At 68.3% G+C, this 113072-nt stretch carries 112 protein-coding genes (1 of these 112 only partly in view); 56 read left to right on the top strand and 56 right to left on the bottom strand.

Annotated features, from left to right (window positions below):
- The first annotated feature begins 26 nt into the window (after positions 1-26).
- Positions 27-608 carry a CGNR zinc finger domain-containing protein gene (locus E0H75_RS26260; protein ID WP_131516311.1) on the top strand — a complete coding sequence of 194 codons (582 nt, stop codon included), beginning with the start codon at positions 27-29 and terminating at the stop codon, positions 606-608.
- Here E0H75_RS26260 and E0H75_RS26265 read toward each other — a convergent pair.
- From E0H75_RS26265 to E0H75_RS26275, 3 genes are all read right to left on the bottom strand, one after another.
- Complete coding sequence (locus E0H75_RS26265; RefSeq protein ID WP_131516312.1) at positions 601-1263, bottom strand: nucleoside/nucleotide kinase family protein; 663 nt, start codon at positions 1261-1263, stop codon at positions 601-603. The genes E0H75_RS26260 and E0H75_RS26265 overlap by 8 nt on opposite strands.
- A gap of 69 nt (positions 1264-1332) precedes the next feature.
- Positions 1333-3525 carry an MMPL family transporter gene (locus E0H75_RS26270; RefSeq protein WP_131516313.1) on the bottom strand — a complete coding sequence of 731 codons (2193 nt, stop codon included), beginning with the start codon at positions 3523-3525 and terminating at the stop codon, positions 1333-1335.
- 208 nt (positions 3526-3733) lie between these two features.
- Positions 3734-4282, bottom strand: a complete 549-nt coding sequence (locus E0H75_RS26275; protein WP_131516314.1) for a M48 family metallopeptidase — start codon at positions 4280-4282, stop codon at positions 3734-3736.
- Positions 4283-4804: 522 nt separating this feature from the next.
- Between E0H75_RS26275 and E0H75_RS43205 the strand changes: the two genes are divergently transcribed.
- Positions 4805-4963: a DUF5679 domain-containing protein gene (locus E0H75_RS43205; RefSeq protein ID WP_012922897.1), complete on the top strand. Its 159-nt coding sequence runs from the start codon at positions 4805-4807 to the stop codon at positions 4961-4963.
- Positions 4964-5056: 93 nt separating this feature from the next.
- On the top strand, positions 5057-6370 hold the full coding sequence (locus tag E0H75_RS26280) for an ABC1 kinase family protein (protein ID WP_131516315.1): 1314 nt from the start codon (positions 5057-5059) through the stop codon (positions 6368-6370).
- Between the two features lie 7 nt (positions 6371-6377).
- On the opposite strand, the gene E0H75_RS26285 is transcribed toward E0H75_RS26280, so the two are convergent.
- The 5 genes from E0H75_RS26285 to E0H75_RS26305 all read right to left on the bottom strand — a co-directional run bounded on the left by E0H75_RS26285 (position 6378) and on the right by E0H75_RS26305 (position 11657).
- On the bottom strand, positions 6378-7853 hold the full coding sequence (locus E0H75_RS26285; protein WP_131516316.1) for an MFS transporter: 1476 nt from the start codon (positions 7851-7853) through the stop codon (positions 6378-6380).
- A gap of 81 nt (positions 7854-7934) precedes the next feature.
- Positions 7935-8102, bottom strand: a complete 168-nt coding sequence (locus tag E0H75_RS43210; protein WP_165554036.1) for a hypothetical protein — start codon at positions 8100-8102, stop codon at positions 7935-7937.
- Between the two features lie 403 nt (positions 8103-8505).
- Positions 8506-8793 (bottom strand): WhiB family transcriptional regulator, encoded by a 288-nt coding sequence (locus E0H75_RS26295; RefSeq protein WP_131285495.1) that lies wholly within the window; start codon positions 8791-8793, stop codon positions 8506-8508.
- Positions 8794-8952: 159 nt separating this feature from the next.
- A complete protein-coding gene (locus E0H75_RS26300) occupies positions 8953-9153 on the bottom strand; it encodes a hypothetical protein (protein ID WP_131516317.1) in 201 nt (66 codons plus the stop codon).
- A gap of 386 nt (positions 9154-9539) precedes the next feature.
- Positions 9540-11657, bottom strand: a complete 2118-nt coding sequence (locus E0H75_RS26305) for an ATP-dependent DNA helicase UvrD2 (RefSeq protein ID WP_131516318.1) — start codon at positions 11655-11657, stop codon at positions 9540-9542.
- A 101-nt stretch (positions 11658-11758) separates the two neighbouring features.
- Here E0H75_RS26305 and E0H75_RS26310 point away from each other — a divergent pair, with 101 nt between their 5' ends.
- Both E0H75_RS26310 and E0H75_RS26315 read left to right on the top strand, forming a co-directional pair.
- Positions 11759-11998: a mycoredoxin gene (locus E0H75_RS26310; RefSeq protein WP_131516319.1), complete on the top strand. Its 240-nt coding sequence runs from the start codon at positions 11759-11761 to the stop codon at positions 11996-11998.
- Positions 11999-12133: 135 nt separating this feature from the next.
- On the top strand, positions 12134-14503 hold the full coding sequence (locus tag E0H75_RS26315; RefSeq protein ID WP_131516320.1) for a DUF6923 family protein: 2370 nt from the start codon (positions 12134-12136) through the stop codon (positions 14501-14503).
- On the opposite strand, the gene nudC is transcribed toward E0H75_RS26315, so the two are convergent.
- On the bottom strand, positions 14504-15427 hold the full coding sequence (nudC, locus tag E0H75_RS26320) for an NAD(+) diphosphatase (RefSeq protein ID WP_238163285.1): 924 nt from the start codon (positions 15425-15427) through the stop codon (positions 14504-14506).
- 40 nt (positions 15428-15467) lie between these two features.
- On the opposite strand from nudC, the gene deoD reads away from it, so the two are divergent.
- Positions 15468-16181 carry a purine-nucleoside phosphorylase gene (gene deoD, locus E0H75_RS26325; protein WP_131516322.1) on the top strand — a complete coding sequence of 238 codons (714 nt, stop codon included), beginning with the start codon at positions 15468-15470 and terminating at the stop codon, positions 16179-16181.
- 137 nt (positions 16182-16318) lie between these two features.
- Positions 16319-16723: a hypothetical protein gene (locus tag E0H75_RS26330; RefSeq protein WP_238163286.1), complete on the top strand. Its 405-nt coding sequence runs from the start codon at positions 16319-16321 to the stop codon at positions 16721-16723.
- 7 nt (positions 16724-16730) lie between these two features.
- Here E0H75_RS26330 and E0H75_RS26335 read toward each other — a convergent pair whose 3' ends face one another.
- Positions 16731-17369 carry a TetR/AcrR family transcriptional regulator gene (locus E0H75_RS26335; protein ID WP_131516324.1) on the bottom strand — a complete coding sequence of 213 codons (639 nt, stop codon included), beginning with the start codon at positions 17367-17369 and terminating at the stop codon, positions 16731-16733.
- Positions 17370-17541: 172 nt separating this feature from the next.
- Here E0H75_RS26335 and E0H75_RS26340 point away from each other — a divergent pair, with 172 nt between their 5' ends.
- The 3 genes from E0H75_RS26340 to E0H75_RS26350 all read left to right on the top strand — a co-directional run bounded on the left by E0H75_RS26340 (position 17542) and on the right by E0H75_RS26350 (position 21180).
- The gene (locus E0H75_RS26340) at positions 17542-18348 is read left to right on the top strand and encodes an SDR family NAD(P)-dependent oxidoreductase (protein WP_131516325.1); all 807 of its coding nucleotides are present in this window, start codon (positions 17542-17544) and stop codon (positions 18346-18348) included.
- Between the two features lie 125 nt (positions 18349-18473).
- Positions 18474-19598 carry a DUF5938 domain-containing protein gene (locus E0H75_RS26345; RefSeq protein ID WP_131516326.1) on the top strand — a complete coding sequence of 375 codons (1125 nt, stop codon included), beginning with the start codon at positions 18474-18476 and terminating at the stop codon, positions 19596-19598.
- Between the two features lie 10 nt (positions 19599-19608).
- The gene (locus E0H75_RS26350; RefSeq protein WP_131516327.1) at positions 19609-21180 is read left to right on the top strand and encodes an acyl-CoA synthetase; all 1572 of its coding nucleotides are present in this window, start codon (positions 19609-19611) and stop codon (positions 21178-21180) included.
- Here E0H75_RS26350 and E0H75_RS26355 read toward each other — a convergent pair.
- Positions 21177-21851, bottom strand: coding sequence for a GOLPH3/VPS74 family protein (locus E0H75_RS26355; protein ID WP_131516328.1), 675 nt, complete (start codon positions 21849-21851; stop codon positions 21177-21179). The genes E0H75_RS26350 and E0H75_RS26355 overlap by 4 nt on opposite strands.
- 67 nt (positions 21852-21918) lie before the next feature.
- Positions 21919-22848, bottom strand: coding sequence for a sigma-70 family RNA polymerase sigma factor (locus tag E0H75_RS26360; protein ID WP_165554038.1), 930 nt, complete (start codon positions 22846-22848; stop codon positions 21919-21921).
- 124 nt (positions 22849-22972) lie between these two features.
- Here E0H75_RS26360 and E0H75_RS26365 point away from each other — a divergent pair, with 124 nt between their 5' ends.
- From E0H75_RS26365 to E0H75_RS26380, 4 genes are all read left to right on the top strand, one after another.
- Positions 22973-23560: a GNAT family N-acetyltransferase gene (locus E0H75_RS26365; RefSeq protein WP_131516330.1), complete on the top strand. Its 588-nt coding sequence runs from the start codon at positions 22973-22975 to the stop codon at positions 23558-23560.
- 1 nt (position 23561) lies between these two features.
- A complete protein-coding gene (locus E0H75_RS26370; RefSeq protein WP_131516331.1) occupies positions 23562-25277 on the top strand; it encodes an IucA/IucC family protein in 1716 nt (571 codons plus the stop codon).
- A 163-nt stretch (positions 25278-25440) separates the two neighbouring features.
- Complete coding sequence (locus tag E0H75_RS26375) at positions 25441-25941, top strand: Uma2 family endonuclease (RefSeq protein WP_238163287.1); 501 nt, start codon at positions 25441-25443, stop codon at positions 25939-25941.
- Between the two features lie 67 nt (positions 25942-26008).
- On the top strand, positions 26009-26566 hold the full coding sequence (locus tag E0H75_RS26380) for a Uma2 family endonuclease (protein WP_131516332.1): 558 nt from the start codon (positions 26009-26011) through the stop codon (positions 26564-26566).
- Here the strand turns inward: E0H75_RS26380 and E0H75_RS26385 are convergent.
- From E0H75_RS26385 to E0H75_RS26405, 5 genes are all read right to left on the bottom strand, one after another.
- Positions 26563-29802, bottom strand: coding sequence for an ATP-dependent DNA helicase (locus tag E0H75_RS26385; protein WP_131516333.1), 3240 nt, complete (start codon positions 29800-29802; stop codon positions 26563-26565). The genes E0H75_RS26380 and E0H75_RS26385 overlap by 4 nt on opposite strands.
- A gap of 55 nt (positions 29803-29857) precedes the next feature.
- Positions 29858-32983, bottom strand: a complete 3126-nt coding sequence (locus E0H75_RS26390; protein ID WP_238163288.1) for an ATP-dependent helicase — start codon at positions 32981-32983, stop codon at positions 29858-29860.
- 250 nt (positions 32984-33233) lie between these two features.
- Entirely contained in the window at positions 33234-33545 is a 312-nt protein-coding gene (locus E0H75_RS26395) for an MGMT family protein (protein ID WP_131516335.1), read from the bottom strand.
- A 31-nt stretch (positions 33546-33576) separates the two neighbouring features.
- Positions 33577-34416, bottom strand: coding sequence for a TIGR03560 family F420-dependent LLM class oxidoreductase (locus E0H75_RS26400; RefSeq protein ID WP_131516336.1), 840 nt, complete (start codon positions 34414-34416; stop codon positions 33577-33579).
- A 103-nt stretch (positions 34417-34519) separates the two neighbouring features.
- A complete protein-coding gene (locus E0H75_RS26405; RefSeq protein ID WP_131516337.1) occupies positions 34520-34786 on the bottom strand; it encodes a DUF2277 domain-containing protein in 267 nt (88 codons plus the stop codon).
- A gap of 88 nt (positions 34787-34874) precedes the next feature.
- Between E0H75_RS26405 and E0H75_RS26410 the strand changes: the two genes are divergently transcribed.
- Together E0H75_RS26410 and E0H75_RS26415 are read left to right on the top strand one after the other, a co-directional pair.
- Complete coding sequence (locus E0H75_RS26410; RefSeq protein WP_131516338.1) at positions 34875-35513, top strand: TetR/AcrR family transcriptional regulator; 639 nt, start codon at positions 34875-34877, stop codon at positions 35511-35513.
- A complete protein-coding gene (locus tag E0H75_RS26415; RefSeq protein WP_165554040.1) occupies positions 35513-36295 on the top strand; it encodes a maleylpyruvate isomerase family mycothiol-dependent enzyme in 783 nt (260 codons plus the stop codon). The genes E0H75_RS26410 and E0H75_RS26415 overlap by 1 nt, the downstream gene beginning before the upstream one ends.
- Here the strand turns inward: E0H75_RS26415 and moeZ are convergent.
- The 3 genes from moeZ to E0H75_RS26430 all read right to left on the bottom strand — a co-directional run bounded on the left by moeZ (position 36292) and on the right by E0H75_RS26430 (position 41534).
- The gene (gene moeZ / locus E0H75_RS26420; RefSeq protein WP_131516340.1) at positions 36292-37482 is read right to left on the bottom strand and encodes an adenylyltransferase/sulfurtransferase MoeZ; all 1191 of its coding nucleotides are present in this window, start codon (positions 37480-37482) and stop codon (positions 36292-36294) included. The two genes, E0H75_RS26415 and moeZ, sit on opposite strands and share 4 nt — an antisense overlap.
- A gap of 202 nt (positions 37483-37684) precedes the next feature.
- Complete coding sequence (locus E0H75_RS26425; protein WP_238163289.1) at positions 37685-40435, bottom strand: Calx-beta domain-containing protein; 2751 nt, start codon at positions 40433-40435, stop codon at positions 37685-37687.
- 184 nt (positions 40436-40619) lie between these two features.
- Entirely contained in the window at positions 40620-41534 is a 915-nt protein-coding gene (locus E0H75_RS26430) for an alpha/beta fold hydrolase (protein WP_131516342.1), read from the bottom strand.
- Between the two features lie 116 nt (positions 41535-41650).
- Between E0H75_RS26430 and ligD the strand changes: the two genes are divergently transcribed.
- The 5 genes from ligD to E0H75_RS26455 all read left to right on the top strand — a co-directional run bounded on the left by ligD (position 41651) and on the right by E0H75_RS26455 (position 44358).
- Positions 41651-42592 carry a non-homologous end-joining DNA ligase gene (ligD, locus tag E0H75_RS26435; protein ID WP_131516343.1) on the top strand — a complete coding sequence of 314 codons (942 nt, stop codon included), beginning with the start codon at positions 41651-41653 and terminating at the stop codon, positions 42590-42592.
- 31 nt (positions 42593-42623) lie between these two features.
- Complete coding sequence (locus E0H75_RS26440; protein WP_131516344.1) at positions 42624-42830, top strand: hypothetical protein; 207 nt, start codon at positions 42624-42626, stop codon at positions 42828-42830.
- Positions 42831-42957: 127 nt separating this feature from the next.
- A complete protein-coding gene (locus E0H75_RS26445; protein WP_131516345.1) occupies positions 42958-43587 on the top strand; it encodes a TetR/AcrR family transcriptional regulator in 630 nt (209 codons plus the stop codon).
- 119 nt (positions 43588-43706) lie between these two features.
- Positions 43707-43934 (top strand): DUF3107 domain-containing protein, encoded by a 228-nt coding sequence (locus E0H75_RS26450; RefSeq protein ID WP_131358936.1) that lies wholly within the window; start codon positions 43707-43709, stop codon positions 43932-43934.
- Positions 43935-44079: 145 nt separating this feature from the next.
- Positions 44080-44358, top strand: a complete 279-nt coding sequence (locus E0H75_RS26455; RefSeq protein WP_131516346.1) for a GlsB/YeaQ/YmgE family stress response membrane protein — start codon at positions 44080-44082, stop codon at positions 44356-44358.
- A gap of 59 nt (positions 44359-44417) precedes the next feature.
- Here E0H75_RS26455 and E0H75_RS26460 read toward each other — a convergent pair whose 3' ends face one another.
- A complete protein-coding gene (locus E0H75_RS26460) occupies positions 44418-45098 on the bottom strand; it encodes a ferritin-like fold-containing protein (protein WP_131516347.1) in 681 nt (226 codons plus the stop codon).
- A gap of 253 nt (positions 45099-45351) precedes the next feature.
- Between E0H75_RS26460 and E0H75_RS26465 the strand changes: the two genes are divergently transcribed.
- On the top strand, positions 45352-46935 hold the full coding sequence (locus E0H75_RS26465) for a DEAD/DEAH box helicase (RefSeq protein WP_238163290.1): 1584 nt from the start codon (positions 45352-45354) through the stop codon (positions 46933-46935).
- Positions 46936-47087: 152 nt separating this feature from the next.
- Complete coding sequence (locus E0H75_RS26470; RefSeq protein WP_131516348.1) at positions 47088-48017, top strand: DUF4349 domain-containing protein; 930 nt, start codon at positions 47088-47090, stop codon at positions 48015-48017.
- A 1-nt stretch (position 48018) separates the two neighbouring features.
- Here E0H75_RS26470 and E0H75_RS26475 read toward each other — a convergent pair whose 3' ends face one another.
- Positions 48019-48768, bottom strand: a complete 750-nt coding sequence (locus E0H75_RS26475) for a ParA family protein (protein ID WP_202873184.1) — start codon at positions 48766-48768, stop codon at positions 48019-48021.
- 39 nt (positions 48769-48807) lie between these two features.
- On the opposite strand from E0H75_RS26475, the gene E0H75_RS26480 reads away from it, so the two are divergent.
- Positions 48808-49677, top strand: coding sequence for an alpha/beta fold hydrolase (locus E0H75_RS26480; RefSeq protein WP_131516349.1), 870 nt, complete (start codon positions 48808-48810; stop codon positions 49675-49677).
- A 6-nt stretch (positions 49678-49683) separates the two neighbouring features.
- Here E0H75_RS26480 and E0H75_RS26485 read toward each other — a convergent pair whose 3' ends face one another.
- Positions 49684-50772: a hypothetical protein gene (locus E0H75_RS26485; RefSeq protein ID WP_131516350.1), complete on the bottom strand. Its 1089-nt coding sequence runs from the start codon at positions 50770-50772 to the stop codon at positions 49684-49686.
- Entirely contained in the window at positions 50769-51275 is a 507-nt protein-coding gene (locus tag E0H75_RS26490) for an RNA polymerase sigma factor (protein WP_238163291.1), read from the bottom strand. Before E0H75_RS26490 ends, E0H75_RS26485 begins: the two co-directional genes overlap by 4 nt.
- A 199-nt stretch (positions 51276-51474) precedes the next feature.
- Here E0H75_RS26490 and E0H75_RS26495 point away from each other — a divergent pair, with 199 nt between their 5' ends.
- Together E0H75_RS26495 and E0H75_RS26500 are read left to right on the top strand one after the other, a co-directional pair.
- On the top strand, positions 51475-52299 hold the full coding sequence (locus E0H75_RS26495; RefSeq protein ID WP_131516352.1) for a hypothetical protein: 825 nt from the start codon (positions 51475-51477) through the stop codon (positions 52297-52299).
- Positions 52296-52610, top strand: a complete 315-nt coding sequence (locus E0H75_RS26500; protein WP_131516353.1) for a hypothetical protein — start codon at positions 52296-52298, stop codon at positions 52608-52610. The genes E0H75_RS26495 and E0H75_RS26500 overlap by 4 nt, the downstream gene beginning before the upstream one ends.
- 3 nt (positions 52611-52613) lie before the next feature.
- On the opposite strand, the gene E0H75_RS26505 is transcribed toward E0H75_RS26500, so the two are convergent.
- The 7 genes from E0H75_RS26505 to E0H75_RS26535 all read right to left on the bottom strand — a co-directional run bounded on the left by E0H75_RS26505 (position 52614) and on the right by E0H75_RS26535 (position 58932).
- Positions 52614-53567, bottom strand: a complete 954-nt coding sequence (locus E0H75_RS26505) for an ABC transporter ATP-binding protein (RefSeq protein ID WP_131516354.1) — start codon at positions 53565-53567, stop codon at positions 52614-52616.
- 3 nt (positions 53568-53570) lie between these two features.
- Entirely contained in the window at positions 53571-54386 is an 816-nt protein-coding gene (locus E0H75_RS26510) for an ABC transporter permease (protein ID WP_238163292.1), read from the bottom strand.
- Positions 54379-55221 carry an ABC transporter permease gene (locus E0H75_RS26515; RefSeq protein WP_238163293.1) on the bottom strand — a complete coding sequence of 281 codons (843 nt, stop codon included), beginning with the start codon at positions 55219-55221 and terminating at the stop codon, positions 54379-54381. The genes E0H75_RS26510 and E0H75_RS26515 overlap by 8 nt, the downstream gene beginning before the upstream one ends.
- A gap of 317 nt (positions 55222-55538) precedes the next feature.
- On the bottom strand, positions 55539-56378 hold the full coding sequence (locus tag E0H75_RS26520; RefSeq protein ID WP_131516355.1) for an alpha/beta fold hydrolase: 840 nt from the start codon (positions 56376-56378) through the stop codon (positions 55539-55541).
- A gap of 160 nt (positions 56379-56538) precedes the next feature.
- Entirely contained in the window at positions 56539-57414 is an 876-nt protein-coding gene (locus E0H75_RS26525; RefSeq protein ID WP_202873185.1) for a RecB family exonuclease, read from the bottom strand.
- Between the two features lie 22 nt (positions 57415-57436).
- Positions 57437-58054, bottom strand: coding sequence for a MarC family protein (locus tag E0H75_RS26530; protein WP_131516357.1), 618 nt, complete (start codon positions 58052-58054; stop codon positions 57437-57439).
- Positions 58051-58932, bottom strand: coding sequence for a PHP domain-containing protein (locus E0H75_RS26535; RefSeq protein ID WP_131516358.1), 882 nt, complete (start codon positions 58930-58932; stop codon positions 58051-58053). Before E0H75_RS26535 ends, E0H75_RS26530 begins: the two co-directional genes overlap by 4 nt.
- Before the next feature lie 140 nt (positions 58933-59072).
- Here E0H75_RS26535 and E0H75_RS26540 point away from each other — a divergent pair, with 140 nt between their 5' ends.
- Positions 59073-59477: an NUDIX domain-containing protein gene (locus E0H75_RS26540; protein ID WP_131516359.1), complete on the top strand. Its 405-nt coding sequence runs from the start codon at positions 59073-59075 to the stop codon at positions 59475-59477.
- Here E0H75_RS26540 and E0H75_RS26545 read toward each other — a convergent pair whose 3' ends face one another.
- Positions 59478-60185, bottom strand: a complete 708-nt coding sequence (locus E0H75_RS26545) for a helix-turn-helix domain-containing protein (protein WP_131516360.1) — start codon at positions 60183-60185, stop codon at positions 59478-59480.
- A gap of 85 nt (positions 60186-60270) precedes the next feature.
- Between E0H75_RS26545 and E0H75_RS26550 the strand changes: the two genes are divergently transcribed.
- Together E0H75_RS26550 and E0H75_RS26555 are read left to right on the top strand one after the other, a co-directional pair.
- A complete protein-coding gene (locus E0H75_RS26550) occupies positions 60271-61113 on the top strand; it encodes an NAD(P)H-binding protein (RefSeq protein ID WP_131516361.1) in 843 nt (280 codons plus the stop codon).
- A 17-nt stretch (positions 61114-61130) separates the two neighbouring features.
- Positions 61131-61895: a GNAT family N-acetyltransferase gene (locus tag E0H75_RS26555; RefSeq protein WP_131516362.1), complete on the top strand. Its 765-nt coding sequence runs from the start codon at positions 61131-61133 to the stop codon at positions 61893-61895.
- Here the strand turns inward: E0H75_RS26555 and E0H75_RS26560 are convergent.
- Entirely contained in the window at positions 61871-62287 is a 417-nt protein-coding gene (locus tag E0H75_RS26560; RefSeq protein WP_131516363.1) for a DUF4267 domain-containing protein, read from the bottom strand. The two genes, E0H75_RS26555 and E0H75_RS26560, sit on opposite strands and share 25 nt — an antisense overlap.
- A gap of 89 nt (positions 62288-62376) precedes the next feature.
- On the opposite strand from E0H75_RS26560, the gene E0H75_RS26565 reads away from it, so the two are divergent.
- Positions 62377-62934 carry a TetR/AcrR family transcriptional regulator gene (locus tag E0H75_RS26565; RefSeq protein WP_131516364.1) on the top strand — a complete coding sequence of 186 codons (558 nt, stop codon included), beginning with the start codon at positions 62377-62379 and terminating at the stop codon, positions 62932-62934.
- Positions 62935-63053: 119 nt separating this feature from the next.
- Positions 63054-64010, top strand: a complete 957-nt coding sequence (locus tag E0H75_RS43215) for a hypothetical protein (RefSeq protein WP_165554042.1) — start codon at positions 63054-63056, stop codon at positions 64008-64010.
- 52 nt (positions 64011-64062) lie between these two features.
- On the opposite strand, the gene E0H75_RS26580 is transcribed toward E0H75_RS43215, so the two are convergent.
- Positions 64063-64638: a histidine phosphatase family protein gene (locus E0H75_RS26580; protein WP_131516367.1), complete on the bottom strand. Its 576-nt coding sequence runs from the start codon at positions 64636-64638 to the stop codon at positions 64063-64065.
- Between the two features lie 106 nt (positions 64639-64744).
- On the opposite strand from E0H75_RS26580, the gene E0H75_RS26585 reads away from it, so the two are divergent.
- The 6 genes from E0H75_RS26585 to E0H75_RS26610 are packed head-to-tail and all read left to right on the top strand — an operon-like array spanning position 64745 to position 72334.
- Positions 64745-65779 (top strand): LacI family DNA-binding transcriptional regulator, encoded by a 1035-nt coding sequence (locus E0H75_RS26585; protein ID WP_131516368.1) that lies wholly within the window; start codon positions 64745-64747, stop codon positions 65777-65779.
- Positions 65780-65790: 11 nt separating this feature from the next.
- Complete coding sequence (locus E0H75_RS26590; protein WP_131516369.1) at positions 65791-67083, top strand: sugar ABC transporter substrate-binding protein; 1293 nt, start codon at positions 65791-65793, stop codon at positions 67081-67083.
- A 5-nt stretch (positions 67084-67088) separates the two neighbouring features.
- Positions 67089-68063 (top strand): carbohydrate ABC transporter permease, encoded by a 975-nt coding sequence (locus E0H75_RS26595; protein ID WP_238163294.1) that lies wholly within the window; start codon positions 67089-67091, stop codon positions 68061-68063.
- Complete coding sequence (locus E0H75_RS26600; RefSeq protein ID WP_131516370.1) at positions 68063-68875, top strand: carbohydrate ABC transporter permease; 813 nt, start codon at positions 68063-68065, stop codon at positions 68873-68875. The genes E0H75_RS26595 and E0H75_RS26600 overlap by 1 nt, the downstream gene beginning before the upstream one ends.
- A 38-nt stretch (positions 68876-68913) precedes the next feature.
- The gene (locus tag E0H75_RS26605; RefSeq protein ID WP_131516371.1) at positions 68914-70491 is read left to right on the top strand and encodes a glucoamylase family protein; all 1578 of its coding nucleotides are present in this window, start codon (positions 68914-68916) and stop codon (positions 70489-70491) included.
- 22 nt (positions 70492-70513) lie between these two features.
- The gene (locus E0H75_RS26610; RefSeq protein WP_131516372.1) at positions 70514-72334 is read left to right on the top strand and encodes a GH39 family glycosyl hydrolase; all 1821 of its coding nucleotides are present in this window, start codon (positions 70514-70516) and stop codon (positions 72332-72334) included.
- On the opposite strand, the gene E0H75_RS26615 is transcribed toward E0H75_RS26610, so the two are convergent.
- A complete protein-coding gene (locus E0H75_RS26615; RefSeq protein WP_131516373.1) occupies positions 72237-73001 on the bottom strand; it encodes a FadR/GntR family transcriptional regulator in 765 nt (254 codons plus the stop codon). The two genes, E0H75_RS26610 and E0H75_RS26615, sit on opposite strands and share 98 nt — an antisense overlap.
- Positions 73002-73181: 180 nt before the next feature.
- On the opposite strand from E0H75_RS26615, the gene E0H75_RS26620 reads away from it, so the two are divergent.
- Genes E0H75_RS26620 through E0H75_RS26635 form a run of 4 tightly spaced genes read left to right on the top strand, consistent with a single transcriptional unit; the run spans position 73182 to position 77547 of the window.
- Entirely contained in the window at positions 73182-74453 is a 1272-nt protein-coding gene (locus E0H75_RS26620) for an ABC transporter substrate-binding protein (protein WP_131516374.1), read from the top strand.
- Positions 74453-75397: a carbohydrate ABC transporter permease gene (locus E0H75_RS26625; protein ID WP_131516375.1), complete on the top strand. Its 945-nt coding sequence runs from the start codon at positions 74453-74455 to the stop codon at positions 75395-75397. The genes E0H75_RS26620 and E0H75_RS26625 overlap by 1 nt, the downstream gene beginning before the upstream one ends.
- Entirely contained in the window at positions 75387-76229 is an 843-nt protein-coding gene (locus E0H75_RS26630) for a carbohydrate ABC transporter permease (RefSeq protein WP_131516376.1), read from the top strand. Before E0H75_RS26625 ends, E0H75_RS26630 begins: the two co-directional genes overlap by 11 nt.
- A 22-nt stretch (positions 76230-76251) precedes the next feature.
- Positions 76252-77547, top strand: a complete 1296-nt coding sequence (locus tag E0H75_RS26635) for an alpha-L-fucosidase (protein ID WP_131516377.1) — start codon at positions 76252-76254, stop codon at positions 77545-77547.
- A gap of 4 nt (positions 77548-77551) precedes the next feature.
- Here E0H75_RS26635 and E0H75_RS26640 read toward each other — a convergent pair whose 3' ends face one another.
- Positions 77552-78055 carry a MaoC family dehydratase gene (locus E0H75_RS26640; RefSeq protein ID WP_131516378.1) on the bottom strand — a complete coding sequence of 168 codons (504 nt, stop codon included), beginning with the start codon at positions 78053-78055 and terminating at the stop codon, positions 77552-77554.
- Positions 78056-78171: 116 nt separating this feature from the next.
- A complete protein-coding gene (locus tag E0H75_RS26645; protein ID WP_131516379.1) occupies positions 78172-78726 on the bottom strand; it encodes a YflT domain-containing protein in 555 nt (184 codons plus the stop codon).
- A gap of 75 nt (positions 78727-78801) precedes the next feature.
- Here E0H75_RS26645 and E0H75_RS26650 point away from each other — a divergent pair, with 75 nt between their 5' ends.
- Positions 78802-79911 carry a magnesium and cobalt transport protein CorA gene (locus E0H75_RS26650; protein ID WP_131516380.1) on the top strand — a complete coding sequence of 370 codons (1110 nt, stop codon included), beginning with the start codon at positions 78802-78804 and terminating at the stop codon, positions 79909-79911.
- Positions 79912-80130: 219 nt separating this feature from the next.
- A complete protein-coding gene (locus E0H75_RS44690) occupies positions 80131-81156 on the top strand; it encodes a helix-turn-helix domain-containing protein (RefSeq protein WP_131516381.1) in 1026 nt (341 codons plus the stop codon).
- An 84-nt stretch (positions 81157-81240) separates the two neighbouring features.
- Here the strand turns inward: E0H75_RS44690 and E0H75_RS26660 are convergent, their stop codons facing one another.
- From E0H75_RS26660 to E0H75_RS26675, 4 genes are all read right to left on the bottom strand, one after another.
- On the bottom strand, positions 81241-82446 hold the full coding sequence (locus E0H75_RS26660; protein WP_131516382.1) for an acyl-CoA dehydrogenase family protein: 1206 nt from the start codon (positions 82444-82446) through the stop codon (positions 81241-81243).
- Positions 82447-82556: 110 nt separating this feature from the next.
- Entirely contained in the window at positions 82557-84044 is a 1488-nt protein-coding gene (locus tag E0H75_RS26665) for a serine/threonine-protein kinase (RefSeq protein WP_131516383.1), read from the bottom strand.
- Between the two features lie 94 nt (positions 84045-84138).
- A complete protein-coding gene (locus E0H75_RS26670) occupies positions 84139-84834 on the bottom strand; it encodes an alpha/beta fold hydrolase (protein ID WP_131516384.1) in 696 nt (231 codons plus the stop codon).
- Positions 84835-84913: 79 nt separating this feature from the next.
- On the bottom strand, positions 84914-85540 hold the full coding sequence (locus E0H75_RS26675) for a TetR/AcrR family transcriptional regulator (RefSeq protein ID WP_202873186.1): 627 nt from the start codon (positions 85538-85540) through the stop codon (positions 84914-84916).
- 126 nt (positions 85541-85666) lie between these two features.
- Between E0H75_RS26675 and E0H75_RS26680 the strand changes: the two genes are divergently transcribed.
- Positions 85667-86323: a peptidylprolyl isomerase gene (locus E0H75_RS26680; protein ID WP_131516386.1), complete on the top strand. Its 657-nt coding sequence runs from the start codon at positions 85667-85669 to the stop codon at positions 86321-86323.
- A gap of 135 nt (positions 86324-86458) precedes the next feature.
- Entirely contained in the window at positions 86459-87082 is a 624-nt protein-coding gene (locus E0H75_RS26685; RefSeq protein WP_131516387.1) for a VOC family protein, read from the top strand.
- Positions 87083-87233: 151 nt separating this feature from the next.
- Here E0H75_RS26685 and E0H75_RS26690 read toward each other — a convergent pair whose 3' ends face one another.
- Complete coding sequence (locus tag E0H75_RS26690; protein ID WP_131516388.1) at positions 87234-88199, bottom strand: HpcH/HpaI aldolase/citrate lyase family protein; 966 nt, start codon at positions 88197-88199, stop codon at positions 87234-87236.
- Positions 88200-88364: 165 nt separating this feature from the next.
- On the opposite strand from E0H75_RS26690, the gene E0H75_RS26695 reads away from it, so the two are divergent.
- The 7 genes from E0H75_RS26695 (at position 88365) to E0H75_RS26725 (ending at position 94666) form a co-directional block, all read left to right on the top strand.
- Positions 88365-88892, top strand: coding sequence for a hypothetical protein (locus E0H75_RS26695; RefSeq protein WP_131516389.1), 528 nt, complete (start codon positions 88365-88367; stop codon positions 88890-88892).
- Between the two features lie 30 nt (positions 88893-88922).
- Positions 88923-90203, top strand: coding sequence for a magnesium transporter MgtE N-terminal domain-containing protein (locus E0H75_RS26700; RefSeq protein ID WP_131516390.1), 1281 nt, complete (start codon positions 88923-88925; stop codon positions 90201-90203).
- The gene (locus E0H75_RS26705; protein WP_131516391.1) at positions 90193-90726 is read left to right on the top strand and encodes a DUF1003 domain-containing protein; all 534 of its coding nucleotides are present in this window, start codon (positions 90193-90195) and stop codon (positions 90724-90726) included. Before E0H75_RS26700 ends, E0H75_RS26705 begins: the two co-directional genes overlap by 11 nt.
- A 49-nt stretch (positions 90727-90775) precedes the next feature.
- On the top strand, positions 90776-91675 hold the full coding sequence (gene htpX, locus E0H75_RS26710; protein ID WP_131516392.1) for a zinc metalloprotease HtpX: 900 nt from the start codon (positions 90776-90778) through the stop codon (positions 91673-91675).
- Positions 91676-91678: 3 nt separating this feature from the next.
- Positions 91679-92242: a PspA-associated protein PspAB gene (pspAB, locus tag E0H75_RS26715; RefSeq protein ID WP_131516393.1), complete on the top strand. Its 564-nt coding sequence runs from the start codon at positions 91679-91681 to the stop codon at positions 92240-92242.
- Between the two features lie 136 nt (positions 92243-92378).
- Complete coding sequence (locus E0H75_RS26720; protein ID WP_131516394.1) at positions 92379-93524, top strand: Mrp/NBP35 family ATP-binding protein; 1146 nt, start codon at positions 92379-92381, stop codon at positions 93522-93524.
- 41 nt (positions 93525-93565) lie between these two features.
- Entirely contained in the window at positions 93566-94666 is a 1101-nt protein-coding gene (locus E0H75_RS26725) for a GNAT family N-acetyltransferase (protein ID WP_131516395.1), read from the top strand.
- Between the two features lie 4 nt (positions 94667-94670).
- Here the strand turns inward: E0H75_RS26725 and E0H75_RS26730 are convergent, their stop codons facing one another.
- From E0H75_RS26730 to E0H75_RS26760, 7 genes are all read right to left on the bottom strand, one after another.
- Positions 94671-95018: a sec-independent translocase gene (locus E0H75_RS26730; protein ID WP_131516396.1), complete on the bottom strand. Its 348-nt coding sequence runs from the start codon at positions 95016-95018 to the stop codon at positions 94671-94673.
- 72 nt (positions 95019-95090) lie between these two features.
- Positions 95091-96560, bottom strand: coding sequence for a S1C family serine protease (locus E0H75_RS26735; protein ID WP_131516397.1), 1470 nt, complete (start codon positions 96558-96560; stop codon positions 95091-95093).
- Positions 96561-96636: 76 nt separating this feature from the next.
- The gene (locus tag E0H75_RS26740; protein WP_131516398.1) at positions 96637-97689 is read right to left on the bottom strand and encodes a LolA-like protein; all 1053 of its coding nucleotides are present in this window, start codon (positions 97687-97689) and stop codon (positions 96637-96639) included.
- Between the two features lie 3 nt (positions 97690-97692).
- Positions 97693-98301, bottom strand: a complete 609-nt coding sequence (locus E0H75_RS26745; RefSeq protein ID WP_131516399.1) for an anti-sigma factor family protein — start codon at positions 98299-98301, stop codon at positions 97693-97695.
- The gene (sigE, locus tag E0H75_RS26750; protein ID WP_131516400.1) at positions 98298-98966 is read right to left on the bottom strand and encodes an RNA polymerase sigma factor SigE; all 669 of its coding nucleotides are present in this window, start codon (positions 98964-98966) and stop codon (positions 98298-98300) included. The genes E0H75_RS26745 and sigE overlap by 4 nt, the downstream gene beginning before the upstream one ends.
- Positions 98967-99116: 150 nt before the next feature.
- Positions 99117-99338 (bottom strand): biotin/lipoyl-binding carrier protein, encoded by a 222-nt coding sequence (locus E0H75_RS26755; protein WP_131359088.1) that lies wholly within the window; start codon positions 99336-99338, stop codon positions 99117-99119.
- A gap of 35 nt (positions 99339-99373) precedes the next feature.
- The gene (locus E0H75_RS26760) at positions 99374-99934 is read right to left on the bottom strand and encodes a CGNR zinc finger domain-containing protein (RefSeq protein WP_238163295.1); all 561 of its coding nucleotides are present in this window, start codon (positions 99932-99934) and stop codon (positions 99374-99376) included.
- A 71-nt stretch (positions 99935-100005) separates the two neighbouring features.
- On the opposite strand from E0H75_RS26760, the gene E0H75_RS26765 reads away from it, so the two are divergent.
- Positions 100006-101181 carry an MFS transporter gene (locus tag E0H75_RS26765; RefSeq protein ID WP_131516402.1) on the top strand — a complete coding sequence of 392 codons (1176 nt, stop codon included), beginning with the start codon at positions 100006-100008 and terminating at the stop codon, positions 101179-101181.
- On the opposite strand, the gene E0H75_RS26770 is transcribed toward E0H75_RS26765, so the two are convergent.
- Positions 101168-102049: an SIS domain-containing protein gene (locus E0H75_RS26770; protein ID WP_131516403.1), complete on the bottom strand. Its 882-nt coding sequence runs from the start codon at positions 102047-102049 to the stop codon at positions 101168-101170. The genes E0H75_RS26765 and E0H75_RS26770 overlap by 14 nt on opposite strands.
- A 101-nt stretch (positions 102050-102150) precedes the next feature.
- Here E0H75_RS26770 and E0H75_RS26775 point away from each other — a divergent pair, with 101 nt between their 5' ends.
- Positions 102151-102933 carry a DeoR/GlpR family DNA-binding transcription regulator gene (locus tag E0H75_RS26775; RefSeq protein WP_112244167.1) on the top strand — a complete coding sequence of 261 codons (783 nt, stop codon included), beginning with the start codon at positions 102151-102153 and terminating at the stop codon, positions 102931-102933.
- Between the two features lie 156 nt (positions 102934-103089).
- The gene (locus E0H75_RS26780; RefSeq protein WP_131516404.1) at positions 103090-103767 is read left to right on the top strand and encodes an O-methyltransferase; all 678 of its coding nucleotides are present in this window, start codon (positions 103090-103092) and stop codon (positions 103765-103767) included.
- 691 nt (positions 103768-104458) lie between these two features.
- Here the strand turns inward: E0H75_RS26780 and E0H75_RS26785 are convergent.
- The 4 genes from E0H75_RS26785 to E0H75_RS26800 are packed head-to-tail and all read right to left on the bottom strand — an operon-like array spanning position 104459 to position 107138.
- A complete protein-coding gene (locus tag E0H75_RS26785; protein WP_131516405.1) occupies positions 104459-105181 on the bottom strand; it encodes an alpha/beta hydrolase family protein in 723 nt (240 codons plus the stop codon).
- Positions 105181-106191: an amidohydrolase family protein gene (locus tag E0H75_RS26790; protein WP_131516406.1), complete on the bottom strand. Its 1011-nt coding sequence runs from the start codon at positions 106189-106191 to the stop codon at positions 105181-105183. Before E0H75_RS26790 ends, E0H75_RS26785 begins: the two co-directional genes overlap by 1 nt.
- Positions 106191-106709, bottom strand: coding sequence for a 3-hydroxyanthranilate 3,4-dioxygenase (locus E0H75_RS26795; protein ID WP_131516407.1), 519 nt, complete (start codon positions 106707-106709; stop codon positions 106191-106193). Before E0H75_RS26795 ends, E0H75_RS26790 begins: the two co-directional genes overlap by 1 nt.
- 3 nt (positions 106710-106712) lie before the next feature.
- Positions 106713-107138, bottom strand: a complete 426-nt coding sequence (locus E0H75_RS26800) for a RidA family protein (RefSeq protein WP_131516408.1) — start codon at positions 107136-107138, stop codon at positions 106713-106715.
- A gap of 94 nt (positions 107139-107232) precedes the next feature.
- Between E0H75_RS26800 and E0H75_RS26805 the strand changes: the two genes are divergently transcribed.
- A complete protein-coding gene (locus E0H75_RS26805; protein WP_165554044.1) occupies positions 107233-110727 on the top strand; it encodes a tetratricopeptide repeat protein in 3495 nt (1164 codons plus the stop codon).
- Here the strand turns inward: E0H75_RS26805 and E0H75_RS26810 are convergent.
- Entirely contained in the window at positions 110677-112179 is a 1503-nt protein-coding gene (locus tag E0H75_RS26810) for a 2-hydroxymuconic semialdehyde dehydrogenase (protein ID WP_131516410.1), read from the bottom strand. The genes E0H75_RS26805 and E0H75_RS26810 overlap by 51 nt on opposite strands.
- A protein-coding gene (locus tag E0H75_RS26815; protein ID WP_131516411.1) for an FAD-dependent oxidoreductase crosses the window boundary here: on the bottom strand, positions 112176-113072 show its 3' portion. It continues 405 nt past the right edge of the window; 897 of the gene's 1302 nt are visible here — the last part of the coding sequence; its start codon lies beyond the right edge, outside the window; it ends in the stop codon at positions 112176-112178. The genes E0H75_RS26810 and E0H75_RS26815 overlap by 4 nt, the downstream gene beginning before the upstream one ends.

Here is a 113072-nt window from a genome sequence, read left to right on the forward strand (position 1 = left end):
CAACCCCGAGCCTACGGAGCGATCACGTGACTGGTCAAGTGTCTTTTGATAGTCATACCCGGAACGTGCTGGCGGCGTCCGTCGAGTACGTGAACCGGCTGACCCCCGGGTTCTCCGGCGGTACGGCGTTCCCCCTGCCGGCCGACGCGGCGCAGGCGGTCGCGGACGCCCTGGTCGCGATCGGCTATCCACAGCCTTCCGTCCGGCAAGACGATGCGCGCCGGCTCACGGACCTGGCCGCGCGGATGCGGATCGTCTTCGAGTCGGCCAACTCGGGCGATCTCGACCGAGCCGCGGATGAGGTGAACGCACTGCTGCTGGACACCAACGCGCGACCGCAACTGGACCGAAGAGACAAGGGCTGGAGCCTGCACTTCCACGGTCCGGACGACGGTCTGGTGAACGGTTGGGCAGCAGGCTGCGCGGCCGGCCTCGCACTCGCGCTGGGCAGCGACCTGGCCGGCCGCCTCGGAGTCTGCGCGGCCCCTCAGTGCGACCGCGTCTTCGTGGATGTCTCCCGCAACGGCCAACGCCGCTTCTGTTCACCGCAATGCCAGAGCCGGGTGAAGGCGGCCGCTCACCGAGCCCGCCAAGGCTCGTCTAGTTGAAGGTGAGCCTCGGGTTCGCCGGATCCTCGTTGTCCACGACGACCTGTGCACGGGACCGCGGCCGGACCTGATCGACGTACATCCGCTCCCCCGGAATGTACCGACTGCGGTAGCGCTCCTCGGCCGCTGCGGCGGAGTCCATCCAGGCCTGGTCGCGCGCGGTGCCACGACGCAGAACCGTGTCGAAGCTGACGTGCACGTAGATCCGCAGATCCCAGTGATCATCCAGCGCCGGACGTTGCAGGAACGCGCCGTCGGCCAGCAACACTGCATCCGGCCGGGCCACCTGGATGAGCGAATCGGACAATGGCTGTCCGTCCGGCCGCTTGATCGCAGTGGCGTACCGCAGGTCGCCGCCCGGACCTAGTGGAATGAGGAGCCGGTCCCGGATCCCGTCGTGGTCCCAGGTATCCAGGTAGTAGCTCTCCGGCGAGTCGATCGGGTACGCCGTACGCAGCTCGGGAGCACGTTTGAAGTAGTCGATCCCAGCCCGGATGATCTCGCGCTCGGTGCGGTCGGCCAGCACCTGCGCCAGGTCGTCCGCGAGCGTCGTCTTCCCCGCTGCGGAGCAGCCGTCGATCGCGACGCGCACCGGGTGCGGGCGCTCGACGGCCAGGACGGTCTCGGCCAGTTCGGTCAGAGCCTCGGTACGCACGGCGCCATCCTTGCGCACAGACGGGCGACGCCCCACCCGTTTTCCGGGTGGGGCGTCGTACTGCCTGGATCAGCCGACCGGGGTCAGTTCGCGCTCCTCCTCCGGGGCCGCGGGCGGCTGGGTCGCGTGCTTGGCAGGCTTGCGGCGCAGCCACTTCGGCGCCCACCAGTTCGCGTCGCCGAGCAGGATCATCACGCTCGGCAGGACGACCGCGCGGATGATCGTGGCGTCGAGCAGGATCGCGACGGAAAGGCCGACACCGAGCTGCTTCATGTCCAGCGTGCTCAGCGTCGCGAAGACCGCGAACACCCCGATCATCACGGCCGCCGCGCTGGTGACCACACCGGCCGATCCGGTGATGCCGTCGGCCACAGCCTTCTTGGTCGGCACGCCGCGCAGTACCGCTTCACGGATCCGGCTGACGACGAACACGTGGTAGTCCATCGACAGACCGAACAGCACCACGAAGAGGAACAGCGGCAGCCAGGACACGACCGCACCGTTCGAGCGGAAGTCGAGGATCCCCTCGGCCCAGGTGTTCTGGAAGACCGCGGTCACCACGCCGTACGCCGCGGCCGCACTCAGCAGGTTCAGCCCGATCGCGGTGACCGCGACCACCACGGACCGGAACGTCACCATCATCACGATCATCGTCAGCAGCAGCACGAACCCGATCACCAGCGGCAGCTTGGCCCGGGTGTGGGCCGCGTAGTCGACATCCGCTGCGACGAACCCGCCGACGGCGTACTCGGCTCCCGGCACCTTGCCGACCGTCTCCGGCATCAGTTCCTTGCGCAGCTTGGTCAGCGAGTCACGCGCCTCCTGGCTACCACCCTCGTACGGCGTGGCGACCTCGAGCGTGGTCACCGTGCCGTCCTTGGAGACCCGCGGCTCCTCCAGACCGTCCTGTGCGAACAGCTTGTCGTCCTGCGTGCGCTTCACCAGATCGGCCAGTGCGACCTTGACCGCGGGCGCCTGGTTGGCCGGTGCACGGACGGCGACCTCGTGGCTCGTCCCGGTACTCGGGAAGGCCGCGGTGAGCCGGTCGTAGGCCTTCATCACCGCGGTGTCGCGCGGCAGGTCCTCGGTGCCGGGGAACTTCAGCGTCATCCCCAGCGCCGGCGACGCGACCGCGAGCAGTGCGACGACGGCGATCATCAGCGTGGCGACCGGGTGCTTCAGCGCCGGCTTGAGCACGGTCGGCCAGAAGCGCGGCTTGCCCTTGCTCGCGGTCAACCGCCACACGAACGGGATCCGCGGCCGGTCCACCCAGCGACCGAGCTTCGCCAGTACGGCGGGCAGCACGGTCAGCGAACCGACGACGGCCACCGCGACGACCAGGATCGAGCCGACCGCGAAGGACGAGAACACCGCGTCCCGGGCCAGGAACAAGCCGGCCATCGAGATGATGACCGCCGTACCGGAGACGACGACGGCGTGGCCCGACGTCGCGGCCGCGATCTCGACCGCGTCGACATGGCCGCGGCCCTTCGCGCGTTCCTCACGTTCGCGGCGCAGGTAGAAGAGCGAGTAGTCGACGCCGACCGCCATACCGATCAGCAGGATGACGCTGTTCACCGCGTCGACGGCCGGGATCAGCTGGGACGCGGCCGCGGACAAGCCGATCGCGGCTGCGACGGCCGACAGCGCCAGCAGAAGCGGGACCGATGCCGCGATCAGTGCGCCGAAGGCGATCAAGAGGATCGCGAGTGTCACCGGCAGGCTGAACATCTCGGCGCGCTTGAAGTCCTTGCCGAGCGTCTCGTTCAGCGCCTTGTCGATCGACAGTCCGCCGACTTCTTCGATCCGCAGCGTCGGGTACTGCTGCTGGATCTGGGCGGTGGTGTCCTGCAGCGGCTGGACCCGGTCGTCCCCGTCGCCGTCCTTCAGCGTCACCCGGACGATCAGCGCGTCCTTCTTCGGCGACGGCATCGGCTGAGCGACCTCCGCGACCCCACCGAGGGCGCGCATCCGCTGGATCACCACGCCGGCGGCCTTGGTGGCCTCCGCCTGGTCGAGCGTCCCGGACGGCGAGGTGATCAGCACGCTCTCCACGTCCGGGTCGGCGAAGTTGCCGGACTTGACGATGTTGTCGGCCCGGGTCACCTCGCCGATGTCGCCCTCGTTCTCGGACTCCTTGGTCCCGGTCATCGAGCCGACGGCGAAACAGGCGATCACGACGACCACCCACATCGCCATCGCCCGCCACGGATGGGTGGCGCTCCAGCGCGCCGCCCGGACCGTGATCTGTCCCCTGGCCATAGCTTCCCTGCCCCTCTGCGCCCCCTCCGGCGCCCGGCCCCAGCGCTCCCTGGCGTGGGCGCTGGCTACAGGTCAAAAGCCTGGCTGGAACAGCGGGGTCACCACTATGGAGGAAGCCACCGAGAGCACCCTGAAGCCAGCCCCACCCCGGCCCCTGAGTGGCCCTTGGGGGACTGTCGGGGCGTGATCGGGCGAGTGCGGGCCGCAGTCAGAAGTCGTCGAGATTGAGCGCCGAAGCGGCCGAAACACCCTCCAGATACCCCTCCGCACGCTCAGCCTTGGGGTAGCGGTGGACCAACTCCCAGAAGGCCGCGTTGTGGGCCGGTTCGACCAGATGGGCCAGCTCGTGGATGAGGACGTAGTCGACCACCCAGGCGGGCATCGCCTGCAGCCGGGTGGACAAACGGATCGATCTGTCCGCCGGAGTGCAGGATCCCCACCGTCTGTTTTGGTTCGAAACCCACCTCACAGACGCAGGTTCGGGCACTTCTGGAAGATGCCGACACGCGAGTTCGTGTGCTCTGGACAACAATTTTTCGTCCGACACGCGGGATCGGCTGCGCTGCTTCTCCAGCCGCGCCAGCATGGTCTCGACCCAGCGCGCCTCCTCCGCGGCGGACAGCCGGTCGGGCATCAGCACGACCACCCGCTCACCGTCGCGGTAGGCGCTGACGGTCCGCTTGCGCCGCTTGCTGCGGCGGATGTCGACGTACGGCGGGATCGGGCCTGGGGTCGATCGCGGTGGAGAGTCGGCCATGGGTCAAAACGTACCCCCAGAATCCGACAACTTTCTTCCGTCCACAACCTGTGCATCAGCGTTTCCGCAGGTCAGGCGCCAGATCTTGGGCCGGCCGATTCCGGTTGTTCACACCCTGTTCCCCCGCTCGTCCACAGTGTCCGGCGGCGCGTCCCACAGGTTGCACACAGAGTTATCCACAGGCGTGGACAACCGGGGCTTGCCTGCGCGGCGCCCGCCTCCTAGCGTCATGGCCAACAGGCTCCCGGACCGCCTCCGGGGCCGTTCGGAGGGGAAGCCGAGCGGTTCCGGAGGCGGACCACCGGGAGCCTGTTCCGTTGCTGCCAGACGGCTTGGAAAGGGCTTTCCTCGGGGCGTCCGAGCGGCACGCGGGCCGGCAGGTGCGCTTGAGCCTGCTCCCGCCTGCCGTAGGGTGAATCCCGACTGGGCCGAACGGCCTACGGCAGGACGGTCTGCCGTTAGCATCCACGACGGCCTGGGGCGAGAGCCCCGGCTGGTATTCAGAGCAAGGAGAGGGCCCTCATGGCAGAGACCTGGAGCGGCGAGTTCTACTGCGTCAAGTGCAAGGCCAAGCGCACCGCCGACGGCGAGGTCAAGGTCAACGACAAGGGCACGCGCATGGCCAAGGCCAAGTGCCCCGAGTGCGGTACGAACCTGAACCGGATCCTCGGCAAGGCCTGACGCACCAAGTCGTAGGGGCGGTGGCGCGACACGCAACGTGTCCGCCACCGCCCCTCCGTCGTCCCGGCTTGGGTGACCCGACAGAATGGATACGTGTCGGATCTTCCCCGCAAGGCGCTGAGCCGGACCGCGAAGCTCGCCAGCCTGCCGCTCGGTGCCGCCGGCCGGGCCACGGTCGGACTCGGCAAGCGGATCGGCGGTGCGCCGGCTGAGGCCGTCTACGCCGAGTTCCAGCGCCGTACCGCCGATCAGTTGTTCTCCGTCCTGGGCGAGCTCAAGGGCGGCGCGATGAAGTTCGGGCAGATGCTGAGCCTGATGGAGTCGGCGATGCCGGAGGAGCTCGCGGCGCCGTACCGGGCGACTCTGACCAAGCTGCAGGACTCCGCCCCGCCGATGCCGGCCTCGACCGTGCACACGATCCTGTCGCGCGAGCTGGGCAGACGCTGGCGGGACCGGTTCGAGGAGTTCGACGACCTGCCCGCGGCGGCCGCGTCGATCGGCCAGGTGCACCGCGGCATCCTGACGGACGGCCGCGAGGTCGCGGTCAAGCTGCAGTACCCGGGCGCCGCCGAGGCGCTGCGCTCGGACCTGCGCCAGCTCGGCCGGTTCGCCCGCACCTTCGGAACGCTGGTCCCCGGCCTGGACATGAAGCCGCTGGTCACCGAGTTGCAGGAGCGGATCGGCGAGGAGCTGGACTACGACCGCGAGGCCCAGGCACAGCAGCAGTACGCCGACGCGTTCAAGGACCACGACGAGTTCGTCGTACCCCGGGTCATCAAGCACTCCCCGTCGGTCATCGTGTCCGAGTGGCTCGAGGGCCGGCCGCTGTCGTCGATCATCAGCGACGGCACCAAGAAGGAGCGCAACGCGATCGGGCTGAAGTACGTCCGGTTCATGTTCAGCGGCCCGAAGTACGCCGGCCTCCTGCACTCGGACCCGCATCCGGGCAACTTCCGGGTGATGCCGGACGGACGGCTCGGAGTGGTCGACTTCGGGCTGTGCGCACGGCTGCCGGACGGCCTGCCGCCCGCGATCGGGCGGCTGCTGCGGATCTCGCTCGACGGTGACGGGGTCGCCATCCGGGACGGGTTGCGGGCCGAGGGCTTCATCAAGCCGCGGATGGAGATCGACCCGGACCTGCTGATGGACTACCTGGCCCCGTTCGCAGAGCCGGCCCGGGCGGAGACGTTCCAGTTCAGCCGGGAGTGGATGCGCGCGCAGGCGAACCGGACCGGGGACTTCCGGTCGCCCAGCGCGACGCTGGCCCTCAAGCTCAACATGCCGCCGTCGTACCTGCTCATCCACCGGGTTTGGATCGGCGGGATGGCCGTCCTGTCCCAACTCGAGGCGAAAGCCCCGTTTCGCGCCGTTCTGGAGGAGCTTCTCCCGGGCTTCACCGAGGACTGACTCAGGCTCAGTGGTCGTCGTGGCTCAGGACCGGCACCGACCGCAGGGTGATCGCCAGCGCGGTGGCGACCAGCGTCAGGACCACCGCGGTGATGCCGGCGGCCAGGTGCAGTCCTGCGGTGAACGCGTCCTGCGCCTGGGCCAGTACGTCGCCAGGCACGCCCTGGGCGATCGCCTCGGCCAGTGAGTTGCCGCCGCGGCCGTTCATCTGGCTCCGGTACGCCGCGGTGACCACGCTGCCCAGGATCGCGATACCCAGCGCGTAGCCGAACTCGTTGCCGGTCTGCGTCAGCGCGCCGGCGGATCCGGCCTTCTCCGGCGGGACGGAGCCGATCACCAGGTTCGTGCCCAGCGTGACCAGCGGCGCGGGACCGACGCACTGGACCGCGAAGGCGATGACCAGGACGGCGGTCGACGTCGCCTGGGTCATCACGGCCATGCCGACCACCGTGAACGCGATGCCGGCCGGGATCAGTACGCCCGGGCGGACCCGCTGCGCCAGCCGCGGCGCCACCTGGAAGGCGACGGTCGTGGTGACCATGCCCGGGACCAGAGCGACCCCAGCAGCCAGCGGCGTCATGCCCTGGACCAACTGGAAGTACTGCGCGACGAACACCATCACGCCACCGGACAGCATCGAGAAGCACAGCATGCTGCCGAGCGTGACCGTGAAGGTCTTCCGGGTGAACAGCCGTACGTCGACCAGCGGGTCGGCCAGGCGCTGCTGGCGTCGTACGAAGATCCAGCCGAAGACACCGCCTGCGACCAGCGAACCGGCCGCCGTCGCGCTCGCACCGTGGGCGGCGAGCTGCTTCAGCCCGTGGATCGCCGGCAGGATCGCGGCCAGCGACAGCAGCACGCTCGGGAGGTCGATCCGGCCCGCGTTCTCGTCGCGGTACTCCGGCAGCAGGAACGGCCCGACCGCTACCAGCACCACCATCGCCGGTACGCCGATCAGGAAGGCCGAGCCCCACCAGAAGTGGTTCAGTAAGACGCCGCCGACGATCGGGCCGATCACGGCACCGACGGTGAAGCAGCCGGCCCAGATCCCCAGGGCCTTGGCCCGCTGCTGCGCGTTCGGGAACAGGGTGCTGATCAGCGACAGCGTGCACGGAGCGATGGCCGCACCGGCGATGCCGAGCACCGCGCGGGTCACGATCAGCATCTCCGGGCTCGTCGAGTACGCCGCTGCCACCGAGGCGACACCGAACAGCGCAGCAGCCGCCAGCAGCAGCCGCCGACGGCCGATCCGGTCGCCGATGTTGCCCATCGTGATCATCAGGCCGGCCACCATGAACCCGTACACGTCCAGGATCCACAGCTGCTGGCTGCTGGAGGCGCCGAGCGCCTCGGTCACCGCCGGCACGGCCAGCAGCATCACGAACAGGTCCAGTGACACCAGTAGCGTCGCGAGCGACAGAACTCCCAGGCCGATCCACTGCCGCCGGCTGGTCGTCGCTGGCGCGCTCTCGGTGAGGGTCATGATCCGGTTCCTTCCGCTGGAGTGCTTTCACCCCTGCGTCGGGCGGATCAGGCCGGATTCGACACCCGGCTCAGAACTTTCTCACCAGTAGACGGAGTCCAGCTTCCCCTCGATGCTGCGGACGTTCTCCCGGGCGCACCGGTCGCAGTACACCAGCTTGCGACCGTCCTCGACCGAGGTCATCCAGGTCAGCGGCACGTCCTCCGACGCCGCCTGCTGACCACACAACGCACAACTCACTCTCACCATGCGCTCAGTCTGCACCTTCGCGTGTCCCGGGCATGGCCGAGGGGCGGCATCCGGTGGATGCCGCCCCTCGGTGATTCAGCTGGTCAGGCTGGAGTGCCTGCCGGCCGGTCCTCCCTTTCGGACCGGCCCGCGGGCGGTGTGTTCTTTTCTGGTGGTCAGACCAAGCGTGCGAGTGCGAGGCGCGCCCTTGCGCTGGCCCTCTCAGCTCGCAGGCTGGCCCGCTCGGCCCGCTTCTGCGCCCGCTCGATCTTGCGAGCAAGGTGGAAGCGCCGGTTCTGCTCTGCGTCGTTCAAGATAGAACGACAATGAGCACGAGCAAGATCTTCGTTCATTAGATGCATTTCCATTCTCCTGCGTGAAGTCTGTGTCGTCATGGCTCGGTTTCTCGATTCGGATTGGTTCGTCAGGCTGCGGTTACGGTGTCACTCTTGCGGGGACGCCCACGGGGCCGCTTGCGCGGAACTACCACTCCCTGGACGAACAGTTCGCCACCCCACACTCCCCACGGCTCGGAACGCTCGAGCGCTCCGGCCAGGCACTCGGCCTTCAGCGGGCAGGTGGTGCACAGCGACTTTGCGTACTCGACGTCCGCCGGCGATTCGGCGAAGAAGAGTTCTGGCGCGTAGGACCGACAGGGCAGGTCCTGCGACGTTGCCACCTCGGTGAAGACATCGAGGAAGCTCACGCTCATTCCGGTCACCTCCCAGTGACTTGATGCTGATCTCTTGTCGTCGGTGACGACCTCCGGTCGAAGGCCGCCAAATCTGTGGACAAACACTGCTGATCAAACAGAAAGGCCGCGGGACCCTAATCGGGTTCCGCGGCCTTGGAGGTGCCGGGCTGACGTCTGTCAGACCGGTGGACTCCATGCTCGAGAACCCGAACCGCCGTACTTCGCATCGCCGACAGCTCCGCCCTGAATCTGGGCAGCGCCGGAAGCCATGACCACAACGGCCGCGAGATGCGTGCGCGGGAAGGCACCCAGGATCTGGGCACACGGCAGCGCTACAGCGTCGCTGAACGGCTTCTTGACGATGTTGATCGTGATCATTTCCAGGGCACCTCCTCTCGTTGTGGCGAAGCGGGCGGTTAGCTCGATCGCTATGGTTGTTTGAAGTTTTCGGCCAGGCTTCGACCGCAGAAAGAACAGTACGCCGTCCCCGTCGGAGCCCGCAAACTATTTAACGCCAGTTTGCGAAGTTGGCCGGAAGTTGCCGCCTCGGCGTCCGAATCTGGCTGCCTCGACGATCTTCCGGCACGCTCCGGGACGTCATCCGCACGCTCCGGGATCGTTGCCTGTGTCACCTAATTGCCACGTCTGCCAGGAGCAGAACACGGCCTGTCCTCCAGAGTGCGCCCCACTCCCCCTGCCTGGCAACACATTTCCGGCCAGTAGCCATGGACTGCCCGGAACGGCAACTCATCGGGCCGGCGAGATCAGCGCGTGCAGAGGGTCAGGATGTGGGCGCCGTACTTGGTGAGTTTGGTGTGGCCGATACCCGGGATCCGGCGGAGGGACTGTTCGTCGGCGGGGCGGGTCTCGGCGATTGCGGTCAGGGTGGCGTCGGTGAGGATGACGAAGGCGGGCATGCTCTCAGACTCCGCCTGCTCGGTGCGCCAGGCGACCAGGGCGTCGTACAGGTCCTGGTCGATCGTGGAGGGGCAGTCCTCGCAGCGGCCGAGCTTGCGGGCGCCGGCATCGAGCAGACCGCGACCGCAGACGCGGCACTTCGGGATCGGGCGGCCGGCCCGGGCCGCGCGCTCGGTGCGGTCTGGGGAGGGCTCCCACGCGGTCGGCCGCGACGTACGGACGCCGATCGGGTCGAGGAACCGGGTCGGACCCCGCTGGCCGCGCCCGCCCGGGGAGCGTGACGTCGACCAACTGATGAAGAGTTGGTCCTTCGCCCGCGTCACCCCTACGTAGAACAGCCGCCGCTCCTCCTCCACCTGCGCCGGCGTCTGGGCGTAGCTGATCGGCAGTGTCCCCTCGTGCGCGCCGACGATGAAGACGCACTTCCACTCCAGGCCCTTGGCCGCGTGCAGCGTGGCCAGCGTGGCCCCCTCGGCCAGCGGCGCGTGCTGGATCGACGCCCGCCGGTCGAGCTCCGCCATCAGATCCAGCAACTTCGCCGACGGATTCTCGGCGGCGAAGTCCGAAGTCATCGTCACCAGCGCGCTGAGCGACTCCCACCGGTCCCGGACCGCGCCGGTCCCGGTCGGCGGCTCCGGCGTCCACCCCGCCCCGCCGAGCACCCCGGTCACCACCTCGACCAGGTCGTCCGACACGTCCCCGGCCTTGGCCTGCCCCCGCAGCAGTACGGCGGCCTGCCGGATCTCGGCGCGCTCGAAGAACCGCTCCGCACCCTTCAGCACCGCCGGGATCTTCCGCTCCGCCAGCGCCTGCTCGAAGTTCTCCGACTGGGCATTGGTCCGGAACAGTACGGCGATGTCCCGCAGCCGAGTCCCCTCGTCGCGGAGCCGGGCGATCGCCCGGGCCACCGCATCGGCCTCGGCGACCTCGTCGGAGTACTCGCGGTACACCGGCACCGGACCGGCGTCTCGCTGGGAGCGCAGTGTCACGCGGCCGGGCAGTCCGGTCGGTCCGGCCGCGTCGAGGATCTTGTTCGCGACGTCGACGATCTGCGGAGTGGACCGATAGTCGCGGACCAGCTTGATCACATTCGCCGACGGGTGCCGGGAGGCGAAGCGCACCAGATTCTCCGGCTCGGCGCCGGCCCAGGAGTAGATCGTCTGCGCCGGGTCGCCGACCACGCAGACGTCCTCGCGGCCGCCGAGCCACAGGTCGAGCAGGCTCTGCTGCAGCGGGCTGACGTCCTGATACTCGTCGACCACGAACGTCCGGTACTGCCTGCGGATCTCCGCCGCCACCCGCTCGTCCTCCGCGAGCAGCGCGACCGCACAGAGCAGCACGTCCTCCAGATCGATGCGGCCGCGCTCCAGCTTGACGTCCTCGTAGGCCGCGAAGATCCGCGCGATCGTCGCCGGGTCGAAGGCGGCGAGCGTCCGGCCGGAGCGGGGCGCGAGCTTCGCGTAGTCGTCCGGCCGGACGTTGCTCACCTTGGCCCACTCGACCTCACCGGCCAGGTCGCGCAGGGCAGGCGTGTCCACCCGGACCCGGCAGCGCGACGCCGCCTCGGTCAGCAGCGGGAACTTGCGGTCCACGATCGGCGGCAGCTCACTGCCGTACACCTTGGGCCAGAACCATCTGGCCTGCCGCAGCGCGGCGGAGTGGAACGTCCGCGCCTGCACACCCTCGACGCCGAGCTGCGCGAGCCGTCCGCGCATCTCACCGGCCGCGCGCTGGGTGAACGTCACCGCGAGCACCCGCAGTGGGTCGAAGGTCCCGGTCCGCACGCCGTACGCGATCCGGTGGGTGATCGCCCGCGTCTTCCCGGTGCCTGCTCCGGCCATCACCACGACCGGTCCATGCAGGGAGGTCGCGACCGCGCGCTGCTCGGGATCAAGCGCCTCGAGCAGAGCATCCGCGGAACCCACGGCAACAGATTGTGTGAGATCGCTCACGGGCTGGGACATGCGGGAAGAGCACCACCTGCGGCGAGGTTCCGATAGGACGAGAGCAACCCTAGACGGGCCGCCGGACACAATCCGCGCCCACTTGCAGAAGGAGACAGCCGATGGCGGCTTTCACGATGTACTCGACTCCCTGGTGTGGCTACTGCCACCGCCTGAAGGGCCAACTGAAGCGGGCCGGGATCGAGTTCACCGAGGTCGACATCGAGCAGGTCCCGGAGGCCGCGCAGATCGTCGAGAAGGTCAACAACGGCAACCAGACGGTGCCGACCGTGGTGTTCCCGGACGGGACCGCGATGACGAACCCGTCGCTCGCCCAGGTCGCCGAGAAGCTGGCCGCTTGACCCCAGCACCACCAGAACGACGCCCCCGGCGCCGACCCACCAGGGTCGGCGCCGCGAGTCATAGTGGGTGAGTTATGGACTTTACGGTCATGACCGTTATACCGTCGCGGGAACCACGTCGCAGGGAGCCCGCCCATGATTCCGCGCCGTTCGATCCGCCATGCCCCCCTCCGCATCGCACTGGTCCTGGCCGTCGTGCTGGGACTGCTCGTCACCGGCGGTCCACCTGCCACCGCAGATCCCCATCGGCCCCCGCCTGACCTCTTCCCGTCCGAGAACGGCCCGCTCATCCCGGACCACAACCGGACCAGCAGGGCCGCCGAGGTCATCCAGGATCTCGGCGCACCGATCAGCTCCCTCACGATCATGGAGGGCGCCATCGGTCGCACACCGGACGGCCGCGACGTCGTGTACGCCGTACCCGCCGGTGAGAACGCGCTCCTCAACGTCGTCGACCTGCACTCCCGCCAGCTGCTCAACACCGTCACGCTCAGCGGGGCCGCCGGCGCGTGGGCGATCGTGGTGGCATCCGACGGCCGCGTGTACGTCGGCACGTACCCGAACGCGCACCTCTATCGCTACGACCCGGCCGACGGCACGGTCAGCGACCTCGGTCAGCCGATCCCCGGCGAGGCACAGATCTACGGCCTCACCGCCGACCGGAACGGCAACGTGTACGCGGGCACCTACCCGACCGCGCACGCCTTCAAGTACGACGGCAGCACCGGCCAGGTCACCGACTACGGCTCACTCGACCCGGTGCAGCAGTACGCGCGGTCGACGGTGTACGACCCGGACCACAATGCACTGTTCGTCGGCATCTCCACTCCGAACGCCAGGCTGCTTAGGATCGACCTGGCGACGAGTGCGGTCGAGGACATCACCCCACCGGGTCTGCCGGCCAAGGACTTCATCGACCTGGACTACGCAGGCGGTCGGGTCTTCGCCAACGCCAGCAGCCGTCTGATCGTGGTCGACGCAGTCACCGGCGAGCAACTCAAGTTCACTGACTCCGAGACCGGCAGTCAGGTCATGGACTACGCGATCGCCGCGCGCGGAGTGTCCGCGGCCGGCCCAGGTGGCGTGTACTTCACCACCAGCACGCTGAACCTGACCCACTACGACCTCGACACCAACACCATCGGCCCAGTGTCGCCAACGGCTCGCCTGACTCGTGGCGCCTCGATCGGCTACGGCTGGGTCACCGAGAACGGCGCACCGGTCCTCTACGGTCTGGCCGGCAACTACTCCGGTGGGACGTTCCGGTACGACCCGCAGGCCGGGACGCTCGCGCAGTGGAGCTCACCGTTCCAGTACGTCCCGGTGCCACTCATGCACGCGCTCTCGGATCCGTCCGACGGCAAGGTCTTCGTCAACGCCTACCTGAACGGCTCGACGTCGGTCTACGACCCGCCAACCGGCAAGTCCACGGTCACCACGCGACTGGGCCAGGTCGAAGGCTGGGCCTGGGACACCACCGGCAAGATGTACGTCGGCATCTACCCCTACGGCCGCCTGTCGCTCTGGGACCCGCACGCACCGGAGAGCCCGACGAACCCGCGTGAGCTGTTCAGTCTGGTCGACAGCCACCACCAGAACAGGCCCATCGCGGTGGTCCCGTCCGGCGACCACGTCTACGTCGGCACCACTCCCGGGTACGGCGAGTACGGCGGAGCCGTCACCGTGTACGACGTACCGACCGGTGCGTTCACGGTGTACCGCGATGTCGTGGTGGACCAGACGATCGCCTCGATCCTGCCGACGGGGACGACCCTCTGGGCAGGCTCCGGCATCGAAGGCGGCCAGGGGACCGAACCGCGGGCAACCGAGGCGCACCTCGTCAAGGTCGACCCGGCCACGGGGGCCGTCAGCACAGACGTCGTCCCCGTGCCCGGCGCTGCCAGCATCAACGAGCTCAGCATCGGGCCGGACGGCAACCTGTGGGGCCTGGCGGACGGCACGGTCTTCGTCGCCAACCACACCACCGGACAGGTGCTGCGGACCATCCCAGTGTTCAGCGGCAGGACCGGAGCCAACGACGGAGCACTGTCATGGCGCGACGGCTACCTGTACGGCGTGACCGGCGGCCGCCTGTTCGTCGTAGACAGCCTCAACGGCCAGGCGACCGTACTGCGCGACCACGGCCTCAACCGGCTCACGCAGACACCGGACGGCACCTACTACACGTTGCTGCGCCCGGACGGCTGGACCAACCCGAGCAATCTGGCGTCGTACACCCCACCCGCTGACCCGTGTCCGCACTCGGACCTCCGGACCAACGTGTGGACCGGGAACGTGAACAGCTATGTGACCAACCGCAACCTCAGCTACGGCTGCACACTGACCGATGAGCTACCCGACGCCGCAGCGGACTGGCCGAACCACGCCGCCTACGTTCGCGCCGTGGACAAGACAGTCAGGCAATTGGAGTCCGACGGCACGGTGGAGCGCTGGGAAGGACTCCTCATCCGAGTCGCCGCCTCCCGCTCCGACGTGGGCCGGTGATCACCAACTGCCGGTGAGGTCCTCCCCGTACCAGCCCTCGATCAGGCGGCGGGAGATGGAGATGCTGCCGGGGAGGGCCATCGTGCCGGCTTCGACCAGTGCACGCAGGTCCTCCCTGGTGAACCACTTGGCCTCGGCGATCTCGTCAGCATCCACCTCGATGTCGGTGCTCACCGCCTTCGCGTAGAACCCGAGCATCAGACTGGACGGCAGCGGCCACGGCTGGCTACCGGCGTACTCGATCTCCGGCCCCACGATCACACCGGTCTCCTCGAGGACCTCCCGCCGTACGGCGGCCTCCAGCGACTCACCCGGCTCGACGAAGCCGGCCAGGGTGGAGTACCGCCCCTCGGGCCAGGCGCCGTTGCGGCCGAGCAGTGCGCGGTCCTGGTCGTCGGTGACCAGCACGATGATCGCCGGGTCGCTCCGGGGGAAGTGGTGCGCGCCGCAGGCGGGGCAGTCCCGCACGTGGCCGGCCTCGACCACGACGGTGTGCTCACCGCAGTTCGCGCAGTGCGTGTGGACGGCGTGCCAGTTGGCCAGACCGATCAGGTTGACGGCGATCCCGGCCTCACGATCGTTGAGGACCGCGCCCAGCTCGCGCAAACCGGCGTACGACTCGTCCGGCTCGCCGTCGGCGAGGATGCCGAACACCGCGCGGCCGTCGGCGGTCTGACCGGCACCCGACTCGCGGTCGATGCCCAGGAAGATCCGAGTGCCCTCCGGCGCCTCCGCGGGAGAGACGAACCGCAGTGCGGTCCGGTCGGAATTCGCCAGCAGCTTGTCACCGATCACCACCGCCACCTGCGTGTCCGGAGCGGCCCAGGCCTTGTCCAGCCAGTCGTCGTCACGTCTGCGGTCGGCCGCACGGTCCAGCACGGACCGGGACAGGGCTAGGGAACCAGGAGCGATGGAGTAGGCCACATGCCTCAACATATCCCGGCAGCGTGAGAGCATCCCTCGCATGAGTATTCACATCGCCGCCGAGAAGGGGCAGATCGCGCCGCGGGTGCTGTTCCCCGGCGACCCACTGCGGGCCCAGTGGATCGCGGAGACCTACCTGTCCGACGTGACCTGCTACACCGAGATCCGGAACATGTTCGGATTCACCGGCACCTACAAAGGTGAGCGCGTCTCTGTGCAGGGCTCCGGCATGGGCCAGCCGTCCGCGGCCATCTACGCCAACGAGCTGTTCGCGGAGTACGACGTCCAGACCCTGATCCGGGTCGGGACCTGCGGCGCGCTGACCGAGGCGGTCCGGGTCCGGGACGTCATCGTGGCGATGTCCGCGAGCACCGACTCGCAGATGAACCGGCTGCGCTTCCACGGCATCGAGTACGCACCGACCGCGGACTACAAACTGCTCCGCGCCGCGGTGGACGCGGCCGAGGCGGCCGGCCTGAACGTGCACGTCGGCCAGGTGTTCTCCGGCGACCTGTTCTACAACGACCGCCCCGATCTGGTGGCGCGGACGGCGGAGTACGGCGTACTGGGCATCGAGATGGAGGCTGCCGCGCTCTACACGCTGGCGGCGAAGTTCGGTCGCCGGGCGCTCGGCATCATGACGGTGTCCGACCACCTGATCACCAAGGAGGAGACGTCCGCCGAGGAGCGGCAGACCACGTTCTCCGAGATGATCACGATCGCCCTCGACGCGGCGATCGAGGTGCCGGTCTGAACCGGGTCGCCACCGCCCTGGCCGCCCTGCTCCTGCTGACCGCCTGCTCGTCCGGCAGCTCCAGCACGACACCAGAGGCAGACAAGCCCGAGGCGAGTGGCACGACCAGTACGTCGCCGACCGCGGCAGCGGCCGTGATGCCGCCGATCAAGGCGACCGCGGTCGTCGCAGGCCTGTCCGACGCCGGCTACAAGTGCAGCAACGACGGTTCCTACGGCATCTGTACGTCGGGAGCCGCGTCGGTATGGGTGCTGACGGGTAGCCACCCCCGCCCACCAGTGGTGTCGCTGCACTCCGCCGGACCGGCGGACGTCGCGTCGGCCGAGATCGCCAAGGTCCTGCCGAAGACGCTCGAGATCGCTCACATCAACCAGGGTCAGCAGATCGTGGACTGGTTCGGGCAGCAGGAGGGCAAGACCACTGCGCAGCTGACCGTCGGCGACTGGCTGGTGGAGTACTCGGTCGAGGTCGACACCGAAGAGCCCGGTGCGCACCTCACCCTCACCGACAAGCTCTGCACGGCGAACTGCCAAGCAGAGTAGGGACCGGCTACGCCGCGATGAGCTTCGGCAGGATCTGACGGACCCGGCCGGCCAGCAGGTCCGGGACCTTCTCCGGGTCCGCGGCGTAGCCGACCACTGCCTGCTCGAAGAGGCCGTCGACGAGCGCGTACGCGGTGGGTGAGTCGACCGCCGGGCTGCCACCGACCAGATCGGCGTACCGGGTGAGGATGCGCCAGATCATCTGCTCCAGTAGCTCGTCGATCGCGGTGACGTCCGCGCGCAGTTGCTCCTCGAACATGCTTTGGGCCCGCAGGTCGTACCAGAGCCGGTGCATCGCGGTCTCCTCGACCAGCGTCTGCGTCATCTTGCCGAGGAAGCCGACCGCCAGGTCGTCCGCGGACTCCGCCGTCTCCACGACCTCGTCGTACCGCTGTGCGCATTTGGTCTTGTAATACCGCACGCAGTAGCTGATCAGGTCGATCTTGTCGCGGAAGTAGTAGTGCACGACCCCGTGCGTGAACTCGGAGTTGTTCGCGATCTCGCGCAGGCTGGTCCGGGCGTACCCGAGCTCGCCGAGCGTCTTCAGCGCCGACTCCGCCAGCGCGATCCGGCGGCGCTCGACCTTGTCGATCCCGGACACGCGGGCGGACCGGGTCGGCTCCGCGGCATCCGCCGTGACACTCATCGCCACTCCCTTCCGCAGCCGGGATCGTCGGCGTCAGAGTACCTCGCCACGGGCCAGGCGCGTCCCGTGGCGGGGAGATTTCTTGACAAGTGTCAAACAAAGTCTTGACGACTGTCAAAAGGCTGGCCAGAGTGTGAACCGACCACGTGCGCTTCGAGCAAAGGAGCTTCAGATGGGCGGACTCGATCTCTCCGGCCGCAAGGCCCTCGTGACCGGCGGGGCCCAGGGGCTCGGCGAAGGGATGGCGAAGGCCCTCGCGGCGGCCGGCGCCAAGGTCGTGATCAGCGATCTCCAGAAGGATCTCGGCGAGTCCGTCGCCGACGCGCTCGACAGCGAGTACGGCGGTGGCCACGGTTTCGTCGCCCACGACATCACCGACGAGGGCGACTGGGAGAACGCGGTCGTCGCCGCCAACGACATCCTCGGTGGCCTGGACATCCTGGTGAACAACGCGGGCATCGAGATCACCAGCCTGCTCACCGAGGTGACCGCGGACCAGATCCGCAAGATGCTCGACGTCAATGTGCTCGGCACCACGCTCGGGGTGAAGTGGGGCCTGCGGACGATGCGGCCGGACGGCCTGGCCGGCAACGGCGGCGCGATCATCAACGTCGCCTCGGTCGCCGCCACCATCGCCTTCCCCGGTATCGCGGTCTACTCCGCGACCAAGGCTGCGGTCGACCGGCTCACCCGCGTCGCCGCGATGGAGTCCGGCAAGCTCGGGTACGGCGTACGCGTCAACTGCATCTACCCCGGTCTGGTGCCGACTGCGATGGGCGCGGGCCTGGCCAACGACTGCGCCGAGCTCGGACTGTTCGAGTCCCCCGAGGCTGCGGTCGCCGCAGTCATCGGCCTGACCCCGGCCGGCCGGCTCGGTGAGGTCGCCGACATCGCCGACGCGGTCGTCTTCCTCGCCTCGGACGAGTCACGGTTCATCACCGGCATCGGACTGCCGGTCGACGGCGGCATGGGGATGTGATCGCGGATGACTGTGCTGATGCCACGCCTCCGGCGCGGCGGGTCATTGGGCTTTGACTCCCAGCCTTCCCTCGTCACTCCAGTCGCTTCGCTCCCTCCGCTCCTCAGTCCAGGCCGGGAGGCCCAATGACCAGCAAGCCCGTCGTCGTGTACGGCGCCTCCGGCTACACCGGCCGGCTGGTGTGTGAGTACCTCCGCCAGTACCACGTCCCCTTCGTGGCCGCCGGCCGCGACGAGGGCAAGCTCAAGAAGTCGATGGACTCGCACGTGGCCGGTATCGAGACCGCCGACTACGAGATCGCCGCGGTCGAGCACGATGTCACCGCACTGACCGAGCTGTTCAAGGGCGCCTCAGTGGTGCTCAACACGGTCGGCCCCTTCAGTGAGCTCGGACCGGCAGCGGTCGAGGCAGCACTGGCGGCCGGTGCGCACTACACCGACACCACCGGTGAGCAGGACTGGTTGATGACCTGCGACGAGCAGTACGGCAAGAAGTTCGCCGACGCCGGCCTGGTGCTGGCTCCCGGGATCGCGCAGATGTACACCACCAGTGAGATCGCCGCGCAGTTGTGCCTCGAGGAGCCCGGCCTGGACACCTTGGACATCGCGGTGTTCTGGGGTGGCAGTCCGACCATCGCCTCCACCCGGACCATCCTGGTCAACGCGGCGACGTCCAAGGCGCACTACCTCGAGCGGAACGAGTACACCGAATTTCCTGACCAAGGCCTCGTACCGCTGGTGGTGCCAGGCCAGCATGAGCTGGCGCTGTCGCTGCCGTGGGGCGGCATGTCGCATCCGGTCTGGTTCAAGCGCGATCCGCGGGTCGCCAACTGCAAGTCGCAGGGTGGTGTCTTCAACGTCGCGCTGATGAACGGCGTACCGCAGATCGTTGCCGGTGCACTCGAAGCCACCAAGGACATGGCTCCGGACGAGCGGGACGCGGTGCTCACCGAAACCGCACGCCAGGTGATGAACCAGATGCCGCCGCGCGAGAACCCGCGGGTGAACAAGACCCTGGACTCGGTGCACGCCTCCGGTCCGCTCGGCCGGGCGCACTGCGTCATCCACGGCAACAGCAACTACCAGCAGACCGGTCTGCTGCAGGCGTATGCGGCGTACTCGCTGCTGCAGATGCCGCCGAAGCGGGTCGGGTTCGCCAGTGGTTGCCAGGCGTTCGGTCACCGCGAGCTGCTCGGCGTACTGCGCAGCTTCGGGCTGGTGTCCGAACCACAGCTCACGGTGCTGCGGTAGGGAGACTGCAGTGCGACTGGTCGACTACCTCGACAAGGGCGCCTCGCTCGGTCCGGACGCACCCTGCCTGACCACGGACGGCGAGACACTCTCGTACGCCGAGGTCCAGCAGCTGTCCTACCGGATCGCGGCCGGCCTTGCGGCGAGTGGCGTCGAGCCCGGCGGCAAGGTGGCGATCCTGTCGGCGAACGACCCGATCGCCTTCAGTTGCGTGTTCGGGATCAGCCGCGCCGGTGCCGTCTGGTGCCCGATCAACCCGCGCAACGAGGCGGCGGAGAACCGCGAGTTGCTCGACCAGTTCGACTGTGAAGTGCTGATCTACCAGGCCGCGTTCGCGCCGCTGGTGGATCGGATCCGGGACGCGCTGCCGAAGATCCGTACCTTCGTCTGCGTGGACCAGGATCCAGGCTCCGGTCAAGACCCCCACCTCATCGGCCGGAGCCGAACCGTCGGCTGGGACGCGTTCTGCGGGGGCGTGTCTCAGCCGGCACCTGATCTCACCGGTCCCGACGATCTGGCGTTGATCGTCGGTACCGGTGGGACCACAGGTCGTCCGAAGGGGGTGATGCTGACCAACGGCAACCTGGAGACGATGACGGCGCTGACCCTGATGGGCTATCCGTTCGGCGACCGGCCCGTCTATCTCGCACTCGCGCCGTTGACGCACGCAGCCGGCGTACTGTGTTTTCCGGTCCTCGCGTCCGGCGGCGAGATCGTCATCATGCGGACGCCCGACGTCCACGCCTTCCTCCGGCTGATCCCGCAGCATCGCATCACCCACACGTTCCTGCCGCCGACGCTGATCTACATGGTGCTCGCCTTGGAGGAACTCGACACCATGGACCTCTCATCGCTGCGCTGCTTCTGGTACGGCGCCGCGCCGATGTCGGTCGCGCGACTCGAAGAAGCGCTGTGGCGGATCGGCCCGGTGATGGCCCAGCTGTTCGGCCAGACCGAGGCGCCGATGATGATCTCGATCATGCCGCCGTCCGCGCACTTCGATGCCGATGGCAACATCGCACGGCACCGGTTGTCGTCGGCCGGGCAGCCGTCACCGCTGATCACCACCGCGATCATGGCCGCCGACGGGACGCTGGTCCCACGCGGCGAACGCGGTGAGATCGTGGTCCGCGGTTCGCTGGTGATGAAGGGGTACTACCGCGATCCCGAGGCGACCGCGGCCGCGTCGCAGTACGGCTGGCACCACACCGGCGACATCGGTTACCTGGACGAGGACAACTACCTCTACATCGTCGACCGGGCCAAGGACATGATCATCACCGGCGGCTTCAACGTGTACTCGACCGAGGTCGAGCAGGCGCTGATGGCGCACCCCGCCGTCCAGGACTGCGCGGTGATCGGCCGTCCGGACGACAAGTGGGGCGAGCGGGTCGTGGCTGTAGTCCAACTCCAGTCAGGCACCACGATCGACGCCGCCGAACTGATTGCCTTCGCCAAGCAACGCATCGGCAGCGTCAAGGCCCCCAAAGAGATCCTCCTCTGGCCCGACCTCCCCCGCTCCAAGGTCGGCAAGGTCCTCAAACCCGACATCAAGGCCCGCCTGGCCGCCGAGGTCGGCTAACCGGCGGTCGCCGCCGTCGAGGCGACGATGATCGTGGTGGTGACCGCGGCCTGCATCTCGGTGACCGCCTTCTTCACCGCGTCCGAGGCCCAGTCCGACTCGGCCAACTGCTTCGCCCGCTGCTTGAGCGCCTTCTTGTCCACCGCGTCCGTGACGACCTTCGGTACGACGTTCAGCGCGCTCAGCAACGCGACCAGAGCACCGGTCCGCTCGTCGGGCGTCGTACCCACCTTGAGCACGCTCTCCAGGGCGGCACGCACCCGGGCCTCGTGTCTGGCGTCCTTGGCCGGCCAGCGGGTCACCGGGAACAGACCGAGCACCCGGCCCTGGTCCGCCTCGAGCACGCCGCGGGCCGCGAGCTGCCCGAGCAGCTGGTCCCGCAGCTTCTTCGACAGGCGGCCGATCTGATCCTTCGGCCGCTTCCCGGGCTTGCCGGCGATGAACGCGAGCCGCTCGTCGAGAACGGCGTCGCCGGTCGGGCTCGGGTCGAGCACCTTCAGCCGGCCGGGCTTGGCCCCGTCACCCGCAACGGTGATGTCGATCTTCCCGAGCAGCGTCAGTTCGATCAGCACCGCACCCGCCAGCGCGTAGTCCAGACCGGGTGATCCAGTGATCGGCTTCCCGGTCTCGTCGTCGTACAGCAGCAACAAGAGATCCTCGGCAATCAACATGCCTCCAACGTAGGCACGCCGATCCGCTACACGCATCCGCCGCGCGGGCTACCTCCTGCGTCCGCCTTTAGTAGTGGTGGCCGTTGAGGACGACTGGCTCCCCCAGTTCGGCGGCGAGCTCAGTGAGGAAGTCGGGCGAGAAGTAGTACCAGTGGATCGAGCGGACCTTGCCGTCCTCGGTGCTGACGCGCATCAGGTCGTTCACCGCGGTGCTGCCGTCGCGGACGATGCGGACGACCAGCACGGTCTCGCCCCACAGGTCCCGGACCTCCGCTGTGTAGCGGTACGGCTTGGACAGGTCGAGCGTGTGCTCGATGGACCCGTCGCGCATCTGCTCGGCGCCGTACTCCGTGAGCACTCCCATGATCTCGCTGTGCGCGTCGGCCAGGAGCAGAGCCGTCAGCCGGGGTACGTCGTACGCGTTGAACGCCTCGGCGACAGCGTCGAGCAGGCGGCGGTCCGGCGCCTCACGCACCTTGAGCGACAGCTCCCGCTCCGGTGAGTCCAGTCGGCCGCGTCCACGGTGCAGTGCGGCCTTGACCGCGCCCACGGAGGTCCGCAGTACGTCGGCCACCTCGGCGAGCGTGAAGCCGAACAGGTCCTTCAGCGCCAGTGCCGCCCGCTCCTGCGGCGATAGCAGCGTCACGAGCTCAGCCCATGCGTCCCGGACCTCGGCGGGATCCGCTGTGGCCGGTGCGACCTGCTCCACGGCATCCACCAGGACCGGCTTCTGCCGGCGGTAGCTGTCGACGTACGCGTTGGTCGCGACGCGAAAGAGCCAGGCACGCGGGTTCGCGATCGGGCTGTGCGCTTGCGCCGCCTGGGTGAACGCTCGCGCCAGCGACTCCTGGACCAGGTCCTCGGCGTCGAAGGCATTGCCGGTCAGGCGACGGCAGTAGGCGTACAGGTCGGAGCGCAGCGGCTCCAGCCGGTCGAGGAAGTCTCTGCGCGCCTGCCGCGCGGCCCGGAGCTCGGTCAGGTCGAGTGCGTCAGTCATGGTCATACCAGTCTGGACGGCTGTGGGCGCCGCCAGGATACGGGCCGGTTTCGATGCAGAGTCAGCTATCAAGTAAGGTAAGCCTTAGCTAAGCAGGTTCGCCCACCTCGAAAGCAGATCCGTCATGACCAGAGCACTGCCCGAGCCGACGTACCGGCGCTTCGTCGCCGGCATCGGCACCCTCAGCCTCCGGCCGTTCGACCTGACCGAGGACGTCACCACCCTGCATGGCTGGGTCACCCAGCCCTACGCCCGCTACTGGGGGCTGCTGACCGCGTCCCGTGCGGACGTGTACGCGGAGTACCTCCGGATCGAACGGTCCGGCCACCACCGCGCGTTCCTCGGCGAGCACGACGGCCGGCCCGCGTTCCTGATGGAGCGCTACGAACCGGCGTACGACGCGGTCGGCGGAACGTACGACGTGGCGCCGGGCGACATCGGCATGCACGTGCTGGTCGCGCCGCCGGTCGCGCGGATCTCCGGCTTCACGGGCGCTGTCTTCGAGACGATCCTGGACAGCCTGTTCCGTGACCCGCTGGTCGATCGGATCGTGGTCGAGCCGGATGTCCGCAACACCAAGATCCAGGCCCTCAACGAGCGGATGGGGTTCCGCAAGCACAGCATCGTGGACCTGCCCGACAAGCAGGCCTGGCTGAGTTTCTGTACCCGCGACCAGTACGCCGAGGCGACCCGGATGAACGAGGCGGGCTGACATGACCGATCACCTGAACCCTGAGGCGTGGGCCGTCGTCAACCGTGCGCTGGTGCGTAAGGCTCTGGCGGAGTTCATCCACGAACGAATCCTCGAACCCGTTGCCACAGACAACGGATACGCGGTCGGCCGGTACGAGTTCTCGGCGCGGCTGTATCCCTTGAACCATTGGCAGATCGACGCCGTCTCGCGCTCCGACGGGGGCGCGGTGGACGCGCTCGACTTCATCACCGAATTCCACCAGCGGCTCGGGATCGGCGCCGACATGTTGCCGGTGTACCTCGAGGAGATCAGCAGCACGCTGGCGAGTGCGGCGTACAAGCTGTCCAAGCCGGACCTGACCGCGGCCGACCTGGTCACCGCGGACTTTCAGACGATCGAGGCCGCGATGACCGAGGGGCACCCGTGCTTCGTCGCGAACAACGGGCGGCTCGGGTTCGGTGTCACCGACTACCTCGCGTTCGCGCCGGAGACGGGTGCGGCGGTGCGGCTGACGTGGATCGCCGTACGCAAGGATCGCGCCACGGTCTCGCACAGCAGTTCCATCACGTACGACGAACTGCTGCGGGATGAGCTCGGGGACGACGTACTGCGTGAGTTCGCCGCGCGGATCGTGACGGCGGGGTGTGTGCCGGCGGACTACGTCTACCTGCCGGTGCATCCGTGGCAGTGGGAGAACAAGACGTCGATCACGTTCGCGGCCGACATCGCGCAGCGACACATCATCCTGGTCGGGTCGAGTGCGGACGAGTACCAGCCGCAGCAGTCGATCCGGACGTTCTTCAACCGGTCGCAGCCGTCGCGGCACTACGTGAAGACGGCATTGTCGGTGCTGAACATGGGCTTCATGCGTGGGCTGTCCCCGACGTACATGGCTGCCACGCCGGCGATCAACGACTGGGTGTTCGACCTGGTCGAGAACGATCTTGTCCTGAAGCGGTACGGCTTCTCGATACTGCGCGAGATCGCGGCGGCCGGGTATCACAACCGGTACTACGAGGCCGCGACGCAGCCGACGTCGCCGTACCGGAAGATGCTGTCGGCGTTGTGGCGGGAGAGCCCGCTGCCGGCGCTGGAGTCGGGCGAACGGCTGGCCACGATGGCGAGCCTGCTGCACGTCGACCGGCATAATTCGTCCCTGGCTGCGGCTCTGATCCGCGCGTCGGGGCTGGCGCCGGCGGACTGGCTGCGGGCGTACGCCGACGCGTACCTGATCCCGTTGGTGCACAGCTTCTACGCGTACGAACTGGTGTTCATGCCGCACGGCGAGAACCTGATCCTGGTACTGCGGGACGCCGTGCCGATCCGGGTCATCATGAAGGACATCGCCGAGGAGATCGCGGTGATGGACCCGGAGACGCCGCTGCCGGCGGACGCCGAACGGGTCCGCGCCGAGGTCCCCGACGACGAGAAGCTCCTGTCGATCTTCACCGACATCTTCGACTGCATCTTCCGGTTCTTGTCCCCGCTCCTGGACCGCGAAGGTCTGCTGACGCCGGCCGAGTTCTGGTCCGTGGTCAGCGACTCGATCCGCGACTACCAGGCCGCGACCCCCGAGTTGGCCGCGGCGTTCGCGAAGTACGACATCTTCGCCCCGACCTTCGCGCTGTCCTGCCTGAACCGCCTGCAACTCCGCAACAACCAGCAAATGGTCGACCTCACCGACGTCGCCGGCTCCCTCCAGTTCGCCGGCACCCTGCACAACCCGATCAGCTGACCCGGACGCCAGTCACTCACCAACCGTCGGCGCTCCCGCTGGTCCACGCTCGCACGGACCGTGTCTGCGCGTCCTGGCTCACGTTGGTGAGTGCTGGGGGTCCGCACCACTCGGTTGTGGACAACTTCCGCGGCGGTACGGCGGAATCCGTCACGCTGGTGGGGTGATCAGCCAACAGTTAGCCGAGACGCCTCGGGACGGGAGGCGCTACGAGATCGTCGCTGGGCGCCTGCTGACCACCGGCGCCCAACCGCCCGCGCACCACGCCGCGGTGACCGCTCTGATGATCCACCTCAAGACATCTTGCCCGCCCGACCTGATGGTCGCCGTCGGCTCGCTCGCCTTCCGCCCCACCCGGGACACGACCCTCCGCCCCGACATCCTCGTGTGTCCCCGCGACTACACCGGCGTAGACCCACCACTCCTGGCCGTCGAGGTCGTCTCACCCTCCACCCGAACCACCGACGTCGTCCTCAAACGCGCCCTCTACGAGACCCACCGCATCCCGTCGTACTGGCTCCTCGACCCCACCCACCAAGAACTCACCCTCCTCACCCTCACCCCCACCGGCTACACCTGCCAAACAGTCCTCCAATCCGAAGAAACCTTCCACACCACCCACCCGTTCCCCCTCACCCTCACCCCCTCGCAGCTACTGGGATGAGGGGGCATTCAAGGGCAGATCCCCATCTGCCCTTACACAACCTCGATCCCGCCGCCAGGGTGCTCGCATGAGAGACATCGATGTCGTGAATGCCCTACGCCCGTCGCAGCCGGGCGCCTTCACTCCGTCCGACCTCGACGAGGTCCCCGAGGACGTCGTCCGTTGTGAGCTGGTCGACGGCTCGCTGGTGGTGCGTCGTCCGCCGTCGCCGTCTCATCAGGCCGTGCTGCTGGAGCTGGCATGCACCTTGCGGTCCATCTGCCCTGAGCAACTGCAGGTCCTTCCGGCGCCGGTCCGGTTCGAACCTGCCGCCGGACTCTCGTTGCTTCCGGACATCCTCGTGTGTCATCGCGATGACGTCGGTGACCGGCACGTCGAGCGGCCGTTGCTGGCGGTTGCGATCATGTCGCGCAGCACGCGAGCGCTGGACACGGGCTTCAGGCAGGCCCTCTACGACCTGTCGAAGGTGCCGTCGTACTGGATGTTCGACCCGGCCAGGCGCGCGCTGACGGTCCGCGAGTTGGTGGACGGTGAGTACGCCGAGAGAACTGTCGTCGGTGATGAGGTGTTCGAGGCGACGGCGCCGTTCGCGGTGCGGATTGTGCCGGGCGAGCTGGTTCGCTAGCCGTTCAGGAGGTTGATCAGCTCTTGTTTGGTGGGGAGGTTTGGGGGGCGGACTATGTCGGCTTGGCGGACGTAGTAGAAGGCGGCGGTGACCTGGTCGAGGGGGATGTTCATGAGCTCTGACCAGGCGACTCGGTAGATGGCGAGTTGGAGGGGGTCGGCCGTCTCGTTGCGGGTGGTCTTCCAGTCGATCACGTCGTACCCGCGGGATCCGTCGGGCCGGACCACCTGATAGACGGCGTCGATGCGGCCGCGGACGACCCGGCCGCCGATGGCCAGCGCGAACGGAGCCTCGATCTCGTACGGCGTGGTCTCGCCGTACGGTCCGATGCGGAATGCGTCCATCAGCTCGGTGAGGTCGGTGTCGTCGACGATGTCCTCGTCCGCGGCGCCAGGCAGGTCGTCGGGGTCGAGCAGGAGTTGCTGCCCGAAGTAGCTCTCCACCCAGGCATGGAAGCGAGTGCCGAAACGCGCCGCCCGGTTGGGCTTGCGCGGCATCGGCCGAGCCAGCTCCGACGCCAGCCCGTCCGGGTCCTTCGCGAGCCGCATCACCTGGGTCGCCGACAGCGCGGCCGGCAGCTCGACGTCGTACGCCTTCCGGCTCCGGCTTTCCCTTGCCTCTGACAACAATCGCTCGATCTCGGAGTCCCAGCGTGCGACCGTCGCCTGCTCGTCCAGCAGCAGCGACTCCTCCGCCTCGGTCGACGGACCCTCCGCCCGCGAGCGCTGCACCAACTCCACCGCTTCCAGGCGGTGTTGGTACGACTCCGTGTCGTACGGCGTCGGCCACGGCGCCTGCGTCTGCTCGGCGAGCTCCGGGTTCTCCTCGGTCAGCTCAGGCTGCTCGGCCCACGAAATCACCCGGTCACCGGCGTGCTTCTTCAGAGTCTCCAGATACGACGAGGGGCCGCGCGGGCGCTTCTGCGTCGGTCCCCACCAGTGTCCGGTGGCGACCAGAATCTCCTTCGCACGGGTGAAGGCGACGTACCCGAGACGCCTCTCCTCCAGCGCGTTCACGCCCTTGCACTCGTCGGTGAACGCCTTCAGGCCGGCGTTGGACAGGTCGTGGATGTCGGGCAGCGTGTCGGCGTCACCGCGCAACGGCCACGGCAGCACCTTCGCGTTCGTCGTCCATTTGTCCCGGCCGCGGTCCGACGGGAACACCTTCTGCACCAGGGTCGGCACGAACACGATCGGCCACTCCAGGCCTTTCGACCGGTGCGTGGTGAGCAGCTTCACCGAGTCCGCCTCACTCGGTACGGCGAGGTCGAGGCCGGCGGCGTACTCCTCCTCGGCGGCCAGATAGGCCAGCAGGCCGTCGAGCGATCCGTCCGACTCGGTGGAGACGAAGTTGCCGACGGCATCCAAGAACGCGGCGAGGTGGTCGCGACGGCCCGAGTCGACGTGGTCGGGCGTCGCGGTCAGCTCGACGTCGAGGCCGATGGTGCTGATGACGCGTCGTACCAGGTCGAGCAGCGGCTCCCCGGCGTGGTTGCGTAGCTCGCGCAACTCGATGGACAGTTCCTTGAAGCGAACCATCGCCTCCGGCGAGTACCCCCAGGCGTCCGGTCCTGGATCGTCGACCGCCTCGGCCAGGGAGATCACCTCGGTCGAGTCCATCCCGGCGACGGCCGCGTCGAGTGCGGCGAGCAGGTCGTCCGCGTCCGGGCGGTCGCCGGTGTCGGCGAGCGCGCGGGACCGATTCGCCAGCAGGGCGAGGTCGCGGTGCCCGATCCGGTAGCGCGGGCCGGTGAGGATCCGGAGCATCGCGGCGTTCGCGGTCAGGTCGTTGACCGCCTGCAGGGTGGCGACGACGTCGACGACCTCGGGCAGCGCGAGGAGTCCGCCGAGACCGACGACCTCGACCGGGACCTTGCGGGCGATCAGCGCTTCGTGCACCGCGCTGAGGTCGACGTTCGTCCGCATCAGGATGCCGATGTCCTTCCACCGGCGGTTCGGGGTGCGGTGCGCGGCGACGATCGCGTCGGCGACCCACTCGATCTCCTGCGAGCGCGTCTCGAACAGGCCGACCGTGATCGCGCCCTCGGGTGCGTTCTCCGGGGCTTCGAGTGGGATCACGCCGGGGTGCTGCTCGTACAACTCGGTGGCGTGCTGGTTCGCGGCGGCCAGGATGCGGCTGCCACAGCGCCGGTTGACGCTCAGCACATACCGATGGGCGGGCGTGCCGTCCGCGTTCGGGAAGTGCTCGGGGAACTCGTCCAGGTTGGCGACGGACGCGCCGCGCCAGCCGTAGATCGCCTGGCACGGATCGCCGACCGCGGTGACGGGGTGACCGCGGCCGTGCTCGACATCCGGGCCGGCGAACAACGCGGTGAGCATCCGGCGCTGCGAGACCGAGGTGTCCTGGTACTCGTCGAGCAGGACGACCTTGTACCGCGAGCGCTCGGCGACCGCGACCTCCGGGCACTCCTCGGCCAGCCGCGCACCGAGCGCCATCTGATCGGCGAAGTCGACGACGCCGCGCTCCCCCTTGTAGGCCTGGTACTCCTCGACCAGCTGCAGGATCTCGCCTCGCTTCAGCGCGGTCTCCGCGAGCTTGCGCACCTCGACCGTCTGCTTCCGCGCCGCCGCCACCTCTTGTCGTACTGCCTCGTCATGATCGCGTACGTCGTCCGCCCGGAGCAGGTGGTCCGCGAGCTCACCGTCGAGCGCGAGCAGGCTGTTGACGAGCGTGGGCACGTGATGCGAGGCGAAGCGGATCGGCCCGGCAGACCGCCGTACGACGCGGCCCGCGAGCTGGAACCGGGTCGCGTCGGCCAGGACTCGGGCGTCTGGCTCGAGCCCGAGACGGAGGCCGTGCTCGGCGATCAGCGTGCCGGCGAAGGCGTGGTACGTCGAGACGACCGGCTCGCCAGGCTCCTCGGGCTCCCAGTTCGGGATGTTGCTGCGGAGGTGGGCGGCGAGGATCGGGGGCTGGTCCTTCGGCAGGGTCGATCCGAGCACGCCGGCCTTGGTCAGATCGTCACGGATCTTCACGTCGAGCTCGTTCGCCGCCTTCTTCGTGAACGTCAGCCCGAGCACTTCCTCCGGCAGCACCTGCCCGGTGCAGATCAACCACACCACCCGAGCCGCCATCGCCGTCGTCTTCCCGGACCCGGCGCCCGCCACGATCACCCCAGGCGCCAACGGCGCCGTAATCGCCGCCAGTTGCTGATCACTGAACGGAATCCCCAGTAGTTCACACAACTCAGCAGTCGAGTTCAGCTGAGCGCGCATCAGCAGACCCGCTTGTCGGAGCAGGTCGGGCCAGCAGGGTCGGGGTGGGCGTGCATCAGACGATCTCCCGGCCTTCGGGTTGGATGGGGCAGAGTGGGCGGGCTTCGCAGCGACTGCAGCCATCGTTGCGTTTGGCAATGAATTCCTCGGAGCGGACCATCGCCTCGGCGTGTTCGACCGCCTCGTCGAGCCAGGTCTTGCCGTCGTCGTCGGCCTCGAGCGGGCCCTGGTGCTGCACCTTCGGGAAGCCGCTGTCGTCGTGGCGGAGCTGGACGAGCTCGGCACCGCCTGCGACCGGCTCCTCGCCAAGATCCTTCAGCTGGCGGGACGCGATGGCGCGCTGGTAGATCGCGAGCTGCACATGCCGCGCCAGCGCCGGCTTGGTCGGCATCGAACGGCCGGTCTTGAGGTCGACCACGCGGATCGTCCCCTCACCGTCCTGCTCGATCCGGTCCATCCGCCCCTTGACCCGCACCGCCGGCTTGTCGGTATCCGGCAGCAGTACGTCGAAGTCCACCTCGGTGCCCACCAGCGTGCGATCCGGCCGCCCCTGGTGCCACGCGACGAACCGCCGCAGCGCGTCCTCCGCCTCGACCCGCTCCCGGTCCGAGATCCAGGTCGACTCGAAGTCGAGCTGCGTCCACACCTTGTCGAGCCAGCCGGTCAGCTCGTCCACCGACGGCGGCAGCGTCCCGGTCGCGACCGCATCCGCCAGCGTGTGCAACACCATGCCGAACCCGATGGCCGACGTACTGGGCGTCTCTCCGCCCGCACGCCGCTGCAGGAACCATCGCAGCGGACAGTCGACGATCGTCGTCAGCGCACTCCCCGACAACGGCACCGGCAGATCCGGGTCCGCGATCGGCCGCTCCGACCGGGTCCGCTCCCGCACTCCCCACCACCGGGACGGATCGGCCGTCGGCACCAACGAATGCTCGCGGTCGTCGACGGCATCGGCCAGCAACGCCAGCCGATCCGCCGCCACTCGCTTCAACGCGGGCGACGAGGACGGATCCGACAACACACAGCGCAGATCGGCGACCAGACCGTGCAACGACAACGGCCGCCGCGGCCGCCCCGCGACCAATTTCAAAGGAATGTCGAGCTCGGCAAGAAATCTCGAGGGTTGGTCCCCGTCCGCCTCAGGCGCCTGGACGGCCGTCACGATCAACCGCTCCCGAGCCCGCGTGATCGCGACGTAGAACAACCGTCTCTCCTCGGCCAGCAACGCACCGGCCGACAACGGATCGATGAGCCCATCAGTGCCGAGCCGATCCGGCTCCAGCAAAGAACCGCGCCGCCGCAGGTCCGGCCACTGTCCTTCCTGCACACTCGCGACAACGACGAGCCGCCACTGCAGACCCTTCGACCGGTGCGCCGTCATCAGCTGTACGCCGGCCTCGCGGTACGTCGCGTCGAACCGGTTGTCCCCCGCGATGTCCAACGATTCGAGCTCCGAGAGGAACGCTGACACGCCCTTGAACCCGACCTGCTCCTCGGCCCGGCTCGCCGCGTCGAACAAGGCACACAACGAATCCAGATCCCGGTTCGCCGCCCTGGCCGGCTCCCCACCCGAGTTGGCCTGACCGCGCAACCGCCGCAACCACGGCGACTCCGACCACAGCGACCACATCACCTCGTCCGGGGCGGCGCCGGCGGTCACGATGTTCCTTGCCTTGAGCAACCTCTCCCCCAGCGCGACGAACCGGGCCTCGGCCGGCGACGCCTCCTGGTCGAGGAGCAGCGGATTCATCAAGGCCTCGCGCAGCAACTCGTCCGACGACCGCGGCAACCGCTGGCCGCCCGCCGCCTCCCGGTCCCGCCGCCGCAGCACCCGCGCCAGCCGCCGCAACTGCCCCGCATCCATCGCGCCCAACGGTGACAACGCCAACGCCCGTACGACGTCGACCGTCAACGTCGACGGGTCCGCGACCGCACGCAACGCCAGCAGCATCGGACGTACGGCGGGCTCCCGGGACAACGGCAGTTCGTCACCGGCCACGTCGACCGGGATCCCCGCGGCCGCAAGCGCGCGACGCAACGGGGGGATCGAACGACTGCCGGACCGGACCAGCACCGCCATCTCGTGCCAGCCGACTCCGTCCTGGACATGTGCTCGCCGGAGCAGGTCGGCGATGTGCTCGAGCTCGGCGCCGCTGGTGGAGTAGAGGTTTGCCTCGACCTTCCCGGCACCGTAGACACAGCTGCTCGCATCCGGGTTCCGGAAGCGGTCGAAGGTGTCGCGGTCCAGCGTCCCTGGCACACCGAGGCGGCTGACGACATTGCGAGACACGCGCTGCAGCGTCGTACCGAACCGGCGGGTCGTGCCGAGCGCGATCTGGGCCGCGTCCGCGCCATCCGCCGTACGGAACTCGTCGGTGAAGCGCAGCAGACCGCGGACGTCGGCGCCGCGGAACGTGTAGATGGACTGGTCCGGGTCGCCGACGACGACCAGGTCGCGACCGTCGCCGGCGATCGCCTGGAGCAGCTTGGTCTGACCGGGATCGGTGTCCTGGTACTCGTCGACGAAGACGGCCTTGAACTCGGTGCGGAGCTTGGCCTGGACCTGCGGCTGCTGGGCCAGGATCACCGCGCGGTGGATGAGCTCGGAGTAGTCCAGCACCTGCTCGTGGTCGAGGATCTGCAGGTACTCCTCGAAGAAGTCGCCGACCGCCACCCACTCGGCCCGCTCGGCCGACTGCCCGATCGCGGACAGGTCCTCCGGGTCGAGTCCGAGCTGCCGCGCCTTGCCGATCACGGCCTGCACCTCGTCGGTGAACCCGCGCGTCTTCAGCGCCGGATGCAGACTGCTCGGCCACTTCACCGCACCGACCTCACGGCTGCCGGACAGCGCCTCGGTCAGCCGCAACGACTGCTCCGGGCCGGACGGAAGGCGGAGCGGTACGTCGAACGCGTCGGCCGGGGTGAAGCGTCGCAGCAACGCGTAGCAGAAGGAGTGGAACGTCATCGACGGCATCACTCGCGTGGTCCTGCCGAGGCGTCCGGTGATGCGGTCTCTCAGCTCGGTCGCGGCCTTGCGGCCGAACGTGAGCACGAGCACTTCGTCCGGACTGAGGCCGCGGTTGCGGACTCGATCGACGACAGCCTCGACGAGGGTCGTCGTTTTCCCGGTCCCTGGGCCGGCCAGCACCAGCAAAGGTCCGGCCGGGTGATCCACCACAGCTTGCTGATCAGCATCCAGAACAGGGGCTTCAGCACTCCGCCCCGCGGCCCGGATCAACCGATACCGGGACCCCTGTCTGCTGACCATCGCACCATCCCAGCAGACCCCACCGACAAATCCTCACGCCCACCCCGAGCACTCCTCGAATAGCCGGAAACCGGACGCGACAAACTTTCCGTCCACCCCCGGCATCAACAAGACACCGGCGGCGCGAAGGCTCGGGGCGGAGCAGTCGCGCCGCCGGCATCTAGTGCTCGGTGTGCGAAGGCTCGGGGTCCCAGCGAACGGCGCGCAGGTTCACCCGGCCGTTGGTCACGCGGACCCCGTCGGACCGCAGGTTGTGCAGCTGCTCATCGCCAACTTCATCAGCAGGCACACCCGAAGCACGGATCACCCGCCACCACGGCACGCTCCCGCCGTACTCCCGCATGATCGCGCCGACCTGTCGGGGACCACCCTGCCCGACGTACTCCGCGATGTCCCCGTACGTCGCCACGCTGCCCGGCGGAATCGACTCCACCGCCCGCAACACCGCCTCGATGTACTCGTCCCGATCCACGCATCCCAACCTAGCGGGCAGAGCAGACAGTTCAGGCGAGTGGGGCGACTGCCTTGGCGAGGGGTTCGAGGACGGAGGGTGGGGCGTCCAGGGGGAGGTTCAGGACGACCATGTCGACTCCTGCTTCGCCGTACGCCGCCGCGGCCGCGACCGCGGTGTCGAGGGGCTCGTCGGGATCGATCCTGACGTTGACCGAGCAAGTGATGTCGTTGACGTCGCGGCCGACGTCCTCGCAGTGCTTGACGAGGATGTCCTTGAGGGGCTTCCACTCCTCCGGGTTCGCGACGATCACGTTCCAGTGCTGGGCCCAGCGGGCGACCGCGCGCAGGGTGCGCTTCGGGCCCTTGCCGCCGATGGCGATCGGCGGGTGCGGGGTCTGCACGGCCTTCGGCTCGCAGTACGCGTCGGTGAGCTTGATGTACTTGCCGTCGAAGTTCGCGACCTTCTCGGTGAGCAGCGCGACGATCGCCTGCATGCCCTCGTCGAACCGGTCGAAGCGCTCCTTCAACCCGTACAGCTCGATGCCGTACGCCGTGGTCTCCATCTCGTTCCAGCCCGCGCCGAGGCCGAGTTCGAGCCGGCCGCCGGAGATGATGTCGGTGGTCGCGGCCATGTTCGCCGTGACGGCGGGATGCCGGTAGATCATGCCGTTGACCTGGCACCCGATCCGGATCCGCTGCGTCGCCTGCGCGAGTGCGGCGAGCGTGGTCCAGGCCTCGAGATTCGGGCCGGCCATGTCACCGGTCAGCGGGTAGAAGTGGTCCCAGTGCCAGGCCGACTCGAAGATCTCGAACTCGTCCGCGGCGATCCACACGTCCCGCAGCTGCTGCCACGTGGTGTGCTCCGGCCTGGTCTTGATCGCAAACCGCATGTGCGTCCTCCCTAGGCAACCGTTTCCCAGGTGGGACATTACCCGCGATCACAGCACTCAGCCGCAGCGGCGGCCGGCGAGCACCTCCTGTCGCAAGGCGGGACTAGTCGAGGCCGAGTCTTGCGCGCACCTCGGGACGGCGCAGTGGCGGCACGGTCTGCGGTGGGTTGCGGCGCTCGGGCATCTCCGCCAGCAACTGCTGGGTGATCTTGGCGACCTCGGTCGCGGCCCGCTCGATCGGGCCGCGGGTGGTCGAGCTCAGCGAGCCGACGCCGGACACCTTGCGCGCGTACTGCAGCGCGGCCGCGTAGATCTCCTCAGAGGTCGCGGCCGGCTCGAGTCCCCTCAGGACGGTGATGTTTCTGCACATGCCAAGACAGTAGTCGGCCACAGGGACAAACCAACGGAATTCCTACGGGGTATTGACTTCCCTAACGGTATTAGGTTTTCCTCAACATATGAGCACAGCTGGTCTGGACCGCCGTACCCGCCGCCGTCAGGCGACCATCGAAGAGATCCTCGACGTCGCCATCGAACTGATGGAGGCCGAGGGTGTCGCGGCGCTCAGCCTGTCCGCGGTGGCCCGCCGGCTCGGCATGCAACCGCCGTCGCTCTACCAGTACTTCCCGTCCAAGATGGCCATCTACGACGCGCTCTACCAGCGCGGCAACGAATTGCTGCGCGACGCCTACCGGTCCGCGGGGCTGACCGCGAACACCGACGACCAGCTCGAGCTCAACCTGATCGTGGCGACCGCGTTCTGCCGCTGGTGCTTGGCGCACCAGGTGTACGCGCAGCTGATGTTCTGGCGCACGATCCCCGGCTTCGAGCCGAGCCCGGAGGCCTACGCGCCGGCCCTGGAATCGATCCAGGACCTCCGCGGCCATCTGCAGGCGACGGTCGACGCCGGGCACCTGCACCCGGACGCGGCGAGCGACGAAGGGATCGCGCTCCAGACGTCGATGATGGCCGGCCTGATCTCGCAGCAGATCGCGAACGAGCCGGACGCCTCGTTCGAGGGCGGACGCTTCATCCGGCTGCTGCCGACCGTCCTCGAGATGTTCTACCAGCACTATTCACCGACCAGGGGGAAATGATGAGTGCAGTACTCGCAGAGCAGATCGGACGCGCCGATCGGCCGCGATGCAAGGTCCATCGGGACGCCGAGATCCGGACGTGGCACGACCTGCTGGCGTCGATCGAGGGGACCGAGTGGCAGCGCCGTACGGTGTGCGACGAGTGGGACGTCGCGGACATCGCCGGGCATCTGATCGGCCAGGCGGAGGACGTGATCACGCCGTGGTCCTTCCCGCGGCGCTTCCGGAAGGGCAAGCGGGTCTACCCGGGGATCCCCCGCTTCGACGCGCACATGATGGTGCAGGCCGACGAGCACCGCGGTACGCCGCCGGCCGAACTGCGGACATTGTTCGACACGCTGTGGGCCAAGGCGACCCGCAGGATCTCACGCAGTCCGGAGCTGTTCCGGCGGATCACGATGCAGGCGGACGACTTCCCGCGGATGTCCCTGGCCTACGTGCACGACATCCTGCTGGCGCGGGACCTGTGGATGCACCGGGACGACATCTGCCAGGCGCTCGGACGGTCCTTCGACGCCGGACCGTACGCCGAGGAGATCATCGGACAGGTGATGTACGACGTGGTCGACGGACCGTTCTGGGGTGACCGGCCGACCGTCGTACTGGAACTCACGGGCCCGGGAGGTGGGACGTACCGGCTCGGGAGGGATGAGCCGGTCGGTCGCGCCGCGGTAGACGCCGTCGGCTACATGCGAACACTGTCAGGCCGCGACGACGCACCTGTGGTCTCAGGTGACGCCGCCGCGGTCGACGCGGTCAGTTCGTGCCGGATGCCGTTCTAGTACGACGGCTGGCTCGGGTCGATCTGGTCGACCCAGGCAACCACTCCGCCACCGACGTGGACGGCGTCGGAGAAGCCTGCACCCTTCGCGATCGCCAGCACCTCGGCGGAGCGGACGCCCGACTTGCAGTGGAACACCAACTGCTTGTCCTGCGGCAGCTTCTCCAGCGCCACGCCGGTCTGGAAATCCGCCTTCGGGATCAGCACCGAGCCCGGGATCTTGTTGATCTCGTACTCGTTCGGCTCGCGGACGTCGATCAGGACGAAGTCCTTCTCGCCGTTGTCCTTGAGCTTGATCCACTCGCTCAGCTGCTTCACCGAGATGGTCGAGCCGACGGCCGCGTCGGCCGCCTCCTCGGTCAGCGCGCCGCAGAAGCTCTCGTAGTCGATCAGCTCGGTGACGGTCGGGTTCTCACCGCAGATGGCGCAGTTCGGGTCCTTGCGGACCTTCAGCGAACGCCAGTTGAGGTCGAGCGCCTCGTAGATGTTCAGCCGGCCGAGCGACGGGTCGCCGATGCCGGTGAGCAGCTTGATCGCCTCGGTGACCTGGGCCGCGCCGACGGACGCGCAGAGCACGCCGAGTACGCCGCCTTCCGCGCAGGACGGGACCATGCCGGGGGGCGGCGGCTCCGGGTACAGGCAGCGGTAGCAGGGGCCGTGCTCGGCCCAGAACACGCTGATCTGGCCGTCGAAGCGGAAGATCGAGCCCCAGACGTACGGCTTGCCGAGCAGCACCGCGGCGTCGTTCACCAGGTACCGGGTGGCGAAGTTGTCGGTGCCGTCGACGATCAGGTCGTACTGCTCGAAGATCTCGAAGACGTTGTCGTTGTCCAGCCGGGTCTCGTGCAGGACGACGTTCGTGTTCGGGTTGGTCTCGAGAATCGACTCCTTGGCCGACTGGGCCTTGGACTTGCCGACGTCGGACTGGCCGTGGATGATCTGGCGCTGCAGGTTCGACTCGTCGACGGTGTCGAACTCGACGATCCCGAGGGTGCCGACGCCGGCCGCGGCCAGGTAGAGCAGCGCCGGGCTGCCCAGGCCGCCGGCGCCGATGACCAGCACCTTGGAGTTCTTCAGCCGCTTCTGTCCGGCCATCCCGACCTCGGGGATGATCAGGTGCCGCGAATACCGGCGCACCTCGTCGATGGTCAGCTCGTCGGCTGGTTCGACCAGCGGTGGCAGTGACACGTGTCGGCTCCTCGTGAAGATGTCGGACGGGATCTCCGGTTTTCAACCATCCGTCCCACCTCCATGTTCCCGCACAACCGAACCCACCCCGGCCGGAGTCCGAATCCCGGACCCTCCGTCTCACTCTCGCGACTACGAGTGGCGGTGGGAGGTGGAGGTCGCCGGTCCGGGCGCCCCCAGGGCGCTCGGACCGGCTGCTCTTCTAGTCGTTGTCGGTGATCGTGGCCTGCAGCGTCTGCGGGAGCTTGACCTCAGCCCCGTCGACCGCCCCGACGACGACGGAGAACGTCTCGCCCGGCTCCTTCACTGTGTCGTCGACAAGGGTCACCGAGACCTCCCCGGCTGCCTTCCCCGGCTCGACGTATCCGTCCAGCGAGCGATTCGCCGGGTTGGACCCGTCGTCGTACGCCCCCTTGTAGTCCTTCCGGAGTACCGCCGTCCCGTCCTTCAGTTCGCCGAAGATGTTGACGATCTTGTCGCTCGGCGCGGACAGCTTGACCGGGAACCTCACCTCCCCGGCCGTCTCCGACGCCTGCGCGTTCCCGAGCGTGAGCGTCGGCGTCGGGTCGTCGTCGATGACCAGACCGTGCCCGAACGATTGGTCCAGCAGCCCGTCTCGCGGCACCGACAGCACCAGATCGAACGGCAGGTCGTAGCTGTCCCACGTGTTCGAGTGGATCGGCACGCTCACCTTCTGCCGCACCTGCCCCGGCTTGAACACGAGCTTCCGCGTCACATCCCCCACGGTCTCGCCCAGCTCGCCACTCGTCTCGGCGTACACAGTCACCGGCCGGATGCTCGGCCGCGACATCGTCACCCAGAAGTCCGCAGAGTTGGTGCCCTTGTCACCCTCTTCGACCTTCACGTTCGACGCGGACAGCTTCGGCAGCAGCACAGCCGGCGCCGACAACCCCACACCGGGCGACGAAAACGCCAGATCGCTCACGTACGCCGACCCACGCGCGACCCGGTCCGTCCGCAACTCCACCGCCCGTACGTCGCGCAGGTCCACACCCTTGAGCGACCCGACCGGGATACGCACAGTCCGCAGCAGGTTCTTCGGCAGTCCGTTCGCGTTGCTCCCCGGCATCCGCACCAGCGCATCGCTCACGGTGGACACCGGTACGACGGCCGCCCGTCCATGCCCGTCGACGACCCGGACAGTCAGATCAGTCTTCGGCGTACCAGCCGGGTCGGGCGCGGCCCGGAACGACAACGCAGCAAAGCGCCGTACGTCGCGCTGCCAGGCAGGCAGGTTGAGCCGCAGTACGCCGTCCGTCCCGGTCCACGTCAGTTTGGTGACCGCAGTGGTCGGTGTCCTGGCCGCAAACCACGCAGTACTCCAGTGCGGTGTGTTGCCGAAGTCTGCAGTGGACATGCAGGTCGGAATCGCCGCGCTGGCAGCAGCCCGAGCCAGACCGGCGTTCAACTCCTCAACGCCCGCACACACTGTCGCGGCTGCCTTCCCACTAACCGCTCCGGCGGGCAGGGGTTGGTCCAGATGACTCACATCTCGACGCGACGCCAGCGGTGCCTGAGCCACCACCCGTACGACGGCCCGCCCAGCCGAGGCGGCCCGACTGTCGGATCCGTCCAGCAGCGGCAGGAACTTCGTCTCATGCCCCAACTGCAACCGGAAGAACCCCGCGATGTACGCCGTACCGACCGCCTGCTGCTCCTTGGCCGTCAGCCGGCCCGCGTACTTCGCACCGCACGGCGACTCCTGGTCCTCACCGAACCAGTCGTCACCCGACGGCGCCTCGGACTGCCCCGGAGTCCACTCGGTGTTGAAGAAGTTGTGGTTCGCACCGAGCACGGTGATCGTCGACCGCGGCGCGGTGTCGCCGGTGACCGAGTAGCGGGTGTCGTCGTAGAACTTCTGTCCCTGCAGATCGGAGACATCGCCGTCGCAGTACGGCAGTACCACACTCATCGCGACACCCGGCACGGTCGTCCGAGCGAAGTCGGTCGGCGCGAGCGGGAAAACAGCGCGGATCCCGTACTGTCCACCACGGTCGGCATTCAGCACCGCGGCCCGCGCGACGCCGTCGCCGCCACGGGAGTGACCCATCAGGCCGACGTTCCGCAGGTCGATCTTGCCGACGAACTTGCGGCCGAACGGGCCGCCACCGAGCGTCGACCACTTCTTCCACAGCGCCAGATGATCAAGTATCAACTCGGCCCGCGCCTGTGCGCCGGCGTCGTACGCCACACCGTCCCAGGCGTTGATCGCGTTCGCGCTGATCGACACGACCTGGTAGCCATTGCCGGCCAACGCCGTCGCGGGACCGTCGTACCCGCGGTAACTCGGCACCGGCTTCAGGCCTCCGGAGCACGGCCAGGGCTTGTCCTCGGGCTCCTCGCCGGCGCCGTAGCAGACCTGATGCCGGCCGTGCAGGAAGACCACCAACGGGCGCGGACCAACGGCACCGCGCGGCGTGTACACCTTGCCGCGAATCTCCGACCGTTGCCCGAGGCCCGGAAGGAACACCGCCTCGTCACCGAGGTTGTACTCCGACGTCTCGACCTGATACTTGCCGACGGCACCGGGATCGTCCGTCAGCTCGGGTCCGCGCCGCGCCTTCAGCCAGTCCGCGTCGGTCGGCCCGGCAGCCTGACTCCGCTCCTGGCCCTTGCCGGCCGCCTTGCCGAGATCACCAGACCAGATCAGCCGTACGTCGCGTGCCTTCAGCACGGCTGGGTTGGTGGTGATCAACGTCAGGGTGCGCTGATCCGGCGACTGCTTTGCCACCCCCAGCGGCACGCCGTTGACGGTTAGCAGCGGCAACGACGCGCGCATCGGCGCCGGCGCGTCCAGCCGGAGGGTGAGCTGATAGCCGGCCGCGACCGGCTTCACTTCCCAGTTGTTGCCTTGAGCAAGCGATGGCGGCGCTTGCGGTGTGGCGGATGCCGGTAGTGCCGGCAGGATCCCCACCCCCAGTAGTGCGACCATCCCCAGCGACAGGCTCTTTCTGAATCTGCCGATTACCCGCACAGTGGTCCTCTCGTTCGACGAACCTTCGATGTCGGTCCGACTTCGTGGGCGAGAGGAAAGTTGACCTGACCGGCTGCTCAGCCGTGTCTCAGTCCTGCGACAGGTTCGACTCGATCAGCTGCGGCACGATCGAGTGGGCAGATCAGGCGATCAGTTGGCGGAACGCCCGGGCGACCTGGTCCGGGTGCTCCATCTGCGCGACGTGACCGGACTTCGGCAGGTAGAGCAGCCGGGCGTTGCGGAACGCGCGCTGGGCCTTGGTCCGGATCCGCGCGTCGACCAGCCTGTCCTTCCCGCCGTAGATCAGCAGCACCGGGCACTCCAGCTTCGCCGCGTCCGCCCACAGCGACCGGCGCGGCATCGCCAGCGACGACCGCAGGATGCTCCGCGCGCCGTCGACCGTTGCCTGCCGCACCCACGGGTCCCCGTCACGCCGCCGCAGTTCCGCCTCGTACGCCGCCCGTACCTCGGGCGCGAGCGACCGCGGATCGCCGAACACCAGCGCCAGCGACGCCTCGAACCGCCGGTCGAACGGCAACCGACGAGTCCGCTCCAGTACGACGGACCCCAGCCGGGGCGTCGCGATCGCGGTGAACCACAGCGCGCTGGCCGACACCCGCGGATGCGGGAGCGCCGGCGAGATCAGCGTGAGCGACGCGACCAGGTCGGGACGCCGTCCGGCCATGGCCACCGCCGTCGCGCCGCCCATCGAGTTCCCGAACAGGTGCAGCGGCCGATCGAACTCACGCTCCGCCAACGCGATCAGGAGGTCGGCCTGCTCGTAGATCCCCGCGGCGCCGGACAGCGGCGTACGTCCGAAGCCGGGGAGGTCGGGGGCGATGCCGCGGACGGTGTCGTTGAGCATCAGGCCCAGAGCGGTCCAGTTCAGCGACGAGCCGTTCAGACCGTGCACGAACAGCGCGGGCGGCAGCTCCGGCGCCGCATCCGGCACGTCCCGCACCAAAAGATCCGCGCCTCCGACCGACACCTGCCGCGTCGGCCACTCCCGTACTTCCAGCGGGCCCTCAGCCCCGGTTACTCCCGCGTAACTCTCCACCTGACCCATGGTAGGACCCCTCAGCCGAGAGACTCCCGCATGACGCAGTACCAGCCCGGGCCGCTCCGTAGAGCGGTTCGCCCGTTAGGACGCCGCCTAGGTGGAGACTGGGGGGCATGGCAGCGCCGCAGCAACTGACGACTGAGGTCGATGGGCAGACGATGAAGCTCACCAACCTCAGCAAGGTGCTCTACCCACAGACCGGCTTCACCAAGGCCGAGGTGATCGACTACTACCACCAGGTCGCCGAACTGCTGCTCCCGCACCTGTCCGACCGTCCACTCACCCGCAAGCGCTGGCCCGACGGTACGGGGGCGCAGTACTTCTTCGAGAAGAACGCACCGCGCGGTACGCCGGCCTGGGTGCGGACGGTGACCCTGCCGACGCCCGGTAGCTCAACCGGCCGCGACGAGGCCGACTTCGTCGTCGCCGACGACATCCAGACCGTGGTGTGGCTGGCGAACCTGGCTGCACTCGAGCTGCACATCCCGCAGTGGCGGATCGGCCTGTCGGACGTCGGCAAGGACCCGCAGGCCGACCTGATCGTGTTCGACCTCGACCCGGGACCAGGGGCGAGCATCGTCGAGTGCTGCGACGTGGCCCTGGCACTGCGCGAGCTGCTGGGCCACTACGGGCTGGAGGGGTGGCCGAAGACGTCCGGCAACAAGGGCATGCACCTGTACGTCCCGATCGAGCCGGCGTCGTCCCGGAGTACCAGCGCCTTCGCCAAGCTGCTGGCCGAGCAGTTGGCCGAGGCACTGCCGGAGAACGTCACCGCGAACATGACCAAGGCACTGCGTCCCGGCAAGGTCTTCATCGACTGGAGCCAGAACGCCAGCGCCAAGACCACACTGGCGCCGTACTCCCTGCGCGGAGCCGAAGAGCCGCGGGTGTCGACCCCGATCGACTGGGACGAGGTGGCCTCGGCAACGGACGCCGAGGAACTCCGCTTCCTGCCGCACGAGGTGCTGGCCCGGATCGAGGAGTACGGCGACGTCCTCGAGGGCCTGTACGACGACCCGCAGCCGCTACCGTCGCTACCGTCGCTACCGTCGTAACTGTCCGTCACCAAGCCAGAGGAGCAGGCGCATGACCAGTGAGACCGACTACGAGGGTCCCGGCTTCGACAGCGTCCCCGACGACGCGCCGGAGGCCGACGTTCTCGAGCAGCGGGAAGACTCCCTTGAGGTGGACGACTTCACCCCGGAAGACGGCGTTCCCAGCGAGGCTGACCCCGCCGACGTGGAGGAGCAGCGCCACGTGGTGGGCGACTCCGGCGAGGACGACTACCGGTGACCGCTACCACGATGGAACGCTGACCGGCGGGGAAAGCTACTGGCCGGGAGGACTGCTGGGTAGGATTCGGGGAACGACCCGGCGGTCGAGCCCGAGCTGCCGGTGCCGCACCATCGAAGGAGCCGACGTGTCGACGACACCCGAGACCGCGCCGAAGCGTGGCAGCCGCCTGCCGCGGCTGGCCCGCCGCGCGCAACTGCTCGAGGCGGCGCAGGAGGTCTTCGTCGCGAACGGTTACCACGCCGCCGCGATGGACGACATCGCTGACCGTGCCGGAGTCTCCAAGCCGGTGCTCTACCAGCACTTCCCCGGCAAGCTCGAGCTGTACCTGGCCCTGCTGGACAGCTCCTGCGACGCGATCATCGCCTCCGTCCGGGACGCGCTGAAGTCGACCGAGGACAACAAGCTACGAGTGGCCGCCACCATGCACGCGTTCTACGACTACGTGGCGAACGCGCAGGGCGCCTTCCGGTTGGTGTTCGAGTCGGACCTGACCAACGAGCCGGCGGTCCGGGAGCGGGTCGACCGGGTCACGCACACCTGCGCCGAGGCGGTGTCCGAGGTGATCAGCGCCGACGCCGGCCTGAATCGCGAGCAGTCCATGGTGCTGGCCGTCAGCCTGGTCGGCATGGCCCAGGTCAGTGCCCGCTACTGGCTGGCCTCCGACGACCCGACACTGGCCCAGCAGCAGGCGGCCGACCTGGTCGCCTCGCTGGCCTGGCGCGGCATCCGCGGTTTCCCGCGCACCGACTCCTGACCGGTACGGCGTACCTAGGTTCTGCTCTGGGCGGACGGGTGAGAGCTGGGGGTCGGTAGCGGATAGGCTCGAACCGTCACCGGCGAGAGCCGCCGGTCGGAACGTGCCCGGAGGGTTTCGTGGAGGTCAAGATCGGCGTACAGCACGCCAATCGTGAGTTGGTGCTCGAGAGCGAGCAGAGCCCGGACGAGGTCCAGGAGGCCGTCGCGGCGGCGCTCAGCGGCAAGTCCAACCTGCTGCAGCTCACCGACGACAAGGGCCGCCGGGTGATCATTCCGGCCGACCGGCTGGCGTACGTCGAGATCGGCGAGGTGTCGATTCGCAAGGTCGGGTTCGGCGCGATCTGATCGCGGTCCGGACACAGTCGCGCGTGTCCCGGTTGCGGAGTGCCACCCAGGGGGCACGATGGCGGTAAGACCTGCGTTGCGGTGGTCTGGTAGCACGGGGCGCCAGGCCGGGGCGCGGGTCAGCCAACCCTCATAAGGAGGAACCGTGTACTGGGTCTGGATGCTCATCGTCAGTCTCATCGCGGGCATCATCTTCGGGCCGCTGGCCCGGCTGGTGCTCCCCGGCAAGCAGAACATCAGCCTCGGCTGGACCATCCTGGGAGGCGGCATCGGCGCCTTCATCGGCGGTCTGATCGCGAAAGCCTTCGGAGTCAAGGACACCCCCGGCCTGGACTGGACGCAGTACCTGATCCAGATCATCTGCGCCGTGATCGTCGTCGGCGCCATCGCCGGTTACCAGAGCAGATCGAAAGCCTCCGCCTGACAACCTCACCTCAGCGGCCGCCACCCCACCCCGGGGCAGGCGGCCGCTCTGCGTGGGGGTCAGGCCTGCAGGCCGAGTGCGGTCATCCGGGCGGTGTGCGCCTCGGTCAGGCGGGTGAACATCCGGCCGATCGCGGCCAGGTCCAGTCCGGGCCGGTCGACACTGCCGGCCAGCAGCGCTGCCAACGAGTCCCGGTCGGCGGCGATCCTCTGTGCTTGGCTGAGCGCCTCACCGACCAGCCGACGGCCCCACAGCGCCAGCCGGCCGCCCAGCTTCGGGTCCTCCTCGATCGCGGACCGGACCCGGTCCACCACGAACTCGGCCTGCCCGGAGTCGGCGAACACCTCGAGTACGAGGGCCCTCGTCTCGGCGTCCACGAACGACGCGATCTCGCGGTAGAAGTCGTTGGCCAGACCGTCGCCGACGTACGCCTTGACCAGGCCCTCCAGCCAGTCCGACGGCGCGGTGTGGTCGTGGAACGCGTCCAGCGGTGTCACGAACGGCCGCATCGCTTCCATCGGATCCACACCGAGCGCGACCAGCCGGTCCCGCAACTGCCGGAAGTGCCCGAACTCGGTCGTCGCCAGCGCCGCCAGCTCCGCCTTGTCGTTCAGGGTCGGTGCCAGTTTGGCGTCCTCGGCGATCCGCTCGAACGCGGTCAGCTCGCCGTAGGCGAGAACTCCCAGCAGATCCACCGCCGCGGCCCGGTAGGCGGGATCATCAAAGGCCGTCTGCTCCATGCCCGGCACCCTATCTGTCCACCGGCGGGAGTGGCGCAAACCACACGAAGCGGCGTTGACAGCTCATGCGGTTACACTTGTGAGCGATTCGCCGGTGACGCGCCCAGATGGGCAAGCTGGTGCGAGGTGCTTGCACAGTGTCCCCGCGCCTCACAGACGAGGCTGACAAGCCTCTGGCGCCCGGCCACAGAGCACCTGTCCGTATCAAGCATGTTGAGAGGCGATCAGCCTGACCACCTTCCGAGAGCTCGGGGTGTTACCCGAGATCTGTGACGCGCTCGATCGCGTCAACATCGTCGAGCCGTTCCCGATCCAGGAAATGACTCTCCCGGTCGCCCTGATGGGCACTGACCTGATCGGTCAGGCCCGGACCGGCACCGGCAAGACGCTGGGCTTCGGCATTCCGTTGCTGCAGCGCACCATCTCCCCCGGCGAGGCCGACTACGAGGAACTGGCCGCGCCCGGCAAGCCGCAGGCGCTGGTCGTCACCCCGACCCGTGAGCTGACCATCCAGGTCGCCAAGGACCTCACGACCGCGTCCACCGTGCGTACGGTGCGGGTCCTGACCATCTACGGCGGAGTCGCGTACGAGCCGCAGCTGGACGCACTGAAGAAGGGCGTCGACGTCGTCGTCGGTACGCCGGGACGCCTGCTGGACCTGGCGAACCGCGGCGTGCTCGACCTCGGCCACATCAAGGTTCTGGTGCTGGACGAGGCCGACGAGATGCTCGACCTCGGCTTCCTGCCCGACGTGGAACGCATTCTGCGCAAGACTCCCGAGCTGCGGCAGACGATGTTGTTCTCGGCAACGATGCCGTCGGCCGTGATTGCGCTGGCCCGCACCCACATGCGGCATCCGCTGAACATCCGGGCCGAGTCGCACGAGGACACCGAGATGGTGCCGACGACCGCGCAGTTCGTCTACCGGGCGCACGACCTCGACAAGCCCGAGGTGGTGGCGCGGATCCTGCAGGCCGAGGACCGCGGCCGGGTGATGATCTTCTGCCGGACCAAGCGGGAGGCGTCCCGCCTCACCGACGACCTGCAGGACCGCGGGTTCAAGGCCGCCGCGATCCACGGTGACCTGAACCAGCAGGCCCGCGAGCGGGCGCTGACCCGGTTCCGGGGCGACAAGATCGACGTACTGATCTGCACCGACGTCGCTGCCCGCGGCATCGATGTCGAGGGCGTCACACACGTCATCAACAACACCTGCCCCGAGGACGAGAAGGCCTATATCCACCGGATCGGCCGGACCGGCCGCGCGGGTGCGAGCGGTATCGCGGTGACGTTCGTCGACTGGCCGGACCTGACCCGCTGGAAGACCATCAACAAGGCGCTCGACCTGCCGTACGACGAGCCGCAGGAGATCTACTCGACGTCGCCGGAGCTGTACCACGACCTGGGCATCCCGACCGATGCGAAGGGCCGGATCAAGCCGGCCCGGGAGCAGCGCGACGAGAAGCCGGCCCGGGAGCCGCGCCGCAGCGATGACCGCACCGAGGAAGGCGAGCGTCCGGCCCGGAAGCGGAACCGGACCCGCAAGCGCACTCGCTCCGGGCAGCCGCTCGAAGAGGGCGCCGACGTCACCACCAAGACCGAGGTCCCGCCCTCCACGGAAGCCGCGACGGAGGCCGCCGAGGCTCCGGCCGAGCGGAAGCCGCGCAAGCGGGCGCGCACTCGCAAGACCGCGCAGAAGCCTGTCGAGAAGGCCGCTGAGACGGCTGCTGCCGAGCCTGCCCCGGCAGAGCCTGCCGCCGCTGCCGAGCCTGTGCAGAAGGCCGCACCCGAGCCGGGCACGAGCCCGACCGTCCCGCTGTTCACCGCTCCGGAGTGACCTGCCCGTCGCCCGACCGTGGCTGAACAGTGATCTCAGCCTGCAACACCCAGCCTCTCGTGGACCGTCCTAGGGGCGTGTCTGGGGATCCCGCGCAGTAGGCGCGGGATCCCCAGACACGCCCTAGGTAACCACGAGAGAGGGGCTGGGTGATGAGGCGGATCAGGGGTGCCGTGGTCGCAGTGGCGGCGCTGGGGATCGTGTTGCTGGCCGGATGCGGGGGCAGCAGCAACGAAAACTCCGCTGGAGGGGTGTCCGGCCCCGCGCAGCGGCAGGACGGCGGCAGCGGCGCATCCGCGGGCGACAGCGGCAAAGTCGCGGAGGGTGCGTCCGGCAGCGGCGCGCCGAAGGCGTCGGGACAGCCGCAGGAGCAACCGAGCGTGACCCGGGCGATCATCAAGACCGGCTCGCTCACAGTCGAGGCCGACGACGTGAACGGCCAACGGCAGAAGGCGATCACCGTGGTCACCTCGCTGCGTGGCCAGGTCGCGTCCGAGGACACCGGCAGCAATGCCGACGGCAAGATCACCCAGGCGAACCTGGTGCTCAAGGTCCCGACCGCGTCGTACGAGACCGCGATCCAGCGTCTGTCCGACCTCGGCAAGCGGGTGCAGATCCACCAGGAGTCGGCTGACGTCACCGAGCAGGTGGTCGACGTGGAGAGCCGGATCAACTCCCAGCGCGCGAGCCTGGAGCGGATGCGCACCTTGCTCGCGAAGGCGAACACCATCGGCGAGATCGTCTCGGTCGAGACCGAACTGACCCGCCGTGAGGCCGACCTGGAGTCCCTGCTCGCCAAGCAGAAGAACCTCTCCCTCCAGACCGAGCTCGCCACGCTCACGCTGACCCTGACCGAGAAGGGCAAGCCTCCCGTCGCGGAGGATCCGGATCGCGGGTTCCTGGCCGGGCTGAAGGGCGGCTGGAGCGCGTTCGTCGCGACCTTCGCCGCACTGGCGACCGCACTCGGCGCGGTTCTCCCGTTCCTGGTGCTGATCGCGCTGATCGGCGTACCGCTGTGGCGTAACCGGCACCGGCTGCGCCGTCAGCCTGCGCTTCCGCAGACTCCGGACGGCGGGCAGTAGCTCAGAGCAGCGCGCCGGCCAGAGCCCGGTAGGCCTTCGCACCGGGCGAGGCCGGCGCGGTGCTGAGCACGGTCTCCCCGATCGCCGGCGCTTCCGCGAAGCGGATCGACTTCGGGATCGACGGCTCCAGCACCTCCAGCGAGTACGTGTCCGCGATCGTCTCCAGCACCGCCCGGGCGTGGGTCGTCCGGCCGTCGTACAGCGTCGGCAGGACACCGAGCACGTGCAGGCCCGGGTTGGTCAGCCGCTGTACGTCGTGAATCGTGTCAAGTAGTTGCCCTACGCCACGATGCGCCAGAGTCTCGCACTGCAAGGGAATCAGGACCTCGGACGCCGCCGACAACCCGTTCACCGTCAGCAGGCCGAGGGTCGGCGGGCAGTCGACGATGATCCAGTCGTACGACGCCCGCAGCGGGCGCAAGGCGGTCCGGAGCATCTGCTCCGGGCTGGTCTCCTGCGCGATCCGCACCTCGGCGGTGGCCAGCTCGATCGTGGCGGGGAGCAGGTCCGCTCCGTCCTCGAGCTTGACCAGCACGTCCCGCGCCTTCACGCCGCCGAGCAGTACCTGGTAGATCGACGTGTCCAGATCCTCGGGGTCGATGCCGACCGAGAAGGTCAGGCACGCCTGCGGGTCCAGATCCACGAGCAGCACCCGTTGACCCAGCTCCGTCAGGGCAGCGCCGAGCGTCGCGACGGTGGTCGTCTTGGCCACCCCGCCTTTCTGGTTGGCAACTGCCATGGTGCGAGGCACCCGGCCATTGTGCCGTACCGGCGACTACCCTCTTGACTTGTGAGTACGCCGCGCACGTTGACGCTGCCCGACGGGGTCCACCCCGCGACCCTTGAGACCGATCGAGGCTCCTTCGCCACGCTCATGGCGGTGCCGAAGTACGGTACGCCGCTCGGGACCGCGCTGCTCGTGCCAGGGTGGACCGGCAGCAAGGAGGACTTCACTCCGCTGGTCGACCACCTGTGCCGGTACGGATGGCGCACGGTGGCGGTCGACCAGCGCGGTCAGTACGAGACTCCCGGGCCCACCGAGCGGTCGGCGTACACGCTGGAGGAGTTCGGCGCCGATGTGGTGGCGATGAGCAAGGCGCTCGGCGGGTACAGCCAGTTGGTCGGGCATTCGTTCGGTGGACTGGTCGCGCGGGAGGCTGTGCTGACCGATCCGTCGGTGTTCTCGACCATCACGCTGCTGTGCACGGGTCCGGCGGCGTTCACGGACGAGCAGAAAGTGCAGGGACTGCAGATGCTCGCGTTCGGGCTGGACAACCTGCCGATCGAGCAGGTGTACGACCTGAAGCTGGAGCACGACAGCAAGGTGCCCGGGTACGTGCCACCGCCGGACGAGATCGCGGCGTTCCTCCGCAAGCGGTTCACCAGCAACAACCCGGCCGGCCTCGCCGAGATCACCCGACGCCTGATGGACTCCGAGGACAAGACCGACCGGCTGGCCAAGTCCGGCGTCCGCATCCAGGTCGCGTACGGCGCCTCCGACGACGGCTGGCCGATCACGGTCCAGGCCGACGTGGCGGAGCGGCTCGGCATTCAGGCCCAGATCATCCCGGACGCCGGCCACTCCCCTGCCATCGAACAACCCGCCGCGACCGCGCGGCTCCTGGTCGACTTCTTCCACGACCAGACCTTCATCGACTGACGCTGGTCAGGCGATTGGTTGCACCGCCGGCTTGACCGTGAGCAGGTTGAGCCCGACGGGCGTGAGCGCGGTCTTCACCGCCTCGGTGTAGACCAGGACCTCGACCTCGGCGCGGCCACCGCCCGGCGACGATGCCGAGGTGGTCTGGATGCCGAGCTCCTGCTTTGCCGTGAGGTTGGTCAGGGTCTGGTAGATCCGGTTGACGTCGCCGCGGCTGAGCAGGGCCCGGGACACGCAGAGGTTGCCGTCGAACACCTTGTCCAGGGAGGTCCGGAACGCGGCCGGGTCTCCGTGCGCGACGCCGACCTGCACGACGACCGGCTTGCTCCGGCCGTGGCCGGCCGGGTACTGGATGAGTGGCTCCGAGATCTGGGAGCTGTGCGCGTCGAGGAACGCCAGGACCGCGGGCGCGTTCAGGTTGTTCGGCTTCGACACCCAGCCGCCCTGCGGGGCTTTGCACGGCAGTGGCGGGATCTGAGTGGCGGGCGGCGCGACGTACGCCTTCTGCTCCTGGACGTCGATGGATCGGTTGCCCCAGATCCCGATCAGCGTCGCGGTCCCCCGGCGTACGTTCTTGATCGTCTTCGCGTCGCCGAGCCGGTCGAGGTCGACGCCCTTGAGCTTGACGGCGATGGTGGCCGGGCAGCTGGGTGCGGGCTCCTGACCGGGGGGATAACCGATCAGGTCGGTCGGGTGCGACGGGCAGAACACAGGCTCCTGACCCGGTACGGCGATGACCTCGCCGCTGGCCTGGACCTTGTCACCGGCTCCGACCAGCAGCCTGTCGTTCACCGGATCCGGTTGGCCGGCGCCGGCCATCGGTGTCTGCTGGTTGCCTTGGGCAAAGGCTTGCTGGGTGTCATTGGTTGCGGGCGGGACGGCTGCCGGGTCCTGGCCGCCGTCCGGGAGGACGGTGAGCGCTGCGGCGGCGATCGCGGCGACGCTGGCGGCGGCCAGCGCCGGCACCCAGCGACGGGGACGGCGGCGACCGCCGAGAAGATGGTCCAAGTCTGGCTCGGGCGCCGACGGCTGGTCCGCGCGCCACCGCGCGCCGGCCCGCGTCAGCAGGTCGTCGACCTCGTCGGTCGGGTTCATTCGCTGACCTCCAGCAGGGTGCGCAGGCGAGCCCGCGCATCGGACAGGGTGGACTTGACGGTGCCTTCGGAACAGCCCATCACCGCGGCCGTGTCGGCGATCGACAGGTCGGCGAAGTAGTAGCAGTCCACCGCGAGGCGCTGTCTTGCCGACAACGAGGTGAGCGCGTGATCCACGTCCATCCGGGCGTCCAGATCCGGCCGCGACACGGGCCGGTCGTGCTCGTCGAACTCCCCGGCCGGCCGCAACCGCCGCGCGGCCTTCCGGGCCTGGTCCGCGGTGATCGCGAGCAGCCACGCCGACGGCGTACCCCGGCTCGCGTCGTACTGACTCCGCTTGGCCCACGCCCGCGCCAGTGCGTCCTGCACGATGTCGTCCCGGTCAGCCCCCACCGCGAGCCGCCCCGCCAGCCGGGCCATCGCGGGCAGATGCGGGCGCACCCACTCGACGAACCCAGCCCCGTCCGCCGGCGGACCCACCACCACAGCAGGCTCATCCGTCATCGTCGGCATACCCTGTCTACCCCCGAATCCCACTTCCGGTTGGGTCCCTACCCGCAGTTCAACGACCCCACCACCCCCAAGTCACACCCCACCCCACTTCGTAACCTCCCCGAGTTATCCACAAATCCCCGAATCCGCCCCATGACCGGTCGGCGAGTCACTACGGTCGGAGGGACGACGAGCAGAATCTGGGGAAGAGATGACGATCAGTTTGGGTGAGCTTCCGGAGCCCGCTGAATTGCACGCCTGGCTGAACGCACGGCGTCGTCTCGACTGGGATGAACGGATCCCGACCAAGGCACAGATCGCGGGAGAGTACGGCGTGGACGCGACCGTACGGAGTCTGACCTTGCTGACTGAGGCGGCACGAGTCGAGCAGGAGATCACGGAGGATCTGACCGCGTCGATCGGGCCTGATACGTCGGCGTACCAGTTGGAGAGCCGGTTGAAGTCGCCGCAGTCTCTGACCCGCAAGATCTTCATCCGCACCGGCACGGATTTCGATCAGCTACCGCTCGATGACGTCGTCCGATACACAATCCTGGCCCCTGAACCTGACGATCTGGTCCGGACAGCGATCGACGCCTGCGATTCGCTCGCCGATCGGGGCTGGGAGATGAGCGGCGCGATCCACTCGTATGCCGACGGAAGCAGATACAAGGGACTGCATCTGTTCCTGTACAGCCAAGCCGTGCGCGTCGAGGTGCAGGTGCATTCGCGTGAGTCGATCGACGTGAAGACCCGGACGACCCCGCTCTATGTGGTGGAACGAGACCACGGGCAACCGCGAGAGAAGCGCACACGAGCACGCAACGAGGCCGTCGCCTTGTCGGGGCAGATGCGCCAACCGGCTGGGATCGATGACCTGAAGACCCTCGGCGGCGTACCGGTCGTGCTCCGCTTCTACGGTAGGAGAAGCAACCAAGCATCCGGACGCGAGGAGGGCGATGCCTCGTCGCAGGCCCAGCAGAGCGCCGCGCAGCGATTGGCAAAACGGACGTCGACGAAGGAGAGGTCGCTATGACTCGGTTGTTGTTGGTCAAGCAGGGAGAGCGGCGGGTTTGGGTGGCTGCGTTGGTGGATGAGGACGTCTGGACCTATGTCGGGAACACCGGGAAGTTTCATCGGAACGAGGGGGTTCGAGACGACTACTTCGGGGGGAACGAGGCGGAGTACGGCGAAGTCGGGATCGCCGAAGCGAGGCGGTTGATGGCAGACGGCGTTGGGACTGTCGACGAGGGGCGGCTTGCCGATTCGCTTGCGCGGTGGCGGCAGGATGCGGATGCGATGGACCCCGAGGTGGTGTTCGCGTCGATGGTGGCTGACCTGGCGTGAGGGTCAGTGGTGGGTGGGGGTGTAGAGCTGGGTTATGACGGATTCGATGGTGGGTTCGGCTACGGAGAGGTCTACGAGGGGGTAGTTGGCGGCTATTTGGGACAGGAGGGGGGCGGCGCTGGTGGTGGTGGGGAAGGTGAGGTGCTGGCGGGGGCCGTCGACCTTGACGACGGTGGCGCCTTGGATTTCGATGGGTGGGAGGGAGGTGGCGAGGTCTACGACCAGGGTGCGAGGGGCGGACTGGCTGGCGCGGAGGCCGGTGAGGGTGCCGTCGTAGATCTGGTGGCCGTGGTCGATGACCATGACGCGACTGCACAGGGCTTCGATGTCGTCGAGGTCGTGGGTGGTGAGGATGACGGTGGTACGGCGTTCCGCGTTGACCTGGGCAAGGAACTCGCGCAGCCGCGCCTTGCTGATCACGTCCAGGCCGATCGTCGGCTCGTCGAGGTACACGATCTCCGGGTCGTGCAGCAACGCGGCCGCGATGTCACCGCGCATCCGTTGACCCAATGACAGTTGACGAACCGGTACGTCGAGCAGTTCGCCGAGGTCCAGCAGTTCGACGAACGTCGCCAGGTTCTCCCGGTGCCTCGCGATCGGAACGTCGTACATCTTCTGCAGTACGGCGAACGAGTCCTTCAACGGCAGGTCCCACCACAGCGTCGTACGCTGCCCGAACACGACACCGATGCGCTTGGCCAGCTTGAGCCGGTTGCGCGACGGGTCCACGCCCGCTACTCGGATCGAGCCGCTCGAAGGGACCAGGATGCCCGTCAGCATCTTGATCGTGGTCGACTTGCCGGCGCCGTTCGGCCCGATGTAGCCCATCACCTCCCCCGGTTCGACGGTGAACGACATACCGTCCACGGCGCGCACCTCCCGGCGGGTACGGCGGAACCCGTTCCGCGACGTCACGGTGAAGGCGCGGGACACGTTCGACAACTCGATGACTGCCACTGCTCAGCTCCCTGTACTGCGGTAACGACGGAGACCGCCCCGCCACGCCAGTGACGCCAGCGCGACCATCGCGCCGGCGACCAGCGGTGACAACAGGCCGATCCAGGACGGCAGGCCCAGCGGGGCCGGCTTACCCAGCACGTACAGCACCGGGTAGTAGTTGACGAAGGCAAGCGGTATGACGAAGGTGACGGCCCGGACGATCTCCTTGCCGAAGACCGACAGCGGGTACTGCGTCAGCGTCTGGCCGCCGTACGTGAACGAGTTGGCCAGCTCGGCGGAGTCGATCGCGAGAAACTGGAACGCGGCGCCCAGCACGAAGATCGCGGCGAAGATGATCGAGCCCGTGATCACCGACAGCACCAGCATGACGACCTTCGCCGGCGTCCACTCGAGCTGAAGGTTGCTGAGGGCAAACGCCAGTACGACGCCGGCCTGCAGCGGCCGCCCGATCCGGCGCAGCGCGAACCCGTCCGCGGCGGTCTGCAGGAACGTCGGCACCGGCCGGATCAGGTAGACGTCGAGCGTGCCCGTGCGGATCCGCTCGCCGACCCGCTCGATCGCCCCGGTGAACAGGTCCGCCACCCCGAGCGTCATCGAAGCCGTTGCGTAGAGCAACGCCATCTCCCCGAGGGTGAACCCGCCGAACGACTCGATATGGCTGAACATCAAGACGATCGCGACGAAGTCCATCACCGTGATCAGCATCGAACTGGCCAGCATCAGCACGAACGACGCCGGATAGGCCAGCGACGACCTGATCCACATCAGGACCAGCATCCAGTACTGCGCCGGAGCCCGGCGGAGCCGCTCAACCACCTTGGATCACCACCTTCCGGGTTGCCACCGACGTGGTGAGCTGGCCGGCCAGCAGCAGCACAAGGAGCCAGCCGAGCTGGAACAGCAGCGCCGAACCGATGCCGTCGGGGCTGCGGCCGAGCCAGATGTCGACCGGCACCTGCAGGGTCGCAGCCCACGGCGTCGCCCGGGCGAACTCGCCGATCCAGCCGGGGAACACGACCAGCGGCAGGATCGTCCCGGAGAAGAAGCAGGACAGCACCAGTGCGAGCTGCTCCATACCGCGCGTGTCGGTGATCCAGAACCCGGACAGCGCGACCAGGTAGCGGATGGTGAAGCTCACCAGGATCCCCAGCACCAGCCCGACCGCGACGGCCAGCCAGGTGATCGGGTTGCTCGGAAACTTCAGGTCGAACACCAGTGAACCGACCAGCAGCGGCGCACCGCCGCGGACGGCCAACTGGAACATCGCGCGACCGAGATCGACCGACAGCCACCACAGCAGCAGATGGGTCGGCCGGTACAGGTCGACGGCGATCTCACCGCTGCGGACCCGTTCGCCCAGCTCGACCGTGGTGGTCGCGCCGAAGATCCCGATCGGCATCAGCAGCCCCTGCTGCAACCACACGAACGTCAGCGCATCGGCGACGTCGTACCCGCCGAGCCCCGGCCGCTCGTGCCACAGGGTCAGGTAGATACCGCACAGGATGAACCCGAACACGGTATTGGTGAACGCGCCGGACGCGGTTGCGATCCGGTACGTCGAGAAGCGCCGGAACGACCGTACGCCGATCGCCCAGTAGACGCACGGCAACCTCCTCTCCCACTTCGAGGTGGTGTCCGGACCCAGCGGCACGCAGAACTACCCCGAATCCGACAGGACCGGGGGGTTCGGACACCACTGTGAAAGGCATGGCTGAACCACACCGTTTTCAAGGCAAGGATCGGACAGTACGCCGGGCGCGGGGCGAGCGTCAACCGGAATTCTCTTGAGCGCGGCTGAGACAGGGGAGATGTGCAGCTCGACAGGTAGTGCACTGCGATAACACCGTACACACGGACGGCCGCGGGCTCAGGTGCACTAGGCGCCGACTGACACTACCTGTCCTCCTGCACGCTACCGGTCCGGGCGGGGACCCCTCAGACCTCGCCCGGACCGGGATTGGGGTGGTGTCAGCTGATTTCGGCTTCGAGGACTCGGTTCAGGAGGGAGGCGAACGGGGCCGGGTGACTTGCGTAGCCGGCGTGGCCGCCGGGGAAGGTTACTACGGGCCAGCCGAGGCGTTCGGCGATGAGTTGGATCGGGCGGCCGGGGAGGAGTTCGAGTGAGTGGAGGCCGGCGGCGGGGACGATTCGGTCGGCGACGGTTTTCAGGGCGTCCAGGTCCGGCTGGTAGTGGGTGAACGGCAGGAGTTTGTGCTGGTAGAAGTTGCTCGCGTTGGCTTGCATCCGTTCGGCCAGTTCGCGGTACTCCGGTAGTAGGTCTTCCATCGGCGGCATCGCATCGTCTTCCATTCCGGTGCCCATCATGAACAGCACGTCGGCCGCCGCGACCCCGTCGGATTTGTGAGTGTCGTGCACGTCCTCGAAGAACGCGCGCGCGTCCTCGGCGTCGGGCAGTACCTCGACGCACGGTGGTTCGTGCGCGACCAGCATCCGCACCCGGTCCGGGTGGCGGGTGATCAGCTCGAGTCCGGTGATCGCGCCGGAACTGCTGCCGAACACGAACGCCGGTTCGTCGCCGGCGACCGCGTCGATCAACGCCAGCGCGTCCTCGGCCGACTGGTCGACGCACTCGTCGGCCGGTTGACCGTCGTACGGGCTGCGCGAGTTGCCGCGCGGGTCGTACGCCACCACGGTGTAGTCGGCGGCGAGCTGCCCGACCATCGCGTCGAATACCCCCGCGTCGGTCCCGCCGCCGGCGATCAGCAGCAGCACCGGCCCGGTCCCCGTGACCTCGTAGTGCAGCGTCGCCCCCGGTACCGCCAGTTTGTTCACAGTCTTCGCACCCATCAGGCACCCCTCTCTCGTGCCTCCACCTTCGCCTCCCCCGCTGGCACCCCACGCACACGCCGCTGGTACGGCGCCCTCAGCAAACCTCACCCGGCTGAGACGACGGCAACCGCGATCAGGCACAGCCGGCCGACCTCAGCCGCGGTCAGACGGGCGTCGATCAGCTGGGGGACTCGTCTGTGGAGGGGATCGGGGAGGTGTCGTCGAGGCCGGCCCAGGACTCGCGGGGTGGGGCGGTGCGGCGGCCTTGGGGGCAGATTCGGGCGAAGTCGCACCAGCCGCACAGGGGTGAGGGCTCAGGCGGGAACGCCTCGTCGGCTTCGGCGGGGGTCAGCCCTTCGCGCCAGCGGACCTCGGCGGCGGCCGCATCGTCCGCGATCGACTCCGCGCGGCGCTGGTGGCGGGCAAGCGACGCCTCGTCGTGGTCGGCCGCAGCCACGGTGTTCGTCGGCAAATGGTGGAGCTCGACCCGCGTGCACGACTTGTGCAGGACCCGCCGCGCGCCCAGCACATAGAGCGCCATCGCCAACGATGACCGCGCGTCCACCGGTGTCAGCGGTCGCCGGCCGGTCTTGTAGTCGACGATCGCCAGCTCGGTCCGGCCGCTCCCGTCCCGTGCCGGTCGTTCGTCGATCCGGTCGACGCGCCCGCGCAGCGACGCCCGCTCGGTGGTGAAGGCGACGGTGCGCTCCACGCCGCGCGGTTCGTAGTACGGATCCGAGTCGCGCAGGTACCCGAGCACCATCTCGGTCGACCGCTCGCGCCAGTCCAGCGACTGCTGGTCGTCCCGGAACCCCTCGCTCCGCCAGCTCGACCGCATCTTCGCGACCACCTCATCCGGCGTACGGCGGGCAGCCGGCCACCGACCGAAGAAGTCGGCGAGCACCTCGTGCACGATCGCCCCGACCGTGTTGTGCGCCCACGGCGGTCCCTTCGGCGGCCGCGGCGTCTCCAGGTACGTGTACCGGTACTTCCGCTTGCAGTCCGCGAACGTGAGCAGCTTGGTCGGCGTCGCGACGAACAGCCGTGTAGGCATCCCGGGCAGCATGTCGCTCATGTCAGCCCGCCTTGATGAAGTCGGTGACGGCATCAGCCACCAGTTGTACGGCGATCGCGCTCAGCAGCAGACCGGCGATCCGGGTGACGAGCAGAACGCCGTTCTCCCCCAGCAGCCGCATGATGATCCCGGAGAACCGCAGCGTGAGCCACATCACCACATGGATCAGGATGATGCCGACCGAGATCGCCATCACGTCCGGAAGTGCGCCGTTCGCCCGCTGCACGAACACCATGGTCGCAACGATCGCACCCGGCCCGGCCAGCAGCGGCGTACCCAGCGGGACGAAGGCGATGTTGACGTTCTTGGTCTGAACCGGGTCCTCGGCGGTGTCGGTCAGCAATTGCAGCGCGATCAGCAGAAGCAACAGACCGCCCGCGCACTGCAGCGCCGGCAGCGTGATGCCGAGGTGGTGCAGGATTTGCTGCCCGAAAGCAGCGAACACGACGATCACGCCGAACGCGACCAGCACCGCCTGCCAGGCGGCCTTCTTCCGGACCACGCGGGACTGACCCGCGGTCAGCGAGATGAACACGGGCACCGTGCCAGGCGGGTCCATGATCACGAACAGCGTGACCACGACCTCGCTCAGCAGCCCGAGGTTGATGACACTGTTCACGGCAGGTAGGCCTCGGGGACCTGTGCGTCGGTGGCGGCCGCGTTGGCCTTGGCGACCTCGAGCAGCCGCTCGAACTGCTCGGGCTCGGTCGAGTTCACCCCCAGCTCATGGTCGATCTTGCCCGCACCGTGGTGGTCGCTCGAGCCGGTGGCGATGATGCCGAGCTCGTCGGCGATCCGGTGCAGCATGGCCCGGGACTCGGCCGAGTGGTCCTGGTGGTCGACCTCGATGCCGGCCAGGCCGTGGTCCGCGACCAGCCTGGCGATGGTGTCCTGGGTCATCACCTTGTAGCTGGACCGGCCCCACGGGTGCGCGATCACCGGTACGCCGCCGGCCGCGCGGACCAGGTCGATCGCGCGACCGGGCTCGATCGCGTAGTGCGAGACGTGGCCGGCCCTGCCGTCGGCGAGGTACCGGTCGAACGCTTCGCCACGGTTCGCGACCGTCCCGTTGGCGACCAGCGCGTCGGCCACATGCGGCCGCCCGACGGACGGCGTACCGGTGGCCTGGGCCAGCACCTCGTCGACGGTCAGTGACACGCCGATGCTGTTCAGCCGGGCCACGATCGACGGGATCCGGTCGGTGCGGCCGTCGCGGACGATCCGCAGCTCCTCGGCGAGCTCAGGCTGCGACGGGTCGAGGAGGTAGCCGAGCAGGTGGACGCTGATACCGCGCAGCTTGCAGGAGATCTCGATCCCCGGCACGAACCCGATCTCCAGCTCCTCCGCTGCGCGGCGGCCGTCGGTCCACCCGTCCGCCGTGTCGTGGTCGGTGAGCGCGATCACATCGAGGCCGGCCTGCTGCGCGTGCGCGATCAGGACGTCCACCGGATCGGTGCCGTCCGAGCGGTTCGAATGGGTGTGCAGATCGATGCGCACGAGCGGTGAGGATCCCTTCGGTGTCCGTGACCATTTCCGTGGTCATGTCCGTGATCAGGACATCTGTCACCGCAGATGCTAGCCGCGTTCACTCGCCGGAACTGTCAGTTGTCCCCAGGCGAGCACTATCCTGCCGTCGCATGGATGCCGAGCGGGTCGACTGTGTGGGTGCTCTCGTGTACGACGAGCAGCGCCGGCTGCTGGTGGTACGCCGGGCCAACGAACCGGGCCGCGGGCTGTGGGCGCTCCCCGGCGGACGGGTCGAGCCAGGCGAGGACGATCCCACCGCGGTGGCTCGCGAGGTCGCCGAGGAGACCGGCCTGACCGTGCAGGTCGGGGCCATGGTCGGCGAGGTCGAACGCGAGGCCCCCCAGGGCCGGCTGTACGTGATCCGCGACTACGAGGCGACCGCGGTGGGTGGAACGCTCACTCCCGGTGACGACGCCACCGACGCGAAGTTCGTCACCCGCACCGAGTTCCTCGCCCTGTCGACCACGACCCTGCTCGTTTCCACGCTGGAGCAGTGGAACGCGCTCCCCGGCTGATCAGCAGTTGGTGACCGGGACCCGGCCGGTGGCGAACGCCGCCGGGGTGACCCGCATCAGGGCGCGGAAATCGGCGATCAGGTGCGACTGATCGGCGTACCCGGCCCCGGCAGCGGCCGTTGACCACGAGCGCTGGTTCTCGCTGATCAGGCCACGCACCCGGGCGATCCGGGCGAAATGCTTCGGTGACAGCCCGACGGCCTGCCGGAAGATCCGGCGCAGGTACCGATCACTCACGCCGAGGCGGGTTGCGGTCTCCCCCACGCTCCGTCGCGACGACAGTTCCTCCACCGCCTCGCCGATCAACTCGAACCGCTCCGGCAGCCGTCGCGGGACCCGCTCGAGCAGATGGCTCCCGATGACCGCGACAGCTTGCTCAGGGTGATCGCGATCCAGCCGCTCCGAAAGCCCTGCAGCCGTCGTACACACGTCGCTCAACGGCACAATCCGGTCGACCAACTCATCGGCAGCAATCCCCAGCAGCGGCATCGCCTGGCCGGGCCTGATCCGCAGTCGCAGGCAGACAGGTAGCTCCTTGCCCGAGTGGTACGACGCTTTGGTCCGGGGACCCGCGATCAGTACGTCGCTCTCCCCGGCGGCGTTGATCCGCCACACCAGCGTGGTCGCGGGGTCCGGTGGGAGCACGATCATCGACACGTCGGAGCGTTGCAGGGTGATCTCCTCGACCCACGGCTCCAGTGCGCGCACGGTTCGAGCCTAGCCAGTCGTCGGCCCCCGCCGTAGTACCGAAAGTTCCTATCCAGCGGTACGGCGTACTCCGCAGAGTGATCGCATGATCCTGGTCACCGGTGCCACGGGCACCATCGGCAGCGAGCTCGTCCGTCAACTGGTTGCCCGCGGCACCCCCGTCCGCGCGATGACCCGCGAACCGGGCCGCATGCAACCAACTCCCGACGTCATCATCACACAAGGGGATTTCGAGGATCCCATGTCATTGCGTCGGGCAACTGAGGATGTGCGCGAGGTCTTCCTGCTCAGCGCGCCGGGGCCACGGGTACCTGAACATGATCGGGCGATGATGGATGCCGCGGTCGAGGCCGGCGTACGCAAGATCGTCAAGTTGTCGGCGATCGGGAGTACTGAGCAGGGCATGCCGGGCAACTGGCACGCGGCCGGTGAACAGGCGGTGCGGGAGAGCGGTCTGGCGTGGACGATCCTGCGACCGGCCGGCTTCGCGTCGAACGCACTGCGCTGGGTGCCGGCGATCCGCGCCGGACAAGCGATTCCCAACCTGACCGGTTCGGGCGTGCACGCGTTCGTGGATCCGCGGGATGTCGCCGCGGTCGCGGCCGAGGCGCTGCTGTCAGCGGATCACGACGGGCAGATCTACACACTGACTGGGCCGGAACTGTTGAGCGTGCCGGATCAGGTGCGGCAGTTGTCGGAGGTGCTCGGCCGGGAGTTCGCGGTGAGCGACGTACCGCGGGAGGTCGCGGCAGAGCGGATGCGGGCCGCGGGGATGGACGAGGCGGTGGTGTCGGTCGCGATCCGGGGTGCCGAGCTGATCAGAAGCGGTGCGGACAAGACGTTCACCGCCGATGTCGAGCGGGTGCTCGGACGCCCGGCCGGCACCTTCCGCGGTTGGGCGGAAAGCAATGGCGCTGCGTTCGGGTGATCGGCCAGACTGTCCTGATGGAGAACGTCGTGCGGGCGGTCGAGGAGAACGCGGCCGAACTGCTGATGGCGATGGGGGCCGCCGGAGGTGGTGTGCAGCGGGACGACGCCGCGGCACGGTGGACGATCGGAGGTTCGCCGATCGATTACCACAACGCGGTGGTTGGAGCGACCGGCGAGGAAGTGATCGCGGAATCCCTTGCTGAGTTGAGGAATCACGGCGTACCGGGGAGCTGGCATGTCGGGCCGTCGATGCGGTCGGACGGTCTGACTGAGCAGTTGGTCGCGGGCGGCTTCACGTACGGCGGGAGTGAGCCCGGGATGGCCGTGCGGCTGGACGAGCTGCGGACGCCGGCCGTCGTTCCAGGGCTCGAGATCACACGGGTGCGGGACGACGAGGAGCTCGCGACGTGGGAGGCGACGCTCGGGCAGGGGTTCGGGGAGGGCGTGAAGGAGGCTCGGTGGGTCGCCGAGGTCTACCGGCAGCTCGGGTACGGCGATCCGTGGCGGCACTACCTCGGACGGCTCGACGGTGAGCCGGTCGCGACGACCACGATCTTCCTCGGCGCCGAGGTGGCCGGGGTGTACTTCGTGATGACGGTCCCCCAGGCGCGGCGGCGCGGGATCGGCGCGGCGATCACGTACGCCGCCCTCCGCGAGGCCGATGGCGTTGCGGAGTACGGCGTACTGGGATCGTCGCCGGCCGGGCGGTCGTTGTACGCCGGGCTCGGGTTCCGCGAGTACTGCACGATCGACCTCTACGAATGGACGCCCACCGGCTGAGCAGCGGCCGGAACAGCGGAGCGTTGGCGGAGCAGCAGCCAGGCGTCGAAACCGACCACCAGTGCCGTGAGGCCGTGGATGCCGAGCGCGGTGGCGACCGAGCCGCCGTGGGTCAGTACGACGGTCATGTCCACGATCGGGATGAGTGCGACAAGCGCCATCACGATGCCGGTCGCACGGCGCTCGCCGAGTGCGAACAGGACCAGGATGACCAGGCCGAAGGCGACGTCGCGGATCCCCTTCACGGGGAAGTACCCGGCCGCGGTACCGGTCGGCCAGGGGTCGATGCCGAACCCGGCGGCGGCTCCAGGCCCGTCGAAGAGGAATCGCAGGCCGAACGAGATCGGGAACAGGCCGAGCAGGACGGTGAGCACAGTGACGAAACGACGCATGATGGACTCCTTGATCTAGCAGCGCTAACTTCTCTAGCGACGCTAACACTGCCATTGCTAGATTGTCTAGCGGTGCTAAGATCCGGTCTATGCCGAGTCACACACGCAGGGAACGGGCGCTGGAGGAGCGGCGGGAGCTGATCGTGCGCACCGCCCGCGAACTCGCCGAGGCCGAAGGGTGGGAGGCCGTCACCACCCGCCGCCTGGCCGAAGCCGTCGACTACAGCCAGCCCGTCCTCTACGGCCACTTCAAGAACATGGACGCCATCTCCACCGCCGTGGCACTCGAAGGCTTCGAAGAACTGGCCGCCGTACTCCGCACCGGTCGGGAACGCGACGGTCTACGCGGACTGGCCGAGGCCTACCTGCGGTACGCCGAGGAGCACCCGGCCGTCTACGACGCGATGTTCGTACGACACACAGACCTGCTGTTCGGACAGGTCGAGACTCCCGAGATCCTGAGGACGACGTTCGGCGAGATCATGGCCGCCGTCACCCCGTTCGCACCCGACGACCCCGAAACCCTCACCGAGGTGTTCTGGAGCTCCCTCCACGGCCTCGCCACCCTCGCCAACGGCTCCCGCCTCCGCCCCACCCACCACCAACAACGCCTCAACCACCTGATCGCCGCCATCGGCCACCCCTGAAGCCCTTCGCGGAAACAATTCGTCGCTCAGCGGCGAATGGTTTCCGGAGAGCGACGGTACGAGGTGGTTGTCCACAGCCGCCTCGGCGAGGGTCGGCGAAATCCGTCACGCTTGAGCGGATGGACTGGTGGTGGCGGCGACAGCTCGCGGACGAGGGCATCGACGCGCTGATCCACGACCAGCAACGGATCGTGTCGCGCGTCCAGCTGTCCGCCGCCGGCTGGTCCAAGGCGCGGATCCGGCAACCGTTGCGGGCTCGACGCTGGCAGACCGTCCACCCCGGCGTCTACGCCACCCATACCGGACCGATCGGGTACGACGAGCAGCTGCTGGCGGCCCTGCTCTACTCCGGACCCGAGGCGGCGTGGAGCCATTACACCGCGGCGGAGCAGCTCGGCCTGATCACCCCGGACCGCAACCGCTCGGTCTACGTGACGATCCCGGAACACCGCCGGGTCCGGCGCCAGCCGAATCTCGTCGTACATCGCGACCAGCACTGGGCGGCTCGCGTCGCCGCCGTCGTACCGCCTCGACGGACTCCGGCACATGCCGTCCTCGACATCGTGGGCATCACACGATCCCTTGACGGGGCGGCGGCGGTGATCGCCGAGGCCTGTCAGAGCGGCCGAGTCGCTCCCGCGGAGATCGTGAGGGCGATGGCCGGCCGTCCGCGGTTGCGGCATCGCCGATCGCTCCGGCCGATCATCGAGGACGTCGCTGCCGGGTCACATTCGCTGCTCGAGCTGCGCTATCTGCGCGACGTCGAGCGCAAGCACGCGTTGCCGACCGGGCAACGGCAACGCGCGGTGGACCGCGAGTTCACCGACGTGTTCTATGCCGGGTTCGAGCTCGTGGTCGAGCTCGACGGGCAGCTCCACCTGGTCCCGCGGCAGCGATGGCGTGACCTCGATCGAGACAACCGTGCCACGCTGCGGACCGAGTCGACGCTGCGTTACGGCTGGTTCGACGTCACCGGCCGGCCGTGCGAGGCCGCCGTACAGGTCCTGCAGGTACTGCGTCGGCGGACGCCGGCCCTGGCGGCGAAGCGGTGCGGGCCAACCTGCCCGGTCCGCTGACGCTCTTCGGAAAGAAAGTGTCGCGCAGCGGCGATTTGTTTCCGGGAAGCGGCTAGTTGTTCCAGTGGTGGATTGCGGGGGAGCCTCGTTCCCAGCCTAGGACTGAGATGGTGGCGGTGTTGAGGACGAAGTGGCGGCCTTCGGTGACGTCCAGTTCGAGCCAGCGGGCGGTGAGGGCACGGAGGGCGTGGGAGTGGCCGAAGACGAGGACGTCGCCGGAGACTGCGGCGATGCGGGCGTTGACGCGGTCGAGGCGGGCCGCCACCTGGGCCGGGGCTTCGCCGTTGGGTACGGGATCGTCCCAGACCGTCCAGCCGGGCACGGTCTCGCGGATCTCCGCGGTGGTGATGCCTTCGTAGTCCCCGTAGTCCCACTCGACCAGGTCGTCGTCGACCTCGGCGTCCGGGTAACCGGCCAACTCCGCCGTACGCCGGGCACGTTGCCGCGGTGAGGTGAGGACCAGGTCGAAGTTCTCGGCCGCCAGGCGTTGCTTCAGCGACGCCGCGACCTGCTCGCCGTCCGCGGTCAGCGGAAGGTCGGTGACGGACGTGTGCCGGCCGGCCCGGCTCCACTCGGTCTCGCCGTGCCGGACCAGGAAGAGCTGGTCGGTTCGTTCCGGTGTGGTCACGCTTTCATCGTCGCAGATCCGGGCCGAGGTCTTGACCGATGCACCTGGAGCAGGGCAGGGTCGGAAACTGTAAGCGCTTCCACTCCGACTCCTCAGGAGCGAGCACGTGGCATCCGGAACCAGCGGGAGGCCGGCGACGATCTACGACGTCGCGGCCCGCGCGAAGCTGTCGATCGCGACGGTTTCGCGCGTCCTGCAAGGGACCGGACCGGTGTCGGAGAAGGCGCGGGCCCGGGTCGACCAGGCGGCGCAGGAGCTCAACTACGTACCGCTGCGCGCCGCCCGAAGCCTGGCGGTACAACGGCATGAGGCGCATGGGCTCGTACTGCCCGACCTGGCCGGCCCGTTCTACGGCGACCTGCTGATGGGGTACGAACGCTGGGCCGGCGAGCACGGCCAGAGCGTGGTGATCACGGTGACGCACGGCCACCCGGATCCTCGCCGCAGCGTCCGCGACCTGGCCGGCCGGGTCGACGGGATAGTTGTCCACGGCAACGCTCTGGACCTGTCGACGATCCAGGACCTGCGCAAGACAGGCGCCCCGCTGGTGCTGGTCGCCCATCCCCCAATGACCGGCTGCGACTCGGTCCGGAGCGAGAGCGCTGCCAGTGCCGAGCAGCTGACGAACCGGTTGCTCGATCACGGGCAGACGAACCTGTTGTTCGTCGGCGATCCAGCCAGTTCGTACGACGTCTCCGAGCGGTACGCCGGGTTCGCCCGGGCCCACGCCCGTCGCGGGCTGGCGCCGCCGGAGCCCGAGCGGGTCCCGCTCACCGAGGAGTCCGGCGCCGAGGTCGGCGAGAGGGTGCTTCGGGCAACGAATCCGCCGGACGGGCTGGTCTGCGCGAACGACGAGCTCGCGCTGGCGGCGATGAACAGCCTGGCCGCGCAGGGCATCGGCGTACCGGACGAGATCGTGGTGACCGGGTGGGACGACGTGATGGCCGCGCGATACGTGTCGCCGGGGCTCACCACGGTGCGGCAGCCGATGATCGAGCTCGGCCGGCTCGCCGCACAACGACTGCACGAACGCGTGACCGGGGAACGGACCCGGGCGCGGAACGACGTACTGGCGACGCAACTCGTGCTACGGGACAGCTGTGGCACGGCGCAACCGGGGGATGCAGCAGGAACCGAGTGAGGAGACAACACATGTTCACCCACAGCATCCGCCGCCGATTGGTGATCGGCAGCGCTGCGCTCACCGCCACAGCTCTCGCGCTTGCGGGATGTGGCCGGTCCGAGGACACCCCGAGCGGGGGTTCACAGGCGACGACGACGGTCAGCGAAGGACCCGCCACCGGCAATCTGACCGTGTGGGCGATGGGGACCGAGGGCGAGAACCTGCCCAAGCTGATGCAGCAGTTCCAGCAGGCCAACCCGGGCGTGAAGGTGACCGTCACGCCGATCCCGTGGGACGCCGCGCACAGCAAGTTCACCACCGCGATCACGGCGCAGTCGCTGCCGGATGCCGCGATGGTGGGCACCACCTGGATGGGCGAGTTCGCCGACCTCGGCGCACTCGACCCGACTCCGCAGGGCTTCGACAACGGCGGCTTCTACCCCGGCGCACTGGACACCACCAAGGTGGGTGACACCCAGTACGGCGTTCCGTGGTACGTCGAGACGCGGTTGGTCTATTACCGCAAGGACCTGGCCGCGAAGGCCGGAGTCACCACGCCGCCGACCGACTGGGACGGCCTGAAGGCGATGGCCAAGGCGATGAAGGAGAAGGCCGGCGCGAAGTACGGGATCAACCTGCAGCCGGGCGGTACCGGCTCCTGGCAGACCGTGATGCCGTTCGCCTGGTCCGCCGGTGCGAACCTCACCACGGACGACCAGAAGGAGTTCACCTTCGACACTCCGGAGATGCAGGAGGGGCTGAAGTACTACCAGAGCTTCTTCACCGAGAAGCTGGCCGGCACCGACCTGCCGCCGAACCAGACCGAGGCGCAGTTCGTCAGCGGCCAGGTGCCGATGTTCATCTCCGGGCCGTGGATGGCCGGGTCGGTGGCCAAGCTCGGCGGGGACGCGATCAAGCCGAACATCGGTGTGTTCGAGATCCCGAAGAACAAGACCTCGACGTCGTTCGTCGGTGGCTCCAACTTCGTCGTGTTCAAGACGTCGAAGAACAAGGACAGCGCCTGGAAGCTGGTCAAGTTCCTGTCCGATGCGAAGACGCAGGCGGCGTGGTTCAAGATGTCGTCCGACCTGCCGGCGGTGAAGAGCGCGTGGCAGGACCCGAGCATCGCCTCCGACCCGCTGCTGCCGGTCTTCGGCAAGCAGTTGGAGAGCGCGAAGGCGCCGCCCGCGGTGGTGAACTGGGAGCAGGTCGCGAACGCGTTCGACACCGAGATCGAGAAGATGGCGAAGTCGGGCCAGTCCCCCGCCGACACCGCCAAAGCCACCCAGACCAAGGCATCGTCGATCGGCACTGGTAGCTGATCGCGATGGTTCATGACACAGCTCCCGACGAGGCGCTGCGGACCTCGTCGGGAGGACCGCGATCGGGTGGAGGTGCGCGCACGGTCGGTTCGCGTCCTCGCACCAGGCGGCTGGATCGGCAGACCTTCGCGGCGTGGGTGCTCGTCCTTCCGTTCGTGCTGCTGTTCGTCGCGTTCACGGCCGGGCCAGTGCTCGGGTCGTTGGGGATGAGCTTCACCGATATGCGGCAGCGGGATCTGCGGACGCCGTTCGCGGTGAACGGTGTCGGGTTCGGCAACTACGTGAAGGCGTTGTCGGACGAGACGTTCCGCAAGGCCGCGTTCAACACGGCGTACTTCGTGATCCTCGGCGTACCGCTCACGCTGGTCGTCGCGCTGGCGGCCGCGGTCCTGCTGGACCGTGGGGTGAAGCGGTTCCAGAGCCTGTTCAAGGTCGGCTATTACCTGCCCGTCGTCACGTCGATCGTCGCGATCGCGGTGATCTGGCGGTTCGTACTGGCGCCCGACTCCGGACTGGTGAATACCGTGCTCGGCTGGTTCGGCATCGACGGGCCCAACTGGCTGGCGTCGAAGACGCTGGCGATGCCGTCGCTGATCGCGATGGCGGTCTGGCGCAACTTCGGCTCCGCGATGATCATCTTCCTGGCCGGTTTGCAGGGCATCCCGCAGACGGTCGAGGAGGCCGGTCAGATCGACGGTGCGGGCTCATGGCAACGATTCCGCTACCTGATCCTGCCGTTGCTGCGACCCACCGTGCTGTTCACCAGCGTGACCACCGGGATCGGCTACCTGCAGTTCTTCGAAGAGCCGTTGGTGATGACCCAGGGCGGTCCGCTGAACAGCACGCTGTCGGTGTCGATGTACACGTACCAGCAGTTCGGGTTCGGCAACTACGGCCTGGCCACGTCGATGGCCTACATCCTGTTCGTCGTCATCGCCGTGGTCACGTTCATCCAGTTCCGGCTGCTGAGGGAGAAGTGATGCGCCGTACCTGGTGGATCTACCTGATCGGGGTGCTCGGCCTGGTGGCCGTCGCGGCGCCGTTCCTGTGGATGGTGCTCGGCAGTTTCAAGACGCAGGGCGAACTGCTCCGCGTCCCGCCGACCTGGTGGCCGGACAATCCGACCACGCAGAACTACGGCGACCTGTTCAACAAGGCGAGCTTCCCGCGCTACTTCCTCAACTCGACCCTGGTCGCGCTGGTCGTGACGGCCGGGAACCTGACCTTCTGCTCGATGATCGGCTACGCGCTGGCCAAGCTGCGGTTCAAGGGCCGCGACGCGCTGTTCGTGCTGGTGCTGGCGACGCTGATGATCCCCGGCATGGTCACGTTCGTGCCGCTGTTCGTGCTCGTCACCAACGCCGGGCTGGCGAACAGCTACCCCGGCCTGATCCTGCCGTTCCTGGTGTCGCCGTTCGGCGTCTTCCTGATGCGGCAGTTCTTCTCCGGACTGCCGGACGACCTGATGGACGCCGGCCGGGTGGACGGCACCAGCGAACTGGGCATCTTCGGCCGCATCATGCTGCCGTTGACGCGGCCGGCCCTGGCCACGCTCGGCATCCTGACCTTCCTCGGTTCCTGGAACAACTTCCTCTGGCCGCTGGTGATCGCCCAGACCGAGGACAAATACACCCTTCCCGTCGCCCTGGCGCTGTACTCGACCGGCCAGAACGCGCAGAACTACGGCCTGCTGATGGCCGGCGCGGTCGTGGTCGTCCTGCCGGTGCTGGTGATGTTCCTCGCCTTCCAGCGTCATGTCACCAAGGGCATTGCCATCACCGGACTGAAATAGCCACAGCACCGGACTCAAGTAGACCTCTGGAGACTTGGATGACCGCCAACATCAGTCGCCGTACCCTGCTCGCCGCCGGCGGCGCCGCCGCGCTGATCGGCACCACCGCAAGCACGACGTACGCCGGGACGCCCGACCCGGCCGCCCTCCTGAAGGGCAACTGGAAGCCGGGCCGTGAGGACAAGGCCCTGGTCGGACGCTGGGCGCGAGACACCTGGCGCAGCCTGGTCGCGATGACCGACGAGAAGACCGGCCTGCCCGCCGACAACATCGGCTCCTCGATCACGAATCCGGTCCGCAGCCAGTACACCTCCCCCACCAACATCGGCGGCTACCTGTGGAGCACGGTCGTCGCCCGCCACCTCGGCATCATCTCGCCGAAGGAGTCGCTGCGCCGGATCACCCAGACCCTGACCACGATGTCGAAGGTCGACCACCACGAGCCGAGCGGCATGTACTTCAACTGGTACGACGAGTCGACCGGTGAGGTGCGGTACGTCGACCCGGACGGGACGAAGCCGATCACGCCGTTCGTGTCGAGTGTCGACAACGGCTGGTTCGCCTGCGCGCTGATGGTGGTCCGCAACGCCGAGCCGGGCGCCCGCGCACTGGCGGATTCGCTGCTGAGCAAGATGAACTTCGCCTACTACTACAACCCGGCGGCCCGGCCCGGCGGGCTCATGCGCGGCGGCTTCTTCGAGACCCCGCCGCCGGACGAGGAGACCGACAAGGGCAACCACGCCGGCACCGGACCTGACGTGTACTACCGCAAGTTCCACTACGACACCTGCAACACCGAGGCCCGGATCGCCGGCTACATGGGATTCGCACTCGATCAGGTCCCGCACACGCAGTACTTCGCGACGTACCGGACGTTCCCGGACTCGTGCGACTGGTCCTGGGTCGAGCAGAAGCCGAAGGGCGTGCACCGGACGTACCTTGGTCTCGACGTCTTCGAGGGCACCTACTCGTACCGCGGGATGCGGCTCGTGCCGTCCTGGGGTGGCGACATGTTCGAGTCCCTGATGCCCGATCTGTTCATCCCCGAATCGACCTGGGCGCCGCGCAGTTGGGGCATCAACCACCCGCTCACCGTCCGCGCGCAGATCGAGCACGGACTGGACGACGCGAAGTACGGCTACTGGGGCTTCTCGCCGGCGTCGAACCCGAAGGGCGGGTACTCCGTCTACGGAGTCGAGGCGATCGGGATGGACCCGGGCGGCTACCCGTCCGACCTGGAGGCGACGAACTTCGACGCCGGCTTCGAGGGCTGCCGCGAGGGCGTCAACCCGAATCCGACCTTCGGCGACGGCGTGGTCACCCCGCACGCCGCGTTCCTGGCGATGCAGTACGCACCGGGACAGGCGATCGAGAATTTGCGCCGGATCGAGACGAACCTGCACGCGTACGGCGCCGGCGGCTTCTACGACTCGGTCGCGGTCCGCTCCGGCCTGATCGCCCAGCGGTACCTGGCGCTCGACCAGGCGATGGTGATGGGTGCCATCGGCAACGTCTTCGCCAATGACGTGGTCCGGCGGAACTTCAGCACCAAGACGGTGGAGCGCCGGATCCGGCCGCTGATCGCGATGGAGCAGTTCGAGTCCGGGCTCGAGTGACAGGAAACGGGAGAGCTGGTTGATGCACGACGACGCCAAGACCGACTGGGACGCGCGGATCGCGCTCCGCAGTGACGAGGAGCGCGCGTTCGCCTTCCCGGACCTGGATCCGCCGAAGCAGGTCACCGCGACCGGCGGCGCCGGTCAGGTGACGATCGACTGGACGCCGGTGGACGGAGCCGCGGGGTACCTGATCCTGCGCTCCACCGGCGACCACGGCCCACTCGAGCCGGTCGATCACCACAGCGGCGACCTCCTGTCGGTCCCGGCACCGCCGTACGTCGACACCACGTGCACCCCGGGGACGCCGTACCGGTATGCGGTCGCGAGCGTCCCCGAGGTGACCGCGAGCGGCCGTCCGAGCAACACGGTCACCGCCGTGCCACTGGTTGCCGATGGCACCGTCCCGGTGGTCTCGGTGACGGTCGATACGGTTGCCAAGGGCACTGAGCTGGCGAGGCCCTGGGTTCCGATGGTCGGCAGCGAACGGCTCAGCCAGCTGCTCTGCACGGATCTCACCGGTGGTCACGAGATCGGTACGGAGCTGGAGCAGGCGCTGCGCCGGATGCACGACGAGATCGGGGTGCGAACGGTCCGGGCGCACGCGATCTTCCACGACGACACCCGTGTGTACGCCGAGGTCGACGGCGAACCGGCGTACGACTTTTCGGTCGTCGACGCGATCTACGACAAGCTGCTCGCGCTGGGGCTGCGGCCGGTGGTCGAGCTCGGGTTCATGCCGCGGGACCTGGCCAGTGATCCGGACCGGACCGTGTTCGCGTACGGCGCGATCATCTCGCCGCCGAAGTCGTACGAGCGCTGGCACGACCTGGTCCGCGCGCTGGTGCAGCACCTCGTCGAGCGGTACGGCCTCGACGAGGTACTGACCTGGGACTTCGAGGTGTGGAACGAGGCCAACCTGGAGGTCTTCTGGTCCGGCACGAAGGCGGAGTACCTGCACCTGTACGACGCGACCGCGGCGGCCGTGAAGTCGGTGGACCAGCGACTCGCGATCGGTGGACCGTCGTCGGCCGCGGCGGGCTGGGTGGACGACCTGCTCGCCCACGCGGCCGCCGAAGGGACGCCGGTGGACTTCGTGTCGACGCACACCTACGGCAGTCCGCCGCTCGATGTGCAGGCCTCGCTGGATCGGCACGGGTTCAGCGACGCGCGGATCCTGTGGACCGAGTGGGGCGTGACCCCGACGCACTTCAATCCGATCAACGACTCGGTGTTCTCCGGAGTGTTCCTGCTGCGCGGGATGAAGTCGGCGGCCGGCCGGGTCGACGCGCTCGCGTACTGGGTCGCGTCCGACCACTTCGAGGAGCTCGGCCGTCCGCCGCGGTTCCTGCACGGCGGCTTCGGCCTGCAGACCGTAGGTGGGCTGGCGAAGCCCCGGTACCACGCGATGAGCCTGCTGAGTCGGCTCGGGCCGGTCGAGCTGCCGGTGACGTGGAGCGGTGACGGCGGCGGCAGTCTGGTCGAGGCGTGGGCCTCCCACGATGACGATCGGATTGCCGTACTGCTGTGGAATCTGACCCTCGACCAGACCAAGTCGGCGGGGGCACCGGAACTGTCCAGGACGGTCCACGTGCAGCTGCCCGGCGTGGATCCGTCCTGGCAGGCCACCGTCACCACCCTCGGCATCGGCGTCGGCGATGTCGCCGCAGCCGCCGCTGACCTCGGGATCGGTGACTGGCCCAGCGACGAGCAACTGGCCGAGCTGGCCGACCGGAGCCGGATGGTCAGTACTCCGCTGGAGTGGAACGGTTCAGCACTCGAGCTGACTCTCCCGATGCCGTCCGCGGTCCTGGTGGAGCTGCTTCGCCCGCATCAAGATTGACCGCGTCCTGGATCCAGCGTTCGACGCCGGCGATGTGGACCGTCGCCCAGGCCCGCGCGACCTCGGGTTCGCGGGCGGCGATGGCGTCGAGGATCGAGCGGTGTTCGGCGACTGACCGAGCGACGGCACCGGTCTGGGTCAGGCCGCGCCAGATCCGGGCCCGGTACGTCGGCTGACGCAGGCTCTCGATGATCGAGGCCAGCGCCCGGTTGCCACTGCCGATCGCGAGCAGCCGGTGGAACTCCACGTCACAAGCGAGTTGGTCATCCGCCGATGGCTCCTCGCCGAGATCGTCGAGCAACTTTCGCAGTGCGATGACGTCCTCGTCCGGCATCCGGAGCGCGGCCCGCGCCGCCGCGGCCGGCTCGAGGATCCGGCGTACCTCGAAGAACTCCAGCACCGACGCGTCCTGGTGCAGGTCGAGGACGAACCCCATCGTCTCCATCAGCAGGGCCGGGTCGAGGCTCGTCACGAACGTCCCGTCGCCCTGGCGGACCTCGAGGATCCGGATCAGCGCCAGCGCCTTGACCGCCTCGCGCAGCGAGTTCCGGGACAGGCCGAGGCGTGCGGCCAGGTCGGCTTCGCGCGGAAGCCGGTCGCCGGGCTGCAGTTCGCCGGACACGATCATCTGCTTGATCCGGTCGATCGCCTCGTCGGTGACCCGCATGCCAGCCTCCCTGCTCGGCCCGGAAACCTCCGATGTCTTGGGACAATACATCGGAGGTCTGCTCGGCGCATCTACGCTCAGCGCCGAGTTTCTTCCCTGAAATAAGGCCACGAACTGTTGACTCTCGTCAAGACTTCGGCATATTGATCGGATGAATCACAGCTCTCCTTGGAGGTCAGGATGAGAGGAACACCAGCGCGGGCTCGCCGCTGGGCCACCGCCGCCCTGTCGGTACTGGCTCTGACGGCGGTGGCGGCCTGTGGCGGCGGCAACGACGGCAGTGGCGGCGGATCCGGTTCGGCCGACAAGGCCGATCTCACCTGGTCGTTCTGGGTCGCCGGGACCGAGGACCAGGCCGCGTGGCAGAAGGTCGCGGACCAGGCCCACACGGACCATCCCGGCATCACCGTCAAGCTCCAGGGCACCACCTGGGACAACTACTGGGCGAAGGTCGGCACCCTGCTGGCCAGCGGCAAGGCCCCGTGCATCATGGGCATGCAGAGCCTGCGGCTGGCGTCGTACGCGAACGCCCTGCTCCCGCTCGACGACCTGATGACGAAGTACGGCCTGAAGACCGAGGACTTCGACAAGCCGATCATGGACGGCCTGAAGGCGGACGGGAAGCAGATCGCGATCCCGTACGACTCCGGCCCGATGGTGATCTTCTACAACCGCGACCTGTTCAAGGCCGCCGGCGTGGCCGAGCCGAAGCCGGGCTGGACGATGGACGAGTTCACCGCGGCCGCGAAGAAACTCACCAGTGCCGGGAAGACCGGATTCGTGACGAGTCCCGGCGATCTGGGCGTGACGTCCTGGGTCCGGACCCAGACCGGGGCGGAGCCGCTCGCCGACGGCAAGCTCGCGCTCACCGATCCGAAGTTCGAAGAGGGCTTCACGACGTACGCCAACTTCGTCAAGACCGACAAGATCGCCCCGCAGGTGCCGTCCGGCAACCCCGACTTCGAGACCCAGCAGTTCACCTCCGGCAAGGCCGCGATGCAGCTGAACGGGCCGTGGTCGCTGATCGACGTCAAGGGCAAGGTCAAGTTCGACCTCGGCATCGCGCCGATCCCGGCAGGTCCGGACGGCTCGAAGACCTACACGGCCGGCTCGGGCTTCGGCATCTCGCGGTCCTGCAAGACGCCGGACGCGGCCTTCCAGGCGATCATGTCGATGACGAGTGAGAAGCCGCTGACCACGCTGGCCGTGGCCGGCCGGGCGTACCCGGCGCGCACCGTCGCGCACCCGGCCTGGTTCACCGCAGTCAAGGTCGAGGGCGCCAAGGAGACGATCGACTACGCGTCCGAGAACTCGGTCCCGCTGGTGACCTCGAAGAACTGGGTCCAGGTGGCCGACCTGCTCAACCGGTTCGGGACGCAGGCGCTGAACGGCGAGATCCCGCCGGACCAGGCGCTGAAGACCATCCAGGACCAGGCGGGCGCCGGTTCCTGATGGCCACCGACACCACCACCGTCGCTCCGCCCGGTCTGCCCTCCAAGGCCGACCGGGTGGGGCGCCGGCCCGCGCTGCGACGAGACGGCCGGTTCGCCGGGATCTTCCTCGCCCCGAGTCTCGGCGGGCTGGCCCTGTTCACGCTGTTCCCCACCGCGATGGCGCTGGCGATCAGCCTGTTCGACTGGCCGGTGTTCGGCGAGCGCAAGTTCCTCGGCATCGACAACTACACCCAACTGCTGAACGATCCGGTGTTTCGCCGGGTGGTGCTGAACACGGCCCTGTTCGTGGTGCTGTACGTGCCGCTGAACCTGGTCGTGTCGCTGGGGCTCGCGGTCTGGGTCGGGCCGAAGATCAAGGGCCGGCAGGCGTTCCGGGTGCTGTTCTTCATCCCGGTGATGACGCCGATGGTGGCCAACGTGATGGTCTGGCGGCTGTTGTTCCAGCCCGGCGGCCTGCTCGACAGCGGGTTGGAGAGCTGGTTCGGCATCAACGCGCCGAACTTCCTCGGCTCCTCTGCCTGGGCGATGCCGGCGGTCGTGGCGATGTCGATCTGGCAGGGCTTCGGCTACAACTTCCTGGTCTTCTCCGCCGCCCTCGACCAGGTGCCGCAGTCGCAACTGGAGTCGGCCCAGATCGACGGCGCCGGGCCGCTCCAGCGGTTCCGGTACGTGACCTGGCCGATGATCACGCCGTCGATCTTCTTCGCCACCACGATGACGCTGATCACGTCGTTCCAGGTGTTCGTGCAACCGTTCATCCTGACCCAGGGCGGTCCGGGCGTGGCCACCCAGACGATCGTGATGTACGTCTACAACCAGGGCTGGCAGTTCCTCACCATGGGGCTGGCGTCCGCCGCGGGCTGGGTGCTGTTCGTGATCATCATGGCGGTCACCGCGATCCAGTTCGTCGGGCAGCGGAAGTGGGTGCAGTATGACGTCTGAAACCCTTGGCCGCCGGGTCCGCAGCGGGGTCTCGCACACGCTGTTGATCATCGTCGCGATCGCCTTCCTCGGGCCGCTGGTGTACGCCGTGTCCACCTCGCTGAAACCAGCGGACGAGGTGTTCACGCCGACACCGCACCTGTTCGGCTCCGAGATCCGCTGGCAGAACTACGCCGACGCGTTCACGTTCGCGCCGTTCGGCCGCTACTTCCTGAACAGCCTGTTCGTCGCGGTCGCCGGCACCGCGGTCGTGGTGATTGCCTCGAGCCTGTCGGCGTACGCCTTCGCCCGGCTGCAATTCAGGGGCCGTGAGCAACTGTTCGTCCTGTTCCTGGGCACGCTGATGGTGCCGCAGGAGGTACTGATCGTGCCGATGTACTGGCTGATGCAGTCGCTCGGCTGGGTGGACAGCTACTGGGCGCTGATCCTGCCCTGGGCATTCACCGCGTTCGGCACCTTCCTGCTGCGCCAGTTCTTCCTGACCGTTCCGGCCGAGCTGGAGGAGGCGGCGCGGGTCGACGGGTGCGGGCCGTTCCGCTCGTTCCTGCGGATCATGCTGCCGTTGGCGCGGCCGGCCATCGCCGTACTGACCGTCTTCACCTTCATCAGTTTCTGGGGCAGTTTCCTGTGGCCGCTGATCATCGTGAACAGCGTGACCGACAAGGGCACGGTACCGCTCGGCCTGGCCCAGTTCGTCGGCCAGCAGGGCACCCAGTGGAACCTGATGATGGCGGCCTCGATCCTGGCGATGGTGCCGACCGTCCTGCTCGTGATCCTGCTCCAGAAGCATCTCGTCCGCGGCCTGCTCGTCACCGGTCTGGGCGGCCGCTAACTCACACCCGAGGAGATCTCAGATGACCGACGCGCCTCCTGCGCATGCTGTCGAGAAGTTTCGTGACTGGCGGTTCGGCCTGTTCGTCCACTGGGGGCTGTACTCGCTGCCGGCCCGGCATGAGTGGGTGAAGAACCGCGAACAGCTGACCGACGAGGACTACCAGCCGTACTTCGACCACTTCGAGCCGGACCTGTACGACCCCGGCAAGTGGGCTCGCGCCGCCCGTGAGGCCGGGATGAAGTACGCCGTACTCACGACCAAGCACCACGAAGGCTTCTGCCTGTGGGACTCCGACGTCTCCGACTACACGGTCGCGAAGACCGCGTGGGGCAAGGACCTGGTCGGCCCGTTCGTGGAGGCGTGCCGGGCCGAGGGGCTCGGCGTCGGGTTCTACCACTCGCTGATCGACTGGCATCACCCCGAGTTCCCGATCGACCTGGTGCACCCGCAGCGGGACGACGAGGAGGCGATCGCGAAGGCGGCCGGCCGCGACATCCAGGTGTACGCCGACTATCTGCACGCGCAGACGCGCGAACTGCTGACGAACTACGGTCCGATCGACATCATGTGGTTCGACTTCTCCTACCCAGGCCGGAAGTACCCTGACGGCCGTGACGGGCACGGCAAGGGCCGCGACGACTGGCGGTCCGAGGAACTGATGGCGATGGTCCGGGAGTTGCAGCCGGACATCCTGATCAACGACCGGCTCGACATCCCGGGCGACTTCGTCACGCCGGAGCAGTACCAGCCGGACGGCCCGATGCAACGCGACGGGCAGCCGGTGCTGTGGGAGGCGTGCCAGACACTGAACGGTAGCTGGGGTTACGACCGGGACAACCTGGACTGGAAGTCACCCGAGACGCTGGTGAACATGCTCGTCGACTCGGTCTCCAAGGACGGCAACCTGCTGCTCAACGTGGGGCCGACCGGGCGGGGCGAGTTCGACCCGCGCGCACTGGCGACGTTGGCGTCGATCGGCGAATGGATGCGCCTGCACGAACGGTCGGTGCGCGGCGCGCGGCCGGCGGAGCTCTCCGCTCCCCCGGACTGCCGCTTCACCCAGAAGGGCAACCGGCTCTACCTGCACCTGTTCTCCTGGCCGATGGGCCACGTCCACCTGCCTGGACTCGCCGGCAAGGTGAAGTACGCCCAACTCCTGAACGACGCGTCCGAGATCAAGCGCATCGTCAACGACCCGCACCAAACCGCCCAGAACACCACCATGGGCGGTACTTCCGCCGACACTCTCACGCTCAAGCTACCGATCCAGAAGCCGAACGTCCTGGTCCCGGTGATCGAGCTGTTCCTGAGCTGACGACCTAGGAAGCCGGGGTGGGGCGGCCGGGCTGTTCTCCACCCCGGGCTTCCAGGTAGCTGTTCTTGGGGACCATGACCTTGCGGCGGAACAGGCAGACGACGGTGCCGTCCTGCTTGTAGCCCTTGGTCTCGACGTACACCACGCCGCGGTCGTCCTTCGACTTCGACTCCCACTTGTCCAGTACGACGGTCTCGCCGTAGATCGTGTCGCCGTGGAAGGTCGGGGCGACGTGCCGCAGCGACTCGACCTCGAGGTTGGCGATCGCCTTGCCGCTCACGTCCGGCACCGACATGCCGAGCAGGATCGAGTAGATGTAATTGCCCACCACAACGTTCTTGCCGAACTGGGTGGTCTCGCCGGCGTAGTGCGTGTCCAGGTGCAGCGGGTGGTGGTTCATCGTCAGCAGGCAGAACAGGTGGTCGTCGTACTCGGTCACCGTCTTGCCGGGCCAGTGCTTGTAGACAGCACCGACCTCGAACTCCTCGTAGCTACGCCCGAACTGCATGCCGGCTCCTCCTGAACGGGATGGACTCCCCATGCTGCCGAATCCGGGCGTCCCCGGTCCGTGGTGTGGCTCTCACCGGCAGGAGAGAGATAGGTCACCTCCCACCCCGCGGAGGCTCAGTCGTGCGGCCGCTGCAGTGGCTGCTCGACCGGCTGCTGCGTGGCCGGGTGCTCCGGCAGGCGCGGGTTGACCTCGCCCTTCAGTGCCAGCTTGGCAAGGTGGTTCCGCGCCTCTTCAGCGAACTTGAAGTCGCACAGTACGTCGTACGTCGTCGCGACCACTGCGGTCCGCGAGGTGAAGTCGCGCCGGCCGGCGGACTGGGCGTAGCCGAGGCCGCCGAACACCAGACCGAAGAAGGCGCCCAGCACCACACCGGTGAGCAGCGCCGCGAGCCAGTTCCCTGTCGTGAACAGGCCCAGCAGCAGGCCGACGAACAGACCGAACCAGGCACCGCTGGCCAGTCCTGCGGTGAGCGCCCGGCCCCAGGTGAGCCGGCCGGTGATCTTCTCCACCTGACGGAGGTTGTTGCCGACGATGGTCGTGTGCTCGACCGGGAACTTCTCGTCCGAGAGGTAGTCGACAGCTCGCTGCGCCTCCCGGTAGGTGTCGTACGTCCCGATCGTCAGGCCACTCGGCCGGGGGTCCATCGAGGGCATGCCCTGCGGGGTCATCGTCGTTCCTCTCCACGTTCGTCACCCCCATCATTGCCGACGGCTGGTTACGACGCCTTGATAGCCTCGCCGGTGATGGCCGGGCGACGGTGGGACATTGGCGCGACACGCCGGATGGGACGAGTCTTCGCCCGGCGGTCGGGCGGTGACGGCCCGGGACCGGTCGACCTGGTCGCCAGCGGGAAGCTGGACGGCGCACTGGTCGACTGGGCCTTCTACCGCGACGGCCGGCGCGACGCCAAGACCAACTCCTATACAGAGGCTCTGAGCCGGGCCAAGCGGGGCCAGGGGTTCGTGTGGATCGGACTGTTCCAGCCTGACGACCGACAGTTGGCCATCATCGGCGCGGAGTTCGGACTGCATGCGCTGGCGATCGAGGACGCCGCCGAGGCCCATCAACGCCCGAAACTGGAGCGGTACGACGACACGTTGTTCGCCGTACTGAAGACAGTCAGGTATGTTCCGCACGGCGACCTGACGGCCACCAGCGAGGTGGTCGAGTCGGGTGAGGTGATGGTGTTCTGCGGACCCGGGTTCGTCGTGACGGTCCGGCATGGGGAACACAGTGAGCTGACCGGACTCCGGCAGTCCCTGGAGGAGCAGCCCGAACGCCTCGCCCTCGGTCCCGGCGCCGTACTGCATGCCATCGCAGACCTTGTCGTCGACAGGTACCTCGAGGTGACCGACGCCGTACAGGCGGACATCGACCTGATCGAGACGGAGATGTTCAGCCCGCGCGGCTGGCGGAACATCGACCGCGTCTACCAGCTCAAGCGCGAGGTGCTGGAGCTGAAACGCGCGGTGGCTCCGCTGACCGGCCCGATGCGGGCGCTGTCGACGTTGCGCCATCCGCTGATCGCCGACGAGACCCGGAACTACTTCCGCGACGTCGACGACCACCTGCTGCGGGTGAAGGAGCAGGTGATCTCGTTCGACGAGCTGCTCAGCTCGATCCTGCAGGCCGGGCTGGCCCAGGTGCAGGTCGCCGAGAACGAGGACATGCGCCGGATCTCTTCGTGGGTGGCGATCCTCGCCGTCCCGACGATGATCGCCGGCATCTACGGGATGAACTTCGACAACATGCCCGAACTGCACCTGAAGTACGCCTACTTCGTGATCCTCGGCATCATGTTCGCCGCGTGCACGGTCCTTTACCGGTTGTTCAAGCGCAACCACTGGCTCTGAGGCCGGAGTTCCAATACAGCGTCACGCACGAGTTGGCAACCTTCTGCCATGGCCACGAGTACCACTCGTTTGGAATGTTCCAACAGTTGTGGACGACTCGGCGCCCTTGATTGAATGCGGTCATCGCGTTCGGTCAGCAGACCGCCACATTCTGCGACCGGCGGCATCGGGGGATGTCGTGATGGGTTCGGCGTGTCGGTAGGCAGGGAGGGCTGTGCCGTGCTTCGTATTCATTTCACACCGCGTGATCTGACCCGGGTCACAGTCGCCACCAATCCCGCTCCGCTGTGGGAGGTGCTGCTGAGCCTCCACATGCTGCAGCACTCCGACGGGCGGCTGATCTTCGAGGACTGGCGCCGGCAGGTGCGGGCGAAGGTCGCTCCGGAGCAGATGCGGCTGCTGCTCGAGCTGACCCCGCTGCGCGGCTACTCCCCCGACTTCCTCACCCCGGCGGAGCCGGCACCGGACTTCGAGACCGCGCTGGAGCTGACGCTGGCCACGCCGCGTCAGCAGATCCGCAGTCAACTCGACCTGCTCAGCAAGTACCGTCCGGTCTCCCCGTGGACGCGGGAGCTGGCGCAGGGCGAGCGTTCCTCGCTGCAGAAGCTCGGCCGGGCGATCCGCACGTACCACGCGGCCGCCATCGCGCCGTACTGGAAGTCGATCGGGACACATGTGTCCGCAGATCACGCACACCGCGGGGAGGCACTGGCCCGGCACGGGGTGGACCGGCTGCTCTCGTCGCTGCACCCGCGGGTCCGGTGGGTGGCGCCGGTCCTGCAGGTGCTGGACATGAACGACCGCGACCTCTACCTGGACGGGCGCGGCATCGAGCTGCAGCCGTCGGCGTTCTGCTGGCAGGTGCCGACCAAGCTGCGCGACCCGGAGCTGAAGCCGATCCTGGTGTACCCGATCCAGCACGCGCCGGGCATCCTGCGGCAGGGGTCCGCGGAGCCGGATCCGTCGACCGACGCGCTGGGGTCACTGCTCGGCTCGACCCGTGCTGCCGCGCTGGAGGCCGCCGTCGCCGGCTGTACGACGACGGAGCTGGCCAAGCGCTGCAAGATCTCCCCGGCCGCGGCCAGCCACCAGGCCACGGTCCTGCGGGAGGCGGGTCTGATCACCACCCGCCGGGACGGCGCCTCCGTGCGTCACGAGATCACCCAGCTGGGGATCTGGCTGCTGTCCGGCCACGGCTCGGGCAAGACCCGGCAGCCACCCTCGGACCTGCAGGTGAGCGTCTAGCCACCCCTCCGCGGCACGCTGGACGCCGACCGGCACCGCCCCGCCTGTCGGCCCAGCGTGCCGGCCTGTCCTGCCGGCGCCTGCTCAGAGCTTGTAGTCCTCCAGCAGCCGGCGGCCGATGATCATCCGCTGGATGTCCGCCGTACCCTCGCCGATCAGCAGCATCGGGGCCTCGCGGTAGAGGCGTTCGATCTCGTACTCCTTGGAGAAGCCGTAGCCGCCGTGGATGCGGAACGAGTCCTCCACGACCTGTGCGCAGTACTCACTCGCCAGGTACTTCGCCACGCCGGCTTCGAAGTCGTTGCGGGAGCCGCTGTCCTTCTTCCGCGCCGCCTTCACCATCAGCTCATGCGCGGCCTCGACCTTGACCGCCATGTCGGCCAGCCGGAACAGCACCGCCTGGTGGTCGGCGATCTTCTTGCCGAACGTCTCCCGCTGCTGCGCGTACGAGATGCCGAGCTCGAAGGCCCGCCGCGCCACCCCGCAGCCGCGGGCGGCGACGTTCACCCGCCCGACCTCGACGCCGTCCATCATCTGGTAGAACCCCTTGCCCGGTACGCCGCCAAGGATCTGGCCCGCGTCGATCCGGTAGCCGTCGAAGATCAACTCGGTCGTGTCGACGCCCTTGTAGCCCATCTTCTCGATCTTGCCCGGCACGCTGAGGCCCTTGTCCACCTCGCCGAACCCGGGCTCCTTCTCGACCAGGAACGTCGTCATGTTCCTGTACACCGAGTCCTGGCCCTCGTCGGTCTTCACGAGTACGGCGACCAGGTTGCTGGAACCACCGTTCGTCAGCCACATCTTCTGGCCGTTGATGGTGTATGAGTCGCCCCCTTCAGCCGACACAGTCTTGACCGCCTTGGTCTTGATCGCGGCGACGTCGGAACCACAGCCGGGCTCGGACATCGAGAACGCGCCGCGGACCTCGCCGGTCGCCATCCGCGGCAGGTACTTCTGCTTCTGCTCGCCGGTGCCGTGCTGGAGCAGCATGTACGCCACGATGAAGTGGGTGTTGATGATGCCGGACACGCTCATCCAGCCGCGGGCGATCTCCTCGACACAGAGTGCGTAGGTGAGCAGCGATTCGCCGAGGCCGCCGTACTCCTCCGGAATCATCAGGCCGAACAGGCCGAGTTCCTTGAGGCCCTCGACGATGTCGGTCGGGTACTCGTCGCGGTGCTCCAGTTCGGTCGCGACCGGGAGGATCTCCGACTCGACGAACGCGCGGACCGTCTTGAGGATCTCCTCCTGGATGTCGGTCAGCCCGTCGGTGTGCTGCAACCTGCTCATCGTCGGCTCCTTCGGGAGTTGGCCTTACCCGCGAGTATCGCGGTTCTCAGCATCCCGGTGTGAGGCCGACACCCGCTGTGACACCGGCCACGCGGTCACCGTCGCGTGGCTCACTCGTCGCTGGAACCGTCCGAATTGGGGTTGGGCAGCGCCCGGCCGATCGTGGCGAACAACGTCGCGATCTGCGGAGTCGCGCGCCAGCGGTGCTGCTGCTGTGCGTCGAACAGCCGCTTCCTGGCGTCGTAGAAGTGCTCCGCGGCCGATTCGGTGTCACCGTGGTCCAGCGCCTCCGCGGCTCGGTCCAGGTCGTGCGCTGCCTCCCGCGGAGCCTTGCTCCGGCTCCCCTGCTGGGTGGCGCGGACCTGCGCGGCCAGAGTCCGCATGCTCTGCACCAGCGCCGCCTGCGGGTTCTGGTGCGTCTCCTTCGGAGTCGGCGTGGGCTTCGGCTTCTTCGACGGCGTCTTGGAGGGCGTCGGGGTCGGCTTCGAAGTGGTCTTGGGCGCGACCGAGACCTTCTGCACCGGCGCGGACGGCGTCCCACCTGCCTGCGCAGGCGGTTCGTTGGTCACGCTCTCGCGGAGCAGCAGGCCGCCAGTGATCGCAGCCAGCACGACCGCGGCAGCTACACCCACCTTCGCGAGCGGGAACGCCCTGCGAGGTGCCCGGTGAGTGCCCGTTTCGGCGGCCTCGTCCTCCCAGTGGCCCACGCCGACCACGTCCTCGGCCGCGTCCGTGTGCTCACCCGGCTCGTCGGTCGCCGGTGCGGGGAGAGACAGCACCTGCGTCGCGTTATGGGCTGGAGATGGCGTCAGGAGGGCAGCGACCTGAGCAGCCGACGACGGTCGGTCAGCGGAGTCCTTGGCCAGCAGATGCGTGACGAGGCCCGCCAGCTCGACCGGTACGTCGGACCGCAGGATGGGCGGCGGCGGTGTCTCGAGGTGCTGGCGCATGACGACGTCCACCGTCTCGCCAGTGAAAGGCGGCGTACCGCTGAGGAGCTCGTAGAGGACGCAGCCGAAGGAGTACCAGTCGCTGGCGGGGGTGGCCGACTTGCCGCGGACCTGCTCCGGCGACACGTACGACGCCGTACCGAGCAGGACACCCAGTCCGGTTGTTTCGTTGCCCGCCCGCTTGGCGATGCCGAAGTCGGTGATCTTGAGCGTGCCGTCCGCCGCCAGCATCAGGTTGGCCGGCTTCACGTCGCGGTGCACGATCCCGGCAGCGTGGGCCGCGTCCAGACCGCGTGCACCCTGAGTCGCGATGTCGGCGACCAGTTCGCCGCTCGGCAGGCCCGCCGTACGCATCAACTGGGCCAGATCGGGGCCGGAAACGAGTTCCATCACCAGGAACACGTGTTCACCCTCGGTGCCGACGTCGTACGTCGCGACGACGTTCGGATGCGTCAGCCGCGCGGCTGCCTGCGCCTCCGCCCGGAACCGCTCGGCCGCGTCCATCGGGTCGCCCTCGAGCCGGCGAAGCAGCTTGACTGCCACCTGGCGGGCCAGGACGGTGTCCTCGGCCTTCCACACCTCACCCGCGCCACCCCTGCCCAGCAGGGTGAGCAACCGGTAACGCCCTGCCAGTACCTCGCCGTTCACAAACAACACCTTCCGCAGCGGACCGCAACACCTTAGGCGGCGACGCCATGAAGTGCGAGCGCACAGCGAATTCTTCAGCACCTGTTGAGGTTCGTCACACCTTCTCCAGCAGGATGTTCGCGAGGGCCGCCGGCGCGGTCACCATGGCGTCGTGGCCGACAACCAGTTCGGTGCTCTCCCAGCCGAAGTCCTTGGCGAGTTGCGGGAACGGCATGGGGCCGTCGGGTGTGCAGAGCACCGCCCGGCACGGGATCGTATCGACAGCACCGGACAGCTTGGTGGGATCGGAGAAGGTCCGGCGGGGATGCGGAGTCAGCCGCGGTTCGAGCCACGCGACCTGCTCCGGTTCCGTCACGCCGACCATGGCGGCTGGGTGGGGCGGGATCACCCCTTCCTCGGTCACCGAGTCGAGCCACTGCAGGAAGAACTCCGGAGCCAGGTCCTCCAGCGACTCCCCGTCCTGGCCCGCCCAGGCGTCGATCATGACGATCCGCCCGACGCGTTCCGGAGCCCGGTCTGCCACCTCGCGGACGACGAGACCGGCATAGCTGTGCCCGACGAGTACGACGTCCCGCAGGTCCTCGTAGCGCAGCATGCCCAGGATGTCGTCCACGTGAGTCTGCAGTCCGATCGCAGGGGTGAGGAGGTGGCTCCGCTCCCCGAGCCCCGTGAGCGTCGGCGTGAACACCTCATGCCCGGCCTCCCGCAGCACGCGGGCCACCGGCTGCCAACACCACCCGCCATGCCAAGCCCCATGAACCAACACGTACGTCGCTCGTCCCTCAGCCATGCCGCATCTCCTCTTGGTGGTCTACGGCAGGATTTTTACATACCTACAGTCTGTATGTAAGTTCTTTTCTGGCGATGGGTTAGGAGCGGTGGGCGCAGCCTGGGGTTTGGCGGCCGGCCGCACCGATCAACAGCAGCTCGAGCTGGCTCAGTGTGTCCCGCAGCGTGGCGCGCTCGTCCGCGGCGTGGGCGAGGTCCAGGGCGCTCTCGCAGATGGCGCCGTAGAGCAAAGAGGTGAGCGGGGCCAGCGGTCGGGCCGGGATACACCCTGCCTCGACGGCGATGGTCAGCCCGGTCCTCAGCTGCTCCTTGCAGCCGGCGTGGATACCTCGCATCGCGTTCCAGTCGAGCGCAACCGGCGCTTCGACCAGGGTGATCTTGCGGACGGCGGGCTCGAGAGACGACTCGAGCAGAGTCCTGCCCCCCGCGATCACCCCGTCCCACGGGTCGTCCTGCGCGCGGAACGCCCGCCGTACGACCGCCACCAGCGCCTGCTGCTCCGCGGTGTACACCTCGCGGAAGATCTGCTCTTTGTTGCTGAAGTGGTGATAGAAGGCACCCCGCGTCACGCCGGCCCGCTCACAGATCGCCCCCAGCGAGGTGCCTGCGAACCCCTGCTCGACGAAGAGCCCACGAGCGGTCGAGAGCAGGGCGTCCGTCGTCGCCTTCGTACGGTCCTGCTGGCTCCGCCGCGCCCTGGTGGTCACTCGTCGGCCTCTCTCACTCGGCTCCGACGAGAAACATACAGACAGCATGCATCTCAGCGCGCGGCCGTCGCCGCCGCGGACACTCGCCGCGATGACAGTACTGCCGGAGCGCACTAGGTTGCTGACATGGTGCGCAAACTGTCCCTCCTGGTCGCCGCCGGCCTCGTCGCGACGAGATTGACCACCACGACCGCGTCGGCGACGCCGGCGCATCACCCCAAGCCGGTGGTGAAGTGTGAGTTCACGCCGACGCCGGAGAATCCGGCGGCGAAACCGGTGCGGATTCCTTCGCCCACCGCGAAGGCCAAGGGCACGGTCGATGTGTTCTTCGTGACGAACTACGGACCGTTCGTCGTACGGATGGACCGGGCCAACGCGCCGTGCGGGGTGCACAACTTCGTCCATCTGGTGAAGAGCCGGTTCTACGACTTCACCCAGTGCTTCCGGCTGACCAACTCGGCCCGGCTCGGCGTCCTGCAGTGCGGGGACATCTACCGGCAGGAGGAGGGTGGCCCGGGGTACAAGTTCCCCGACGAGGTCACCGGCAACGAGACCTACCCGCGCGGCACTGTTGCCTACGGCAACCAGGGTCCGGGGACGAACGGCAGTGAGTTCTTCGTGGTCCACTCCTTCGCCAACATCGACCCGAACTACACCGTCCTCGGCCACGTGATCGCCGGCATGTCCACCTTCGACCGCATGGTCGCCGCCGGCATCGCCGACCCCGACCAGGACGGCCCGCCGGTCAAGCCCATCCGCATCTACAAGGTCTGGTCCTTCTAGGGGTAGGTCGGCTGGCGGGTTGTCTGATGGATGGCGGTCTGTAAGCCGTCAGCCGTGAAACATCCGGCCAGGCGAGGCGTTGGGATGGGTCGACGGGGAGGGTAATTCGGGTGGTCTGCGGGCTACCTTGAGCTCGTGGGCACTCGCGGACGACCGAGGCATCCCGACGTACTGACGCCGGCCGAATGGCAGGTGGTGCACGCTGTCCGGCACGGCATGTCCAACCGGGAGATCGCCCGGCGCCGCGGAGTGAGCCTCGACGCCGTCAAGTTCCACGTCGCGAATGCCTTGCTGAAGCTCGGCCTGCAACGCCGGGCCGAGCTTCGCACCTGGCGCGGCGTGCCCGCGGACAGCGCTCTGTACGGACAAGGAGGCTCGGACATGGTTCTGCAGTTGGGCACGATCGGACAGATCGCACGACCGGTCAGCAACATCCAGACCGCGGTCGACTTCTACGGCGGGACGCTCGGGTTGCGGCATCTCTACACCTTCGGAGACCTCGCGTTCTTCGACTGCGGCGGGACGAGATTGTTCCTCAGCGCGAACGACGGTCCGGTGGGCGAGCCGTCGGTGCTGTACTTCCGCGTCGACAACATCCAGTCCGCGTACGACGACCTGAGGGCGCGAGGCGTGGAGTTCGAGACCGCGCCGCACCTGATCCACAAACACGACGGCGGCGTCGAGGAATGGATGGCTTTCTTCCCGGACCCCGACGGTCATCTGCTCGCGATCATGGCGCAGGTCGCTCCCGAGCCGTGAGGTCGCACAGCAATCCACGGTCGGGGTCAACCCACGAGCCGGTGGGTTGACCCATCGGATTCCCGTAGGCCAACCCACCGTCTGGTGGGCGAACCCATCAGACGGGTCGGGGCGGGCGGGGCGGGCGGGCGGGCGGGCGGGCGGGGAACTACTACTCCTCCGGCTGCCAAATATCAGTCCGAGTCATCCCGGCCGCGCGGCCTTTGGCCGACACCACGAGAGCCATCTTTCGGGACGCCTCGTCGATCATTTCGTCGCCGAGCATGACTGCTCCCCGGGCGCCGCCGGCCGCCGAGGTGTAGTGGTCGTAGGCGTCGAGGATGTTCTCGGAGTGGTCGTAGTCTTCCTGCCGCGGCGAGTACACCTCATTGGCCGCAGCGATCTGGTCGGGATGCAGCACCCACTTGCCATCGAAGCCGAGCGCCGCGGACCGGCCGGCGACGCGGCGGAAGCCGTCTACGTCCTTGATCTGCAGGTAGGGACCGTCGATCGCCTGCTTCCCGTGCGCCCGCGCGGCCATCAGGATCTGCATGAGGATGTAGTGGTACGCGTCTCCGACGTCGTACCCGGGCGGCTGTTCACCCACGACCAGCGACTTCATGTTGATCGACGCCATGAAGTCGGCCGGGCCGAAGATGATCGTCTCGACGCGGGGTGATGCGGTGGCGATCGCGTTGACGTTGGTGAGGCCGAGTGCGTTCTCGATCTGCGCTTCGATGCCGATCCGGCCGGGCTCGTACCCGTGCACCTTCTCGAGTTGGGTGAGCAGCAGGTCGAGCGCGACCACCTGCTCGGCGGTCTGCACCTTGGGCAGCATGATGCAGTCGAGGTTCGCGCCGGCGCCGGCGACGACCTCGATCACGTCGGCGTAGGTCCATTCGGTGGTCCAGTCGTTCACCCGGACGACGCGGAGCTTGGTGCCCCAGCCGCCTTCGTTCAGCGCGGCGACGATGTTCTTGCGCGCGTCCACCTTGGCGATCGGCGCGACCGAGTCCTCCAGGTCGAGGAACACCTGGTCGGCGTCCAGGCCCTTCGCCTTGGCCAGGAACCGCGGGTTCGACCCCGGCGTGGCCAGGCAGGACCGCCTGCTGCGCAAGGTAGTTGTCTGATCAGCCATCGCCGTCGTCCTCCAACTCGGGTTACCCGCCGGTCACGGGCAGCGTACGGCGGACCCGCGACGAGGTCCGGTGATCGGGCTCACTTCGCCGTCCAGTGTGTCCCGTTTCACCGTGCCGGCCAGAAGAACCTGCCCACGAGGACGCGGTGTGACAACCTTGGGTCCGTGACCATCGAGGACGCTGCCGCAGAGATCGCCGGTGTCATGAAGAAGGCCGGCCTCGTCTGGCTGTCCTGGAACGGCGGACGCCCCGCACCAGCCTGGTTCGCCACAGTCGACGGCCAGTACGTCGTACTGGCGGACGCAGCCGAGAGCGCAGAGCAGCCGCTGCCCGGACTGGCCGCAGCCGGCTCGGCTGACGTCGTCGTACCGGCCAAGCCCGCCACCAATCGGCTGGCGAGCTGGAAGGCGACAGTACGACGGTTGGACCCGGGCAGCGACGAGTGGACGACAGCAGCCCAGGTACTACGCACCGAGCGGCTCAACGCGGCCGGACTGGACACGCAACTCGAGCGGTGGAAGACCGAAGCGGACCTGCTCGTGCTCGAGCCCACCGGTGAGATCACCGAGGCGGCCGGGCGGTACGACGCCACTCCGCGAGCCGAAGCGCCGATCGGTACCAAGGCAACGACCCGTGGCAAGCCACCCGTCACCCTGCACCGCCGCATCCGCCGCCGCCCGCGCCTGAGCTGAGACTCCACCTCGGCGGGTTAGCCTTCGAACATGACCGGATCACCGTCGCGCGTGTACGTCGCCCGGCTGGCCGGTCTGCCCGTGTACGACCCGAACGGGGATCAGGTCGGCAAGGTCCGCGACGTCGTGGCGATGATGCGGCAGGGTACGCAGCCGCCGCGGGTGCTCGGTCTGGTGGTGGAGGTGTTCACCAGGAGGCGCATCTTCCTGCCGATGACCCGGGTGACGAACGTCGACGTCGGACACGTCACCACCACCGGACTGGTGAACATGCGCCGGTTCGAGCAGCGGCCGACCGAGGTACTGGTACTCGGCGAGATGCTGGACCGCACTGTCACCGTCCTCGAGACCGGCGCGACCGCAGTGGTGTTCGACATGGCCATGGAGCAGTGGCGGACCCGGGATTGGGTGCTGTCGAAGGTGGCGGTGCGCGAGGGCGGCAAGCGGTTCCGGCGTCGCGGGCAGTCGCACGTGTTCGACTGGGCCGACGTGAGCGGCTTCGCCCAGGTCGAGGAGGGTCAGGGCGCGACCCACATCCTGGCTGCGTTCGAGTCGATGAAAGCCGCGGACCTGGCCGCCGTACTGCATGATCTGTCGCCCAAACGGCGCAAGGAGATCGCGGCCGCGTTGGAGGACGAGCGGCTGGCCGACGTACTGGAGGAGCTGCCCGAGGACGACCAGGTGGAGATCCTGGCCGGTCTGGACACCGAGCGCGCGGCGGATGTGCTCGAGGAGATGTCACCGGACGATGCGGCCGACCTGATCGCCGAGCTGCCCACCGAGACCGCCGAGGCCCTGCTCACGCTGATGGAGCCGGACGAGGCCGAGGACGTACGCCGTCTGCTCACGTACGAGGAGCGCACGGCCGGCGGACTGATGACGTCGGAGCCGGTGATCCTGCCGGCGGACGCGACCGTCGCGGACGCGCTGGCCCATGTCCGCAACGCCGATCTGAGTCCCGCACTGGCCGCCATGATCTACGTCTGCCGGCCGCCGCTGGAGACTCCGACCGGCCGGTTCATCGGCATCGGCCACATCCAGCGGCTGCTCCGCGAACCGCCGTCCGAACTGGTGTCCGCCGTACTGGACACCGATCTGGACGGGCTGCGGCCGGACGACAGCCTGACCACGGTCAGCAAGTACCTGGCGACCTACAACCTGGTCGCCGCGCCGGTGCTCGACGACGAAGGCCGGCTGCTCGGTGCGGTCACGGTCGACGACGTACTCGACCATCTGCTCCCCGACGACTGGCGTGAATCCGATCAGCACGGCGACAACGACTCGCAGGAGGTGGACCACGATGCCTCGTGACGACCGCAGCACCGACGACCGCCGCCTGCGCAGTACGGCGGCGCGGCTCGACGTACCGCGGGACTGGCGGCGGACGTTCGTACCGCGGCCGTCGTACGACGCCGACGCGTTCGGGCGGCTGTCGGAGCGGATCGCCCGCTTCCTCGGCACCGGGCAGTTCCTGGTCTACATGACCGCGACGATCCTGTTCTGGGTCGCCTGGAACATCTTCGCGCCGGAGAGCCTGCGGTTCGACCAGTACCCGTTCATCTTCCTGACGCTGGCGCTCAGCCTGCAGGCGTCGTACGCCGCTCCGCTGATCCTGCTGGCACAGAACCGGCAGGAGGCGCGGGACCGGGTGCAATACGAACGCGACCGCGACGTGGACGCCCGGACCCGTGCGGACATGGAGTTCCTGGCCCGCGAGATGGCCTCGCTGCGGATGGCCGTCGGCGAGGTCGCGACCCGCGACTTCCTCCGCTCCGAGCTGCGCGCGCTGCTCGCCGATCTGGACCTGAAGAGCCGCGAAGACGATCGCGTTTGACCTCTTTGGAGCCGAGATACTCTCGCTATCAGGTGAGGAAGGACGTGGAATGAAGACTCGATTCGCGCCTGATCGCGGCCTCAGCCGCCGGATGGTGATGACCAGTTTCCTGCTCGGTCTGCTGTACGTCGCGTTCGTCGCGCTGCTGATCGCGCTGACCGGGAGCGCCGTACTGGCCGTGGTGATCGCGGCCGGGGCGCTGTTCGTGCAGTACTGGTTCTCGGACCGGATCGCGTTGTACGCGATGCGCGGGCGGATCGTCAGCCCGGAGGAGGCGCCACAACTGCACGGCGCGATCGACCGGCTGTGTGCCCTGGCCGACATGCCGAAGCCGAGGGTCGCTGTCGCCGACGTCGACCTGCCGAACGCCTTCGCCACCGGGCGCAACCCCAAGAACGCGGTCGTCTGCGTGACCACCGGGATCATGCGCCGGCTGGACGCGGACGAGCTCGAGGGCGTTCTGTCGCACGAGCTGTCCCACGTCGCCCATCGGGACGTCGCGGTGATGACCATCGCGTCGTTCCTCGGCGTACTCGCGGGCCTCATCACCCGCTTCGGCCTGTACGGCGGACTGAGCCGGAACCGCGACCAGAACACGGCCGTGATCGTGCTGACCGTGATCCTGGTGTCCGTCGTCGTGTACGCGATCTCGTTCCTGCTGACGCGAGCGCTGTCGCGCTACCGCGAGCTCGCGGCGGACCGGGCCGGCGCCATGCTGACCGGCAGACCGTCGGCGCTGGCCTCGGCGCTGACCAAGATCAGTGGGGACATCGCCCGGATACCGTCGCGCGACCTGCGTCAGGCGGAGGCGTTCAACGCGTTCTTCTTCGCCCCGGCGATCTCGGGCCAGGGGAAGAGCCTGTCCTCGCTGCTCTCCACCCACCCGCCGCTGGAGACACGCCTCGACCGCCTGGGTGTGCTGTCGCGCGAGCTGGGCGAGCAAGCTTAGGTCATGGGCCTTCTCGACATCCTGCTCGGCCGGAGCAAAGCCGTCCCGCCGAACCTCGACCAGCTCTTCTCGCTTCCGTCGGCCGCGATCACGCTCGACACGGCGGCCGGTTACACGCCGACCGGGAGTGGTTCGGTCTGTTTCAAGGCGGCCGAGGGTGGTGGTTTCTCGACCCTGCGCGAGGAGGTGGACAACCTGCTCGCGCTCGACAACGGGAAGTTCACCAGCCACACGGACTCGTACGGCTTCACCTGGCTGGTCCGGCAGACCACTCCGGACGACGTCGAGGGCCTGGTCACCGACCTGCACGCGGTGAACACGTCGCTGGTCGACGCCGGCTTCGGATCGGCGCTGCTGTGCACGCTCGTCGCGTTCACCAACGGGAGCAAGTCACTCGGGCTCGTCTACCTCTACAAGCGAGGTTCCTGGTATCCGTTCGTCCCCGCCGGGCAGGACCGCCGCGACAACGCCACCGAACTCCAGATCAAGTCGGTCATCGGCACCGACCTCCGCTTCGAACAAGACCTCTCCCGCTGGTTCCCCATCTATGGCGCCCCCGGCCTCTAACGCAAGGACACCAGCAGTCAAACGCGCACCATCCGAGCGGGCACCGGGCGGCCGGGGCAGGTAAGGGTTGCCTTGCCGGGCCTACGTCACATGGACTGTGGTCGGGGTGGTTCGGGGGAGCACGTAGCCTGGGGGTATGGCTCCCACTGCTGATCAGGTGACCACGGCACTCGGTGGTGTACTGGATCCGGAGATCAAGAAACCGATCACGGACCTGGGCATGGTCGAGTCGGTCGTAGTCCGCGACGACGGCGTCGTCGCGGTCCGGATTCTGCTGACCGTCGCAGGCTGTCCGATGAAGGACACGCTGCGCCGCGACACGACCGCCGCGGTCAGCAAACTCGACGGCGTCACCGGGGTCGAGATCGACCTGGGCGTGATGTCGGCCGAGCAGCGGGCAGCCCTGCAGACGCAACTGCGCGGTGGCGTGGCGGAGAAGGAGATCCCGTTCTCCCGGCCGGACTCGCTGACCAAGGTGTTCGCGATCGCGTCCGGCAAGGGCGGTGTGGGCAAGTCGTCGGTGACGGTCAACCTCGCGGCCGCGATGGCGCGGCAGGGGCTGCAGGTCGGCGTACTGGACGCGGACATCTACGGGCACTCGGTGCCGGCGATGTTCGGCGTCGCCGACGAGCGGCCGACCGCCGTGGACGACATGATCATGCCGGTGCCGGCGCACGGCGTGAAGGTGATCTCGATCGGCATGCTGAAGCCGAAGCGCGACCAGGTGGTCGCCTGGCGCGGCCCGATCCTGGACCGCGCGCTGGTGCAGATGCTGGCCGACGTGTACTGGGGCGACCTCGACGTTCTGCTGCTCGACCTGCCGCCCGGCACCGGCGACATCGCGATCTCGGTCGGCCAGCGGCTGACCAGCGCCGAGGTGATCGTGGTGACGACCCCGCAGGAAGCCGCCGCCGAGGTGGCCGAGCGGGCCGGCACGATGGCGCAGATGGTGCACCAGCGGGTCGCGGGCGTGGTCGAGAACATGTCCTTCCTGCCCTGCCCGCACTGCGGCCCCGAGCACCGGATCGAGATCTTCGGCACCGGTGGCGGCACCCGCGTCGCGGAGACGCTGTCCGCACGCCTCGGCTACAAGATCCCCCTCCTCGGCGAGATCCCGCTGGACGAGCGCCTCCGCAGCGGCGGCGACCTGGGCAACCCGTTGGCCGTCACCGACCCGGAAACTCCCGCAGCGCAGGTCCTCACGCAGATCGCGGCCACCCTGGGCGGCCGCCCCCGAGGCCTGGCCGGCCGCCAACTCGGTCTCTCCCCCGCGGGCCGCTGACGACTCTCGGACTGACGCGGCGTTGGTGTTGACTTGGCCGGGTGCCGATTCCTGACAAGCACCCGGTCCTGACCGACGGCGTGGTCACCTTGCGTGCGCCGCTGCCGGACGACGTACAAGGGCAGATCGACCGTCAGCGCGAGGAACCCGGCCGGGGCTTCACCGGCGAGGACGCGCGGCGGTGGATCGGCTTCGGCATCACCGACGCGTGGACGTCGCGCGATCGGCTCGTGTTCATCGTCGAGTATCAAGGCCGGTACGCCGGTACCGCGGCGTTGAAGCCTGATTCGGACGGCAACGCCCGGCTGCATTACGGACTGTCCGAGTGGGCCCGGGGGGCCGGAGTGGCGAGTCGTGCCGTCCGGCTGCTGCTGGAGTTCGGCTTCACCACGTGCGAGTTCCGCGTCGTCCATTGGTGGGCGAGCGTCGGCAACTGGCCGTCGCGCCGGGTCGCCTGGGCCACCGGGTTCCGGTTGGGCGAAACCATCCCCGGCCTGGTCGAGCAAGGCGGCCGGCCGATCGACGCCTGGACCGGCTGGATCGGCCGGGACGATGCCCGCAGTCCGCGCCGGCCGTGGTTCGACCATCCGGTGCTGGAGACGCCACGACTGCGGCTGCGGACCTGGCGCCAGGACGAGCTCCCCCGCATCACCGCGGCCCGGACCAACGAGCCGACCGCGCACTTCCTGCCCTTCATCCCCCAGCCGTTCACCGCGGACGATGCCCGGCTGTGGCTGCGCAGTCTGGCCGAACAGGCCGCCTCCGGGATCCGCTACAACTGGTGCATCGCGGACTCTGACAGCGACGTCGGCCTGGGCAACCTCACCCTGTTCAACATCTATCGCGATGCGGTGGGCGACGGCGAGATCGGTTACTGGGCCCACGCTGACGCCCAGGGCCGCGGGGTGATGACCGAGGCGATCGAGCGGATGGCCCGGTGGTACTTCGCACCCGAGAACGAAGGCGGTCTGGGCGGCCGCAAGCTCCTGATCCGTACGGCGGCCACCAACAAGGCGGCTCGACGCGTGGCAGAGAAGTCAGGCTTCCACCTGGCCGGCACCGAACGTGATGCCTTCCCGCTGGCCAGCGGGCTGGACGACCGGGTCACCTACGACCGGCTGGTCGCCGACCGCTCCGGCTGACGGCTCAGGTCGACTCGGGGTCGAAGGGTGCCTTTTGACCGGCCGGGAGGCGGTCCGGGCTGGAGTCCATGAAGTCCGGGGTGCTGGTCGGCTTCTCATCGTCGAGGTCGTCGGAGCCTTCGAGCAGGTGTTTGCGGACGAAGTTCTTCGGGTTCAGATCCTGCAGCTCGAGGTCGGCGAACTCCGGGCCGAGCTCGTTGCGCAGATCGTTCTGGGCGTTGCTGACCATCTGGCGGACCTGACGCAGCAACCGGCCCGCGGTGCGAGCGAACTCCGGCAGCCGATCCGGGCCGAACACGACCACGGCGACGATCGCGATCACCACCAGCTCGAGTGGCCCGATGCCGAACATGTCCCCACCTCTCTGTACGTCGTTTCCGACGGCGTCCAGGGTAGCCGCCGTACGGTGACACCGCCTGCCGGGTCAGCCGATCTGGCTGGCCAACGCAACCGTCGCCTGGCGCTCCCGCCCGCCGCGCTCGTACGCCAGCTTCACGCTCTCACCAGGCTGGTGGGTACGAATCGCGACGATCAGTGCTTCGGCGGTGTCCACGGCCTGGTTGTTGATCGAGGTGATCACGTCACCGACCCGTAATCCGGCTCGTGCAGCCGGAGACCCGACGTCGACCTTGCTCACCCGCGCGCCGCCCTCGAACTGCATGTCCACCTGCGCGCCGATCACCGGGTACGACGCCTGGCCGTTGGCGATCAGCTGCTGAGCGGTCCGCCGGGCCTGGTCGATCGGGATCGCGAACCCGAGCCCGATATTGCCGCTCTGGCCCTCCTGCGAGCCGCGCACGGTGGCGATCGCGGAGTTCACGCCGATCACCCGGGCGTTCATGTCGACCAGCGGCCCGCCGGAGTTGCCCGGGTTGATCGCCGCGTCGGTCTGCAGCGCGTTGATGAACGACTCCGGGTCGGCGGGCTCTCCGGAGGTGGTGACCGGTCGGTTCTTGGCGGAGATGATGCCCGAGGTGACCGTGCCGGCCAGCCCGAGCGGTGAGCCGATCGCGACCACGTCCTGACCGACGATGGCCAGGTCGGAGCGTCCGAACTGCACCGACGGCGCCTTCAGGCCGGCCACCTGGACGATGGCGAGGTCGTACGCCGGGGAGCGGCCGACCAGCCGCGCGGTCGCAGGCTTCCCGCCCTCGGCGACGACCTGGATCGAGCCGCCCTTGGCCGCCGCGGCGACGACATGGTTGTTGGTCAGGATGTGGCCGACGTTGTCGATCACGAAGCCGGAGCCGGTCGCGTTCGAGTCGTCCGCGCCCTCGACCCGCAACTGCACGACGCTCGGCAGCAGCGTCGAGGCGACCGCGGAGACCGAGCCGGTGCGGATCTTCGGGTCCGCGCCGGTGCCGACCGGCGGGGTGGGCTGCTCGGCGACCGGAGAGGTGTTGCCATTCAGGGAGACGACGGTCACGGCGGCCCCGGCGCCCGCGATCACGCCGATGACCAGGGCGACGGCCGCGGCGATCGCGACGACGCGGTTGGTCTTGGGCGGCGGCGCCGGGGTGTACGCGCGGGCCTGCTGCTGGTGCCAGTCGATCGGCGGGGGCGGCGTGTACGTCGGTTGGTACCCGGGACGCTGGGTCGGCCAGGCCTGCCCCTGGTACACCGGCCGGAAGTTGGGCTCCTCGGCGGCAGGCCGCCCGAAGCTGCGTTGTGTCACCGAACGACCACCGTTCTGCCGGTACGACGCATCGCTCCCGGGAGGCGGCATCGGCATGCTGCCCGACCCGGCCGCGGGCGGCACCAGCGCCGACAACGGCGGACCATCGGCGGTCGGCTCTGCCGCGGCAGGCGCCTCCGTCGGGATGATCCGGGTGGGTTCCGGCGTCGCTGGATCGCGGGGGGTCGGAACTGTCGGTTCGGCGTCGTCGCTGGTCACGGTGGCCGCCTCACGTGTCGTGGTCGTCGGTCGGAGGCCCTCTCCCGGAGTTGCCGGAAGAGCCTTCCAGATTCGATTATCCCAGCTTCGGCGAAAGCGCACCCATCGGAGTGAGCCAGGTAGCGATTTTCGCCAGCCCAGCACCCATCCGCTGGATCGCCGACAGCTTCACCGGGACGTCATGGGGGAACGCCCGGACCACCTGGCCGAGCATGTCCGGCGGCAGGTCGCCGATCAGCGTGTAGACGATCCCGCCAGACGACCAGACGACGTACGACGGCATCCCGTAGCGCTGGTAGACGCCAGGGGTGTCAGTGGTGCCGAAACCGGCAACAGCTGCTGGGTCGAGCGCGCCGCGCTGCTCGAAGAGCGAGAGATTGAACAGCCCGTCGGAGTACGAGAACTGCAGCGATCCGTTGCTGGTGTCCTGGTGGACGTCGTACAGCTTGAGCGAGGCGGGCAGCTCCGGGGCACAGACCCAGCCCTCGGAGCGCAGGTTGTCGACCGTGCCGAGACCCATCGACTCGACTCCGCTGGGCGCCATCGGCGGCAGGTGCCCGAGGAACTCCGAGTCCTCGATGTCCAGCTCGGTGAACACCGTGGCCCGGACCATCGTCTTGCCGTCCACGCTGAACAGCTGCCGCTGCAGCAGCAGTCCGGTCGCCTTGTCGATCCAGAACCGCGCCGCCAGCGTCTCGTCGTCACGCAGCGCCTCGACCAGTACGGCAGACCGACCGATCGTGTCTGTGCAGCACTTGTAGACAAGCGCGTACGTCGCCTGCAGCAAGGCCAGCGGTCCACCGTCGACCGCACCGGCATTCGCGGTGCGTTGGACGAAGGCCTTTGCGCCGGGAGACGCCTCGGAGCCGACCACAGTGATCTCGGAGCCCTGCGAGGCCGCGTGCACGATGTCGAGCATCGCGGAGCTGGCGCCCTGCGGTCCCCAGGAGGTGATGATCTGGGTGCCGTGGAACGACACCCGGTTCGGCGCCGCGGCGGCGCGCTCGAGCCAGCTGACGGCCGTCGGTGAGTCCTCACGGGACGCGACAGTGACCGCAGCAGCGGGCATGGGCAGGCCGAAGCCGATCAGTGCGGTGCTGACCAGTACGGCGAGCCGGGAGAGGCTCACAGGTCAGCGTCCTGCCAGGGCCACCGGCTGCAGCGTCGGGCTCAGCCCCGCGTACCCAGCCCCGTTGTACGAGTTCAGCAGCGCGACCGGGTCCGCGAACGGCGCTCCGCTCGTCGTGCTGGCGTGGTCGGACGAGAAGCTCGCGACCGGCGGCTGCAGCGCGGGCGGCTGCTCCGACCGGGCCGGGTCTCCGACGACGAACGCCGTACCGAGCAGTGAGGCCACTGCGGCGGCAGAGCTTGCAGCAGTCAGTACGCCGGTCCGCCGCCGGGAGCGCGTGGTCCGCGGCGCCGGGCCGGTGGAACCACCGCGACCGGCCGGGAACGCGGACCGCTGCGGGAAGAGCGACACCGCCGGTGTGAGAACCGGGCGGACCTCCTCGCGTGGCTCCATCGAGAACGACGAGACGCCCATCAGGCGCTGCATCAGGTCGGTGGACGGCTCCGGCAGCTCCTGGGCCGCCATCCGGGCCTTGAGCCGGCGCTGGGCGTCCACCTCGGCACGGCAGGTGTCACAGCTGACCAGGTGGCTCAGCACCTTGTCGCGGGAGTCGTGGTCGAGCTCACCGTCGACGACGGCACTCAGCTTGTCCATCGGGTGTTGCAGCGTCACCGGTGCTCACCTCCGGTGCTGAACGGTCCGTCTGCGGGCGGACCGCCGATCCGGGACTGACCAGAGCGCGGGGCGCGGTGCTCCAGGTGCTTGCGCAGCATCGAGCGGCCGCGGTGGATCCGGCTGCGGACCGTCCCGAGCTTCACGTCCAGGACGTCGGCGATCTCTTCGTACGTCATGCCCTCGATGTCGCAGAGCACCACGGCCGCGCGGAAGTCCTCCGGCAGCGCGTCCAGTGCGTCCTGCACGTCGTGGTCGAACAGGTCCGAGTCGAGCTTCTCGGCCGGGCCCTCACCCTTGGCCGGGAGCCGGTCGTGCGCGTCCTCCGGCAGGCCGTCGAACCGGATCCGCTGCTTGCGGCGGGCGCCGTCCAGGAACAGGTTCGTGGTGATCCGGTACAGCCAGCCCTCGAAGGTGCCCGGCGTGTACGACGACAGCGAGCGGAACACCCGGACGAAGACCTCCTGGGTCAGGTCCTCGGCGTCGTGCTTGTTGCCGGTCAGCCGATACGCGAGCCGATAGACCCGGGCCGAATGCGCGCGGACGATCTCGTCCCACGACGGCAGCGCGTCCGGAACCGTCTCCGGGACAGGCACCACCGAGGTGTCAGCCGGCTTCACCGCAACGCCTCCCAGTGTCGGTTCGGCAATAAGCGTGAAGGCCATGGTGCCGCGTTCACCGTCCTCTGCGCACGTGGGGAACACCCGGGTCGGACCCTGAGTTGCTCGTACGACGGCTCAACGCGGTGCCCCGACCGGAAGTTCCCGGCCGGTGCCCTCACCAAAGAAGACGTATCAGCGGCCATTTCGGTTGAATCAGTTCTCCTCGATCACAGCGATCGGGTCCCCGTCACGGACGACTTCGCCCTCGGCGACCTTCAGCTCGACGATGGTCCCGGCCACCTCGGCCAGCACCGGGATCTCCATCTTCATCGACTCCAGGATGACGAGGGTGTCCTCCGGCCCCACCGTGTCCCCGGCCCGGGCGGTGACTTTCAGCACATTGGCCACCAGCTCCGCCACCACGGTATGACTCAACTCGCACTCCTCCGGTCCGGATCCCTGCCCCGATCCTAGTGCGCGGGGCTCTGGTGTCCTGAGTCTCCGGCCTTGCGGGCCCGGTACGACGCGACACGGGTGCGACTGGAGCAGGTCGGCGAGCAGAACCGGCGCGGTCTGCGCTCGGCCGGGTTCACGAAGACGCGCTCGCAGTCCGGGGCCGCGCACGAGTCGATCGCGGCGAAGCCATGCCCGGCCGCGAAGCCGGCCAGCCCCAGCGCGGTCGAGGCAGCGAGCCACTCGGCCCACGTCGCCTCCGGCTTGGCCACATGCAGGTGCCACGGCGACCCGTCATGGTCGGACAGATACGGGCGTACGGCGTACTCCGCGAGCACCTCGTTGAGCACTCGGGCCGCGTCCGTCGGGTCGGCGTGGAACACCGGCCGGATCCGCTCGCGGACGGCCCGGACCGCGTCCAGGTCGCCCTCGTCCAGCGTGATCGGGTCCGTCTCACCGTGCTCCAGCAGGAACCCGCGGACATCGTCAGGCTCATTGAGCTGCTCTGGGTCGCGGGTGCGCGTATTGACCAGATCGACCGCGAGCCGGATCAGCCGGTCCGGCGTCTGGATCTCCACCACTTCTCCTTCCCGTAACGTGTTTGCTAGCGTAACGCGTAACGACGGATATAGCGTTACAGGAGGTCGGCGTGCCCAGCTACTACCTCGCCGCGACCCTCGCCCGGCTCGCGGACGAGATGGTCGCGTTCACGCTGGTGCTGCTCGTGCTGGAGCGGACGGACAGTCCTGCGCTCGCAGGTCTCACCGGGGCCGCCTACGCCTTGCCGGCCGTGGTCACCGGCCCGCTGCTCGGTGCCTGGCTCGACCGGACGCCGTACCGTCGCTCCGCGTTGGCGCTCAACCAGGCCGTGCTCGGTGTGGTCATGCTGAGCCTGCTCGGCGTCGTCGGCCACAGCGCGCATTGGGTCACGCCGGTGCTGGCGGCTGTCGCCGGGGCGACGCTGCCGATGGTGAGTGGTGGATTCACGAGCATGCTGCCGAGCCTTGTCCCGCAGGAGCGGTTGGCTCGCGCGAACTCGCTGGAAGCAGCGAGCTTCGGAGCGGCGACGATCGCCGGTCCGGCGACTGCAGCGACCATCTCGGCGGTGTTCTCGGTGGAGACCGCCGTACTGGTGATCGCGCTGGCGGCAACGCTGAGCATCGTCGCCATCACGCGGCTGCCGACGCTCCCACGCGCGGTGACCGATGGCGAACCGTTCATGGCCTCGGTCATTGGCGGACTGACCCATCTGGCGCGCACACCGCGGCTGCGCGCGTCCACTGTCACCACCACGTTGCTACTGGGCGCGATGGGCATTCTGCTGATCACACTGCCGCTGCACATGAAGTCTCTCGGCATGCCGACGTCCGCTGCGGGCTATCTGTGGACGGCACTGGAGGTCGGCAGCGTCACAACGGCTCTACTACTCGGACGACTCCAGACCCGCTGGCGTCCGGAGTACGTCGTGATGGTGTCCGTTGCGGCGTACGGACTGGCCATGCTGACGTGGCCGCTAGCCGGATCCTTCGCAGTACTCCTCCTGCTGGCGGTTGTGGCCGGACTGCTGCAGGGGCCGACCATGCCGGCCATGTTCGCGGCGCGGCAGCAGTACAGCCCGGAGTCCCTGCAGGGCCGGGTCAGCACGACCGCAGCCAGCCTGCGCGTCGGCACTGCCGCGCTCGGACAGGCTGCGGGCGGCCTGCTGGTACCGGTCATCGGCACGCACAAGGCCCTGCTTGTTGTAGCCGTCGGACTGGTCGCCGCCGCGGTGCTCGGTCGCGTGGCCGGCGTCCAGACCAGGGAGCCTGTGCTCAGTCGAGGATGACGGAACGGGTCAGGCTGCGCGGCTGGTCCGGGTTGAGGCCCAGAGCCAGTGCCTTGGCGACCGCAACGCGCTGCGCCACGACCAGCGACGCCATCGGGTCCAGGTCGGCGTGATGTACGACGGTTGCCCCGGTGGCGGTGACGTCGTGGAGCAGATTGGCCGGCGAGTCACCAAAGATCCAGACACCGCGGCCTGGCTGCGCGATCGCGATCGGACCGTGCCGGTAGTCCATCGCCGGGTACGCCTCGGTCCACGCGGACGCGGCCTCACGCTGCTTCAGCGCCGCCTCGTGCGCCAGGCCGATGGTCCACCGCGTGCCGACGTACGTGAGCTGCTCGAGCTTGGCCAACTCGTCCACGTTCACGGTCAGCGCCGTCTCCGCGTCCGCGGCGGCCTGCTCGAGGTCCTGGCCCAGCGAGGCCCGCAGCAGCGCCAGTGTGGTGGTCGCGAAGCGGGTCTGGACGACGGACTGCTCATCGGCGAAGTCCAGCATGATGGTGTGGTCGGCCAGCTCGACGATCGGCGAGTCCGGAGTGGCGGTGATCGCGATCGTCGGGAGGTCCGTGGCCCGGATCAGGTCGAGCACCTCGGTCGTCGTACCGGACCGGCTGATCACCACCACGGCGTCGTACGTCCGGCCGGCCGGGAACTCCGATCCGGCGAACGCGTCGGTCTCGCCCTGGCCGAGGTCCTCCCGCAGGGCGGCGTACGCCATCGCCATGAACCAGGACGTGCCGCAGCCGACCGCGGCGACCCGCTGACCGGCCTTCGGCAACGCGCCGCCGTACTGCGCGAAACGGGTCGAAACCTGCCGCCAGAGGTCAGGTTGAGTGGCGATCTCACTGCTCACGAATGGCGTTGTGGTCATGTCGTCTCCGCACTTGTCATGGTCGAAACTGCTCGAACGTGATCGAATGGTGCCAACCAGCCGCCACCCGGCTGACCGATTGTGTGAAGGAGGAGCCCCGGGTGAAGCGTTATGAACGCCTCAACACCTTGCTCGAGTCGCTCGCCGAGAAGGGCGCCATCGACGTCGACGAGCTCGCCGAGCAGTTGCACGTCTCGGCAGCCACGATCCGGCGCGATTTGGACCACCTCGGCAAGCAGCAGCTCCTCACCCGGACCCGCGGTGGCGCGGTGGCCAACGCGGTGTCGTACGACCTCCCGCTGCGCTACAAGACTGCGCGTTTCGCGTCCGAGAAGCAGCGGATCGCGCAAGCCGCGGCCACTTTGGTCCGCCGCGGCATGGTGATCGGGATGAACGGCGGCACCACGATCTCCGAGGTGGCCCGCACGCTGGCGACCCGGCCGGAGCTGTCCGCCGAGCACGGCGAGCCCGCGTTCACCCTCGTCACCAACGCGCTGAACATCGCCAACGAGCTGATCGTCCGGCCGCACGTGAAGATGGTGCTGACCGGTGGCGTGGCCCGGCCGCAGTCGTACGAGATGATCGGGCCGCTGTCGCACCGGATCCTGGCCGACCTGTCCCTGGACATCGCCTTCATCGGCGTCGACGGGATCGACGAGACCGGCGCCACCGCCCACCACGAGGGTGAGGCGAACATCAACCAGCTGATCGTCAGCCGGGCCGCCAAGGTCGTCGTGGTCGCCGACTCCTCCAAGCTCGGCCAGCGCGCGTTCGCGCGGATCTGCGAGCTGAGCGAGATCGACACCCTCGTCACCGACGCCCAGGCCGACGAGAGCCAGCTGGCCGTGTTCAAGGAAGCCGGCATCGACGTCATCCGCTCCTAGCACCCGCATCGCGCCGTTACCTCCCTCCGTGGGTGGCTGATGTCTGCTGAGGTCGATCATATCTGACTCAAGTGGCAAAGTTATGAGCAAGAGTGCGCAGTCCCTGCGCGGGAGACACGGAATGCGGCCCTCATGCCGCTAGGCTTCTGACTCAGCATGAGTAGCGCAGCGGCAGAACCTTGGGAGGGCATCATCGCCACCGGCATCGACCCGACGTCCTGGGCATACGCCGAGGACTACACCGGTGAGGACGAAGTCGTCACCGGTGCGCGGGCGAGTGCCCAGGACAGCGGCATCGCCGCGATCGGTCCCGGCGCCGCCGCCGCGCTCAGCATGCTCGCGGCCGGCGTGAGCGCCAAGGCGGTGGTCGAGATCGGCACCGGCACCGGCGTCTCCGGGCTGGCCCTGCTGCGCGGGATGCGCGCGGACGGCACGCTCACCACGGTCGACATCGACGCCGAGAACCAGCGGCTCGCCCGGAAGACGTTCCTGGACGCCGGCGTCCCGTCGAACCGGTTCCGCCTGATCGCGGGCTCCGGGCTCGACGTGGTCACCCGGCTCACCGACGGCCACTACGACCTGGTCTTCTGCGATGCGGACCGGCGCGAGAACACGGCGTACCTGCACGAGGCACTGCGCCTGCTCCGCCCCGGCGGCCTGGTCGTCTTCGCCGGCATCCTCACCGGCGGCCGAGTCGCCGACCCCGCTCACCGCGACCCCGACACCAACGCCCTCCGCGACCTGATCCGCGCGGTCCGCGACGACGACAACCTCGTCTCAGCCCTCCTCCCCACCTCCGAAGGCCTCCTCACCGCCGCCAAGCGCCTCAGCTGATCACCACAATCAGCGAGCCGTCATTACTGATTGCTGATCAAGGGCGGGGGAACCTGCTAAAGAAACCTACAAACCTACCAAGACGACACCTGATTAGTACGTTTCGTAGGCTTCTTCGGGAGTGCGATCGTTCGCCGATGTCAGGCGCGCAGAGCGTGTCGTCGACGCCCGTGCCGGCCTACTCCGGAACCGCGGCGAGCAGGAGCTGGCCGAAACGCACCAGACTACTCATTTCACAGCGACTGGTGCCCGCTGAACATCGCGCTGCACTTCAGCCCGGACGAAGGCGTGCGCGGCGCCGTTCGGTGTCGTAGTCCCGCCGAAGCCAACCTGAGTGCGTGGACCGGTAAACGTCGCCTGGATCGCCCACCGGGCGGATCCGCCGCCATGCCGACAAACCGGCAGTGACGCGCGCCGATGGCAGGTTATGTCGCCGATGGCGCTCTGAAACCCCGCCAGCAGGCGAAGATGTCGCTACCGATGCCCTCGGCAACCAACTGGTGTCCACGGATTCAGGCTGAACGTGTCCGTGTGCAGACGGACAGGACGTATAAGGCCAATCGGTAGTGCAGCTGAGCGCAGCTGGCGTCCTGTGTACGGTGTCTCGCAGGTGCACTACCTGTCGATCTGCACGCAGGCAGCTGCCCAGCCGAAACCACCAGCACCGCCGTCAGAAACCCGACCAAGGCGTTTAGCCGGTGAGGCGGGTCAGTTCTGTGGTCAGTTCGTGCCAGTGGGGGCTTTGGGGGTCGATCAGGTCGTAGTGGCCGGCGCCTTCGACGCGGTGGAGGCGGGCGGTGGGGTGCTCGGTGAAGTAGGACTCGGTGATGGTGAGTGGGACGCGGATGTCGGCGGTGCCGTGGATGATGCTGATCGGGGCGATCGCGGCGGGCAGGTGCACCGGGTCGAGGTCGTTGCGTACGCCGTCGCCGATGAAGTCCTGTACGGCGCCCTTGTCCAGGCCGAGCCGGTCGGCCATCTGGAGGTCGGCGACCGGGGCCAGCGCGACCACACCGCGGAGGCGGACCGGGTTCAGCGTCGAGGCTACCCACAGCGCGAGCTGACCGCCCGCCGAGTGGCCGACCAGCACGTAGCCGGCATGTACGTCGACCAGGTCCGGGAGCGACTCGATCGCCGCACGGACGTCCGACGTACTCGCGTCGGGGTCGCCGGGCTCGCGACGGTACTCCAGCGACAGCACCGGCCAGCCGAGGTCGGAGAGCGCCTCGCCGAGCGGGCGGGCGTGTTTGCGGTCGTACTCCGGCCGCCAGAAGCCACCGTGCACGAACACGACCAGCGGCCGGTACTCCTTGGCATGCCAGTAGTCGATCACCTGGTCCGCGTGGTCGCCGTACCGGAGCTCCTCGTCGGGCTCACGGGCCGCGCGGGTCAGAACCGATCGGTCTTCACTCATCAGACCTCCCGAGGCTGCTCTGTCCTCCCGAGAAAGTGCAGAGCGTTCGTGGACAGCAGCTTGTGCCGCTGGTCCGCGGACAGGAAACCGGCTTTCCGTACCACCTCCCCGACCGGCCGCTCGCCCAGTGGATATGGATAGTCACTGCCGACCAGTACCCGATCTTCCCCCAAGGTATCGACAAGTAGCCGCAAAGGCGCTGATTCGAACACCACCGTGTCGACCACGAACCGATCCAGGTAGTGAGAGGGTGGGTGCTCGGAGCAACCACGCACGATGTCGCCACGCCGGTGCCAGGCGTTCTCCAGCCGCCCCAGCCAGAACGCGAAACTCCCACCGCCGTGGGCGAAACAGATCCGCAGCAACGGCGGCAACGCGTCGAAGGCCCCGCCGAGAATCATCGCCAGCACCGACAGATGGGTCTCGGCCGGCATCCCGGTCAGCCAGCGGGCCATCCAGCGATCCAGCCGCGGACCGCCCGCCATGTCCCACGGATGCACCAGCACCGGCATCCCGGTCTCCGCACAGTGCTTGAGAAAGGCAACGATCCCGGCGTCGTCGAGGTCCTTGTCGCCGACATGGTTGCCGATCTCGACACCGGCGTGACCGGCGGCCCGGCACCGGTCGACCTCGGCGCAGGCGCCGTCCGGGTCCTGCAACGGCACCTGGCAGAACGGCACGAACCGGCTGTCCCCGGCGAGCGTCTCCAGCGTCAGGTCGTTGAAGATCCTGGCCAGCTTGACCGCCTGGTCAGCGGGCCGGTCGTAGCCGAAGAACACCGGCGTCGGCGAGACCACCTGCAGGTCGATGCCGTCAGCATCCATGTCGGTACGGCGTACGGCGGGATCCCAGGCCTGTGGACCGATCGGGCGGAACTCGGTCGAGCCGACCATGATCATCGCGGTCCGCTCGGAGTCGATCCGCAGCCACGGCCAGCCGTCGCCGCCGCACGCTACCGAGAGATCCGGCCAGCCCTTCGGCACCAGATGGGTGTGGACATCAACAGTCATCAGGCCTTACCCGGGTGCAGCGTGCCGCAGTCCGGGCAGGTGCGCGCGTCCTCGCTGTCGTAGAAGGCCTTGAACACCGGTGGCAGATCGGCCACGATGTCGGTCACCTGGAGCTCGACCTCGTGCACGATCCCGTTGCAGTTGGCGCAGTACCAGCGGAACTTCTCCAGCGTGCCCGGCTCCCGGACCCGCTCGATCACCAGTCCGATGCTGTCCGGCCCGCGCTGCGGCGAGTGCGGCATGTTCCGCGGCAGCACCCACATCTCTCCCGCGTTCACCGCAACGGTCGCGGGCCCGTCGTCGGTGACGACGTTGACCCGGAGCTCGCCCTTGATCTGGTAGAAGAACTCCTCGTACGGGTCGACGTGGAAGTCGGTGCGCTGGTTCGGCCCGCCGACCACCATCGTGATGAAGTCGTCCCCGGTCGGGAACATCTGCTTGTTGCCGACCGGCGGCTTCAGCAGATGCTTGTTCTCCTCGATCCACTGCGGGAAGTTCGTCGACTCCAGATTCGCCATGCCCTACTCCTTTGCACCGTGCGGGATCGCCGCTACGGCCTGGATCTCGATCAGCAGCTGGGGATGCGGCAGCTGATGGACTGCGACGGTGGTCCGGACCGGCCCGGACTCGTCGAAGAATTCGGCGTACACCTCGTTGTAGCCCCCGAAGTCGTTCATCGACACCAGGTACGTCGTCACGCTGACCAGGTCATCGAGTCCGGCGCCGACCGCCGCCAGGATGTCCCGGATGTTCTCCAGCACCGCCCGGGTCTGCACCTTGATGTCCAGCGACACCGTGCCGAGTTCGTCGACCGAGGCACCCGCGATGGTGTTGTCCGGCAACCGGCTGGAAGTTCCCGACACGAACGCGAACCCACCGCTCACCTTCACGTGCGGGAACCGCCCCCGCGGCACCGCCTTCCCCGCCACCACCGTCGCGTCGGCCATGTCAGCATCCTTGCCCACCACCCACCATCCGCCAAGTACCTGCCGCACCGGCGTCGCGTGGCCACGCACCCCACCCTCCACTACGATCGAACGAGTGACCGACGAGGACTTCTCGCTGCAAGACATCCTGGAGTCCCGGGACGCCGGCACGTTCGTCGGGCGCACCGAGCCACTGCAGCTGTTCGAGCACAACCTGACGCTGCGGCCCAACGACCCCCGCCGCCGCTTCGTCGTCAGCCTGTACGGCGACGCCGGCGTCGGCAAGACGTCCCTGGTCCAGCGCTGGCAGGCCGCCGCGACCAAGAGGAAATGTGCCACCGCGTACGTCGACGAGGCGTTCGACGTACTGTCCGCGATCGAGCGGCTGGCCGGCGGCCTGGCCGCCTCCGGGTCCGCCTGCCGCGGCTTCGACAGCAGGCTGAGGCAGTACCGCACACTGCGCCACAGCGTCGACTCCGATCCTGGCGCCCCGGCCGGGATCTCGTCGGTGCTGACCCGGATGGCGGTCCGGGTCGGGCTCCGTGCCGCCGGCGAGATCCCGATCGCCGGTGTGCTGGTCGGTGCGATCGACGAGAACGAGGCAGCCTCGCGCGTCGACCAGTACCGTGCCTACCTGGTCGGCAAGATCACCCGGCACGACGATCTCGAGCTGCTGCTGTCACCGGTCGAGGCGCTCAGCACGGCGTTCGTCGCCGATCTGCGCAAGATCGGCCAGCGCCGGCAGATCGCCCTGTTCATCGACACCTTCGAGCAGACCGGCCGCGCCCTCAACGGCTGGTTGCTGGATCTTCTGCGCGGCACCTGCGGCAAGTTGCCGGCGGACATCGTGGTGACGGTGTCCGGTCAGCATCCCCTCGACCCGAACCAGTGGGCCGGCCTGAGGAACCTCCGCGTCGACATCGAGCTGCAGGTGTTCACGGAGGCGGAGGCGCGCGAGCTCCTCGCCACGCAGCGGATCGTCGATCCCGGCACCGTGGACGTGATCCTCCGGCTCTCCGGCTGTCTGCCGATTCTCGTCGCCCTGCTGGCGGAATCGGCGGCTCGCGGCACCGCCGGCACGACGGATCACGCCGAGACCGCCGTCGATCGCTTCCTCCGGGAGGAGTCCGATCCGCAGCGGCAGAAGGCAATCCTGGCCGGCGCGATTCCTCGACGACTGGACCGCGACATCCTCGAGGTGGCGGCCGGAACGACCGTCGACCTCGACGCGCTCCGCCGCCTGCCCTTCGTCTCCGCCCACGCAGACGGCTACCGCTACCACGACGTCGTCCGTACGCCGATGCTCCGCTCGCTGCGGCGGGCTTCACTCTCCGACTGGACCGAACGCCAGCGGGCTCTGGTCGACCACTACCGCGAGCGCCTGGCAGAGCTCGGTCTTCGTCCCAGCGAGCGCTGGCGGAACGCCCGCTGGCGGGAGCTGGAGCTCGAAGCCACGTACCACGAGCTGTGCGCGGGCGGCGTACCAGAGCTGCCGACCGCACTGCAACGAATGACCGACGCCTACGGCCGAACCAGCGACAGCGCGGCCAAGTGGGCGCAGATGATCGCCCAGGCGGGCCACGACTCCGACACCGACGAGATCCGCTCCCGCGGCGAGCAGCTGACCGCCCTGCTCCAGGGCTCGACGAGCGACGAACTGCTCCTGCTCGACGGCCTCGCCGTGGATCCACTGCTGAGCACCGTCCACCGAGCGGCCGCCCTGACCGAACGCAGTCGGCTGCACGAACGCCTGGAGAAGTATCAGGCTGCCCTTGACGACCTCGATCGGGCGGACGCCCTGCTGCCTGGCCGGAGCTGGATCGTCGGCCCGCGCGGACGGATCCACGCCGATCTCGGCGACTACGACAGGGCGTTCGACGACCTCGCCGAGGCGATCCGGATCGCCCCCGACTACGTGGGGGCCTACTCATCGCGGAGCTCGATCTGCCGGCGTCTACGCAAGTACGAGGCTGCCCTCGACGACATCGATCGCGTGATCGAACTGCGGCCGGGCGATGCCTACTACCTCACGGTCAGGGCCTCGATCTACCGGGACCTGCGGCGCTTCGCCGAGGCGAAGGCGGACCTGGACCGCGCGCACGCGCTGGCACCGGCTGACACCTGGGTCCTGCTGTCCCGGGCCCGGCTCTGGCGCGAGCAGCGGATGGAGCGCGAGGCGAAGGCCGACCTCGACCGGGCCATCGCGCTCGACCCGCAGTACGCCGCCGCGCTCGCCGACCGAGCCGATGTCCTCCTGTCCCTGGGGCAGTACGCCGACGCGCTGGTCGAGCTCGACCGAGCGATCGCCGCGGATCCGCGCGATCGGTGGTCGTTCATTCTCAGAGCCCGGGTCTACGAGCGCTCCGGCGAGCTGTCGCGAGGGGTGGCCGACTTCACCGCGAGGATCCGCACCGATCCGGACAACCCGGTCCTGCTGCGGGCCCGAGCCGACCTGCATCTCAGCGCGCGGCACTACGACGATGCACTGCGGGATCTCGACCGCGCCCTCGAGCTGAGCCCCGACGATCTGCTGGCGCTCACGACACGGGCGCTGGTGTACGACCGGTCGGGCCGTCGCTCGCAGGGTCTGGCCGACCTCGACCGGGTGCTCGACCTCGATCCGACCCGTGGTCATACGTTCGGGATCCGGGCCGGGATGAAAGCCTCCGCGGGCCGGTACGACGAGGCGATCGCCGACGCCGAGCGCTCCCTCGAACTCGACCCGTTCTCGGCACTGGCGTTCGACCGGCGTGGATCCATCCGGCTGGATCACGGTGATCTCGACGGAGCCATGGACGACCTCGATCGGGCCCTCCAGCTCGATCCCACTCTCGGTTCGGCACTGGTGTCACGGGCGCAGATCACCGAACTGCAGGGCCGGTACACGCAGGCCCTGGCAGATCTGGACCGTGCTGTCGAGGTCACCCCGCAGAGCTCCGTGGCGGTCTCGCGCCGCGCCAGAGTGCACGAGCGGCTCGGCAACCTCGACGCGGCCCGCTCCGACCACGACCGTGGGGTGACGATCCCCCTCAACCAGGGGTGGGCTCTGATCGGGCGCGGCCAGTTCTTCCTCCACCGGATCGGCGACCTTTCGGCGGCCTTGCACGACTTCGCCCGGGCGATCGACCGGCTCCCGCGGATGGCGGCCGCCTGGATCGGGCGCGGCGAGACCTATCAGGCGATGGGCAAGGCAACCGCCGCACTGGCGGACTTCGAGTACGGCGCCGAGCTCGATCCCTTCAACGGATGGGGCCTGTACCGGCAGGCTCTGATCCGGCTCGGCCAGGGCCGGAACGACGAGGCGGCTGCGTTGCTCGATACCGCGCTGTCGACGTTGGACGACGAGGCGGACCTACCGCGCCCGGATCCGCGTCGGCTGGTCCGGCGGCCCACCTTCCTGGCCGCGATCGGCGAACAGCGCGACGCGATCAACTACGTAGAAAACGCCGTCGCGGAGGATCTCCCGGCGGATCTGCTCCGGCAGGTCAGCGAGGAGCTGACCGAGTTGGGGGACTTCATCGGCGCGGACCAGGTCGCGTCCGTGCTCGACGTACTGCGGTCAGGTCAGCTCGATGCAGACGTTGGTGGGCTCGGAGTAGAAGGACAGTGAGTGCGTGCCGCCTTCGCGGCCGACGCCGGACAGCTTCATGCCGCCGAACGGCGTACGGAGGTCGCGGAGGAACCAGGTGTTGATCCAGACGATGCCGACGTCGAGCGCAGGGCCCGCGCGGTGGGCGCGACCGACATCGCGGGTCCAGACCGTGGCAGCCAGGCCGTAGTCGCTGTCGTTGGCCAGGGCATACGCCTCGTCCTCGGTGTCGAACGGGGCGATGTGGCAGATCGGGCCGAAGATCTCCTCGGTGGTCGCGCGGGCATCCTGCCGCAGGCCGGTCACCACGGTCGGTTGCACGTAGCAACCACCGTCGCGGGCGTCGCCGAACGACGGTAGGCCGCCTCCGGTCAGCACCTCGGCACCTTCGGACCGGGCCAGGTCGTAGTACGAGAGGACCTTGTCGCGGTGCTGTTTCGAGATCAGCGGCATGTTCATGGTGGCCTCGTCGGCCGGCCAGCCGTACGTCAGCTCGGATGCTCGCTGCGCCAGACGTTCCGCGAATTCGGTGAAGATCGGGCGCTCGACGTACAGCCGCTCGGTGCACAGGCAGACCTGGCCGCCGTTGGTGAACACCGAGCGCACCGATCCCTCGACCGCTGCGTCCAGGTCGGCGTCGGCGAAGATCAGGCCGGCGTTCTTGCCGCCGAGCTCGAAGGACACCGACTTCACCCGGTCCGCAGCGACCTTCGCGATCGCCGTACCGGTCGCGGATTCGCCGGTGAAGGTGATCGCGTCGACACCGGGATGCCGGGTCAGGTACTCCCCTGCCGACGACGGGCCGAAGCCGTGCACGAGGTTGAAGACCCCAGCCGGTACGCCGGCCTCCGCCATCACCTCGGCCAGTACGGTCGCCGAGGCCGGTGTCTCCTCGGACGGCTTCACCACCACAGCGTTGCCGCAGGCAAGCGCCGGCGCGACTTTCCAGGTGAGCAGGAGCAGCGGCAGGTTCCACGGTACGACGATCGCCACCACGCCGACGGGTTTGCGGACCGCGTAGTTCAGCGCCCGCCGGCCGTCCGGCAGCACGGTCGTGTACGACTCGGTCGCGGCCGTGGTCGCGAAATCGGCGAAGGCACGGAAGTTCGCCGCGCCGCGCGGGATGTCGAGCGTGCGCGCCTGGCTGATCGACTTCCCGGTGTCGCCCACCTCGGCCGCGACGAGGTCCTCGAACCGCCGCTCCAGTCCATCGGCGACGCGGCGCAGTACCACTGCCCGCTCCTGCTCACTGAGACGTCCCCACGGGCCCTTCAGCGCCGCCCGGGCCGCCTGCACCGCGGCGTCCACGGCCGACTCGTCTGCCTCGCAGACGTCGAAGATCTGCTCACCCGTCACCGGGCTCACCTTCGCGAACGTGGAGCCGCTCGCCACGAACTCGCCACCGACGAAGTTCCGCAACAGGCCCACCGACTTGGGTTGCCCGGTCAGCAGCTCCGGCGTCCACAGACTCATCGCCGTCTCCTCCTCCGTGCGATCCCGAGCAGTACGCCGGCCGCGGCCACAGCGCTCAGGCCGAGCACCTGGTGCTGCCGATGCACGCGGTCGCGGACTTCGGCGTACGGCGTGGTGGAGAACGAGACGAGCTCGTAGCGGGAGGCGTAGGTGCCGGGGAGCAGGCGTTCCAGGGCGTGCTCGATGCGCTTGGTGAGGCGGAAGACCGGTGACGCGACCTTGTCCCGCATCTCGACGAAGTTGCCGAGCGCCATCTCCGCGATCGCCTCGGTGTTCTCCCGGCGCCTCGCCTCGAAGAGCGGGAGCGCCCGGGCCCACGACCCGGCGGTGTCGTCGAGACAGCGGTCCAGCTCGACCACGTCCTCGAAGGCACAGTTCGCGCCCTGGCCGTAGAACGGCACGATCGCGTGCGCAGCGTCGCCGATCAGCGCCGTCCGGCCGTGGGCCTGCCAGGGCAGCGTGTGCACGGTCCCGAGCACACCGACCGGGTTGTGCAGGTAGTCGTCCACCAGACCAGGTGCCAACGGCAACAGATCCGGGTACGACGTCCTGAAGTGGTCCTCGATGTCCACCTCGGACGTCAGCGCGTCGAACGACCCGGCCGGCCAGAACAGCGTGCAGGTGAAGGATCGATCCGGATTCGGCAACGCGATCATCATCGACGTACCGCGCGGCCAGATGTGCAGTGCACCGGGATCCAGCGCGAACTCGCCGTCGGCCGCCGGGATGGACAGCTCCTTGTAGCCGTAGTCGAGAAAGTCGACGTCCTCGGCAACGATTCCCTCGGCAAGCAACTGCTCGCGCACCGCGGACCCGGCACCGTCCGCGCCGAGCACCACGTCGGCCTCGGCCGAGACCTTCCCCGAGGGCGTCGCGAACACCATCCGTCCGGC

Source organism: Kribbella capetownensis, from assembly GCF_004331485.1.
GTDB lineage: Bacteria > Actinomycetota > Actinomycetes > Propionibacteriales > Kribbellaceae > Kribbella > Kribbella capetownensis.

Excerpts from the sequence above, each read along its gene's own strand:
- E0H75_RS26275 (WP_131516314.1), bottom strand. The coding sequence starts at position 4,282 with ATGGCCGACTCTCCACCGCGATCGACCCCAGGCCCGATCCCGCCGTAC.
- E0H75_RS26400 (WP_131516336.1), bottom strand. The coding sequence starts at position 34,416 with ATGCGGTTTGCGATCAAGACCAGGCCGGAGCACACCACGTGGCAGCAG.
- E0H75_RS26615 (WP_131516373.1), bottom strand. The coding sequence starts at position 73,001 with ATGCGGGTCACCGACGAGGCGATCGACCGGATCAAGCAGATGATCGTG.
- E0H75_RS26500 (WP_131516353.1), top strand. The coding sequence starts at position 52,296 with ATGACTCGGTTGTTGTTGGTCAAGCAGGGAGAGCGGCGGGTTTGGGTG.
- E0H75_RS26440 (WP_131516344.1), top strand. The coding sequence starts at position 42,624 with ATGACCAGTGAGACCGACTACGAGGGTCCCGGCTTCGACAGCGTCCCC.
- E0H75_RS26470 (WP_131516348.1), top strand. The coding sequence starts at position 47,088 with ATGAGGCGGATCAGGGGTGCCGTGGTCGCAGTGGCGGCGCTGGGGATC.
- E0H75_RS26330 (WP_238163286.1), top strand. The coding sequence starts at position 16,319 with ATGCCGCCGATCAAGGCGACCGCGGTCGTCGCAGGCCTGTCCGACGCC.
- E0H75_RS26620 (WP_131516374.1), top strand. The coding sequence starts at position 73,182 with ATGAGAGGAACACCAGCGCGGGCTCGCCGCTGGGCCACCGCCGCCCTG.
- E0H75_RS26370 (WP_131516331.1), top strand. The coding sequence starts at position 23,562 with ATGACCGATCACCTGAACCCTGAGGCGTGGGCCGTCGTCAACCGTGCG.
- E0H75_RS26600 (WP_131516370.1), top strand. The coding sequence starts at position 68,063 with ATGCGCCGTACCTGGTGGATCTACCTGATCGGGGTGCTCGGCCTGGTG.
- pspAB (WP_131516393.1), top strand. The coding sequence starts at position 91,679 with ATGGGCCTTCTCGACATCCTGCTCGGCCGGAGCAAAGCCGTCCCGCCG.
- E0H75_RS26490 (WP_238163291.1), bottom strand. The coding sequence starts at position 51,275 with ATGACGGATGAGCCTGCTGTGGTGGTGGGTCCGCCGGCGGACGGGGCT.
- E0H75_RS26590 (WP_131516369.1), top strand. The coding sequence starts at position 65,791 with ATGTTCACCCACAGCATCCGCCGCCGATTGGTGATCGGCAGCGCTGCG.
- E0H75_RS26635 (WP_131516377.1), top strand. The coding sequence starts at position 76,252 with ATGACCGACGCGCCTCCTGCGCATGCTGTCGAGAAGTTTCGTGACTGG.
- E0H75_RS43215 (WP_165554042.1), top strand. The coding sequence starts at position 63,054 with ATGGACTGGTGGTGGCGGCGACAGCTCGCGGACGAGGGCATCGACGCG.
- E0H75_RS26410 (WP_131516338.1), top strand. The coding sequence starts at position 34,875 with ATGAGCACAGCTGGTCTGGACCGCCGTACCCGCCGCCGTCAGGCGACC.
- E0H75_RS26680 (WP_131516386.1), top strand. The coding sequence starts at position 85,667 with ATGGTGCGCAAACTGTCCCTCCTGGTCGCCGCCGGCCTCGTCGCGACG.
- E0H75_RS26425 (WP_238163289.1), bottom strand. The coding sequence starts at position 40,435 with ATGGTCGCACTACTGGGGGTGGGGATCCTGCCGGCACTACCGGCATCC.
- E0H75_RS26720 (WP_131516394.1), top strand. The coding sequence starts at position 92,379 with ATGGCTCCCACTGCTGATCAGGTGACCACGGCACTCGGTGGTGTACTG.
- E0H75_RS26810 (WP_131516410.1), bottom strand. The coding sequence starts at position 112,179 with ATGAGTCTGTGGACGCCGGAGCTGCTGACCGGGCAACCCAAGTCGGTG.
- E0H75_RS26560 (WP_131516363.1), bottom strand. The coding sequence starts at position 62,287 with ATGCGTCGTTTCGTCACTGTGCTCACCGTCCTGCTCGGCCTGTTCCCG.
- E0H75_RS26785 (WP_131516405.1), bottom strand. The coding sequence starts at position 105,181 with ATGAGTGAAGACCGATCGGTTCTGACCCGCGCGGCCCGTGAGCCCGAC.
- E0H75_RS26355 (WP_131516328.1), bottom strand. The coding sequence starts at position 21,851 with ATGTTGATTGCCGAGGATCTCTTGTTGCTGCTGTACGACGACGAGACC.
- E0H75_RS26415 (WP_165554040.1), top strand. The coding sequence starts at position 35,513 with ATGAGTGCAGTACTCGCAGAGCAGATCGGACGCGCCGATCGGCCGCGA.
- E0H75_RS26305 (WP_131516318.1), bottom strand. The coding sequence starts at position 11,657 with ATGTCCCAGCCCGTGAGCGATCTCACACAATCTGTTGCCGTGGGTTCC.
- E0H75_RS26495 (WP_131516352.1), top strand. The coding sequence starts at position 51,475 with ATGACGATCAGTTTGGGTGAGCTTCCGGAGCCCGCTGAATTGCACGCC.
- E0H75_RS26340 (WP_131516325.1), top strand. The coding sequence starts at position 17,542 with ATGGGCGGACTCGATCTCTCCGGCCGCAAGGCCCTCGTGACCGGCGGG.
- E0H75_RS26540 (WP_131516359.1), top strand. The coding sequence starts at position 59,073 with ATGGATGCCGAGCGGGTCGACTGTGTGGGTGCTCTCGTGTACGACGAG.
- E0H75_RS26700 (WP_131516390.1), top strand. The coding sequence starts at position 88,923 with ATGACCGGATCACCGTCGCGCGTGTACGTCGCCCGGCTGGCCGGTCTG.
- E0H75_RS26625 (WP_131516375.1), top strand. The coding sequence starts at position 74,453 with ATGGCCACCGACACCACCACCGTCGCTCCGCCCGGTCTGCCCTCCAAG.
- E0H75_RS26405 (WP_131516337.1), bottom strand. The coding sequence starts at position 34,786 with ATGTGCAGAAACATCACCGTCCTGAGGGGACTCGAGCCGGCCGCGACC.
- E0H75_RS26380 (WP_131516332.1), top strand. The coding sequence starts at position 26,009 with ATGAGAGACATCGATGTCGTGAATGCCCTACGCCCGTCGCAGCCGGGC.
- E0H75_RS26385 (WP_131516333.1), bottom strand. The coding sequence starts at position 29,802 with ATGCGCGCTCAGCTGAACTCGACTGCTGAGTTGTGTGAACTACTGGGG.
- E0H75_RS26365 (WP_131516330.1), top strand. The coding sequence starts at position 22,973 with ATGACCAGAGCACTGCCCGAGCCGACGTACCGGCGCTTCGTCGCCGGC.
- E0H75_RS26670 (WP_131516384.1), bottom strand. The coding sequence starts at position 84,834 with ATGGCTGAGGGACGAGCGACGTACGTGTTGGTTCATGGGGCTTGGCAT.
- E0H75_RS26730 (WP_131516396.1), bottom strand. The coding sequence starts at position 95,018 with ATGTTCGGCATCGGGCCACTCGAGCTGGTGGTGATCGCGATCGTCGCC.
- E0H75_RS26550 (WP_131516361.1), top strand. The coding sequence starts at position 60,271 with ATGATCCTGGTCACCGGTGCCACGGGCACCATCGGCAGCGAGCTCGTC.
- E0H75_RS26485 (WP_131516350.1), bottom strand. The coding sequence starts at position 50,772 with ATGAACCCGACCGACGAGGTCGACGACCTGCTGACGCGGGCCGGCGCG.
- E0H75_RS26565 (WP_131516364.1), top strand. The coding sequence starts at position 62,377 with ATGCCGAGTCACACACGCAGGGAACGGGCGCTGGAGGAGCGGCGGGAG.
- E0H75_RS26300 (WP_131516317.1), bottom strand. The coding sequence starts at position 9,153 with ATGATCACGATCAACATCGTCAAGAAGCCGTTCAGCGACGCTGTAGCG.
- E0H75_RS26595 (WP_238163294.1), top strand. The coding sequence starts at position 67,089 with ATGGTTCATGACACAGCTCCCGACGAGGCGCTGCGGACCTCGTCGGGA.
- E0H75_RS26345 (WP_131516326.1), top strand. The coding sequence starts at position 18,474 with ATGACCAGCAAGCCCGTCGTCGTGTACGGCGCCTCCGGCTACACCGGC.
- E0H75_RS26335 (WP_131516324.1), bottom strand. The coding sequence starts at position 17,369 with ATGAGTGTCACGGCGGATGCCGCGGAGCCGACCCGGTCCGCCCGCGTG.
- E0H75_RS26795 (WP_131516407.1), bottom strand. The coding sequence starts at position 106,709 with ATGGCGAATCTGGAGTCGACGAACTTCCCGCAGTGGATCGAGGAGAAC.
- E0H75_RS26690 (WP_131516388.1), bottom strand. The coding sequence starts at position 88,199 with ATGGCTGATCAGACAACTACCTTGCGCAGCAGGCGGTCCTGCCTGGCC.
- deoD (WP_131516322.1), top strand. The coding sequence starts at position 15,468 with ATGAGTATTCACATCGCCGCCGAGAAGGGGCAGATCGCGCCGCGGGTG.
- E0H75_RS26520 (WP_131516355.1), bottom strand. The coding sequence starts at position 56,378 with ATGGGTGCGAAGACTGTGAACAAACTGGCGGTACCGGGGGCGACGCTG.
- E0H75_RS26310 (WP_131516319.1), top strand. The coding sequence starts at position 11,759 with ATGGCGGCTTTCACGATGTACTCGACTCCCTGGTGTGGCTACTGCCAC.
- E0H75_RS26640 (WP_131516378.1), bottom strand. The coding sequence starts at position 78,055 with ATGCAGTTCGGGCGTAGCTACGAGGAGTTCGAGGTCGGTGCTGTCTAC.
- E0H75_RS26270 (WP_131516313.1), bottom strand. The coding sequence starts at position 3,525 with ATGGCCAGGGGACAGATCACGGTCCGGGCGGCGCGCTGGAGCGCCACC.
- E0H75_RS26610 (WP_131516372.1), top strand. The coding sequence starts at position 70,514 with ATGCACGACGACGCCAAGACCGACTGGGACGCGCGGATCGCGCTCCGC.
- E0H75_RS26660 (WP_131516382.1), bottom strand. The coding sequence starts at position 82,446 with ATGAGCAGGTTGCAGCACACCGACGGGCTGACCGACATCCAGGAGGAG.
- ligD (WP_131516343.1), top strand. The coding sequence starts at position 41,651 with ATGGCAGCGCCGCAGCAACTGACGACTGAGGTCGATGGGCAGACGATG.
- E0H75_RS26630 (WP_131516376.1), top strand. The coding sequence starts at position 75,387 with ATGACGTCTGAAACCCTTGGCCGCCGGGTCCGCAGCGGGGTCTCGCAC.
- htpX (WP_131516392.1), top strand. The coding sequence starts at position 90,776 with ATGAAGACTCGATTCGCGCCTGATCGCGGCCTCAGCCGCCGGATGGTG.
- E0H75_RS26780 (WP_131516404.1), top strand. The coding sequence starts at position 103,090 with ATGAGTAGCGCAGCGGCAGAACCTTGGGAGGGCATCATCGCCACCGGC.
- E0H75_RS26525 (WP_202873185.1), bottom strand. The coding sequence starts at position 57,414 with ATGCCTACACGGCTGTTCGTCGCGACGCCGACCAAGCTGCTCACGTTC.
- sigE (WP_131516400.1), bottom strand. The coding sequence starts at position 98,966 with ATGGCCTTCACGCTTATTGCCGAACCGACACTGGGAGGCGTTGCGGTG.
- E0H75_RS43210 (WP_165554036.1), bottom strand. The coding sequence starts at position 8,102 with ATGGTGAGAGTGAGTTGTGCGTTGTGTGGTCAGCAGGCGGCGTCGGAG.
- E0H75_RS26650 (WP_131516380.1), top strand. The coding sequence starts at position 78,802 with ATGGCCGGGCGACGGTGGGACATTGGCGCGACACGCCGGATGGGACGA.
- E0H75_RS26800 (WP_131516408.1), bottom strand. The coding sequence starts at position 107,138 with ATGGCCGACGCGACGGTGGTGGCGGGGAAGGCGGTGCCGCGGGGGCGG.
- E0H75_RS26315 (WP_131516320.1), top strand. The coding sequence starts at position 12,134 with ATGATTCCGCGCCGTTCGATCCGCCATGCCCCCCTCCGCATCGCACTG.
- E0H75_RS26360 (WP_165554038.1), bottom strand. The coding sequence starts at position 22,848 with ATGACTGACGCACTCGACCTGACCGAGCTCCGGGCCGCGCGGCAGGCG.
- E0H75_RS26705 (WP_131516391.1), top strand. The coding sequence starts at position 90,193 with ATGCCTCGTGACGACCGCAGCACCGACGACCGCCGCCTGCGCAGTACG.
- E0H75_RS26770 (WP_131516403.1), bottom strand. The coding sequence starts at position 102,049 with ATGACCACAACGCCATTCGTGAGCAGTGAGATCGCCACTCAACCTGAC.
- E0H75_RS26460 (WP_131516347.1), bottom strand. The coding sequence starts at position 45,098 with ATGGAGCAGACGGCCTTTGATGATCCCGCCTACCGGGCCGCGGCGGTG.
- E0H75_RS26295 (WP_131285495.1), bottom strand. The coding sequence starts at position 8,793 with ATGAGCGTGAGCTTCCTCGATGTCTTCACCGAGGTGGCAACGTCGCAG.
- E0H75_RS26790 (WP_131516406.1), bottom strand. The coding sequence starts at position 106,191 with ATGACTGTTGATGTCCACACCCATCTGGTGCCGAAGGGCTGGCCGGAT.
- E0H75_RS26285 (WP_131516316.1), bottom strand. The coding sequence starts at position 7,853 with ATGACCCTCACCGAGAGCGCGCCAGCGACGACCAGCCGGCGGCAGTGG.
- E0H75_RS26555 (WP_131516362.1), top strand. The coding sequence starts at position 61,131 with ATGGAGAACGTCGTGCGGGCGGTCGAGGAGAACGCGGCCGAACTGCTG.
- E0H75_RS26605 (WP_131516371.1), top strand. The coding sequence starts at position 68,914 with ATGACCGCCAACATCAGTCGCCGTACCCTGCTCGCCGCCGGCGGCGCC.
- E0H75_RS26645 (WP_131516379.1), bottom strand. The coding sequence starts at position 78,726 with ATGACCCCGCAGGGCATGCCCTCGATGGACCCCCGGCCGAGTGGCCTG.
- E0H75_RS43205 (WP_012922897.1), top strand. The coding sequence starts at position 4,805 with ATGGCAGAGACCTGGAGCGGCGAGTTCTACTGCGTCAAGTGCAAGGCC.